This is a genomic window from Ramlibacter sp. bp-362 (genome assembly GCF_054956735.1).
The window spans coordinates 218,590-324,205 of record NZ_JBUDXE010000005.1 but is presented as its reverse complement, the minus strand read 5'-3'; the positions used below and the strand labels follow the sequence as shown (position 1 = coordinate 324,205).

Annotated in this window: 115 protein-coding genes (1 of these 115 cut by a window edge); 53 read left to right on the top strand and 62 right to left on the bottom strand. The window is 71.4% G+C overall.

The annotated features are described in order from the left end of the window. Positions 1-21 precede the first annotated feature (21 nt). The 3 genes from ACY0MJ_RS09530 to purM form a co-directional block, all read right to left on the bottom strand. Positions 22-846 carry a ParA family protein gene (locus ACY0MJ_RS09530; protein WP_462638159.1) on the bottom strand — a complete coding sequence of 275 codons (825 nt, stop codon included), beginning with the start codon at positions 844-846 and terminating at the stop codon, positions 22-24. 120 nt (positions 847-966) lie between these two features. Beyond that, on the bottom strand, positions 967-2,139 hold the full coding sequence (locus ACY0MJ_RS09525; protein WP_462638158.1) for an MFS transporter: 1,173 nt from the start codon (positions 2,137-2,139) through the stop codon (positions 967-969). A gap of 10 nt (positions 2,140-2,149) precedes the next feature. Then, on the bottom strand, positions 2,150-3,184 hold the full coding sequence (purM, locus tag ACY0MJ_RS09520) for a phosphoribosylformylglycinamidine cyclo-ligase (RefSeq protein ID WP_462638157.1): 1,035 nt from the start codon (positions 3,182-3,184) through the stop codon (positions 2,150-2,152). A 90-nt stretch (positions 3,185-3,274) separates the two neighbouring features. Between purM and ACY0MJ_RS09515 the strand changes: the two genes are divergently transcribed. From ACY0MJ_RS09515 to atpE, 6 genes are read left to right on the top strand one after another with little or no spacing between them, the layout of a single operon-like run. Further along, positions 3,275-4,345 (top strand): AI-2E family transporter, encoded by a 1,071-nt coding sequence (locus ACY0MJ_RS09515; protein WP_462638156.1) that lies wholly within the window; start codon positions 3,275-3,277, stop codon positions 4,343-4,345. An 11-nt stretch (positions 4,346-4,356) separates the two neighbouring features. Beyond that, positions 4,357-5,031 (top strand): DnaA regulatory inactivator Hda, encoded by a 675-nt coding sequence (hda, locus tag ACY0MJ_RS09510; protein WP_462638155.1) that lies wholly within the window; start codon positions 4,357-4,359, stop codon positions 5,029-5,031. After that, the gene (locus ACY0MJ_RS09505) at positions 5,028-5,708 is read left to right on the top strand and encodes an HAD family hydrolase (RefSeq protein ID WP_462638154.1); all 681 of its coding nucleotides are present in this window, start codon (positions 5,028-5,030) and stop codon (positions 5,706-5,708) included. Before hda ends, ACY0MJ_RS09505 begins: the two co-directional genes overlap by 4 nt. Beyond that, positions 5,705-7,279 (top strand): polynucleotide adenylyltransferase PcnB, encoded by a 1,575-nt coding sequence (pcnB, locus tag ACY0MJ_RS09500; RefSeq protein ID WP_462638153.1) that lies wholly within the window; start codon positions 5,705-5,707, stop codon positions 7,277-7,279. Before ACY0MJ_RS09505 ends, pcnB begins: the two co-directional genes overlap by 4 nt. A gap of 3 nt (positions 7,280-7,282) precedes the next feature. Then, complete coding sequence (gene folK / locus ACY0MJ_RS09495; RefSeq protein WP_462638152.1) at positions 7,283-7,774, top strand: 2-amino-4-hydroxy-6-hydroxymethyldihydropteridine diphosphokinase; 492 nt, start codon at positions 7,283-7,285, stop codon at positions 7,772-7,774. Positions 7,775-7,820: 46 nt separating this feature from the next. Then, positions 7,821-8,063, top strand: a complete 243-nt coding sequence (atpE, locus tag ACY0MJ_RS09490) for a F0F1 ATP synthase subunit C (RefSeq protein WP_462638151.1) — start codon at positions 7,821-7,823, stop codon at positions 8,061-8,063. Between the two features lie 287 nt (positions 8,064-8,350). Here the strand turns inward: atpE and ACY0MJ_RS09485 are convergent, their stop codons facing one another. The 6 genes from ACY0MJ_RS09485 to ACY0MJ_RS09460 form a co-directional block, all read right to left on the bottom strand. Beyond that, positions 8,351-8,752 (bottom strand): hypothetical protein, encoded by a 402-nt coding sequence (locus tag ACY0MJ_RS09485; protein ID WP_462638150.1) that lies wholly within the window; start codon positions 8,750-8,752, stop codon positions 8,351-8,353. A gap of 12 nt (positions 8,753-8,764) precedes the next feature. Then, a complete protein-coding gene (locus tag ACY0MJ_RS09480; RefSeq protein WP_462638149.1) occupies positions 8,765-8,950 on the bottom strand; it encodes a hypothetical protein in 186 nt (61 codons plus the stop codon). Between the two features lie 81 nt (positions 8,951-9,031). After that, positions 9,032-10,138: a helix-turn-helix transcriptional regulator gene (locus ACY0MJ_RS09475; RefSeq protein WP_462638148.1), complete on the bottom strand. Its 1,107-nt coding sequence runs from the start codon at positions 10,136-10,138 to the stop codon at positions 9,032-9,034. Between the two features lie 467 nt (positions 10,139-10,605). Beyond that, positions 10,606-11,082 carry a protein-tyrosine phosphatase family protein gene (locus tag ACY0MJ_RS09470; RefSeq protein ID WP_462638147.1) on the bottom strand — a complete coding sequence of 159 codons (477 nt, stop codon included), beginning with the start codon at positions 11,080-11,082 and terminating at the stop codon, positions 10,606-10,608. A 16-nt stretch (positions 11,083-11,098) separates the two neighbouring features. Further along, a complete protein-coding gene (locus ACY0MJ_RS09465; RefSeq protein ID WP_462638146.1) occupies positions 11,099-12,385 on the bottom strand; it encodes a c-type cytochrome in 1,287 nt (428 codons plus the stop codon). Next, complete coding sequence (locus ACY0MJ_RS09460) at positions 12,382-13,146, bottom strand: c-type cytochrome (RefSeq protein WP_462638145.1); 765 nt, start codon at positions 13,144-13,146, stop codon at positions 12,382-12,384. The genes ACY0MJ_RS09465 and ACY0MJ_RS09460 overlap by 4 nt, the downstream gene beginning before the upstream one ends. Before the next feature lie 114 nt (positions 13,147-13,260). Between ACY0MJ_RS09460 and ACY0MJ_RS09455 the strand changes: the two genes are divergently transcribed. From ACY0MJ_RS09455 to ACY0MJ_RS09415, 9 genes are all read left to right on the top strand, one after another. Beyond that, positions 13,261-13,449 (top strand): hypothetical protein, encoded by a 189-nt coding sequence (locus tag ACY0MJ_RS09455; RefSeq protein WP_462638144.1) that lies wholly within the window; start codon positions 13,261-13,263, stop codon positions 13,447-13,449. Between the two features lie 47 nt (positions 13,450-13,496). Then, positions 13,497-14,414: a DUF808 domain-containing protein gene (locus tag ACY0MJ_RS09450; RefSeq protein ID WP_462638143.1), complete on the top strand. Its 918-nt coding sequence runs from the start codon at positions 13,497-13,499 to the stop codon at positions 14,412-14,414. A gap of 112 nt (positions 14,415-14,526) precedes the next feature. Further along, complete coding sequence (locus ACY0MJ_RS09445) at positions 14,527-14,694, top strand: hypothetical protein (protein ID WP_462638142.1); 168 nt, start codon at positions 14,527-14,529, stop codon at positions 14,692-14,694. A 102-nt stretch (positions 14,695-14,796) separates the two neighbouring features. Next, positions 14,797-15,699, top strand: coding sequence for a hypothetical protein (locus ACY0MJ_RS09440; protein WP_462638141.1), 903 nt, complete (start codon positions 14,797-14,799; stop codon positions 15,697-15,699). A gap of 99 nt (positions 15,700-15,798) precedes the next feature. Then, complete coding sequence (locus tag ACY0MJ_RS09435) at positions 15,799-16,446, top strand: L,D-transpeptidase (RefSeq protein WP_462638139.1); 648 nt, start codon at positions 15,799-15,801, stop codon at positions 16,444-16,446. Positions 16,447-16,534: 88 nt separating this feature from the next. After that, positions 16,535-16,846 (top strand): PepSY domain-containing protein, encoded by a 312-nt coding sequence (locus ACY0MJ_RS09430; RefSeq protein WP_462638138.1) that lies wholly within the window; start codon positions 16,535-16,537, stop codon positions 16,844-16,846. Next, positions 16,843-17,310, top strand: coding sequence for a DUF2271 domain-containing protein (locus ACY0MJ_RS09425; protein WP_462638137.1), 468 nt, complete (start codon positions 16,843-16,845; stop codon positions 17,308-17,310). Before ACY0MJ_RS09430 ends, ACY0MJ_RS09425 begins: the two co-directional genes overlap by 4 nt. Before the next feature lie 16 nt (positions 17,311-17,326). Further along, positions 17,327-19,534, top strand: a complete 2,208-nt coding sequence (locus ACY0MJ_RS09420) for a PepSY domain-containing protein (RefSeq protein WP_462638136.1) — start codon at positions 17,327-17,329, stop codon at positions 19,532-19,534. Continuing rightward, positions 19,515-20,474, top strand: a complete 960-nt coding sequence (locus tag ACY0MJ_RS09415; protein WP_462638135.1) for an FAD:protein FMN transferase — start codon at positions 19,515-19,517, stop codon at positions 20,472-20,474. The genes ACY0MJ_RS09420 and ACY0MJ_RS09415 overlap by 20 nt, the downstream gene beginning before the upstream one ends. Positions 20,475-20,477: 3 nt before the next feature. Here the strand turns inward: ACY0MJ_RS09415 and ACY0MJ_RS09410 are convergent, their stop codons facing one another. The 3 genes from ACY0MJ_RS09410 to ACY0MJ_RS09400 form a co-directional block, all read right to left on the bottom strand. Then, positions 20,478-20,987, bottom strand: coding sequence for a DUF4864 domain-containing protein (locus ACY0MJ_RS09410; protein WP_462638134.1), 510 nt, complete (start codon positions 20,985-20,987; stop codon positions 20,478-20,480). A 10-nt stretch (positions 20,988-20,997) separates the two neighbouring features. Further along, positions 20,998-21,159: a hypothetical protein gene (locus ACY0MJ_RS09405; RefSeq protein ID WP_462638133.1), complete on the bottom strand. Its 162-nt coding sequence runs from the start codon at positions 21,157-21,159 to the stop codon at positions 20,998-21,000. Positions 21,160-21,451: 292 nt separating this feature from the next. Further along, positions 21,452-22,321, bottom strand: a complete 870-nt coding sequence (locus ACY0MJ_RS09400; protein WP_462638132.1) for an NUDIX hydrolase — start codon at positions 22,319-22,321, stop codon at positions 21,452-21,454. A 41-nt stretch (positions 22,322-22,362) separates the two neighbouring features. Here ACY0MJ_RS09400 and ACY0MJ_RS09395 point away from each other — a divergent pair, with 41 nt between their 5' ends. Next, positions 22,363-23,412 (top strand): serine hydrolase domain-containing protein, encoded by a 1,050-nt coding sequence (locus ACY0MJ_RS09395; protein WP_462638131.1) that lies wholly within the window; start codon positions 22,363-22,365, stop codon positions 23,410-23,412. A 37-nt stretch (positions 23,413-23,449) separates the two neighbouring features. Here ACY0MJ_RS09395 and ACY0MJ_RS09390 read toward each other — a convergent pair whose 3' ends face one another. Together ACY0MJ_RS09390 and ACY0MJ_RS09385 are read right to left on the bottom strand one after the other, a co-directional pair. Beyond that, positions 23,450-24,430, bottom strand: a complete 981-nt coding sequence (locus ACY0MJ_RS09390) for a PA2778 family cysteine peptidase (RefSeq protein ID WP_462638130.1) — start codon at positions 24,428-24,430, stop codon at positions 23,450-23,452. Between the two features lie 10 nt (positions 24,431-24,440). Then, positions 24,441-24,800: a PA2779 family protein gene (locus ACY0MJ_RS09385; protein WP_462638129.1), complete on the bottom strand. Its 360-nt coding sequence runs from the start codon at positions 24,798-24,800 to the stop codon at positions 24,441-24,443. Positions 24,801-25,029: 229 nt separating this feature from the next. Between ACY0MJ_RS09385 and ACY0MJ_RS09380 the strand changes: the two genes are divergently transcribed. Both ACY0MJ_RS09380 and ACY0MJ_RS09375 read left to right on the top strand, forming a co-directional pair. Then, complete coding sequence (locus tag ACY0MJ_RS09380; protein WP_462638128.1) at positions 25,030-25,200, top strand: hypothetical protein; 171 nt, start codon at positions 25,030-25,032, stop codon at positions 25,198-25,200. Positions 25,201-25,255: 55 nt separating this feature from the next. Continuing rightward, positions 25,256-26,155, top strand: a complete 900-nt coding sequence (locus tag ACY0MJ_RS09375; protein WP_462638127.1) for an aminotransferase class IV — start codon at positions 25,256-25,258, stop codon at positions 26,153-26,155. A 9-nt stretch (positions 26,156-26,164) separates the two neighbouring features. On the opposite strand, the gene ACY0MJ_RS09370 is transcribed toward ACY0MJ_RS09375, so the two are convergent. Next, complete coding sequence (locus tag ACY0MJ_RS09370; protein ID WP_462638126.1) at positions 26,165-26,551, bottom strand: HPF/RaiA family ribosome-associated protein; 387 nt, start codon at positions 26,549-26,551, stop codon at positions 26,165-26,167. A gap of 132 nt (positions 26,552-26,683) precedes the next feature. Here ACY0MJ_RS09370 and ACY0MJ_RS09365 point away from each other — a divergent pair, with 132 nt between their 5' ends. The 3 genes from ACY0MJ_RS09365 (at position 26,684) to gshA (ending at position 30,671) form a co-directional block, all read left to right on the top strand. After that, positions 26,684-27,349 (top strand): alpha/beta hydrolase, encoded by a 666-nt coding sequence (locus tag ACY0MJ_RS09365; protein WP_462638125.1) that lies wholly within the window; start codon positions 26,684-26,686, stop codon positions 27,347-27,349. 114 nt (positions 27,350-27,463) lie between these two features. Next, positions 27,464-29,029, top strand: coding sequence for a 4-hydroxyphenylacetate 3-hydroxylase family protein (locus ACY0MJ_RS09360; protein WP_462638190.1), 1,566 nt, complete (start codon positions 27,464-27,466; stop codon positions 29,027-29,029). Positions 29,030-29,117: 88 nt separating this feature from the next. Beyond that, entirely contained in the window at positions 29,118-30,671 is a 1,554-nt protein-coding gene (gene gshA, locus ACY0MJ_RS09355; protein WP_462638124.1) for a glutamate--cysteine ligase, read from the top strand. A gap of 502 nt (positions 30,672-31,173) precedes the next feature. Here gshA and ACY0MJ_RS09350 read toward each other — a convergent pair. After that, on the bottom strand, positions 31,174-32,679 hold the full coding sequence (locus ACY0MJ_RS09350; protein WP_462638123.1) for a tripartite tricarboxylate transporter permease: 1,506 nt from the start codon (positions 32,677-32,679) through the stop codon (positions 31,174-31,176). 6 nt (positions 32,680-32,685) lie between these two features. Next, positions 32,686-33,150 (bottom strand): tripartite tricarboxylate transporter TctB family protein, encoded by a 465-nt coding sequence (locus tag ACY0MJ_RS09345; protein WP_462638122.1) that lies wholly within the window; start codon positions 33,148-33,150, stop codon positions 32,686-32,688. A gap of 142 nt (positions 33,151-33,292) precedes the next feature. Here ACY0MJ_RS09345 and ACY0MJ_RS09340 point away from each other — a divergent pair, with 142 nt between their 5' ends. Next, positions 33,293-33,721 (top strand): MarR family winged helix-turn-helix transcriptional regulator, encoded by a 429-nt coding sequence (locus ACY0MJ_RS09340; RefSeq protein ID WP_462638121.1) that lies wholly within the window; start codon positions 33,293-33,295, stop codon positions 33,719-33,721. Between the two features lie 59 nt (positions 33,722-33,780). Next, complete coding sequence (gene infA / locus ACY0MJ_RS09335; protein WP_462638120.1) at positions 33,781-34,044, top strand: translation initiation factor IF-1; 264 nt, start codon at positions 33,781-33,783, stop codon at positions 34,042-34,044. Between the two features lie 53 nt (positions 34,045-34,097). Here the strand turns inward: infA and ACY0MJ_RS09330 are convergent, their stop codons facing one another. Beyond that, positions 34,098-34,751, bottom strand: coding sequence for a hypothetical protein (locus tag ACY0MJ_RS09330; RefSeq protein ID WP_462638119.1), 654 nt, complete (start codon positions 34,749-34,751; stop codon positions 34,098-34,100). Between the two features lie 188 nt (positions 34,752-34,939). Between ACY0MJ_RS09330 and ACY0MJ_RS09325 the strand changes: the two genes are divergently transcribed. Further along, entirely contained in the window at positions 34,940-35,842 is a 903-nt protein-coding gene (locus ACY0MJ_RS09325) for an SDR family NAD(P)-dependent oxidoreductase (RefSeq protein WP_462638118.1), read from the top strand. A gap of 41 nt (positions 35,843-35,883) precedes the next feature. Here the strand turns inward: ACY0MJ_RS09325 and ACY0MJ_RS09320 are convergent, their stop codons facing one another. Beyond that, positions 35,884-36,336, bottom strand: coding sequence for an RcnB family protein (locus ACY0MJ_RS09320; protein WP_462638117.1), 453 nt, complete (start codon positions 36,334-36,336; stop codon positions 35,884-35,886). A gap of 170 nt (positions 36,337-36,506) precedes the next feature. On the opposite strand from ACY0MJ_RS09320, the gene ACY0MJ_RS09315 reads away from it, so the two are divergent. Together ACY0MJ_RS09315 and ACY0MJ_RS09310 are read left to right on the top strand one after the other, a co-directional pair. After that, positions 36,507-37,178, top strand: coding sequence for a response regulator (locus ACY0MJ_RS09315; protein ID WP_462638116.1), 672 nt, complete (start codon positions 36,507-36,509; stop codon positions 37,176-37,178). Further along, positions 37,175-39,049: a sensor histidine kinase gene (locus ACY0MJ_RS09310; RefSeq protein ID WP_462638115.1), complete on the top strand. Its 1,875-nt coding sequence runs from the start codon at positions 37,175-37,177 to the stop codon at positions 39,047-39,049. The genes ACY0MJ_RS09315 and ACY0MJ_RS09310 overlap by 4 nt, the downstream gene beginning before the upstream one ends. Here the strand turns inward: ACY0MJ_RS09310 and ACY0MJ_RS09305 are convergent. Beyond that, entirely contained in the window at positions 39,046-39,396 is a 351-nt protein-coding gene (locus ACY0MJ_RS09305; RefSeq protein WP_462638114.1) for a hypothetical protein, read from the bottom strand. The genes ACY0MJ_RS09310 and ACY0MJ_RS09305 overlap by 4 nt on opposite strands. A 126-nt stretch (positions 39,397-39,522) precedes the next feature. Here ACY0MJ_RS09305 and ACY0MJ_RS09300 point away from each other — a divergent pair, with 126 nt between their 5' ends. Next, positions 39,523-40,461, top strand: coding sequence for a LysR family transcriptional regulator (locus tag ACY0MJ_RS09300; protein WP_462638113.1), 939 nt, complete (start codon positions 39,523-39,525; stop codon positions 40,459-40,461). 3 nt (positions 40,462-40,464) lie between these two features. Here the strand turns inward: ACY0MJ_RS09300 and ACY0MJ_RS09295 are convergent, their stop codons facing one another. After that, on the bottom strand, positions 40,465-40,779 hold the full coding sequence (locus ACY0MJ_RS09295) for a hypothetical protein (protein ID WP_462638112.1): 315 nt from the start codon (positions 40,777-40,779) through the stop codon (positions 40,465-40,467). A gap of 180 nt (positions 40,780-40,959) precedes the next feature. On the opposite strand from ACY0MJ_RS09295, the gene ACY0MJ_RS09290 reads away from it, so the two are divergent. Next, complete coding sequence (locus tag ACY0MJ_RS09290) at positions 40,960-41,196, top strand: hypothetical protein (protein ID WP_462638111.1); 237 nt, start codon at positions 40,960-40,962, stop codon at positions 41,194-41,196. Between the two features lie 317 nt (positions 41,197-41,513). Here the strand turns inward: ACY0MJ_RS09290 and ACY0MJ_RS09285 are convergent, their stop codons facing one another. From ACY0MJ_RS09285 to ACY0MJ_RS09265, 5 genes are all read right to left on the bottom strand, one after another. After that, positions 41,514-42,650 carry an IS110 family RNA-guided transposase gene (locus ACY0MJ_RS09285; RefSeq protein ID WP_462638110.1) on the bottom strand — a complete coding sequence of 379 codons (1,137 nt, stop codon included), beginning with the start codon at positions 42,648-42,650 and terminating at the stop codon, positions 41,514-41,516. Between the two features lie 77 nt (positions 42,651-42,727). Beyond that, on the bottom strand, positions 42,728-43,639 hold the full coding sequence (locus ACY0MJ_RS09280) for an EamA/RhaT family transporter (protein ID WP_462638109.1): 912 nt from the start codon (positions 43,637-43,639) through the stop codon (positions 42,728-42,730). Beyond that, entirely contained in the window at positions 43,636-44,037 is a 402-nt protein-coding gene (locus tag ACY0MJ_RS09275) for a hypothetical protein (protein WP_462638108.1), read from the bottom strand. The genes ACY0MJ_RS09280 and ACY0MJ_RS09275 overlap by 4 nt, the downstream gene beginning before the upstream one ends. Positions 44,038-44,093: 56 nt before the next feature. After that, the gene (locus ACY0MJ_RS09270; RefSeq protein WP_462638107.1) at positions 44,094-44,759 is read right to left on the bottom strand and encodes a hypothetical protein; all 666 of its coding nucleotides are present in this window, start codon (positions 44,757-44,759) and stop codon (positions 44,094-44,096) included. A 13-nt stretch (positions 44,760-44,772) separates the two neighbouring features. Then, on the bottom strand, positions 44,773-44,991 hold the full coding sequence (locus ACY0MJ_RS09265) for a hypothetical protein (RefSeq protein WP_462638106.1): 219 nt from the start codon (positions 44,989-44,991) through the stop codon (positions 44,773-44,775). 112 nt (positions 44,992-45,103) lie between these two features. Between ACY0MJ_RS09265 and ACY0MJ_RS09260 the strand changes: the two genes are divergently transcribed. Further along, on the top strand, positions 45,104-47,911 hold the full coding sequence (locus tag ACY0MJ_RS09260; protein ID WP_462638105.1) for a PAS domain-containing protein: 2,808 nt from the start codon (positions 45,104-45,106) through the stop codon (positions 47,909-47,911). Here the strand turns inward: ACY0MJ_RS09260 and ACY0MJ_RS09255 are convergent. Further along, a complete protein-coding gene (locus ACY0MJ_RS09255) occupies positions 47,908-48,762 on the bottom strand; it encodes a hypothetical protein (RefSeq protein ID WP_462638104.1) in 855 nt (284 codons plus the stop codon). The two genes, ACY0MJ_RS09260 and ACY0MJ_RS09255, sit on opposite strands and share 4 nt — an antisense overlap. A 353-nt stretch (positions 48,763-49,115) precedes the next feature. Between ACY0MJ_RS09255 and ACY0MJ_RS09250 the strand changes: the two genes are divergently transcribed. Next, on the top strand, positions 49,116-49,520 hold the full coding sequence (locus ACY0MJ_RS09250) for a DUF4124 domain-containing protein (RefSeq protein WP_462638103.1): 405 nt from the start codon (positions 49,116-49,118) through the stop codon (positions 49,518-49,520). Positions 49,521-49,606: 86 nt separating this feature from the next. Then, positions 49,607-50,758: an aminotransferase class V-fold PLP-dependent enzyme gene (locus ACY0MJ_RS09245; RefSeq protein WP_462638102.1), complete on the top strand. Its 1,152-nt coding sequence runs from the start codon at positions 49,607-49,609 to the stop codon at positions 50,756-50,758. A gap of 39 nt (positions 50,759-50,797) precedes the next feature. Here the strand turns inward: ACY0MJ_RS09245 and ACY0MJ_RS09240 are convergent, their stop codons facing one another. From ACY0MJ_RS09240 to ACY0MJ_RS09225, 4 genes are all read right to left on the bottom strand, one after another. Further along, positions 50,798-50,989 (bottom strand): DUF2283 domain-containing protein, encoded by a 192-nt coding sequence (locus ACY0MJ_RS09240; RefSeq protein WP_462638101.1) that lies wholly within the window; start codon positions 50,987-50,989, stop codon positions 50,798-50,800. Then, the gene (locus ACY0MJ_RS09235) at positions 50,986-51,129 is read right to left on the bottom strand and encodes a hypothetical protein (protein WP_462638100.1); all 144 of its coding nucleotides are present in this window, start codon (positions 51,127-51,129) and stop codon (positions 50,986-50,988) included. Before ACY0MJ_RS09235 ends, ACY0MJ_RS09240 begins: the two co-directional genes overlap by 4 nt. A gap of 10 nt (positions 51,130-51,139) precedes the next feature. Beyond that, on the bottom strand, positions 51,140-51,448 hold the full coding sequence (locus ACY0MJ_RS09230; RefSeq protein WP_462638099.1) for an MTH1187 family thiamine-binding protein: 309 nt from the start codon (positions 51,446-51,448) through the stop codon (positions 51,140-51,142). An 80-nt stretch (positions 51,449-51,528) separates the two neighbouring features. Then, positions 51,529-51,897 (bottom strand): DsrE family protein, encoded by a 369-nt coding sequence (locus ACY0MJ_RS09225; RefSeq protein ID WP_462638098.1) that lies wholly within the window; start codon positions 51,895-51,897, stop codon positions 51,529-51,531. 126 nt (positions 51,898-52,023) lie between these two features. Here ACY0MJ_RS09225 and ACY0MJ_RS09220 point away from each other — a divergent pair, with 126 nt between their 5' ends. After that, entirely contained in the window at positions 52,024-52,986 is a 963-nt protein-coding gene (locus ACY0MJ_RS09220; protein ID WP_462638097.1) for an AraC family transcriptional regulator, read from the top strand. Here ACY0MJ_RS09220 and ACY0MJ_RS09215 read toward each other — a convergent pair. The 9 genes from ACY0MJ_RS09215 to ACY0MJ_RS09175 all read right to left on the bottom strand — a co-directional run bounded on the left by ACY0MJ_RS09215 (position 52,983) and on the right by ACY0MJ_RS09175 (position 59,330). Next, positions 52,983-53,585, bottom strand: coding sequence for a DUF938 domain-containing protein (locus ACY0MJ_RS09215; protein WP_462638096.1), 603 nt, complete (start codon positions 53,583-53,585; stop codon positions 52,983-52,985). The genes ACY0MJ_RS09220 and ACY0MJ_RS09215 overlap by 4 nt on opposite strands. Before the next feature lie 5 nt (positions 53,586-53,590). Further along, on the bottom strand, positions 53,591-55,384 hold the full coding sequence (locus tag ACY0MJ_RS09210) for a glutamine--tRNA ligase/YqeY domain fusion protein (RefSeq protein ID WP_462638095.1): 1,794 nt from the start codon (positions 55,382-55,384) through the stop codon (positions 53,591-53,593). Positions 55,385-55,533: 149 nt separating this feature from the next. Next, on the bottom strand, positions 55,534-55,794 hold the full coding sequence (locus ACY0MJ_RS09205) for a hypothetical protein (protein ID WP_462638094.1): 261 nt from the start codon (positions 55,792-55,794) through the stop codon (positions 55,534-55,536). A gap of 393 nt (positions 55,795-56,187) precedes the next feature. Continuing rightward, positions 56,188-56,982, bottom strand: coding sequence for a LytR/AlgR family response regulator transcription factor (locus ACY0MJ_RS09200; protein ID WP_462638093.1), 795 nt, complete (start codon positions 56,980-56,982; stop codon positions 56,188-56,190). After that, the gene (locus tag ACY0MJ_RS09195; RefSeq protein WP_462638092.1) at positions 56,979-58,016 is read right to left on the bottom strand and encodes a sensor histidine kinase; all 1,038 of its coding nucleotides are present in this window, start codon (positions 58,014-58,016) and stop codon (positions 56,979-56,981) included. The genes ACY0MJ_RS09200 and ACY0MJ_RS09195 overlap by 4 nt, the downstream gene beginning before the upstream one ends. Beyond that, positions 58,013-58,309: a 2TM domain-containing protein gene (locus ACY0MJ_RS09190; RefSeq protein WP_462638090.1), complete on the bottom strand. Its 297-nt coding sequence runs from the start codon at positions 58,307-58,309 to the stop codon at positions 58,013-58,015. The genes ACY0MJ_RS09195 and ACY0MJ_RS09190 overlap by 4 nt, the downstream gene beginning before the upstream one ends. Positions 58,310-58,320: 11 nt before the next feature. Continuing rightward, complete coding sequence (locus tag ACY0MJ_RS09185) at positions 58,321-58,590, bottom strand: 2TM domain-containing protein (RefSeq protein WP_462638089.1); 270 nt, start codon at positions 58,588-58,590, stop codon at positions 58,321-58,323. 49 nt (positions 58,591-58,639) lie between these two features. Then, positions 58,640-59,053 carry a DUF2306 domain-containing protein gene (locus tag ACY0MJ_RS09180; protein WP_462638088.1) on the bottom strand — a complete coding sequence of 138 codons (414 nt, stop codon included), beginning with the start codon at positions 59,051-59,053 and terminating at the stop codon, positions 58,640-58,642. A gap of 127 nt (positions 59,054-59,180) precedes the next feature. Then, positions 59,181-59,330 (bottom strand): hypothetical protein, encoded by a 150-nt coding sequence (locus ACY0MJ_RS09175; protein WP_462638087.1) that lies wholly within the window; start codon positions 59,328-59,330, stop codon positions 59,181-59,183. A gap of 141 nt (positions 59,331-59,471) precedes the next feature. Between ACY0MJ_RS09175 and ACY0MJ_RS09170 the strand changes: the two genes are divergently transcribed. Further along, a complete protein-coding gene (locus ACY0MJ_RS09170; protein ID WP_462638085.1) occupies positions 59,472-60,296 on the top strand; it encodes an undecaprenyl-diphosphate phosphatase in 825 nt (274 codons plus the stop codon). A gap of 109 nt (positions 60,297-60,405) precedes the next feature. On the opposite strand, the gene ACY0MJ_RS09165 is transcribed toward ACY0MJ_RS09170, so the two are convergent. The 6 genes from ACY0MJ_RS09165 to mutS form a co-directional block, all read right to left on the bottom strand. Next, positions 60,406-61,221: an alpha/beta hydrolase gene (locus ACY0MJ_RS09165; RefSeq protein WP_462638084.1), complete on the bottom strand. Its 816-nt coding sequence runs from the start codon at positions 61,219-61,221 to the stop codon at positions 60,406-60,408. Positions 61,222-61,243: 22 nt separating this feature from the next. Further along, positions 61,244-62,551, bottom strand: coding sequence for a TRAP transporter large permease (locus ACY0MJ_RS09160; protein ID WP_462638083.1), 1,308 nt, complete (start codon positions 62,549-62,551; stop codon positions 61,244-61,246). Then, positions 62,548-63,087, bottom strand: coding sequence for a TRAP transporter small permease subunit (locus tag ACY0MJ_RS09155; RefSeq protein WP_462638082.1), 540 nt, complete (start codon positions 63,085-63,087; stop codon positions 62,548-62,550). The genes ACY0MJ_RS09160 and ACY0MJ_RS09155 overlap by 4 nt, the downstream gene beginning before the upstream one ends. Then, positions 63,077-64,081 carry a TRAP transporter substrate-binding protein DctP gene (gene dctP / locus ACY0MJ_RS09150; protein ID WP_462638081.1) on the bottom strand — a complete coding sequence of 335 codons (1,005 nt, stop codon included), beginning with the start codon at positions 64,079-64,081 and terminating at the stop codon, positions 63,077-63,079. Before dctP ends, ACY0MJ_RS09155 begins: the two co-directional genes overlap by 11 nt. A gap of 103 nt (positions 64,082-64,184) precedes the next feature. Beyond that, entirely contained in the window at positions 64,185-65,018 is an 834-nt protein-coding gene (locus tag ACY0MJ_RS09145; RefSeq protein ID WP_462638080.1) for a peptidase, read from the bottom strand. Continuing rightward, complete coding sequence (mutS, locus tag ACY0MJ_RS09140; protein WP_462638189.1) at positions 65,015-67,567, bottom strand: DNA mismatch repair protein MutS; 2,553 nt, start codon at positions 67,565-67,567, stop codon at positions 65,015-65,017. The genes ACY0MJ_RS09145 and mutS overlap by 4 nt, the downstream gene beginning before the upstream one ends. Before the next feature lie 85 nt (positions 67,568-67,652). On the opposite strand from mutS, the gene ACY0MJ_RS09135 reads away from it, so the two are divergent. Genes ACY0MJ_RS09135 through mnhG form a run of 6 tightly spaced genes read left to right on the top strand, consistent with a single transcriptional unit; the run spans position 67,653 to position 73,626 of the window. After that, positions 67,653-70,547, top strand: coding sequence for a monovalent cation/H+ antiporter subunit A (locus tag ACY0MJ_RS09135; protein WP_462638079.1), 2,895 nt, complete (start codon positions 67,653-67,655; stop codon positions 70,545-70,547). Beyond that, positions 70,547-70,888 carry a Na+/H+ antiporter subunit C gene (locus ACY0MJ_RS09130; RefSeq protein ID WP_462638078.1) on the top strand — a complete coding sequence of 114 codons (342 nt, stop codon included), beginning with the start codon at positions 70,547-70,549 and terminating at the stop codon, positions 70,886-70,888. The genes ACY0MJ_RS09135 and ACY0MJ_RS09130 overlap by 1 nt, the downstream gene beginning before the upstream one ends. Beyond that, complete coding sequence (locus ACY0MJ_RS09125; RefSeq protein ID WP_462638077.1) at positions 70,885-72,534, top strand: monovalent cation/H+ antiporter subunit D; 1,650 nt, start codon at positions 70,885-70,887, stop codon at positions 72,532-72,534. Before ACY0MJ_RS09130 ends, ACY0MJ_RS09125 begins: the two co-directional genes overlap by 4 nt. Then, on the top strand, positions 72,531-73,019 hold the full coding sequence (locus ACY0MJ_RS09120; protein WP_462638076.1) for a Na+/H+ antiporter subunit E: 489 nt from the start codon (positions 72,531-72,533) through the stop codon (positions 73,017-73,019). The genes ACY0MJ_RS09125 and ACY0MJ_RS09120 overlap by 4 nt, the downstream gene beginning before the upstream one ends. Next, positions 73,016-73,291, top strand: a complete 276-nt coding sequence (locus tag ACY0MJ_RS09115) for a K+/H+ antiporter subunit F (protein WP_462638075.1) — start codon at positions 73,016-73,018, stop codon at positions 73,289-73,291. The genes ACY0MJ_RS09120 and ACY0MJ_RS09115 overlap by 4 nt, the downstream gene beginning before the upstream one ends. Continuing rightward, positions 73,288-73,626 carry a monovalent cation/H(+) antiporter subunit G gene (mnhG, locus tag ACY0MJ_RS09110; protein WP_462638074.1) on the top strand — a complete coding sequence of 113 codons (339 nt, stop codon included), beginning with the start codon at positions 73,288-73,290 and terminating at the stop codon, positions 73,624-73,626. Before ACY0MJ_RS09115 ends, mnhG begins: the two co-directional genes overlap by 4 nt. Here the strand turns inward: mnhG and ACY0MJ_RS09105 are convergent, their stop codons facing one another. The 5 genes from ACY0MJ_RS09105 to ACY0MJ_RS09085 are packed head-to-tail and all read right to left on the bottom strand — an operon-like array spanning position 73,627 to position 81,006. Then, entirely contained in the window at positions 73,627-75,138 is a 1,512-nt protein-coding gene (locus tag ACY0MJ_RS09105) for a class I adenylate-forming enzyme family protein (protein WP_462638073.1), read from the bottom strand. After that, the gene (locus tag ACY0MJ_RS09100; RefSeq protein ID WP_462638072.1) at positions 75,129-76,085 is read right to left on the bottom strand and encodes a hydroxymethylglutaryl-CoA lyase; all 957 of its coding nucleotides are present in this window, start codon (positions 76,083-76,085) and stop codon (positions 75,129-75,131) included. The genes ACY0MJ_RS09105 and ACY0MJ_RS09100 overlap by 10 nt, the downstream gene beginning before the upstream one ends. Before the next feature lie 9 nt (positions 76,086-76,094). Further along, positions 76,095-78,053: an acetyl/propionyl/methylcrotonyl-CoA carboxylase subunit alpha gene (locus tag ACY0MJ_RS09095; RefSeq protein WP_462638071.1), complete on the bottom strand. Its 1,959-nt coding sequence runs from the start codon at positions 78,051-78,053 to the stop codon at positions 76,095-76,097. Positions 78,054-78,061: 8 nt separating this feature from the next. Beyond that, complete coding sequence (locus ACY0MJ_RS09090; RefSeq protein WP_462638069.1) at positions 78,062-79,651, bottom strand: acyl-CoA carboxylase subunit beta; 1,590 nt, start codon at positions 79,649-79,651, stop codon at positions 78,062-78,064. After that, positions 79,648-81,006: a phenylacetate--CoA ligase family protein gene (locus tag ACY0MJ_RS09085; RefSeq protein ID WP_462638067.1), complete on the bottom strand. Its 1,359-nt coding sequence runs from the start codon at positions 81,004-81,006 to the stop codon at positions 79,648-79,650. Before ACY0MJ_RS09085 ends, ACY0MJ_RS09090 begins: the two co-directional genes overlap by 4 nt. A gap of 235 nt (positions 81,007-81,241) precedes the next feature. Here ACY0MJ_RS09085 and ACY0MJ_RS09080 point away from each other — a divergent pair, with 235 nt between their 5' ends. The 7 genes from ACY0MJ_RS09080 to ACY0MJ_RS09050 all read left to right on the top strand — a co-directional run bounded on the left by ACY0MJ_RS09080 (position 81,242) and on the right by ACY0MJ_RS09050 (position 89,226). Further along, on the top strand, positions 81,242-82,387 hold the full coding sequence (locus tag ACY0MJ_RS09080; protein WP_462638065.1) for an acyl-CoA dehydrogenase family protein: 1,146 nt from the start codon (positions 81,242-81,244) through the stop codon (positions 82,385-82,387). Beyond that, the gene (locus tag ACY0MJ_RS09075; protein WP_462638063.1) at positions 82,384-83,205 is read left to right on the top strand and encodes an ABC transporter ATP-binding protein; all 822 of its coding nucleotides are present in this window, start codon (positions 82,384-82,386) and stop codon (positions 83,203-83,205) included. Before ACY0MJ_RS09080 ends, ACY0MJ_RS09075 begins: the two co-directional genes overlap by 4 nt. Next, positions 83,189-85,111: an AMP-dependent synthetase/ligase gene (locus ACY0MJ_RS09070; RefSeq protein WP_462638061.1), complete on the top strand. Its 1,923-nt coding sequence runs from the start codon at positions 83,189-83,191 to the stop codon at positions 85,109-85,111. Before ACY0MJ_RS09075 ends, ACY0MJ_RS09070 begins: the two co-directional genes overlap by 17 nt. Continuing rightward, positions 85,111-85,998 (top strand): branched-chain amino acid ABC transporter permease, encoded by an 888-nt coding sequence (locus tag ACY0MJ_RS09065; RefSeq protein ID WP_462638059.1) that lies wholly within the window; start codon positions 85,111-85,113, stop codon positions 85,996-85,998. The genes ACY0MJ_RS09070 and ACY0MJ_RS09065 overlap by 1 nt, the downstream gene beginning before the upstream one ends. A 3-nt stretch (positions 85,999-86,001) precedes the next feature. After that, positions 86,002-87,075: a branched-chain amino acid ABC transporter permease gene (locus ACY0MJ_RS09060; RefSeq protein ID WP_462638058.1), complete on the top strand. Its 1,074-nt coding sequence runs from the start codon at positions 86,002-86,004 to the stop codon at positions 87,073-87,075. 8 nt (positions 87,076-87,083) lie between these two features. Beyond that, entirely contained in the window at positions 87,084-87,893 is an 810-nt protein-coding gene (locus ACY0MJ_RS09055) for an ABC transporter ATP-binding protein (protein ID WP_462638057.1), read from the top strand. Positions 87,894-87,975: 82 nt separating this feature from the next. Beyond that, complete coding sequence (locus ACY0MJ_RS09050; protein ID WP_462638056.1) at positions 87,976-89,226, top strand: ABC transporter substrate-binding protein; 1,251 nt, start codon at positions 87,976-87,978, stop codon at positions 89,224-89,226. Positions 89,227-89,230: 4 nt separating this feature from the next. Here ACY0MJ_RS09050 and ACY0MJ_RS09045 read toward each other — a convergent pair whose 3' ends face one another. Then, on the bottom strand, positions 89,231-89,719 hold the full coding sequence (locus tag ACY0MJ_RS09045; RefSeq protein ID WP_462638055.1) for a MarR family winged helix-turn-helix transcriptional regulator: 489 nt from the start codon (positions 89,717-89,719) through the stop codon (positions 89,231-89,233). 108 nt (positions 89,720-89,827) lie between these two features. On the opposite strand from ACY0MJ_RS09045, the gene badH reads away from it, so the two are divergent. From badH to aliB, 3 genes are read left to right on the top strand one after another with little or no spacing between them, the layout of a single operon-like run. Continuing rightward, on the top strand, positions 89,828-90,595 hold the full coding sequence (gene badH, locus ACY0MJ_RS09040) for a 2-hydroxycyclohexanecarboxyl-CoA dehydrogenase (protein ID WP_462638188.1): 768 nt from the start codon (positions 89,828-89,830) through the stop codon (positions 90,593-90,595). A 32-nt stretch (positions 90,596-90,627) separates the two neighbouring features. After that, positions 90,628-91,410, top strand: coding sequence for a 2-ketocyclohexanecarboxyl-CoA hydrolase (badI, locus tag ACY0MJ_RS09035; protein WP_462638054.1), 783 nt, complete (start codon positions 90,628-90,630; stop codon positions 91,408-91,410). Between the two features lie 7 nt (positions 91,411-91,417). Then, a complete protein-coding gene (aliB, locus tag ACY0MJ_RS09030) occupies positions 91,418-92,572 on the top strand; it encodes a cyclohexanecarboxyl-CoA dehydrogenase (protein ID WP_462638053.1) in 1,155 nt (384 codons plus the stop codon). Here the strand turns inward: aliB and ACY0MJ_RS09025 are convergent. Continuing rightward, positions 92,569-93,651, bottom strand: coding sequence for a mechanosensitive ion channel family protein (locus tag ACY0MJ_RS09025; protein ID WP_462638052.1), 1,083 nt, complete (start codon positions 93,649-93,651; stop codon positions 92,569-92,571). The two genes, aliB and ACY0MJ_RS09025, sit on opposite strands and share 4 nt — an antisense overlap. Next, complete coding sequence (locus ACY0MJ_RS09020; RefSeq protein WP_462638051.1) at positions 93,648-94,562, bottom strand: inositol monophosphatase family protein; 915 nt, start codon at positions 94,560-94,562, stop codon at positions 93,648-93,650. Before ACY0MJ_RS09020 ends, ACY0MJ_RS09025 begins: the two co-directional genes overlap by 4 nt. A 98-nt stretch (positions 94,563-94,660) precedes the next feature. Here ACY0MJ_RS09020 and ACY0MJ_RS09015 point away from each other — a divergent pair, with 98 nt between their 5' ends. Both ACY0MJ_RS09015 and cysE read left to right on the top strand, forming a co-directional pair. Next, complete coding sequence (locus tag ACY0MJ_RS09015) at positions 94,661-95,383, top strand: RNA methyltransferase (protein WP_462638050.1); 723 nt, start codon at positions 94,661-94,663, stop codon at positions 95,381-95,383. A gap of 26 nt (positions 95,384-95,409) precedes the next feature. Continuing rightward, positions 95,410-96,183 (top strand): serine O-acetyltransferase, encoded by a 774-nt coding sequence (cysE, locus tag ACY0MJ_RS09010; protein ID WP_462638049.1) that lies wholly within the window; start codon positions 95,410-95,412, stop codon positions 96,181-96,183. Between the two features lie 12 nt (positions 96,184-96,195). Here cysE and mog read toward each other — a convergent pair whose 3' ends face one another. Then, positions 96,196-96,780, bottom strand: a complete 585-nt coding sequence (mog, locus tag ACY0MJ_RS09005; RefSeq protein WP_462638047.1) for a molybdopterin adenylyltransferase — start codon at positions 96,778-96,780, stop codon at positions 96,196-96,198. After that, a complete protein-coding gene (yjgA, locus tag ACY0MJ_RS09000; RefSeq protein ID WP_462638045.1) occupies positions 96,773-97,393 on the bottom strand; it encodes a ribosome biogenesis factor YjgA in 621 nt (206 codons plus the stop codon). The genes mog and yjgA overlap by 8 nt, the downstream gene beginning before the upstream one ends. A gap of 70 nt (positions 97,394-97,463) precedes the next feature. Here yjgA and pmbA point away from each other — a divergent pair, with 70 nt between their 5' ends. Beyond that, the gene (pmbA, locus tag ACY0MJ_RS08995) at positions 97,464-98,840 is read left to right on the top strand and encodes a metalloprotease PmbA (RefSeq protein WP_462638044.1); all 1,377 of its coding nucleotides are present in this window, start codon (positions 97,464-97,466) and stop codon (positions 98,838-98,840) included. A 6-nt stretch (positions 98,841-98,846) separates the two neighbouring features. Here pmbA and ACY0MJ_RS08990 read toward each other — a convergent pair whose 3' ends face one another. After that, on the bottom strand, positions 98,847-99,293 hold the full coding sequence (locus ACY0MJ_RS08990; RefSeq protein ID WP_462638043.1) for a GatB/YqeY domain-containing protein: 447 nt from the start codon (positions 99,291-99,293) through the stop codon (positions 98,847-98,849). A 74-nt stretch (positions 99,294-99,367) separates the two neighbouring features. Continuing rightward, the gene (rpsU, locus tag ACY0MJ_RS08985; protein ID WP_104301834.1) at positions 99,368-99,580 is read right to left on the bottom strand and encodes a 30S ribosomal protein S21; all 213 of its coding nucleotides are present in this window, start codon (positions 99,578-99,580) and stop codon (positions 99,368-99,370) included. Between the two features lie 197 nt (positions 99,581-99,777). Between rpsU and ACY0MJ_RS08980 the strand changes: the two genes are divergently transcribed. Next, positions 99,778-102,438 carry a hybrid sensor histidine kinase/response regulator gene (locus ACY0MJ_RS08980; RefSeq protein WP_462638042.1) on the top strand — a complete coding sequence of 887 codons (2,661 nt, stop codon included), beginning with the start codon at positions 99,778-99,780 and terminating at the stop codon, positions 102,436-102,438. On the opposite strand, the gene ACY0MJ_RS08975 is transcribed toward ACY0MJ_RS08980, so the two are convergent. The 4 genes in view from ACY0MJ_RS08975 to nirD are tightly spaced (at most 56 nt apart) and all read right to left on the bottom strand, a layout consistent with a single transcriptional unit that may run on beyond the window. Further along, complete coding sequence (locus tag ACY0MJ_RS08975) at positions 102,435-103,661, bottom strand: BaiN/RdsA family NAD(P)/FAD-dependent oxidoreductase (RefSeq protein WP_462638041.1); 1,227 nt, start codon at positions 103,659-103,661, stop codon at positions 102,435-102,437. The two genes, ACY0MJ_RS08980 and ACY0MJ_RS08975, sit on opposite strands and share 4 nt — an antisense overlap. A 23-nt stretch (positions 103,662-103,684) precedes the next feature. Beyond that, a complete protein-coding gene (cobA, locus tag ACY0MJ_RS08970; RefSeq protein ID WP_462638040.1) occupies positions 103,685-104,452 on the bottom strand; it encodes a uroporphyrinogen-III C-methyltransferase in 768 nt (255 codons plus the stop codon). Then, on the bottom strand, positions 104,449-105,354 hold the full coding sequence (ybiB, locus tag ACY0MJ_RS08965; protein WP_462638039.1) for a DNA-binding protein YbiB: 906 nt from the start codon (positions 105,352-105,354) through the stop codon (positions 104,449-104,451). Before ybiB ends, cobA begins: the two co-directional genes overlap by 4 nt. Before the next feature lie 56 nt (positions 105,355-105,410). Then, positions 105,411-105,616, bottom strand: partial view of a nitrite reductase small subunit NirD gene (gene nirD, locus ACY0MJ_RS08960; protein ID WP_462638038.1) — the 3' portion only. It continues 169 nt past the right edge of the window; only the last 206 of its 375 coding nucleotides appear in the window; its start codon lies off the right edge, out of view; the stop codon is at positions 105,411-105,413.

Here is a 105,616-nt window from a genome sequence, read left to right as displayed (position 1 = left end):
GGTGCCGCCGCGGACAGCGGATCAGCCTTCGCCGGTCCGGCTGGCCGCGAGGCGGCCCGCCTCGTTCAGCGGCAGCCCGCCGAGGATGGAACTCCTCGGCGCTTCGGCGAGCGCGGGCCGGCGGCCGTTCGCGTGCGGCTGCGGCCCCGCGGCCAGCACGGAAGGCCGGCGCACCGGCAGGACGGGCTCGCGCCGCGTCTCGGCGGCCGGCGGCGGCATCAGCACGGGCTTGAGCCACTGCAGGATCGGTTGCCACTGCGCCAGGTCGACCTCCGCCTTCTCGGGCGGCAGGTCGAACAGGGTCAGGCCGCGTTCCAGGCTGCGCACGTACAGCTGCGTCTCGCGCAGCACGCCGATCATGGGCACGTGGTTGTCGCCCGCCCAGCCGCGCAGCACCTCCGCCGCGTTGGTGCGGCCGTCGACGCGCATGCCCACCGTCGCGACCTTGCACAGGCCCTTGGCGACGCGCGGCAGCGTCATCAGCTCCGCGATGCAGGCCGCGGCCGATTCACGGTCGAACAGCGAAGGGCACACGGGCAGCACGATGGCGTCGGCGAACATCACGATGCGCGCCAGCTCGAAGCCGTGCAGGCCGCCGGGCGTGTCGAGCACCACGTGGGTGATGCCGGTGGGCACGCGCAGCACGTTCTTCTGGTCGATGGTCCAGGGGGCGATGGCGGGCAGGGCCGGGTCGCGCCGGCGCAGCCAGCCGCGGCTGGACTGCTGCCGGTCGATGTCGCCGAGCATCACGGCGAGCTCCTGCCGCGCGCACCAGGCGGCGACGTGCGCGGCGAAGGTGCTCTTGCCGCTTCCTCCCTTGCGGTTGACGACCGCGACCACGGGCATGGGCTGGTTCCTCTTCTGAGGCGCCAGTGTCGGGCACGCGAGGGCGCAAGTCCAGCCCGGATGTGCTCCGACTCTTGTAGCGGCGCAACGGCGCGCCGCCTGTCCGGCCAGGGGTGCCGTTCAACGCCTCGCGGCCAGTGCCAGCAGCGCCGCGGCGCTGATCGCCGCCCCCGCGAGGAAGGTGCTGGCCCCGCCCAGGCGGTCCCACAGGGCGCCGGCGAGCGCGCTCGCCACCAGCAGCGCGAGGCCGCTGGCGAGGTTGAAGACGCCGAAGGCCGTGCCGCGCAGCGGCGCCGGCGACGCGTCCGCCACCAGCGTCGCGAGCAGTCCCTGCGTCAACGCCATGTGCAGGCCCCAGAGGGCGATGCCCACCCACAGCAGCACGCCATGTTCGGAAGCGGCGAGCGCCAGGTCGGCCGCCACCAGCACGGCCAGGCCGGCGGCCAGCAGCTTGCGGCGCGATACGCGGTCCGCCAGCTTGCCGAAGGGATAGGCGCCCAGCGCGTACACGGCGCTCATCGCGATCAGAACCAGCGGCGCCCAGGCGACGGGCAGCCCGCCCTGCTGCGCGCGCAGCACCAGGAAGGCCTCGCTGAAGCGCGCCAGCGTGAACAGCGCGCCGATGGCGACGACCCACCAGTAGCCGGCGTCCAGCTGGCGCAGGTTCTCGCGCCGGATCGGGTTCACGCGCGCATTGCCGGCCGGCGCCTCCGGCTCGTGCACGCCGAAGGCGAGCAGGGCCACCGACAGCAGCGCGGGGATCACCGCCACCCAGAAGATCGCGTGGAAGTCGTTGGCCCACAGCAGCATGAGGCCAATCGCGGCCAGCGGCCCGAGGAAGGCGCCCACCGTGTCCAGCGCCTGGCGCAGGCCGTAGGCGGCGCCGCGCTGCGCGGCCGGCACGAGATCGGCGACCAGCGCGTCCCGCGGCGCGCCGCGCACGCCCTTGCCGACGCGGTCGATGAGGCGCGCCGCCAGCACCATGCCGGTGCTGGTCGCGAGCGCGAAGAGCGGCTTGGACGCGGCGCCGAGACCGTAGCCCAGCACGGCCAGCGGCTTGCGCCGGCCCAGCCAGTCGCTCCACACGCCCGAGAACACCTTCATCACGAGCGCGGTCGCCTCGGCCGCGCCCTCGATCAGGCCCACGGCCAGCATGCTCGCGCCGAGGCCGCTCACGAGGAACACGGGCAGCAGGCTGTGGATCATCTCCGAGGAGACGTCCATCAGCAGGCTGACGAAGCCCAGCGCCCAGACGCCGGCGGGCAGCCGCGAGGAAGCAGCGCGCTGCTGCATGGGGGAAGGATCAGCCGACGGTGACGCTGGCGCCGCTGCCGCGCGGGACGATGCGGCCGATCTCGTGCACCGATTCGCCGGCGGCCCGCAGCGTGGCCGCCACCGCCGCCGCCTCGGCCGGCGCGACCACGACCGCCATGCCGATGCCGTTGTTGAACGTGCGGTTCATTTCCTGGTCGTCGATCGCCGCGGTCGCCTGCAGCCAGGCGAACAGCTCCGTGCGCGGCCAGCTGCCCTGGCGCAGCTGCGCGGCGAGGCCGTCGGGCAGCACGCGCGGGATGTTCTCCAGCAGCCCGCCGCCGGTGATGTGGGCCAGCGCCTTGATGCCGGGGTGCTGCGCGAGGGCCGCGAGCACCGGCTTCACGTAGATCCGCGTCGGCTCCATCACCGCCTCCCGGAAGGGGCGGCCGTCCAGCGTGGCGGGCAGCTGCGCGCCCGCGCGTTCGATGCACTTGCGCACCAGCGAGAAGCCGTTGGAGTGCACGCCGCTGGAGGCGAGGCCCAGCACGACGTCGCCGTCCCGGACGTCCTGGCCGCCGAGGATCCTCGATTTCTCCACGGCGCCGACGGCGAAGCCCGCCAGGTCGTATTCGCCGGGCGGGTACATGCCGGGCATCTCCGCCGTCTCGCCGCCGATCAGGGCGCAGCCGGCCAGCTCGCAGCCGCGGGCGATGCCGCCCACGACGGCCGCCGCCGTGTCCACGTCCAGCTTGCCGCAGGCGAAGTAGTCCAGGAAGAACAGGGGCTCGGCGCCCTGCACCAGGACGTCGTTGACGCTCATCGCCACCAGGTCGATGCCGACGGTGTCGTGCATGTTCCACTCGAAGGCGAGCTTCAGCTTGGTGCCCACGCCGTCGGTGCCGCTCACCAGCACCGGCTCCTTGTAGCGCTTCGGCACCTCGAACAGGGCGCCGAAGCCGCCGATGCCGGCCAGCACGCCTTCGCGCATCGTCTTCTTCGCGAGCGGCTTGATGCGTTCGACCAGCGCGTCGCCCGCGTCGATGTCGACGCCGGCGTCCTTGTACGAGAGGGGGGAAGCGTTCATGCAGGGGCGGGCCGGGGCCCCGCGGCGCCGACCGATAGAATTTGCGCCTGATTCTAGTGCCCACGGACCTCCCGTCCGACTCCACCCTCCGTGCAATTCACCCCCACCCAGAAGCGGGCCGCGGCCTGGACGGCGATCGCCGTGCTGGCGGTGCTGGTCCTGCGCGCCCTGGGCCCGGTGCTCACCCCCTTCCTGATCGCCGGGGTGCTGGCCTACGCGCTCACGCCGCTGGTCGACCGCCTGGACGCCCTCGGCCGCGGCCGCATGCCGCGTTGGCTGGCCGTGCTGGTGGTGGAGCTGCTGTTCGTCATCGTGGTGCTGTGCATCCTGCTGCTGATCGTGCCGGTGCTGGTGAAGGAAGTCCCGCTGCTGCGCGAACAGCTCCCGCTGCTGTTTGACCGCCTGCACGCGACGCTCTCGCCCTGGCTGGCCCAGTTCGGCGTCCACATCTCCCTGGACCTGGCGAGCCTGCGCGAGGAGGTCGTGGACTACCTGCAGACCAACTGGAGCGGCGGCGTCGGCTCCGTCTGGTCCTCCGTCAAGATCGGCAGCAGCCTGGCCGTTCTGCTGGTCGGCAACGCCCTGCTGGTGCCCGTGGCCCTGTTCTACCTGCTGCTCGACTGGAAACTGCTGGTCGCGCGCGCCCTGGAGTTCGTGCCCCCGCGCGCCCGCCCCGGAGTGGACTCGTTCACCGACGAGGCCGACCTGGTGCTGGGCCAGTACCTGCGCGGCCAGCTGCTGGTGATGGTGACCATGGCCATCTTCTACAGCACGGGCCTGGCGCTGTTCGGGCTGGACCTCGCGCTGCCGATCGGCGTGTTCACCGGCCTGGCGATGTTCGTGCCCTACGTCGGCTTCGGCATCGGCATGTTCCTGGCCATCCTCGCCGGCCTGCTGGAGTTCGCCTCGGCCAAGGCCTTCCTGATGGTGGGCGTGGTGTACGGGCTGGGGCAGGTGTTCGAAGGCTTCTTCCTCACGCCGCGGCTGGTGGGCGAGCGCATCGGCCTGCACCCGCTGGCGGTGATCTTCGCGCTGCTGGCCTTCGGCCAGCTGCTCGGCTTCGTCGGCGTGCTGATCGCGCTGCCGGCCAGCGCCGTGCTGCTGGTGGCCGTGCGGCGCATGCGCAGCGGCTATTTCGCGAGCCGCCTGTACCACGGATGATGCGGACCGGCATGAAGCAGCTTCCCCTGGACATCGGCCTGGCGCGGGCGCCCAGCCTCGCCAGCTTCCTGGCCGGCCCCAACGAGGCCGCCTGGAAGCACCTGCACCTGTGGGCGGGCAACCCCACGCGCTCGCCCGTGCCCACCTACCTCTGGGGGGCGGCGGGGAGCGGCAAGACGCACCTGCTGCTCGCGGTGCAGGAGAGCCTGCGCGAGCAGGGCGCCCGCGCCGGCTGGCTCGATCCCTCCGTCGCCGAGCCGCCGGAGTACGACGAGCGCTGGGCCGTGGTCCTGATGGACGACGTGCACCGCTACAGCGCCGTGCAGCAGCACGCGGCCTTCAGCTGGTTCGTCCAGGCCCAGGCGCTGCAGCGCGGCGTGCTGGCGGCGGGCCTGCTGCCGCCGGCGGACCTGAAGCTGCGCGAGGACCTGCGCACCCGGCTCGGCTGGGGCCACGTCTTCGAGCTGCACGTGCTGAGCGAGCCGGAGCGCCGCGCCGTGCTGCGCCAGGCCGCCGACGCCCGCGGCGTGTTCCTGGGCGACGAGGTGATGGACTTCATCCTGCACCGCTTCTCGCGCGACCTCGGCAGCCTGATGCAGCTGCTGGACCACCTGGACGCGTACGCCCTGCAGACGCAGCGGGCCATCACCATCCCCCTCATCAAGTCCATGCTGGAGAACGAGTGAGCCGTCCCCAAGTCGCGCTGTTCGACCTCGACCACACGCTGCTGCCGATCGACTCGGACTACTCGTGGGGCGAGTTCACGCAGCAGATCGGCTGGACCGACCCGGTCGTCTTCAAGCGCCGCAACGACGAGTTCTACGCGCACTATGTCGCCGGCACGCTGGACGTGCACGACTACGTGCGTTTCGCCGTGGAGGCGCTGCGCGAGCGGGGCCCGGCGGAATACGAGCAGGCGCATGCGCGCTTCATGCGCGAGTGGATCCAGCCGGCGCTGCGCCCGGCCGCGCTGCAGCTGGTGCGCCGCCACCAGCAGCAGGGCGACACGGTCGCCATCGTCACCGCCACCAACGAGCTGGTGACGCGGCCGATCGCCGCGGCCTTCGGCGTGCCCGAGCTGATCGCCGTCGAGCTGGAGCGGGACGGGGCGGGCTGGATCACCGGCGAGATCGCCGGCGTGCCCTCCATGCGCGAGGGCAAGGTGGTGCGCGTCACCGCGTGGCTGGCGGCGCGGGGGCTCGACTGGCTGGACGTCGAGACCACCTTCTACTCCGACTCCATGAACGACCTGCCGCTGCTCGAGCGTGTCGACCATCCCGTCGCCACCAATCCCGACCCGCGCCTGCGGACCCTCGCGCTCGAGCGCGGCTGGCGCATACTGGACCTGTTCGAAAGACAATGATCAAGAAGTTCATCGACAAGCTCATCGCCGGCACCACCGGCCGCAAACCCCGGTTCGGCAAGCGCCAGGAAGTGGGGCCCGACCAGCACGCGATCGACCCGACGCTCGTCGACGAGCGCGCCCTGCACGTGGTGCACACGCTCAAGGAAGGCGGCTTTGAGGCCTACATCGTGGGCGGCGCCGTGCGCGACCTGCTGCTGGGGCTGCGCCCCAAGGACTTCGACGTCGCCACCGACGCGACGCCGGAGCAGGTGAAAGGCCTGTTCCGCCGCGCCTTCATCATCGGCCGGCGCTTCCGCATCGTGCACGTGGTGTTCGGGCGCGGGCGCGAGCACGAGGTGATCGAGGTCTCCACCTTCCGCGCCTACCTGGACAACGGCGCCGCGGAGGCCGTGAGCGGCAACGAGCGCACCAGCCGCAGCGAGCTCGCCGGCATGAAGCACGCCGTGGACGCGTCGGGCCGCGTGCTGCGCGACAACGTCTGGGGCCCGCAGGAAGAGGACGCCGCGCGGCGCGACTTCACCATCAACGCGATGTACTACGACCCCGAGCGGCGCGTCGTGGTCGACTACCACGGCGGCTTCGCCGATGCCAAGAAGCGCGTGCTGCGCATGATCGGCGACCCGGCCACGCGCTACCGCGAAGACCCGGTGCGCATCATCCGCGCCGTGCGCTTCGCCTCCAAGCTGGCGGCGCTCGGCTTCAAGTTCGACGCGAAGACGAAGGCGCCACTGCTGCCCAGCCTGCCGCTGCTGGGCGAGGTGCCGCAGAGCCGCTTGTTCGACGAGATGCTCAAGCTGCTGCAGACGGGCCACTCGCTGGCCAGCATCGAGCAGCTCAAGGCGCTGGGCATGGCCCGCGGCATCTACCCGCTGCTGGACCTGGTGGTCGAACGGGCCGAGCAGCCCTTCGTGCGGGCGGCGCTGCAGGACACCGACCGCCGCGTCGGCGAGGACAAGCCGGTCGCGGCGAGCTTCCTGCTCGCCTGCGTGCTGTGGTCGGACGTGCGCGACGGCTGGCAGCAGCGCCTCGCCGAGCGCCGCCATCCCTTCCCGGCGCTGCAGGAGGCGATCGACGAGGTCTTCGACGCGCGCATCGGCGACATCTCCGGCCGCGGCAAGCTGGGCGCCGACATGCGCGAGATCTGGATGATGCAGCCGCGCTTCGAGAAGCGCACCGGCAACACGCCCTTCAGCCTGGTGGAGCAGCCGCGCTTCCGCGCCGCCTTCGACTTCATGCGCCTGCGCGCCGACATCGGCGAGGTGGACGTGGTGCTGGCCGACTGGTGGCAGCAGTTCAGCCAGGCCAGCGACACCGTGCGCGAGGACCTGGTGGAGGCGCTGCGCGACGAGCAGCAGAAACAGCAGCGCAAGGCGCGCCGCGTGAAGCCGCCGGCCCTGGCGCAGGAAGACGCGCGCGAGGCGGCAGCCGCGCCGCTGGAACCGCATCCGGCCGAAGGCGAGGCCGCGACGGGCGACGCGCCGCGCAAGCGCCGCCGCCGCCGACGCAAGCCGGCCGGGCAGGGCGCCGGCGAAGCCGGGGCGCCGGCGGGCGAACGCGCCGCCGACTAGCGCATGGACGCGCGCGCGCCGGTCACGGCCTTCGTGGGCCTCGGCGCCAACCTGGGCGACGCCGGGCGCGCGCTCGACGCGGCCCTGCAAGGGCTCGCGGCCCTTCCCGGCACGACGCTCGTGCGGAGCTCGCGCCGCTACCGCAGCGCGCCGCTCGACGCCGGCGGACCCGACTACCTCAACGCCGTGGCGCAGCTGGAGACGCGCCTCACTGCGCCCGAACTGCTGGCGCACCTGCAGGCGCTGGAACAGGCGGCCGGCCGCGAGCGGCCGTACCGCAACGCGCCGCGCACGCTGGACCTCGACCTGCTCCTGTACGGCGATGCCCGCATCGCGAGCGCGGCGCTGACGGTGCCGCATCCGCGCTGGCGCGAGCGTGCCTTCGTGTTGTTGCCGCTGCAGGAGCTGGCGCCCGAGCGGGTCGACACGCGCGACCTGGCGGCCGTCGCCGGCCAGCGCATCGCGCCTTTACCTCCCAGGTCATCGCCGGGCTGAGGAGGCGCCGGCACCATGGGGGCATCCGAAAACCAAGGAGCTCACCATGACAGACACCGGACTCATCGCCGTCGCATGCGGCCTCATCATCGGCCTGGGCGCCATCGGCGCCTGCCTGGGAATCGGCGTGATGGGCAGCCGCTTCATCGATGGCGCGGTGCGCCAGCCGGAAATGATGGAACCGCTGCAGGTGAAGATGTTCCTGCTCGCGGGACTGATCGACGCGAACTTCCTCATCGCCGTGAGCGTCGCGTTGATGTTCGTGTTCGCGAATCCGTTCGCTTCTTGAGGTTGGAAAACCGTCGAGTTGCTGCCTTCGGCGTTGTCCTCTTCACGCGGAGAGGTGCCTTCGGCCACGCACCGGGGTGAGGCGATCCGCCTTGGCGAATGTCCCCCGGCGCGTGCCTACGCCTGCGGCTCGGCCCGCTCCCTCCTCCTTGATTTCGCCCAGTCGGACCGCCTCACCCCGGCGCTTCCACCGTGCCGCTCCTCGGACTTCCTCCCTCTCCCCTCTGGGGAGAGGGCTGGGGTGAGGGGCAGCGAGGCACTACCTCCAGAAGCCCCCTCGCTCTCGACTCACGCCGCACGCGTGCCCGTCAGCGATCCCCCCGCGCGTGGCCGCAGCATCCAGGCGTACAGGATGGCAAGCACCAGGTAGATGGCGAGGTTCAACCAGGCTGTCACCGGAGCCAGCCCCGCCAGCTGGCGGGTGAGTGAAACGGCCGCTCCGAGGACCGTGAGCACCAGGGTTCCGATGATCACCGGGCGGGCGGCGGCCTGGGGCGCGGACGCGGCCAGCCAGTTCATCGTGCCGATGGCGAGCAGGCATGCGCCATGCAACATCGCCTGGTGGACCCCCGACACGTTCAGCGGGACGGAGCGGTACAGCGCCAGCAGGGCGTCGGGCGCGAGCAGCAGCGGAATGCCGAAGATGAATGCGACGATGGCGGCGGTCCTCATGAGTGTCCGTTGGGCCATGTTCGCGCTCCTTCAGCAGGCGCCCTGCCTGGCTGCGCGGATCATCCGGCGCGCACGGACGCCCGGCGCGTAGGCCAGGTTCTCGGGCAGGCGGACCGGGTCGTGGTCCTCCCGCGGGGAGGACGAAGGCCATGCCCTGCGCAGGCGCAGGAGGAGCGCGCGCATCGGAAAGGACGGGGCGGGGAAGGCAGCAAGCATGTTCGTCTCCTTTCGGTGAGGCGCCATGTTGCGGGCCGCGCCAGCCGGCGTTCATCCCCAATGTTGGAGATGGACAGGCGCCTACTGGAGATCGGTGCTCAGCAGCGGCACGGACCGGACCAGCGCCTGCAGGCCGGATAGGCGGCGTGCTCCCGTCTTGGTGAGGACAGCGCGCACCTGCGACCGCACCGTGAGCTCCGACACGCCGCGGGCATACGCGATTTCCTTGACGCTGAGGCCGGACGCGAGCTGGCGCGCGATCTCCGCTTCGGCGGCGGTCAGCGAGAAAAGCCGCTCGAGGACCGACGTGGAGGCGAGCTGGGCATCCGTCGATCGGAGATACACGAGCGCGCACCCGCTGTCGCCTTGCATCGGCAGGACACGCACGATCCAGTGGCTGCCGTCGGAAGCGCGTTCCGCCCAGTCCGAAGCCGACCGGTGCCGGAGCGCCGTCGCGGCCCGGATGGCCGCCTCCAGCCTCGCTGCGCTCCCGCGGGCGGCCGCCACGAGCCGGCCGTGGCGCGCCTCGAACGGGACCCCGGCCCGCAGTTGCCTCTCTGCGGCCTGGTTGGCGAGCAGGAGCGCCGCCGTCGGGGAGACGACGAACGCAGGTTGCAGCAGGCCATCGAGGGCGGCCTCGCTCCTCGCCGCCTGCCCGCGCAGGGCAGCCAGTTCCCGCGCGATCACGCAAACGCGCTTGAGGTGGGGCCGCAAGCTGCCGAACAGCAACGCGCAGTCCGGGTCGAAAGCGCGCGCATCCGCCGGACGCTGCAAGCCCAGGATGATGCAGCTCTCGCTGTCGCCATGCACCTTGCCGCCCGCAACCCAGCGCAAGCCGCTCGGGATGGCGTAGTCGTTCACGTATTCCCGATGCGGCGTCGTGCGCGGATCGAACAACCGGCTGCAGTCCTCCCAGTCGCCGGGCCGGGCCCGGCGGCTGGCCTCGAGCGTCGGATCGAGCTGCCAGTAGTAGCGGTTGTAGAGGGACTGCGACTCGGGATCGAAGTTGAGGCCCTTCATGTCGATCACCCGGTCCACGGAAGCCGAGGTGTGCAGCAAACCCAGCCGGGGCGCATCGAACACGCGGGCGACCGCCCCGAGCGCATCCGGCCAGGCCGAGGCATCGGTGGCCGAGTCGTAGAGCTGGTCGATCGCCGAAGCAAGCAGCTTCTCCTGGCTTGTGCGCATGGGACCCTCCTTCCCGGAAGCGTTCCACCATTGCGCGCCCGGATTTGCGGCGGTGGGGATCGGGGATGTCCCACTTGCTGACGGGCGGTGTGTGAATTGGAAAGACCGTCGAGTCGGTGCCTCCGTGATGGTCCCGTACTTGCCGAGAGGTGCCTTCGGCCTCGCACCGGGGTGAGGCGATCCGCCTTGGCGAATGTCCCCCGGCGCTTCCCGAGTGCCACTCTGGTTTTCCTCCCTCTCCCCTCTGGGGAGAGGGCTGGGGTGAGGGGCAGGACGGGCAGCGCGGCACTCCGTCAAGGCCCGGGGCGGGGCTGCCCGTCCCAGCGAAATCAAGGAGGAGGAAGCTTCCCGAGCCGCAGGCGTAGGGACGCGCCGGGGGACATTCGCAGGGACGGGCAGCCCCGCCCCGGGCCGGTCGGAGGGCACCTCTCCGATGACCAGACTTCAGATCGAAGCCCGGGATGAATTCAAAACCACCCCACCAACCCCGACTGCTCCGCATTCTGCGGATTCGACCCCGCCTCCCGCACGCGCCGCAGCGCCTCGTCGCTCTCCAGCCCCAAAGCCTTCAGCAGGCATGCCGCCGCCGTCCCCGTGCGCCCCAATCCCGCGGCGCAGTGCAGGAACACGACCTCGCCCTTGCGCACTTCCTCGGCCAGCGTGGCGACGTCGCGCCGGAAGGCCGCCGGGTCCTCCGGCAGGCCGAAGTTGCGCATCGGCACCAGCATCCAGCGGAACGGCAGCCGGCCGCCCGACACCGCGGCATGGTAGTCCGGAGCGAGTTCCGCCAGTTCCGCGCGCGGCGCGAGGCACACGACCAGCCCGAGCCGGTGGCGGTCGGCTTCGGCGCGGAAGGTGTCCCAGGAATCGAAGCGGCCGGGCATCGCCCCCAGCCAGACCTGGCCGGGGACTTCCGGGGGCAGTGGGAGGCGTCGCAGGGCCATGGACGCATTGTCCACGCTACTCGCGCGCGCTGCTGCGTTGCCGGGCGACGTCGAGCTCGCTGACGGGCGCCGCCTTGTTGCCCCACGACGAGCGCAGGAAGGTGATCACGGCGGCGACGTCGCCGTCGGACAGCTGCGTGGCGAAGGGCGGCATGCCGAAGGGACGCGGATGTCCCCGCGTGGCCGGCGGGAAGCCGCCGTTCAGCACGACCTGCACGAGGTTCGACGTGACGGGCAGCGTGACGGCGCGGTTGCCCGCCAGCGGCGGATAGGCGCCCGGCACACCTTCGCCCTTGCTGCCGTGGCAGGACGCGCAGTGGTCCTCGTACAGCTTGCCGCCGCGCGACAGCACGCTGCCGGCCGCGCGCGGGATCTCGCGCGGGTCCGTGTCGGTGGCCGCCTGCGGCAGCGACTTCAGGTACACCGCCATCGCGCGCACGTCGGCCGGTTCCAGGTACTGCGTGCTGTGCAGCACCACCTCCGCCATCGGGCCCAGCACCGTGCCGCGCCGCGAGACGCCGGTGGAGAGCAGCTGCACGATGTCCTGCAGCGCCCAGTCGGCCACGCCGGCCTCGCTGGGCGACGTGAGCGCGGGCGCGTACCAGTTCTGCAGGGGGATGAGCCCGCCCGACAGGTCCATGGCCTCGGCCTGCCCGCCCAGCGGGTCGCGCGGCGTGTGGCAGGCGCCGCAGTGGCCCAGGCCCTGCACGAGGTAGGCGCCGCGGTTCCATTCGGGCGTGCGCGCCGCGTCGGGTTCGTAGGGGCCGGGCCGGAAGTACAGCGCGCGCCAGACCGCCAGCGCCGCCTGCGTGCGGTACGGCCAGCGCAGCCGGTGCTGGCGATCGGGCTTGCGCACCGGCGGCAGGCTGCGCAGGTAGTCGAACAGCGCGTCGGCGTCGGCGTCGGTGATGCGGCTGAAGTGCTCGTAGGGGAACACGGGGTAGAGCAGGCGGCCGTCGCGCGAACGCCCCTCGTGCAGCGCGCGGCGGAAGTGCGCGGCCGACCAGGTGCCCAGGCCCGTTTCGGCGTCGGGCGTCAGGTTGCTCGCGTACACGGTGCCGAACGGCGTCTGGAAGGGCCGGCCGCCGGCATAGGGCGCGCCGCCGCGCTCGGTGTGGCACAGCATGCAGTCGCCGGCGCGGGCCAGGTAGGCCCCACGGGCGACCTGTTCGGGCGCGGGCGGCGTGCGCGGCGCCGCATCGCGGATGCGCTCGCCGCCGAAGTTGAACATCCACACCAGCGCGCCGAGCACCGCCAGCGCCGCGAGGGCGGCCAGCGCGATCACCTGCAGGACCCGCTTCATCGCGCGGCCTCTCCGGGCGGCTGGGCGTAGCCGCAGCGCATGGGCGGCGGCTCGGGCGCGGGCGGCGGAGGCTGCGCCTTGCGGCCCTTGCGCCGGTGCGGCGCCGGCGCGGGCGCGTGGGCAGCCACCGGCCTGGTGTTGCGCGGCAGTGCCTCGGCCGCGAGCCAGGCCGTGACCGCCGACAGGTCGTCCGGCGCGAGGCGGCGCGCGATTTCCGCCATGCAGTCGGGCGCGAGCGCGCGGCGCTGCCCGGTGCGCCAGGCGCCCAGCTGCGCGTTGAGGTAGTCGCGCGGCAGCCCCAGCAGCCCCGGCACATTGGGCAGCACGCCGGTGAGCGCCTTGCCGTGGCAGCTCGCGCACGCCGGCACGCGCCGGTCCGCGTCGCCTTCCAGCGCCAGCACGCGGCCCCGCTGGAGCACCTCGGCCGGCGCGGTGGCCGGCTGCGGCGGCGGATAGGGGACGTCCAGGCTCGCGAAGTGCTGCGCGATCTCCCACAGGTAGTCGTCGGAGAGCGTCTCCAGCAGTCCGGCCATGAGGCCGTAGCGGCGCCGGCCGTCGCGGAAGTGCAGCAGCTGGTTGTACAGGTAGCCCGCGGGCTTGCCGGCGATGCGCGGGTAGTAGCCGTCCGGGCCGGCGCGGCCCTCGCGCCCATGGCACGCCGTGCAGGCGAGCGTGCGCTGGGCGATGGTGTCCTGGAAGCCTTCGGGCGCCGCGCCCGCGGCACCGCACAGCAGGAGCAGGAAGAGGAGTGCGCCGCGCATGGGCGGGGACTATGCCACTGCTTGCGCCGGTGCCCCGCTCCGTCGGTACGCATCGGACACGGACATGGACGGCGTCCTACAACGCAGGCGAAAGGCCACTCCTAATGTGGCCGCATGAACCTCTACCGACGTTCGAGCCGGCCGAAGCCGCAGGCGGAAGCGCCGCGGGGACGGCGCCGGCCGCCCGCGGAGGGCGAAGGCACCAACGCGGTCCAGCACCGGCCGGACCCGAAAGCCGAGCCCATCCCCGACGGCGAGCACAAGTACGTGCCGCGCAGCCCGTACCGCACGGGCAACTACTAGCGCGCGGGCCGCCCCCGCGTCGCGGCGACACCGGCTAGGATGCGCCGATGGCCGCCAGCCTGCTCGCGCTCCTCGACGACATCGCCACCATCCTCGACGACGTCTCGGTCCTGACCAAGGTCGCGGCCAAGAAGACCGCCGGGGTGCTGGGAGACGACCTCGCGCTCAACGCGCAGCAGGTGACCGGCGTGCGCGCCGAGCGCGAGCTGCCGGTGGTCTGGGCCGTCGCCAAGGGTTCCCTGCTGAACAAGGCCATCCTGGTGCCGGCGGCGCTGGCGATCAGCGCCATCGCGCCCTGGGCCGTGACGCCGCTGCTGATGGTGGGCGGTGCCTTCCTGTGCTTCGAGGCGGCGGAGAAGCTGGCGCACCGCCTGCTGCACAGCCGCGCCGAGGACGACGCGCACCAGCGCGAACTGCAGCAGGCGCTCGTCAAGGAAGACCTGGACCTGCGGGTGGTGGAGAAGGACAAGATCAAGGGCGCGATCCGCACGGACTTCATCCTGTCGGCGGAGATCATCGTCATCGGCCTCGGCACGGTCGCCGGCCAGGACTTCGTGACGCGGCTGACGGTGCTCGTGGCGATCGCGGTGGCGATGACGGCGGGCGTGTACGGCCTCGTCGCGGGCATCGTGAAGCTGGACGACCTGGGCCTGTACCTCAGTCGCCGCGCCACGCGCGGCGCGCAGGCGGTGGGCCGCGGCATCGTGCGCGCCGCGCCCTGGATGATGAAGGGCCTGTCGATCGCCGGCACGGCCGCCATGTTCCTCGTGGGCGGCAGCATCCTGGAACACGGCGTGCCGGCGCTGCACCACGCCTTCGACAACGCCGTGGAGGACAAGGGCGCCTGGGAGATGCCCCTGGGGCTCCTGTTCAACGGCGCGGTGGGCGTGGTCGCCGGCGCGATCCTCGTCGCCGCCTACGCGCTGGTGCGCAAGCTGCGCGGCAAGCCCGCCTTCTCCTCGTAAAAACTGCAGCCCTGGCTCATGCGTAGGCGCGCTCCTACGCTGCCTCGGGTGCCCGGCGGATAAGCCGAGCGAGGCCTCACCGGAAGAATCGGGACAACGAGGGAGAGTCGCCATGCCTGACCTGCAGCCGCCCGTGCCGCCCGCCACCACCGTGCCCGCCTCGCCGGCGGCCGTCGACGCCCTGCCCGGCGACGACGCCGATTTCGCGCTCGGTTGCGAGTGCGCCGATCCCGTGCTCCAGATCGAGCGCTGGATGCAGGAAGCGCGCGCGGGCGCCTGACCTTCGCTTGCCGGTCGTGCTCCTACAAGGGGATCCACGATCGGCGCACGCGGCGCGGCGCGGCGCTTGCCTAAGCTGGGTTTCCTTTCGCCCCGTCGTGCCATGAAAGAACCTTCACGCGCATCCCAGGACCCGGCCCGCAAGGCGCCCGAAGGCTCCGAGTTCCTCGACTCCCTCAAGAAGGGCCTGCTGATCGGCGTCGCCCTGCTGGCGGTGGCGCTGCCCCTGCACGTTCTGCAGAAGTGGCGCGCCGCGCCGCAGCAGCAGCCCCCGCAGGTGGCCGTCGCGCCGCAGGCGCAGGCGCCGCAAGCGCCGGCGCAGCCGCCCGCGCAGGCGGCTCCGCAGCCCGTGCCCGGCATCCGCCTCGCGGACTTCAAGGGCGAGCAGCCTTCGCCGGATGCGCGGCTGGTGGCCAACTGGGTCGCCGCCACGCACGACAACGGCCGCAAGGGCTTCGTGATCGTCGACAAGAAGGACGCGCGGGTCTACGTGTTCGCGCCCGACGGCAAGCTGAAGGACAGCGCGCCGGCGCTGCTCGGCTCGGCCCGCGGCGACGACAGCTTCCCCGGCATCGGCGACAAGCCGCTGGACCAGGTGCGGCCCGAGGAGAAGACCACGCCGGCCGGCCGCTTCGTGGCCGAGCCGGGCCGCAACGCGAGCAACGAGGACATCGTCTGGGTGGACTACGACGTCGCGGTCTCCATGCACCGCATCCGCCCGCTGGTGGCGAGCGAGCGCCGGCTGGAGCGCATGGCCACGCTCACCACCGACGACAACCGCATCTCCTTCGGCTGCATCAACCTGCCCGTGCGCTTCTACGAGAACGTGGTGAGCCCCACCGTCCTGAAGGAGGGCGCGATCATCTACGTGCTGCCCGAAGTGAAGACGCCGCAGGAGGTGTTCGGCGCCTACGACGTCACGGACCCGATCCAGGTCGTCGCCGCCCGCAAGGAGCAGTCGGAGCGCGCGGCCATGCGGAAGGTCGCGCTGCATCCCGCGCGCTGAGCGCGGCTTTACCTGCCCCCGACTTGCGGCCCAACGGCCGCGCTTGCTAGCATCGCCCCCGGCCGAGCCATCCTGGCTCGGCGCAAAGAGGGGACTCGGATGCTGGATCGACGCCGGTGGCTGCGCCTTGCAGCCGGCAGTACGGCAGGGATCGCGCTGGCGGCGCTGGCGCAGCCCGGAAAGGGCCTGGACAAGGATTTCATCGCGGCGCGGCCGTCGCCGCAGGCCCGCGAACTCGTGGCCTGGGCGCTGCGCAGCGGCGACGCGAAAGGGCGGCCGTTCGCCGTGGTCGACAAGCGCGGGGCGCACATCTACGTGTTCCACGCCGACGGCCGCCTGGCCGGCCATTCACCCGCGCTCCTGGGCAGCACCGTCGGCGACCAGACGGTGCCGGGCGTGGGCCTGCGGGCGCAGACGGGCGACGTCGGTCCGGACGAGCGCACCACCCCGGCCGGCCGCTTCGACGCGGTGCCCGGCAGGAATGCCAAGGGCGAGCACGTGGTCTGGGTGGACTACGACAGCGCCTTCGCCATCCACCGGCTGCGGCCCGGCTTCAGCTACGGACCGCGCGCCACGCGCCTCGCGAAGGCCGACGCTGCGGACATGCGCGTGTCCTGGGGCTGCGTCGTGGTGCCGGTGGCGTTCTACCGCGGGGTGGTCGAGCGGGTGCTGGGCAAGACCCGCAGCGTCGTCTACGTGCTGCCGGAGGACGGCCCGCTGCGGGCGGTGTTCCACAAGATCGCCTGAGGCCAGGATCGGCGGCAGTTGACCTGCCGCAAGTCCGGCGCCGCGCGCAGCGCGCATCCTTGGAAGGCAAACCCAAGGTGATGCTCCCATGCGCGCTTCCTCGCTCCGCCTGTTGGCCGCCGCCCTGCTGGCCGCGTCCCTGCCTCCGGCGTGGGCCTCCGACGATTGCGACGCGCCGCCCGAGACCTGGCAGCCGCGCAGCGCCGTGCACGCGCTCGCCGAGCGCCAGGGCTGGAGCGTGCGGACGCTGAAGATCGACGACGGCTGCTACGAGATCAAGGGCCGTGACGCCGAGGGCCGGCGCATCAAGGCCAGGATCGATCCGGCCACGCTGCAGGTCCTGAAGCTGAAGCGGGAGCACGCCGACCGTCGCTCAACCTCCCGGGAGAACAAACCATGAAGAACGCATGGCCCCTCGTCGCGGCCGCGGGCGCGCTCGCGCTGCCGTCCCTCGCGTCCGCACGCCAGCTCACGCTCGAAACCCAGCTGGGCGCCTACGGCGGCGACGGCGCCTACGTCGCCATCTGGCTCGCCGACCGCGGCGGGCGCTACCAGCGAACGATGTGGGTGGCCGCGCCCAAGGCGAAGTACTGGCGCCACCTGGGCGACTGGTACCGCGCGACCGGCGGCACGGCCAAGGTGGACGGCGTCAGCGGCGCCAGCGTCGGTGCCGGCAAGACCTTGCGCGTGAGCGTCGATGTCGCCGACGCCCTCATCGACGCCGGCTACGAGATCCACATCGACACCGCGGTGGAGAAGATGAAGGACAACCCATCCGAGGTCGTCGTGCCGCTCACCGCGGCCGGCGCCGGCAAGCCCGTCGCGGGCCGCGGCTACGTGAAGTCCTTCCGCTACACGCTCTGAGGCGCGACGGGCCACGATGCTGCGCAGTCTGCATTCGCTTCCCGGGCTGGTCGCCGGCCTCCTGCTGGCGCTGGTCGCCCTGACCGGGTCGCTGCTTTCGGTGTTCCCGGCACTGGAGCATGCGCAGGCGCCGGACGCCGGCGCGACCAGCGTGGCCACGCTCGCGGGCCGCGTGCAGGAGCGGCTGCCCGGGCTGGAAACCCTCGTGCGCGAGCCTTCCGGAACGATCGTCGCCTACCACGTGACCGGCGCGGCGCAGGAGGCGGCGATCGTCGATCCCGCGACCGGCGCTTCCCTCGCGCCCTGGCGGCCCTCGGCGTTCCAGCGCTGGATGCGGAACCTGCACCGCAAGCTCCTGCTCGGCGACGCCGGCCGGATCGCCACGGGCGTGACGGCCGCGGCGATGCTGCTCATGGCGGTTTCGGGCCTCCTGCTGCTGGCGCGCCGCATGGGCGGCTGGACGCGCCTGTTCGCCCCGGTGCGCGGCAACACGCTGCAGAAGCTGCACGACGAGACCGCGCGCGTGGCGCTGGCGGGCCTCGTGCTGTCCGGCGCGACCGGCGTGCTGATGTCGCTCGCCACCTTCGGCCTGCTGCCGGAAGGCGGCGGCGCGGATCCCTTCCTGGACGTGCAGCCCACGGCCGCGACCCGCATCGCCCTGGAACGCATGCCGGCCTTGCAGGAGATCGAGGTGTCCCGCCTGGTGCAGCTCAAGCTGGCCGCCGCCGGCGACGCGGCCGACGTGATCGAGCTGGAAACGGCCGACGGCAGCGGCGCGATCGATCCCGCCACGGGCCGCTGGCTCTCGCACGCCGCGCCCGATGCATGGCAGCGCCTGCACGCGATCGTGCGCATGCTGCACACGGGCGAGGGACTCTGGTGGCTGGGCCTGCTGCTGGGCGCCTGCGCGCTGAGCGTGCCGCTGCTGGCCGTGACGGGCACGCTGATGTGGCTGCAGCGGCGCGCCGCGCGGCCCCGCGTCGCCGGCAACGCGCCGGCACGCGACGCCGACACGGTGCTGCTGGTCGGCAGCGAGGGCAACACCACCTGGGGCTTCGCCATCGCGCTGCACGACGCGCTCACGGCCGCGGGCCGGAAGGTGCACACGTGCAGCATGAACGAGGTGGCAGCCGGCTATCGCAACGCGCGCCGGCTGCTCGTGCTGACCTCGACCTACGGCGACGGGGATGCGCCGGAGAGCGCCCGCGGGTTCCTCGCCGCGCTGGCGAAGATGCCCGCCGCCGCCAGCATGCCCTTCGCGGTGCTCGGCTTCGGCGACCGGCAGTTCCCGCATTTCTGCGGCTACGCGCACGCCGTCCACCAGGCGCTGGTGGCCCGGGGTTTCACGCCGCTGCGCGCTCCCGGCACGGTGGACCGGCAGTCCGGACCCGAGTTCCGCGTCTGGTGCGAGGGGCTCGCGCAGGTGCTGCAGGTCCCGCTGGAGATCCGCTACACGCCGCTGCTGCCGCGCACGACGACGCTGGAGCTGGTGTCGCGCACGGACTACGGCGCCGATCCCGAGACGCGCACCGCCGTGCTGCGCTTCGTGCCGGCGGCGGACGCGAAGCGGACGCGGCCCTGGCGGCGCGGCGGCCTGCCGCGCTTCGAGACGGGCGACCTGCTGGGCGTGCTGCCGCCGGGCGGCGGCGCGCCGCGCTACTACTCCCTCGCGAGCGCCGCGTCCGACGGCGTGGTCGAGATCTGCGTGCGGCGCCAGCCCGGCGGCGCGTGCTCGACGCACCTCACGGCCCTGCAGCCCGGCGCCAGGATCGAAGCCTTCGTGCGGGCCAACGCGGGCTTCCGCCCCGCCGCCGGCGCGGCGCCGGTGGTGCTGGTGGGCGCCGGCACCGGCATCGGGCCCCTCATCGGCTTCATCCGCCGCAATCCGCCGCAGCGGCCCATGCACCTGTACTTCGGGGCGCGCAACGCGGACGACGGCTTCCTCTACGGCGACGAGCTCGCGGGCCTGGTGGGCCAGCGCCGCCTGCGTTCGCTGAACACGGCGTTCTCGCGCGCCGCCGACAAGGCCTACGTGCAGGACCGGCTGCTCGCGGATGCGCCGCGGCTGCGCGAGCTCGTCGCGCAGGGCGCGCAGGTCCTCGTCTGCGGCGGACGCGCCATGGCCCAGGGCGTGGCGGCGGCGTGGGAAGGCATCCTGGCCGGCACCGGCCTGTCGCTCGCGCAGCTGCGCGCGCAGGGACGCTATGTCGAAGACGTCTATTGACTGGCTGCCCGGCGTGCGCCTGAACGATTGCCGCACGAGCGGCCCGACCATGGGCACGCGCTACACCGCGCGCTTCCATGCGCCCGCCGGCAGCGACGTGCAGGGCATCGCCGCCGCGCTGGCGACCGCCGTCACGGCCGTCGACGACCAGATGTCCAACTGGAAGCCCGATTCCGCGCTGTCGCGCCTGAACCGCGCCGAGCCGGACACGTGGGTCCCGATTCCCGCGAACCTGGCCACCGTGCTGCTGCGGGCCGTGGAGATCGGGCGCGCGACGGGCAACGCCTTCAACATCGCCGTGGGCGGCCTCGTGGGCGCGTGGGGCTTCGGCCCGGCCGGGCCGATGCGCGAGGCGCCCGAGCCGCGGCCGTGCCCGCCGCCAGCCAGCGTGCTGGAGGTCGACACCAGCGCGAACCGGGCCCGCAAGCACGGCCCCCTCGCGCTCGATCTCTGCGGCATCGCCAAGGGCTTCGGGGTGGACGAGCTCGGGCGCGTGCTGGACGGCTTCGGCATTGGCTCCTGGCTCGTCGGCATCGACGGCGAGATGCGCGCCCGCGGCGCCAAGCCGGACGGTCGCCCCTGGGCCATTGCCGTGGAGGCGCCGGACGCGGGCCACCGCGGCGCCTTCGCCGCGGTCGAACTGCAGGATGGGGCGGTGGCGACTTCGGGCGACTATCGCCACTGGAGGGAGGTGCATGGCCGGCGCGTCTCGCACACGATGGATCCGCGCACGGGTGCGCCCCTCGTTGCCGGACTCGCGTCCGTCACGGTGCTGGCGCCGCGCTGCATGGACGCGGACGCCTGGGCCACCGCGCTGATGGTCCTCGGGGCGGAAGCCGGAGCCGAACACGCGCGCCGCATGGGCCTGGACGCCTTGTTCCTCGCCCGGTCGCCCGGCGGGCTGCGGGCGAGCGGGACGGGCTGCTTCGCGGACGCCTGACGCTCAGGTCAGGATCCGCGGCCCTTCCGGGGTGACCACGCAGCCGCTGATGCGCCACTGGTTCTCCGGGGTGCGGTTCAACAGGTAGGTGAGCGTCCACGACGAGCCCTCGTCGTCGCTCAGGCGCACGCGCTGCATGGCGATCGTGCCGTCGGTCTCAGGCTTGAGGAACAGCATGCTCGTGGGGTGCAGGAGCATCGGGTACTGCTCGCGCACGGTGGCGAGGAAAGCCTCGGCGGTGCCGAACTGCGTGCGCAGGTCCTGGTCCGCCAGGGCGAAGGCGTGCATCGCGTCCTGGGAGGCGAGGGCGCTGAGCTGCTCGCGCACGACCTGCTGCACCACCTGCGTGCTGGCCGCCGGCGCGGGGCCGCCGGGCACCTGCGGCGGATCGGACGCGTAGACGGCGCCCATCAGGACGGCGCAGAAGACCAGCGACCAGGCGGTGGCGGGGCTGCGCCAGGCGCTGCGGCGGCGCGGCAGGGTGAAGGCGGCGGGGACGGGAAGGGTCTGCACGGATCGGTCCTCAGGCGGGATGGCGCGGTGCCATGGCTTGCGTCACGGACAGGGCCGGCGGCTGGAGCGCCGTGCCCGCGAGCCCGCCTTCCGCCCTGGCCTTCAGCTGCATGCTGGCCGCGGCCAGCGCGATGCCGACCAGGGTGAAGATGCGCATCATCAGCGGGCTCATCGGGCTCTCTCCGGAATTCGGGTGGTCACTGGCGCCTAGCGTAGGCCGGTGCGGGCTCGACACGCTGTAGGTGGAGGGCGCCGCACGGCGTCCGCAAGGGGAACCAGCCGGCCCACTGGACAATGTTCTCGCTGATCGCCTGCGGAAGCGAAGAGCCCGATACCTGTCGTCGTAGCGCGGGACCGGCTGGCTTTGCAGGATTGGAGTGCTTGCGGCCGGGTTGCCTCCGCAGGCCATCCACGCGAGCGCCTGTAGGCGCTGCCCGGCACGGCTTGTGGGAGCCCGCGGGCGCCTAATCCCCGAGGAGGATCGCGAGCCCGCCGTCGGGCTCGAAGCGCTTGTTGCGCCAGGACAGGCGCGTGGGCCCGGGCAGCACCTGCTGGCCTTGCGAATGCCAGGGGTCGCCCGGGTAGCACAGCACGCGCACGCCGTCGACGTCGCGCGGCTCGGGCCGGATGCAGGGCGGGCGCCGGGCCGCCGCGGCTTCGAGCACGCTGGCGACGCTGCGGTGCCGCGCCAGGTGCGTGAGGCTCATGATCTGCGGCGGAGCGAGCGCGATCAGGCCGTCCCAGTACTGGCGCAGCGCCGCGCGCGGCGGCAGCCACAGGCTTTCGGTCGCCTCGTGTTCGTCGTGCCCCGGCGCCTGGCCCGGCGGCACCGTGGCGACGAAGAAGCGCGTGTCGAAGCGCTTGCGGGCCACGCTGCTGAGGGTCGGTGTGACCCATCGGGACCAGGGCTGCAGCGCACCGGCGTGCAGGCGGAGGTCGCGCGGGCCCAGCAGTTCGTCGAAGTGCGGTCCCTGGCGCAGCGCGGCCCAGGCTTCCCGGGCCTGCGCCGGCGTCGCGTCGGCGAACAGCAGGCCGGTTTCCTCGAACACTTCGCGGATCGCGGTGACGAACAGGCCCGCGGCCTGCGCCGGCGCCAGCTCCGGCTCCCCCAGGAGCGCATGCAGTTCGGCTGGCGGCCGGTCCAGCCGGTCGACCCAGTGCGCGTCCTCGGGATCGACCTTGCCGCCCGGGAACACGTAGGCCCCGCCCAGGACCTCCGACTGGCCGTGCCGGCGCAGGAGGAAGACCTCGATGTCCTCGCCCGCGTCGCGCAGCAGCACCACGGTGGCCGACGGCGCCGCCGGTCCCTCGTTGACGATCGTGTTCAGCTCCATCCTCGGAGGCTAGCAGAGCGGGAAGGCCTTATGCTCGGGCCATGCACGATTTCAGCGAAGCCATCTCCCACGCGCTCGCGCACGAAGTGCGCTGGCCCCGCGACCCCGCCAGCGACCCCGCCAACTGGGGCGTGCACCACGTCGACCCGCCGCCGTGGAACCGGCTGCGCGGCCCGGTGCACCCGCGCGGCGGCGTCTCCGGCGTGATCCGGGTGCGCGGCGAGGAGGTCGCCTCCTGGGGCGAGCCGGACCGGGCGGACCTGACCTTCAGCGTCGCGAAGACCTACCTCGCGCTGCTCGCCGGCCTGGCGCATGCGCGCGGGCTGATCGGCGACCCCGACGAGCGCATCTCGGAGCGGCTGCCGGGCATCGGCTTCGACGACCCGCACAACCGCGACATCACCTGGGCCCACATGCTGGAGCAGACCAGCGAGTGGCAGGGCACCTGCCTGGGCATGCCCGACCAGGTGGAGCACCACCGCCACGTCTCGCACGATCCCAAGCCGGCGCAGGGCCGCAAGGGCGACAAGCGCGAGCTGCAGCGGCCCGGCACGTATTGGGAATACAACGACGTGCGCATCAACCAGCTCTCGCTGTCGCTGCTGCACCTGTTCGGCCGTCCGCTGCCCGAGGTGTTCGAGGAAGCGGTGCTGCGGCCGCTGGGCGGCGGGCAGGACTTCCGCTGGATGCCCTACGACGATGCCTGGGTCGAGATCGGCGGCAAGCGCCTGCCCTCGGTGCCGGGCGGCAGCCACTGGGGCGGCGGCGTGTCGATCAGCGCCCGCGACCAGGCGCGCATCGCGCAGCTGCTGCTCGATGGCGGCGTGCACAAGGGCGAACGCCTGCTGCCCCAGGCCTGGATCGAGCGCATGCAGCAGCCCTGCGCCGTGGCGCCCTTCTACGGCTGGCTGACCTGGCTGAACCGCAAGGGCGCGATGTTCGCGGACGCTTCGCCGGAGAGCTGGTTCATGGTCGGGGCCGGCGGCCACTACGTGTGGATCGACCCCGCGAACGAAGCCGTGGTGGTCGTGCGCTGGCTGGACGGGGCGCACAGCCCCGGGTTCGTGTCGCGCGTCGCGCGCGCCTTCTAGCTGGGGTTCGGGCTGCGCCGCTCACCGCCAGCCTACGTCAACCGCCGCGGCTGCGCAGGCGTTCCTCGATCAGCTGCCGCGTCGCCTTCACCTCGCTCGCGAAGGGGCTCTCCGGATCGTCGGCGCGGCGGATCAGCGCCAGCGCTTCGCTGTTGTGGCCCTGGTCCGAGAGCGTCTGCGCGAGGTTGTTCAGCACGATGACCGATTGCGGATTGCGCTGCAGCGCCGTGCGCAGCACGCCGGCGGCCTCGTCGAGCGCGCCCTGCGCGTGCAGGTGGTTGGCGAGGCCCACGGCCGCCGGCAGGCTGTCGGGCCAGCGCGCGAGCGCGGTGCGGTAGGCCTGCACGGTCGCCGCGAGGTCGGGCCCGCGGGCCAGCCCCAGCAGCGCCTTGAGCCAGTGTTCCTCGGTCGCCGTGGCCGCGATGCGGTCCGGCCGCATCACCACCATCGCCCAGTAGTCGCCCGCGAGCCAGGTGCGTTCGAAATAGGAGAAGGGCATCTCCTGGCGCATCTGCAGACCGGAGCGCAGGTAGATCGTGCCGGTGCCGTAGTCGAAGCCGTTCACCACGGCGTAGTGCCACTCGGGCAGCACGAGGCCGACGTCCTGCAGCACGATCACGGGGTTGCCCGCGGCGACCTCGCGCAGCAGGTCGGCGTAGCTGGGCGCGAGCTGGTAGCCCACCAGCCCGTGGCGGCGCGGCGCGGCGAGCATCTCCAGCTGCAGGCTGCCGTGGCGCGACGGCAGCCACACCTCGTCCACCAGCGACTGCGGCGAGACGGGCACGCCGCTGTAGTTCATGGCCATGGCCAGCGCGGCCGGGCCGCACTGGTATTCGTCCTGGGGGAAGAACGGCACCTGCGCCAGTTCCACCTGGCGCGGCACGCCGGCGGGCCAGCCGGTGCGCAGGCCCACCGTCTGCGGGATCAGCGTGCCGCAGCCCGCAAGCAGGAGCACGGCGGCCCACAGGGTGAACCGCCGTGCGAGGGAAAGGGAGAAGCCGATGGCGTTGTCCTGCATCCGGCTCCTTTTACGTCCGGATCGCGTAGTACCAGATCAGCGCGGCGATCAGCACGATGGCGACCCAGCCCCAGGTGCTCACGCCGGCCGCCGGCGCCGACTGGATGTCCTGCGCCATCGCATGCACTTCCTGCTCGGTCATGGTCTTCACGCGGGCGCGGGCCGCGACCGGATCGACGCCCATGGCCTGCAGTTGCGCGACCACGTCGGCGCGGTCCAGCGTGCTCAGCAGCATCGCGCGTTCGCCGGCGGGCTGCGCGTCCGCTGCCTGCTCGGCGCCGATCAGCCCCGCGTGCGCCGTCTGGAAGGACAGGGCGAGCAGGGGGACCACCAGCAGGCGGCACGTCGTTCTCTTGAATGCGGGATTCATGATGCGCTCCTTGGTTGTGGACACCGGCCCGGCGGACCGCCGGAACGCGGAGCACGATTTACGCACGCACGAGACGGCCACGGTGATGAGCCCCCGGGAGGCGAAACATCTTGGTACAAGTATTTCCGGACGTGTTCGCGCCCGCACCCGACGCGGCATGAGGCGGCAGGCCTACAGCCGACCTGCGCGGCCGCCGGTGCAATGGCGCGAGTATCGCGAGGAGAACCCGATGATCGTCCGATGGATCACCCTGCTGGGCGCGGCCGCGCTGCTGGCCGCCTGTTCCGCCCCGCCCACGTATTCCACCGCCCACCAGCAATGGGACGGCGGCGTGTGGAACAGCGTGCTCGGCTACGTCGGCCCCGACAACGTGCGCGTGACCGGCGGGCCGTCGCGCTGACCGCAGGGGCGCGCGGGGGTCGCGCCCTCATGGCCGGGCAGGGCAGAATGCGCCCATGCCTGCCGCCGACTTCTCCCGGGGCGCCGCGTGGCAACGCGGCGAGTACGTGCCGATCGCGCAAGCGAGCGTGCCCCTCACCGACTGGGGCTTCCTGCGCTCGGACGCCGCGTACGACGTGGTGACCGTCTGGGACGGTGCCTTCTTCCGGCTCGATGCGCACCTGGAGCGCTTCGCCCGCAGCTGCGCGCGCTTCCGCCTCGACCCGGGCCGCACGCGCGAGGAGATCGCCGAGGTGCTCGCGCAGTGCGTGCGCCTCGCGGGCCTGCGCAGCGCCTACGTGGAGATGCTGTGCACGCGCGGGCAGCCGCCCTGGGGCTCGCGCGACCCGCGCCAGGCCGTCAACCAGTTCTACGCCTTCGCGGTGCCCTACGTGTGGATCGCCAACGAGGAGCAGCGCCGGCGCGGCCTGCACGTCATCGTGAGCAGCGTGCAGCGCATCCCGCCGGCCAGCGTCGATCCGACGGCCAAGAACTACCACTGGAACGACATGACCATGGGCCTGCTCGCGGCGCTCGACGCCGGCGGCGACACGGTGCTGCTGACCGATGCGCAGGGCAACGTGGTGGAAGGCCCGGGCTTCAACGTGTTCGCCGTGAAGGACGGCCGGCTCGTGACGCCCCGCGAAGGCGTGCTGGAAGGCATCACGCGCCGCACGGTCATCGAGATCGCGCAGTCGCTGGGCATCCCGGTGGAACTGCGCGCGCTGCCGGCCTCCGAGCTGCGCGGCGCCGACGAGGCCTTCCTCAGCACCTCCGGCGGCGGCGTGCTGCCGGTCACGCGCGTGGACGGCCGGCCGGTGGGCTCGGGCCAGCCCGGCGCGCTCACGCACCGGCTGGCCGAAACCTACTGGGCCTGGCACCGCGATCCGCGCCACGCCACGCCGGTCGCATACTGAAGCGGCTGCTCAGGCCTGCGGCGGCAGCCCTTCCGCCACCACGTCCGGTTCGCGCCGGATCGTCTCGCGCTCGCGGTGTTCGCGCCGGTCGAGCTTGCCGAAGGCGTGGTCCAGCGCGTGCGCGAGCTTGTCGGCGGCGCCGCGGAAGGCCAGGTTCTGGTCGGGCGCGAAGTTGGTCACCGCGATCGGCGCGCGGCCGTTGATCCTCGCCTCCATCATGCAGCGCTTGTCGACGCCGCCGCCCTTGGCGGCGTGGTTCTCGTCGCTCATCTGCACCTCGATGCTGGTGATGTCCTGCTCGAAGCGCGCCAGCTGCTCGCCGAGGTACTCGCTGGCCCAGCGCTCCAGCGCTTCCTTGTTCTCGATGTCGTTGGAGGTGTTGACTTGCACTTTCATGTGGTTTCCTTTCAGCGTCTCCCCCCATGCTGCGGACGGCCGGGCTGGACGCAAGTCGGACGGCGACCCAAGCCGTGTCGGACAGGGCTGGCCGGCCGGGGACAGGTATGCTGGCGCCCGCAAGGAGAACTCATGCTGGACGTCATCGAGGCGGAGTCGGGGCCGGACCCCACCGCCACCATCCTCATCCTCCACGGCCTGGGCGCCGATGGCAACGACTTCGTGCCGGTCGCGCAGGAGCTCGAGCTGGACGCGATCGGTCCCGTGCGCTTCGTGTTCCCGCACGCGCCGGTGATGCCGGTGACCATCAACAACGGCTACCGCATGCGGGCCTGGTACGACATCCTGTCCTTCGACGCCGACGCGCCGCAGGACGAGGCGGGACTGCGGCGCTCGCAGCAGCTCGTCGAGGCGCTGATCGCGCGTGAGAAGGAGCGCGGCATCGCCGCGGACCGCATCGTGCTGGCCGGCTTCTCGCAAGGCTGCGCGATGGCCCTGCTGACGGGCCTGCGCCATCCGGAGCGCCTCGCGGGCATCGCAGGCCTTTCGGGTTACCTGCCGCTGGCCGCGACGACCGGCGCGGAGGCCGCGGCCGCCAACCGGCAGACGCCGATCTTCCTTGCCCATGGCACCCACGACGAGGTGGTGGGGCTCGAGCGCGCCGAAGCCTCGCGCGACGCGCTGCAGGCGCTGGGCTATCCGGTGGAGTGGCACGAGTACCTGATGGGACACGCGGTCCATCCGCTGGAGATCGCGGAGCTGAACGACTGGCTCGCGCGGGTGCTGGCACCGCGCTGACGGCCGGCGCGCCGGCTCCAGCCCAACCCTGATGTGCGCGGCGGGCCGGGCCGCGACAATGGTCCCTCACCCGAGGAGAAACCCTTGAACGCACCCGCCGCCCACGCCGCGCTGATGACCGGCGACGACTACCGTGAATCGCTGCGGCGCCTGCGCCCGCGCGTGTTCGTCGACGGCCGGCAAGTCGAGTCCATCGCGGACGACCCGCAGCTGCAGCCCGGGATCAACGCGATCGCGCTGACCTACGACTACGCGCACAAGCCCGAGCTGGCGCCCCTGATGACCGCCGTGCAGCACACCAGCGGCAAGAGGGTCAACCGCTTCACCCACATCGACGCCAGCGCGGGCGACCTGCTGAACAAGCTTGAGGCCGTGCGCATCGTCTGCCAGGAAACGGGCTGCGCGCAGCGCTACCTGACCCACGACGCCCTCAACGCGATCGGCCAGGTGGCCGCGCGCATCGACGACGCGAAGGGCTCGCGCGAGCACACGGAGCGCTTCCTCGCCTACCTGCACCGCGTGCAGGACCAGGACCTCGCGCTGGGCGTGGCGATGACCGACGCCAAGGGCGACCGCAGCCGGCGCCCGCACGAGCAGGCCAACCCGGACGCCTACGTGCACGTGGTGGAGCGCAACGCGCGCGGCATCGTGATCTCGGGCATCAAGGCGATCGTGACCGCGGCGCCGTACGTGCACGAACTGCTGGTGATGCCCTGCCGGAACATGGGCGAGGCCGACGCGGACTTCGCCGTGTGCTGCGCGGTGCCGCTGGACGCGGAAGGCCTCACCATCGTCGCGCGCCCCGCCGGACGCCCGGGCGAGAAGGTCGAACACGGCGAGGCGCTGTTCTCGCGCAAGTACGGCCAGAGCACCGGCGTGTGCCTGTTCGACCGCGTGTTCGTGCCCTGGGAGAACGTGTTCTACGCCGGCGAGTGGGAGCACAGCGGCCACCTGACCTACAGCTACGCGACGCACCACCGCCAGACCTGCATCGCCGCGCGCGCCGGCTTCGGCGACCTGCTGATCGGCGCCGGCGCGCTGATGTGCGAGGCGAACGGCTTCGATCCCGGCGCCGAGTCGCACCTGCGCGAGCAGATGGTGGAGCTGATCCGCATCACCGAGGGCTTCTATGCCTGCGGCGTCGCCGCCAGCGTGTACGGGCGCGCCGACGAACACAGCCGGACCTTCATGCCCGACCCGGTGTTCGCCAACATCGGCAAGCTGCTGCTGGCCAACCAGGTCTACGAGATGCACCGCATCGCCCACTACGTGAGCGGCGGCCTGGTCGTGGCGCTGCCCGGGCCGGACGAGGACCACAACCCGGAGACCGGTGCGCGCCTGGCCGACGTGCTGCAGGCGAACCCGCAGGTGCCCTACGACAAGCGCATCCAGGCGGCCCGCTTCATCGAGGACCTGACCGCCGGCTACCAGGGCGGCTGGTACAGCCTGATCAGCCTGCACGGCGGCGGTTCGCCCGCGGCCATGAAGCAGGAGATCTGGCGGCACTATCCGGTGGGCTCCAAGGTCGAACTGGTGGAGCGCCTGCTGGAACGCGGGGTGCTGCACGACCCGGCGCGCCCCATCACCCGCAACCGCCAGCCGGGCAGGTGCTGCGACATGGGCTGCAGCGCGCCCGGACAGCCGGTCATGGTGGACCTGCCGGCGCCGCGCCGCGGCTAGCACAAGCGCCTTGATCCGCGGCAAGCAGGGTTGCGGCAAAGGTGCTAACTTCGAAGCGGAAGACACGGGCGAAGACCACAACAAATCCATGAGCAAACTGCAAGAAGCCTTGAGCACGCTGGCGCCCGCGCGGCTGCGAGGCATCCGGCGCGGCATCGAGAAGGAGAGCCTGCGCGCCACGGCCGACGGCGCACTGGCCATGACGCCGCATCCCGCGGCGCTGGGCTCCGCGCTGACCCACCCCCACATCACCACCGACTACAGCGAGTCGCAGCTGGAGCTGATCACCGGCGTGCACGCCAGCGTGGAGCAGTGCCTGGAGGAGCTGACGCAGGTCCACCAGTTCACCTACCGGGCGCTGGGCGACGAGCTGATGTGGGTGGGCAGCATGCCCTGCATCCTGCCGGCCGACGAGAACATCCCGATCGGCCGCTACGGCGCCTCGAACGTCGGGCGCGCCAAGAGCGTGTACCGCATGGGCCTGGCGCACCGCTACGGCCGGCGCATGCAGACCATCTCGGGCATCCACTACAACTGGTCGCTGCCCGGCGTCAGCGACGCGCAGTACTTCGGCCTCATCCGCAACTTCCGCCGGCACGCCTTCCTGCTGCTGTACCTGTTCGGCGCCTCGCCGGCCGCGTGTTCCAGCTTCGTGGCGGGGCGCAAGCACGAACTGCAGACGCTTTCGCCCGGCACCGTCTACATGCCCTACGGCACCTCGCTGCGCATGGGCCGCCTCGGCTACCAGAGCGAGGCGCAGGCCAGCCTGGCCGTGAGCTACAACAGCCTGGAGGGCTACGCCGCCTCCCTGCACGAGGCGCTCACGCGCCCCTACCCCGCCTACGAGAAGATCGGCATCGTCAATCCCGGCGGCGAGTACAACCAGCTCGCCACCAGCCTGCTGCAGATCGAGAACGAGTTCTACGGCACGATCCGTCCCAAGCGCGTGATCCGTCCCGGCGAGCGCCCGCTGCACGCGCTGCGCGAGCGCGGCGTCGAGTACGTCGAGGTGCGGCTGATGGACCTCGACCCCTTCGTGCCGGTCGGCATCAAGGCGCAGACCATGCGCTTCCTCGACATCTTCCTGCTGCACTGCCTGCTGTCCGAGAGTCCCGAGGACACGCCGCAGGAGATCGCCGCGCTGGGCCGCAACCAGCATCGCACCGCGGCCTTCGGCCGCGACCCCGCCGTGATGCTGGAGCGCCAGGGCCGCGAGGTGCGGCTGGTCGACTGGGGCGCGGAGATCCTCGCCGGCTGCGGCCCGATCGCCGCGATGCTCGACGAGGTGCACGCCACCACCGACTACGGCGACGCGCTGCGTGCCGCCGAGGCGCTGCTGCAGGACCCGGACATGCTGCCTTCGGCGCGCGTGCTGGCGGCGCTCGCGCGCGACCACGACAACAGCTTCGCGGCGTTCACGCTGGCGCAGTCGCACCTGGCGAAGTCGCGGCTGCTGAAGCTGCCGTACGTCGCCGCCGTGCATGCGCGCCTCGAAGCGCTGGCGCGCCAGTCGGTGGAGGACCAGGCCGCCGTCGAGGCCGCCGACAGCCTGCCGTTCGAGCAGTATCGCCAGCAGTACATCTCGCCGGAACGCCTGGGCCTTTCCCAGGCCGCCGTCGCGCCGGCGCTCGCGGCCGTCTGAGTCGTCCTCGCGGAGGCAGGGACGCGGAGGCATTGAGCCCCGCCCGGGGCCTTGGCGTAGTGCCACGCTTCCCCCTCACCCCAGCCCTCTCCCCAAAGGGGAGAGGGAGAAAATCGGAGGGGAGGGGGAGGAAGTCCGCGAGAGCGGCACGGTGGAAGCGCCGGGATGAGGCAGTCCGACTGGGCGAAATCAAGGAGGAGAGAGCGGCCCGAGCCGCAGGCGTAGGGACGCGCGGGGGACATTCGCCAAGGCGGACTGCCTCATCCCGGTGCGAAGCCGAAGGCACCTCTCGGCATGTCACACACAACGACGAAGACACTGAGCCGGTTCTGGCAGCTCGCCTCGCGGTCCTGCGAGAAGGAGCGGGAGTCTTCGACTGCAGGGCCGAAGGCAGCTCTGCGCGTGTACGGAACCATCCCGACGTTTCCAAGAAGAAGCGGCCCCGCAGGGCCGCTTCTGGAACGCTCCGGGTCCCCGCCTGCGCGGGGATGGCCAGGGTGCGTCAGGCTTCCTGGAAAGCATCCTCGCGCGTCTTGCGGATCGACGGCAGCGCCACGATCCCCAGCAGCACCACGGTGGCGATCAGCAGGCTGGCCGACAGCGGGCGCGTCACCAGGGTGCTGAAGTCGCCGCGCGACAGCAGCAGGGCGCGCCGCAGGTTCTCCTCCATCATCGGGCCGAGGATCAGGCCCAGCAGCAGCGGCGCGCATTCCATGCCGCAGCGCATGAACACGTAGCCCGCCACGCCGAAGGCGGCCGTCACGTACACGTCGAAGACGTTGTTGTTGATCGAGTAGATGCCGATGCAGCAGAACGCCAGGATCGCCGGGTACAGGAAGCGATAGGGCACCTTCAGCAGCTTGACCCACATGCCCACCAGCGGCAGGTTCAGCACGATCAGCATCGCGTTGCCGATCCACATGCTGGCGATCAGGCCCCAGAACAGGTCGGGGTTGCTGGTCATCACTTGCGGGCCCGGCTGGATGTTGTGGATCGTCATCGCGCCCACCATCAGCGCCATCACCACGTTTCCGGGAATCCCCAGCGTCAGCAGCGGGATGAAGGAGGTCTGCGAGCCGGCGTTGTTGGCCGCTTCCGGGCCGGCCACGCCTTCGATCGCGCCCTTGCCGAACTCTTCCGCCCGCTTGGAGAGCTTCTTCTCCAGCGTGTAGGCGGCGAAGGACGAGAGCGTCGCGCCGCCGCCGGGCAGCATGCCCAGGACGGTGCCCAGCGCCGTGCCGCGGGTGGCTGCAGGCAGCATGCGCTTGAAGTCCGCCTTGGTCGGGAACAGGGTGGTGAGCTCGTTCAGGAAGGTCTGGCGGTGCTCGCGCTGCTCGACGTTGCTGATGATCTCGGCGAAGCCGAACACACCCATGGCGATCGCCACGAAGTTGATGCCGTCGGTCAGTTCCGGGATGTCGAAGGAGTAGCGGGCGACGCCGGAGTTCACGTCGGTGCCCACCAGGCCGAGCGCCAGGCCGACCAGGATCATGCCGACCGCCTTGATCAGCGAGCCGGAAGCCAGCACCACGGCACCCACCAGGCCCAGGACCATCAGCGAAAAGTACTCGGCCGGGCCGAACTTGAAGGCCAGCTCGGACATCGGCGTGGCGAAGGCCGCCAGCACGAGGGTGGCGAAGCAGCCGGCCAGGAAGGAACTGATGCCGGCCGTGGCGAGCGCCACGCCCGCGCGGCCCTGGCGCGCCATCTGGTAGCCGTCGATCGCGGTCACCACCGAGGACGATTCGCCCGGCAGGTTGACCAGGATGGCCGTGGTCGATCCGCCGTAGGCCGCCCCGTAGTAGATGCCGGCCAGCATGATGAGCGCGGCCACCGGCGGCAGCGCATAGGTGATCGGCAGCAGCATGGCGATCGTCGTGCTGGGGCCGAGGCCGGGCAGCACGCCGATGAAGGTGCCCAGCAGGCAGCCGATGAAGCAGTACATCAGGTTCTGCAGGCTCAGCGCCGTTTCGAACCCGAGCGCGAGGTGGGAGATCAGGGTGTCCATGCGAATTCAGCCGATGAAGTCGGGCCAGAGCGGCATCTGCAGGTGGATGCCGTAGATGAAGACACCGATGCAGAAGGCGACGAGGAAGACGGAATTGAGGAATGCGCTGAGCCACTTGAACTCGTGGCTCGCCCGGCTGGAGACCATCACCAGCACGAACATCGAGATCACCAGGCCCAGGTGCGGCAGCAGCAGACCGAACAGGACCACGCCGCCCAGGACCCACGCCAGCGAACCGAGTTCCGGACGCTTCACCTTGTCCTCGGACGCGTGGGGGTGGACGGCATTCATCGCGGTGATGATCCCGACGATGGCGAGCAGCACGCCCACCGCGAACGGGAACCAGCCCGGCCCCATGCGGGCCGCCTCGCCGATCTTGTAGTTGAGAGCGCCCAGCGCGAAACCGGCGCCGCCGACGATGTAGATCACGCCGGCGGCGAAATCCTGTTGATTGCGGATGCGAAACTTCATTGCATCTTGTCTCCGGATGTGTTGGCGAATCGCGGTTTATATCATGCTGTGAGGTAAGTACATTCCCGGGGGCGGGATGCCCGGGACGCTGCCCGGTGTACATTGCCGCCGGGCTGAAGAGAAGAACGGGGGGACGCAGCGGATGGATGCGAGGAAGGAGCGGTCGCTGGACAAGGCGGGGCTGGAGCTGCAGTCGCAGTTCCGCTACGAGCTGCGGCGTTTCCTGCGATTCGGCGAGGACGTCGCCCGCGCCGCCGGCGTGACCGCGGTGCAGTACCACCTGATGCTGCACACGCAGGCCTTCCCCGGTCGCGACTGGGCCAGCATCGGCGAGCTCGCCGAGCGCCTGCAGACCCAGCCCCATGGCGTGGTCGCCCTGGTGTCGCGCTGCGAGGACGCCGGCCTGGTGCGGCGCCAGCCCAACAAGCAGGACGGCCGGCTGGTGGAGGTGCACCTCACGGCCAAGGGCCGCCGCCTGGTCGGCGTGCTGGCGGCGGAGCACCAGGCGCAGCTCGGCGCGCTGGCGGTGGTCACGGCCGCGGCGCGCGCGAGCGCCGCGGGCCGGGCCTGAAAGGCCGCCGGCAGGGGCCGGGCCGTCGGCATACAATGCAGGATTCCTCAGAGAACCGCATGGCGAAGGAAGAACTGATCGAAATGAACGGCCGCGTGGCCGAGATCCTCCCGGATTCGCGCTACCGCGTGATCCTGGACAACGGCCACGAGCTGGTCGCCTACACCGGCGGCAAGATGCGCAAGAACCACATCCGCATCATCGCCGGCGACATCGTCAGCCTGGAACTTTCGCCTTACGACCTGAGCAAGGGGCGCATCATGTTCCGCCACCTGCCCAACCGCAACACGACGGGCGCGCCGCCGCAGCACCGGCGCCGCTGATCTCCCGGAAAAAAAGCGGCCGCGGGCCGCTTTTTCCTGCGTCCGGGGCCGCCCTACAAGGTCGCCGGTCGCGTCGGCGCGAACGAATCGCCGCCCTGCGTGTGCCGCTTGATGTCCTCGTCGCGCACGGCCAGCAGCTTCTCCAGGTCGGCGCGCACCTCCCCGGGCGAACGCGCCAGCACCACGGGCCCTTCGATGATGTCCGCCGGCTTGGTCTCGTGCGGCTGCGTGTCGGGCTGCCGCGGCGGCGGCGCCGTCCACGAGCCCGGATGCGGCAAGGGCGGGCACTCGCTGGTGTCCGCCAGGGCGAACTGCCAGGAGAAGCCCATCAGCCAGTCGGCCGAGCCGGGGTCCAGCACCAGCAGGCGCTGCTGGAATTCCTTTTCCAGGGCGGGGCCGTGCAGCATCAGGCGCGGCTCCCAGACGCGCACCAGGAAGCGCACGTGGATGCCCTGTTCGCGGCGGGGGCTGTTGGTGCGCAGCATGTCGGCCGACAGCCAGGGCTGCGGGATGCCGTTGCGCGACAGGGTCTCGCGCAGCACCAGCTTCAGCAAGTCCTTGCGCACCGAGTGCACGGAGCCGCCGGCCATCTGCGAGGCGACGAACTGGGTGCTGTTGGGGCCCGTGCGCGAGTTCGGGCCCGGGCGCGAATGGCGCGCGCCGGCCGAAGCCTCCTTCTTCCCCGTCAGGAAATCCAGCATCCCCATGGTCGCTCCGTGTGTTGTTGTGGTCCACGCGGCAGCGGGACTTGTGGTGCTCGACGCAAGCAGTGAGCTCCCCGAGTGTTGCAGAACGTAGCGGCCGCGCGTCCCCGATCCGCCGGGACGCCGCCCGGAGGCGACGGGCGGCAGGGTCGGTGTGCGCTACATTCGCCCGTTTCGGGGAAAGGACCACGATGGCATTGGATTTCACGGGCCGGGTGGCGATCGTGACCGGCGCCGGCGGCGGGCTCGGCCGCCAGCACGCGCTGGCGCTCGCGGCGCGGGGCGCCCGCGTGCTGGTGAACGACCTGGGCGGCGCGGTGGATGGCTCCGGCGGCTCCGCCACGGCGGCGCAGCGGGTGGTGGACGAGATCCGCGCTGCCGGCGGCGAGGCGATCGCCAACGGCGCATCGGTCACTGACTTCGCGGCCGTGCAGGCGATGGTGCAGCAGGCGGTGGACGCCTGGGGCCGCGTCGACGTGCTGGTGAGCAACGCCGGCATCCTGCGCGACAAGAGCTTCGGCAAGATGGACCTGGCGGACTTCCGCCTGGTGCTGGACGTGCACCTCATGGGCGCCGTGCACTGCTGCAAGGCCCTGTGGCCGGTGATGACGCAGCAGAAGTACGGGCGCATCGTGCTGACCACGTCGTCCTCGGGCCTGTACGGCAACTTCGGCCAGACCAACTACGGCGCGGCCAAGATGGCGCTGGTGGGCTTCATGCAGACGCTGGCGCTGGAGGGCATGAAGCACGACATCCGCGTCAACTGCCTCGCGCCGACCGCGAGCACGCGCATGACCGAATCGCTGTTCCCGCCGGACATGCTGGAAGCCCTCGTCCCCGAGGCGGTGGTGCCCGCGATGCTGGTGCTGGCCGCGCAGGACGCGCCCACGCGCACGACGCTCTGCGCCGGGGCGGGCGCCTTCGAGGCGGCGCATGTGACGCTGACGCAGGGTGCCTGGATCGGCACGGGACCCGATGCGCCGGAGCAGCTGCAGGCGCGGCTGGACGCGGTGCGCGACCGCCGCGGCGAGACGGTGCCCGCCAGCGGCGCGGAGCAGGGCGCGAACGAGATGCGCCTGGCGCGGGGTTCGTAGGCTGGCGGTGAGCGCGCAGCGCGAACCCCAGCGTCGCGCGATCAGTTGATCAGCGCGTTGAGGATCAGCCCGGTGGTCAGCGCCACCAGCAGGAATTCGCCGTCGACGTTCACCCACTGCTGCCCGTACGGCGGCGCGTACAGCCCCGGGTAGGCCTGCCAGTTGCTCACGTAGTAGCCGTGGTTGCGGTACTGGTAGGGCAGGTAGCCGCCGCGGTGGAAGCGCTGGTGCCGCGCCGGCTGGACGTAGCGGTAGGTCGGGGCGCGGTACTGCGGCGTGACGATGCGGTAGCCCTGGTTCCAGTTGCGGTCGTGCCGGCGGTCGTCGCGGCGGTCGTGGCGTCGATCCTGGCGCGCATCCCGGCGATCGTGGCGCTGCTCCACGCGGTCGTTGCGGTCGCGGCGGTTGTGGTCGCGCCAGCCCTCGGCCGAGGCGATCGTGCTGAAACCGAAAGTACCAGCCAGCACGGCACAGACGATGGCGGTTGACTTCATGGTGTGACTCCTTCTGTTGGAGTCCATGGTGCGCCGCCGGCTTGTCCCCCGCGCGAAGCCCGTGCAGCGCTGCGGCAAAGCTCTGTAAGAGGATGTGCCGGGGACTCCGTTTGGCAGAGGCAGGGCGGCCGCCCGCCCACCAGAATGGGCCCGTTCCCGGAGATCGCGACATGCCGACCAGCGTGCTCATCGTCGAAGACGAACCGGAATTCATGCGCCGGTTCACCCAGGCCGTGCTGCTGGATCCCGGCCTGGCCCTGGCGGGCTGCGCCGGCACGGCGCGCGCGGCCATCGCCATGCTGGAGGCGCAGCCGCCCGACGTGATCCTGGTGGACCTCGGCCTGCCCGACATGAACGGCGTGGAGATCATCCGCCACGCGGTGCGCATGCAGTGCGGCTGCGATGTCCTGGTGGTGACGATGTTCGACGACGACCAGCACGTGCTCGACTCCATCGAGGCCGGCGCCGCCGGCTACCTGCTGAAGGACGCGCTGCCGGAGAGCATCGTCGCCAGCATCCGCGAACTGCGCGGGGGCGGCTCGCCCATCAGCCCGGGCATCGCCCGCCGCATCCTCGACCGCTTCCGCCTCGCGCTGGCGCCCGCGCGTTCCCCCGCGCCGGCTCCGGCACGCACCGCTGGCAGCGCCGATTCGCCCCTCACGGAGCGCGAAACCGAGCTGCTGCGCCTCACCGCCAAGGGACTGAGCTTCGACACCATCAGCGAGCTCATGGGCATCTCGCCGCACACCGTCGTGGCGCACGTGCGCAAGATCTACCGCAAGCTCGCGGTGCACTCGCGCGGCGAGGCGGTGTACGAAGCCACCCAGCTGGGGCTGCTGTGAACACCCTCGCGCGGGCGGTCCTGCGCTGGGCCGCCGCCTCGCTGCTCGCCCTGGCCGCGGCAGGGCCCGCGGCCGCCGCGGTGCAGGAGATCGCCCAGGCGCGCATGCTCGCCGACCCGGCGCGCACGCCGCCCGAGGCTTCCGGCGCGTGGCAGGACGTGCGGCTGCCGGACCTGTGGCGCAAGTCGCGCCCGCGCGCGACGCCGGCCGCCGCCTGGTACCGCATGGACTTCGAGCGCCCGGCGGAAGAGACGCAGCCCTGGGCCGCGTTCTTTCCCTATCTCTACGACGGCGGCGAGGTGTGGCTCAACGGCGCGCTGGTCGCGCAGGTCACGGAGAACGACGCGCGGCGGCACGTGCGCTGGACGCGGCCGCACCTGGTGTCGCTTCCGCCCGCGCTGCTGCGCGCCGGCCGCAACGAACTGCTGCTGCGGGCCGCGCAGCCGCCGGCGGGCGCCTCGCTGCGCATCCCGCGCGTGCGCGTCGGCCCGCTGGAGGAGGTCGCCCCATTGCAGGCGCGGCGCTTCTTCTGGCTCAGCATCACGCCGCAGATCACGGCGGCGGTGTGCCTGCTGGTGTCGCTGGCGGTCGGCTCGATCTGGTGGCGGCGCCGCACCGAAGTGATGTACGGGCTGTTCGCGCTCGCGGTGGCGCTGTGGGGCCTGCGCACGCTCACCTTCGTGGTGGAGATCGTCCCGGTGGCGGTCTGGCCCTGGTGGCGGCTGGTCGTGCATTCGGCCACCGGCGGCTTCATCGTCGCGATGACGGCGCTCGCGTGGCGGCTGGCCGGCATCCGCCAGCCCTGGTTCGAACGCGCGCTGTTCGGCTATTGGCTGCTCGGCCCGCTGTGGCTGCTCGCGCAGGGCGCGGCCGCGGAGCCGCTGGTCAACCGCTGGTGGATCGGCGGCTTCCTGCCGATCGGCGCGACCATCGTGGGCGTCTCGGTGTGGTCGCTGGTGCGCCGGCGCACGCTGGAATCGGCGGCGCTGCCGGTGACGATGGCCATCGCGGCCCTGGCCGGCATGCACGACTACCTGATCGCCTGGGACCTGCACCCCGACATCGCATGGCTCGCGCCCTGGACGGCGCAGCGCTTCCAGCTGATGCACCTGTGCGCGAACTTCGTGCTGGTCGCCATGGGCGGCATGCTGATGGCGCGCTTCGTGCGGGCGCTGCGGGCGCTGGAGGACCTGAACCAGACGCTGGAGACGCGCGTGGCCGACCGCGAACGCGAGCTGGCCGCCAACTACCTGCGCCTGTTCGCGCTGGAGCGCGAGCAGGCCGCGGGGCAGGAGCGGCAGAGGATCATGCGCGAGCTGCACGACGGCCTGGGGTCGGGCCTGTTCGTGTCGCTGTCGCGGGTGGAACGTGGGGAGATGGCGCCGGCGGAGATCGCGGGCGCGCTGCGGGGCTGCATCGCGGAGATGCGGCTGGCGCTGGACACGCTCGCGCCGCAGGAGCAGGATTTCCGCTCGACGCTCGGGAACTTCCTGTTCCGCTGGCGCAGCCAGCTGCTCGCCTGCGGCATCCGCCCCAGCTGGGACATCGCGGTGCCCGACGAGGCGCTGCAGCTGTCGCCGCACGCGGCGCTGCAGCTGCTGCGGGTCGCGCAGGAGGCGCTGACCAACGTGGTGAAGCACGCCGGCGCTTCCAGCGTCGACGTGCAGCTGCGGGTGCGCGATGGCCAGCTGGAGCTGGTCGTGCGCGACGACGGCATCGGCGCGGCCGGGGTCGGTGACGACTCGGCCGGCCGCGGCCTGAGCAACATGCGCACGCGCGCGGTGCAGCTCGGTGGACACGTGCACGTGCACGGCGGCTCGGGCGGCACGCGCGTCACGCTGCAGGTGCCCCTGCAGGCGGTCTGCGCTTAGCGCGCGTTGCGGGCGAACTGGCGGGCGCCGGCGGGCTGCGTGGCGGCCAGGTAGGCCGAGCCGCTGTCTTCACCGGTCATCGCGGCCACGGCCTGGCGGCTGGCCAGGTAGTCGGCGCGGACTTCGGCGCGGCTGCGCTCGCTCTTGAACGTCGTCAGCGGGTTGTACGAGATGGACCAGGGGTTCACGCCGGTCGGGTTCGCGGGCACGGCCTGCGCCTGCGTGCGGCTCGGCTGCGTGGACGCCACGGATTGGCCGTACTGGCCGGACAGGTCGGGCGTCTCGGCCTGGACGGCAAAGGCGGCGACGGACAGGACGGTGGCGAGGACGAGGCTGGAGCGGTTCATGGTGCTTTCCTTTCGGTGTTTGCGTTGCGATGGAAGAACTTTATTGGCTTCTGATCGCGCAAAAAACAGCACGACAAACAAGTCGTCATTGCCCGAATTGCAATAATGGAGTCCAGGAGGTGCGCCATGGACCGGTTGCAATCGATGCGGGTGTTCCAGCACGTCGTGGACGAGGGCGGCTTCGCGGCCGCCGCCCGCAAGCTCGACCTCACGCCGGCCGCCGTGACGCGGCTGGTCGGCGACCTGGAAAAGCACCTGGGCGTGCGGCTGCTGCAGCGCACGACGCGGCGGCTGTCGCTCACGCCCGCGGGCGAGGCCTACCTGAACCGCCTGCGCGGCATCCTGGGCGAGATCGACGAGGCCGACGCGCTCGCCCGCGAGCAGAGCCGCGAGATGAGCGGCACCGTGCGCGTGCTGGCGCTGCCCGTGGTGGCCACGCACATCATCGCGCCGGCGGTGCCCGGCTTCCAGCGCCTCTATCCGGAGGTGCGCCTGGACCTCGACGTGCAGGACGTCGTCGACCCGAACGTGGAGGACTACGACGTGACCATCGTCAACGGCGCGCTGCCCGTCGTGTCCACCGCGGTCGTGCGCACGATCGTCGAGAGCCAGGCGGTGTTCTGCGCCTCGCCCGAGTACCTGCGCGAGCACGGCGCGCCGCGCACGCCGCAGGAGCTGCAGCAGCATCGCTGCCTGCGCCTGCGCGCCCCCGGCATGCGGCTGCGCGCGATGACGCTGATCGATCCCAGCGACGGCGACCGCACGCTGGAGGTCGACGTGCCCGCGGTGATGACCGCGAACCACACCGATTCGCTGATGCGCGCGACGCTGGCCGGCGCCGGCATCAGCAGCCAGCCCGTGGACCTGATCGCGCCCATGCTGCGCAGCGGCCACCTGCAGCGCGTGCTCGCGCCCTGGATCACCAACCGGCTGTCGCTCGTGGCGGCCTTCCCGAGCCGCAAGTTCATGCCGGCGCGCACGCGCGCCTTCATCGACCACATGGTGGACCACACCCGCCGGATGCTCGCGGGCCTGGGCCTCGCGGACGAAGCCGCGGGCGGATGAGGGCTAGAAGCGCACGGGCGCCACGCGAAGGCCGACCCAGGCGGCGCCGATCACGGCGTTCACCGGCACGGCGATCGCGCAGGGCACGTAGAACAGCACCGACAGGCCCGGCGCATGCAGCAGCGACTCCACGACGACGCCGAGCGCATACGAGGACACGCCGCAGCAGAACCAGCGGCGCATGTACGTGGGCAGCCAGCGGGCCTGCTCGCGGTTGTGCCGCCAGGCCGCGGCGCGTTCGAGCACGTTGCCGCGGCTGGCGTCCTTGAACAGCCAGCCGAAGAAGAAGTAGCGGTACAGCAGGGTCGTCGAGGACATGATGGGCTCGCTGGCCGGATCTTCGCTTCCTGCAGCGCCAGCGCGCGTGCGTCTCCATGCTGCCTGCCTGTAGGAACGCGGGGCGGTGCATACACGCCGGGTGCGCAAGGACACTGGCGGCCGCGCCAGCGCTGCCGTGCGTCGTGGGCGATACTGCCCTTTTCGAGGAAGAACAAGTACATGAGCGACTGGACCGAAGAACTGGCCGCGGCCGAAGCGCAAGCCGAGCGCTTCCAGGACGTCGAGAGCGAGGCGCAACAGAAATTCCATGTCGTGCTCGCGCAAGCCGAGCAGGCGGGCGACGCGCAGCGCGCGCTGCAAAGCCCGGAGTTCCAGCGATGGATGGATGCACGGCGGGCGACGGACCTGGCGTGGGGGTCGTGGTCCTTGTTGAAGGATGCGAAGCAGGGGGGGTGATCCGTGCGGGCGGTGGGGTTCGCTTCGCTCACCGCCACCCTTCTATGACGACTGTTTTGTCAACCTGGCTGCGCGTTGATCCTTGCTGGCCTGGCGGCAAATTTCCGGTCGTTTCCTCGTGGGCGCTGGGCCTCACCACCTTCTATCCGTCGGCGCCGGGGCGCCCGACCTGTTCCTGCATATGTTGACCGGAATTCCAACGAGCCCCATCTACAAGATGTCGGTCGCTGCTTTGAGTCGACCTGAGTGGCGCGCGGGCTCGTTCATCTGCTGCCTGGCTGGCGGACTGTTGCGCTCCTTTTTCCTGTTGACTGTCTTCAGGCGGCCTTCAACTCCGCGCCGGCCGGAATTGCACCGTCGCGCAGGTAACGCCACAGGGCCATCGCCAGCCGCCTGGCAACCGCCACGATCGCGATGCGCCTGCCTCGTTTGTTGGCGCCCGTGGTTCTCTTGGCAAACCACCGCGCGAGATCACTATCAGGCTGGTATCGGATCCAGAACCATGCCATCTCGATCAGCAACGCTCTCACACGTCGGTTGCCCTGTTTGCTGATGCCTTGGTCGACGTGGCTGTTGCCGCTGTCGTAAGGCTGCGGCACCAGGCCAACGCAGGCCCCCACTTGACGTCGATTGGCGAATTCACGCCAGAACAACTCCAGCACCAGCCGCATCGCACCCACCCAACCGACGCCCTTCAGCTGGGCCAACTGCGCGATACAGCGCTGCACGGACTGCGGCAGCTGGTGGATCAAGGTCCTTTCCAAGCGCGCCAACTGCTTGCAAGCAAGGTCTAGTCGCTCCGCTTCGCGCAGCAGCCAATTCCATAGCTCCTCTGGCAGCGCAGTGCCGTCGGCGCGGCGCACCTTGCCGGCGAGCAGCCGCTCCACGAAGCCGTCGTCGATCTCCTCGGTACACCCATGCAGCAACAGCAGCTTTTTGGCGCGGTCGCGGTGTTGGCCCACCTCCTTTTGTAGCAGCCCACGCTCGCGAGCGAGCAGCCGCCGCGCTTCGGCGGCCTCGCTGGGAATCTGCACCACGCGCAGTTCGCCGCGCTCGCCGCGCAGCCAGCCGCGCAGCACCTCCAGCAGCTTCAGCGCGTCCAGCCGGTCCGTCTTGACCCGGCGCGCATGCCTTGCCACCGGCACGCTGGCAGCATCCACGACGATCACATTCACTCCTTGCGCCTGCAGCGCTCGAGCGATCCAGAACCCGTCCTGGCCGGCCTCGTAGATCAAGTGGACTGGGCAGTTTTCCGGCAATCCCCACTTACGGCACAGCTCTCGCAGGCGGCCGAGCAGCGCCTGCAGACGTGCCCACCGGGGCCCATCGTCCACCACCAGCACCGCGGGGTGGGGCCTCTTCCCATCCGTGGCGGCAAGCTTCCAGGACTTCGCGGCGAGCTCTAGTGAAACGTCCAGAGCACCCGTACGATCGATACGTTGGGTCGGCTGCATACGATTCTCCTCAACACGGTCGTGAGAACTCCATGTTTAGGATCAATCCGCAGCCGACTCAACCCCCGTCATAGGATCTACAAGGAGAGCACCACCAGGCCGAGGACCACCAGCGCGAGCCCGCCTTGCTCGACGCGCGCGAGCTTCTCGCGCAGCACGCGGTGTGACACGAGGTAGCTGAAGACGACTTCGACCATGCCCAGCGTGCGCACGTTGGTCGCCGTCGTCAGCGCGAAGGCGGTGAACCAGCCGATCGACGCGAGCGCACCGCTGGCGCCGGCCACGGTGGACACGCGCCACGCGGTGACCGTGGCGCGCAGGGCCGCGGGCGCGCGCCAGGCCAGCCAGCCTCCCAGCAGCACGGTCTGCACGCTCTGCGCCAGCAGCACGCCCCAGCCGCCGGCAAGCCAGGCCGAGGTCTCCGGCAATTGCAGCGCGGCGCCCCGGTAGCCGACCGCCGACAGCGCGAAGCCCGCACCCGATGCGAGCCCGTACCACGCGGCGCCCGAGGTCCATGCGCGTCCTTCGAGCGGCGCGCCCTTCTGCGGCAGCGACAGCATCACGACGCCGGCCGTGGCCAGCGCGATGGCCAGCAGCGCCACCGGGCCGGGCAGCTCGCGCAGGAACAGCGAGCCGAACAGCGCCACCTGCAGCGCATCGGTCTTGGAATAGGCGACGCCCACCACGAAGTTGCGCTGCTTCATCGCCGCGAGCAGGGCGGCCGTGGCGCCCAGCTGCCCCAGCGCGCCGAGCAGCAGCCAGCCGAAATACGCCGCATGGAACGCGGGCACCGGCCCCGCCGTCGCCGGCAGGCGATGCAGCAGCAGCACCCAGGCCGCCGCGAAGGGAATGCCGTAGAGGAAGCGTGAAAGCGTGGCGCCGAGGGTGCCGGCCTGCGCGACCAGCGAGCGCTGCGCCGCGTTGCGCGCCGTCTGGGCCAGGGCGGCCCAGAGGACGATGGGCACCCAGAGCCAGCCGGCCGTGCTCAATGCGTGCAGCTGCCGCCGGCGGCGCGCGTGAAGAACTGTCCCTTGGCGAGCGCAAGGACGCCGCTGGCGCCGATGATGCGCAGCTCGTCACCCTGGGCCAGCAGCTCCATGGTGTGGTTGCGCTGCGGATCGGCGATCACGCGCGCGCCTTCCATGTGGCCCGTGATCTCGCGCACGCGGCCCTTGCGCACGAGGCGCGCCCGGAAATCCTGGAACTGCTGCGCGATCTCCAGCCTGAACTCGTGCAGCAGGCCGGCGCCGCACCACAGGCCGCCGATCGAGGCCACGCCCTGGCGCATGGCGACCTGCGTCGGTTGCGCGGGGGCGGCCGATGCGGCCAGGGGCAGGGCGGCGAAGGCCAGCAGGGCGGCGGTGGCGGGACGGCGGAGGTACTGCATGGCGCGCACGATAGCACCTGGCGAGTTGCCGCACGGGCCGCTCGGACAAGCGTGGCTCAGCGGTGGCGGCCCTCCGGCCGGGCGGGCACGCGCTGCAGCCGGGCGGGACCGAGCGCCGGCGGGCAGGTCGCCAGCCACTGCGGCCGGTAGGCGACGAGCAGGCTCACCACGGCGCAGGTCCAGGACGCCTCGCCCATGGCCAGCAGGGCGACGGCGATGCGTTCCAGGCCGCCGGTGGGCCCGTCCAGGCCGTGCGCGAGCGCGGCGGCTCCCAAGCCGCATGCGGCCAGCGCCAGCATCGGCACCAGGAACGCGCGCCCGAGCATGTAGGCCACCGGATGCGCGCCCGAGGCGCGGCGCACCGCGTAGCCCAGCAGCAGCACCAGCGTCGCCGGCAGCAGCCCGGACCAGGCGGTGAGCGCGAGCGCCTGGGCCAGCGTGTGGCCCGCGGTGAGCATCGTGCTGAGGCCCGCGACCGTGATCACCGGCACCGCGAGCGGCCAGCCCACCAGCAGCACCACGAGCGGCGCGCCCGACCAGTGCAGCGGCAACGACAGGGCGGCGGGGCCGGGCCAGGACCACAGCCAGGGCAGCAGCACCAGCGCGGCCAGCAGCGGCGTGGCGAGCGGCACCTGCCCCTGCCACGGACGCAGCAGGCGCCAGGGCCGCACGGCCAGCGCCGCGCACCAGGCGAGCAGCAGGAGCAGCGCGTCGAAGGCCATGCGTTCCCGGCGGCTAGCGGCCGGCCGGCCGGATCTTGCCTTCCCTGCAATAGCGGTCGTATTCGTCGCGCGTGATGGCCGCGGAGCCCGCGTTGCCCTCGCTGTCGTTCCAGGAGAGGGTGACGCTGTCGTCGGCGACCTCGATGTCCACCGCGCCGTCGGGCACGGGCATCAGCACGCCGTCGCCGGCGCGAAAGCAGACTTCACCGCGGATGATGGCGTGCTGGGTCATGGCGGCCTCCTGGGTCGTTGAACAGCCAGTGTCCGGGGCCCGGCGGGGCAGCGCCTGTCAGCCGGCAGCCCGTGTCGGTGCCGGACGGCCGTTGCAGCGACAATCGCGCCCCATGAGAAGAGTCTGGAGGGATGCGGGGGCGGTGCTGGCGCTGGCCCTGCTCACCGGCGCCTTGCTGGCCTCGGCGCTGTGGTACCTCCGCTCCGCGGCGGTGCGCAGCGGCGAGCAGCTCACGGCATCGCTGGCGCGCGTCATCTCCGAGCAGTCGGCGCGCACGCTGCAGTCGGCCGACCAGGCCTTGCAGCTGACGATCGTGCGGCTGCAGGCCCTGCGCGACACCGGCCGCCTCGACGAGGAGACGGGGCGGGCGGCGCTCGCCGAGGAGCTCCGGGAGCTGCCTTTCCTGCGCGCCATCTGGGTGGTGGACGCGGACGGCCGCATCGCGCTGAATTCCAACCAGGGCGGCGTGGGCGTGCCGGTCCAGGACCGTTCCTATTTCGACGTCTATCGCAAGGCGCCCGCCACCGGCTTCTTCATCGGCCCGATGCTGCGCAGCCGCGTCTCGGGCGCCTGGATGGTGGCGGTCTCCCGCCCCATCCGCGACGCCGACGGCAGCGTGCGCGAAGTGGTCGTGGCCGGCCTCGAGCCCACCTATTTCGAGCAGCTGTGGCGCGACATCGACGTGGGCACGGACGGCTCTGTCGTGCTGTACCGCCGCAACGGGCAGCTGCTGATGCGCAGTCCCGGCGACCACGCGCTGATCGGCGAGGACTTCTCGCGCTTCCCCGTCTTCACCGACTACCTGCACCAGGCGCCACAGGGCACGTTCATCCGCAAGAGCGGCATCGACGGCGTGGTGCGCCTGTTCGCCTACCGGCAGCTCGCGGCGTACCCCGAGCTGGTGGTCGCGGTGGGCTCGGGCTACGGCGCGATGCTCGCCTCCTGGCGGCGCTTCGCCCTGCTCACCGGCACCGTCTGGGCCGCGGCGGTGCTGGTCGCGCTCGGGCTGACCCTGCAGCTGCGGCGCCATGCGCGCAGCCGGGAGCAGACCGAGCAGCGCTTCGAGCAGCTCGCGCAGGCCATGCCGCAGATCGTGTTCAGCGCCGACGGGCTCGGCAACGTGCAGTTCATCAACCAGCGCTGGGTCGAACTCACCGGGCTGCCGGCGGAGGACGCGCTGGGCAAGGGCTGGCAGGACCTGATCCACCCGGACGACGTGCAGCCCACGCTGGAGGCGATCGTGGAGGGCCTGCGCACGCGCCAGGAGCTCACGCAGGAATACCGCGTGCGCTACAGCGACGGCGGCTACCGCTGGCAGCTGCTGCGCGCGGTGCCGGTGCCCTCGCGCAGCGGCGGGATGCTGTGGCTGGGCGCGATGACGGACATCGACGCGCTGCGGCGGGCGCAGGACCAGCTGCGCGAGCAGGCGGAGCAGCTGCACGTGGCGAGCCGGCTCACGCGCCTGGGCCACTGGCGCATCGACCTGCCGGCCCGCTGCGTGAAGCTGTCCGACGAAGCCGCGGCGATCATGGACCTGCCGCCGGGGTCGGCGCCGTCGCTGGAGGAGATCTTCGCGACCATCGCGCCGGAGTCGGTCGCCCTGGTCGCCGAGGCGGTGAACGGGTGCATCGAACGCGGCGAGCCCTTCGACCTGGAGACGCAGCTGGTCACCGCCACCGGCCGCCAGATCTGGCTGCGCTCCGTGGGCGAGCCGGTGCGGGATGCCTCGGGCCGGATGGTGGCGCTGCAGGGCGCGCAGCAGGACATCACGCTGCGCGTGCTGATGATGCAGGAGATCCGGCGCCTGAACGCCAGCCTGGAGGAGCGCATCGCCGAGCGCACCGCGCAGCTGGCGCGCCAGGAGGCGCTGTTCCGCACGCTGGCGGAGCAGGCGCCGCTGCCCTTCTGGACGGTGGACCTGCGCGGGCGCATCACCTTCCTCAGCCGCGCGTGGTACGAGCTGGCGGGCGGCGCGCCGCCGAAATGGCACGGGCTGGAATGGCGCGAGCTGGTGCACCCCGACGACCTCGCGTCGGTGGAGGAGAACTGGCAGCGCAGCGCGCGCTCCGGCGAGCCCTACGCGGGCACGCGCCGCATCCGCGCGCGCGACGGCAGCTACCACACGACCAGCTACCGCGCCCTGCCGGTGCGCGGCGAGGCGGGCGAGATCCTGTTCTGGGTGGGCGTGGACAGCGACATCACCGACCTGATGGACAACCAGGAGGCGCTGCGCCTGGCGAACGAGCAGCTGGAGTCCTTCTCGTACTCGGTGTCGCACGACCTGCAGTCGCCGCTGCAGCGCGTGGGCTCGTACGCCAAGCTGCTGCAGCAGGAACTCGCCCCGCTGCCGCCGGGACGCGCGCACCACTACCTCGCGCGCATCCAGGCCAATGCGCAGGACATGGTGCAGCTGATCGAGGGCCTGCTGGCGCTCGCGAGGGTGAGCGAGGTGGAGATCATCTGCTCCGTGGTGAACCTGAGCGACATCGCCACCGAGATCCTGCAGCGCCGCCAGTCCGACGAGCCGCAGCGCCAGGTGGCGTGGCGCGTCGAGCCGGGGCTCGCCGCCCTGGGCGACTCGCGCCTGGTGCGCTCGGTGCTGGAGAACCTGCTGGGCAACGCGTGGAAGTTCAGCTCGCGGCAGCCCCGCGCCGAGATCGTGGTGGGCGCCGTGGACGAGGGCCGCACCTACTTCGTGCGCGACAACGGCTGCGGCTTCGACATGGCCTATGCCGATCGCCTGTTCGGCACCTTCCAGCGGCTGCACGGGGCCGACGAGTTCCCGGGCACGGGCATCGGCCTGGCGACGGTGGCGCGCGCGGTGTCGCGCCAGGGCGGGAGGGTGTGGGCGCAGTCGGCGCCGGGCGAGGGCGCCACCTTCTTCTTCACGCTGCCGCCGGCGGAAGGCGCGGCAGGCTAGCGGTGCAGGTCGCGGGGCAGGCTTTCCAGCGGCTGGAAGGCCGAGTCGATCGGGTGGCGCCGCGGCGGCGCGCCCTTGCCTTCCTTGCCCAGGAGCAGGCGCGTGATCTTGCCGGCGCGGCCCACCAGGAAGCGCACCAGCGAGCGCAGCAGGATGGAGCCGTTGAACGGGATGTACGTGAGCATCCCGTGGCCTTCGGTGTAGCCGGGGTTGTTGGCGAGGTAGAAGCGGGTGTCCTGCCGCTTGCTGTTGCGCCAGCGGTTGCGGTCTTCCTCGCTCTCCAGCGTCACCCAGTTCACGTGGCGCACCAGCGGGTTGGCGGGGTCAACGCGCTCCAGGTCGAAGCTGGCCGCGAGTTCCTCCATGCGCTGCATCAGGTGCGGGGGGATGTCCTTGCGCTTCGCGTGCGGCCAGATCACCGGTGCGTAATGCGCGAGGAAGGTGTAGCTGCTCGGGTGCGTGAGCGCCGCGAAGATGCAGAAGCGGCGCCACGGGCGGTGCGCCCACAGGCGCAGCAGGCGCAGCACCGCGTAGACCATGGTCACGTCGCGTCCGCGGTAGGCGGGCAGGGTGCCCGCTTCCAGCCGGATCACGGTCGTCAGCCGCCCATCCAGCAGCAGCCGGAACGCGTGCATGGAGGTGTAGCCCACCACCTGGCCCGCGGAGTTGTGCTTCACGTAGCACCAGGTGCGCCACGCATCGCGCTCGACGACGTAGGCGCGGAATTCCTCGTACGACAGGCCGGTGAAGATCTGCGAGTGCACGGCGAACAGCTCCCGCGCGAGCGCCTCCCGCGCCTCGCGGGTCATTTCGTGCACGGGATGGCAGGTGATGCGGGAGAGCGAGCTCATGGCTAGGTGTTTTGCTTAGTATGGCAGAGCATTACAAATTGCAACAGCCCCCGGTCGTCGGATCGTCGATCCGCGCGTGACCATTGCCTCCTCCCTCTGACGCGGCGGAGTATGCCCCAGGAAGGTGCTTGTTTGCATTTGTAAGGGAGCCTCCATGAAGCCGGCGGGGTCGCCCTTGATCTGCAACAAACTGTGAAGGAGAGCCCGCCCGTGTCCGGACGAACGGTCGGCCGGGCGGCTTTCCGTGCGGTTTTCCACGGCCCGGCGCGCTACTTCCTGGCAGCGTCGCGCGCGCGCCGCAGCGATACCTCTTGTAGTGGCCTGCCCACGCACGAGCTCCTAGCATCGCCTCCATGAACAGAAGAGGAGTCCTGGGAGGCCTGGCCCGCGGGCTGGGCGGGGTGGCGGCGGCCGTGCTGCTGCTGGCGGCGACGCCGGCATCCGCCCTGGAAGCGGCGACGTACAAGTGCGTCTCGCGCGGCAAGGTGGTCTACACGCAGATCCCCTGCACCGGGGGCCGGCCGCTGGTGCGCGGCGGGCACCGTGAAACCGACAAGTACCGCACGCCGCCGCAGGATCGCGCGCGCATCGCGCGGCGCGCCGTGCTGACGCCGCAGGAGCGCAAGGAATGCAGCGCGCTCGACGTGCGCCTGCGCGAGCAGCAGAAGGCCCTGGAGGCCAGGGGCGAGGCGGCGACCCTGCAGGACGAGATGCCGCTGGTGCAGTCGAAGAAGCGCTATCGCGAGCTCGGGTGCTGACGGCCGGGCCTGCGCGTGGGCCGGTCGCGGGAAGGGCTTTGGGCGGATGTTAAGCTGCCCGTTTTGCCACTCACGCTCCCCCTGCCATGCCCGGACTGCTGCCCAACGTCGACCCTGAAGGCCTGCTCGAATTCTCCGTGGTCTACACGGACCGCGCGCTCAACCACATGTCGCGCAGTTTCCAGGGGGTGATGACGGACATCTCCGCGATCCTGAAGGACGTGTACAAGGCGCACGCGGTGGCGCTGGTGCCGGGCAGCGGCACCTTCGGCATGGAGTCGGTCGCGCGCCAGTTCGCCGGCGGCAAGGACGTCCTGGTGCTGCGCAACGGCTGGTTCAGCTACCGCTGGACGCAGATCTTCGACGCCGGGAACATCCCCGCGTCGTCCACGGTGCTCAAGGCCCGCCGCCAGGGCAGCGGCGCGACCGCGCCCTGGGCGCCGGCGCCCCTCGCCGAAGTGACGGCCACCATCCGCGCGAAGAAGCCGGCGGTGGTGTTCGCGCCGCACGTGGAGACGGCCAGCGGCATGATCCTGCCGGACGACTACCTGCGCGCCGTCGCCGACGCCGTGCACGAGGCCGGCGGCCTGTTCGTCCTGGACTGCATCGCCAGCGGCGCGATGTGGGTGGACATGAAGGCCACCGGTGTCGACGTGCTGATCTCCGCGCCGCAGAAGGGCTGGAGCAGCTCGCCGTGCTGCGCGATGGTCTGCCTGAGCGAACGCGCCCGCAAGGCCATCGACGGCACCACGAGCACCAGCTTCGCGATGGACCTGAAGAAGTGGCTGCAGATCATGGAGGCGTACGAAGGCGGCGCCCACATGTACCACGCCACCATGCCCACCGATGCGCTGACGCGCCTGCGCGCCACCATGGAGGAGACGCGGGCCTACGGCTTCGCCAGGGTGAAGGCGGAGCAGGAGGACCTGGGCCGCAAGGTGCGCGCGCTGTTCGAGAGCCGCGGCCTGGGCAGCGTCGCCGCCGAAGGCTTCAAGGCCCCGGGCGTGGTGGTCAGCTACACGAGCGACCCCGGCATCCAGTCGGGCGCCAAGTTCCTGGACCAGGGCCTGCAGACCGCCGCCGGCGTGCCGCTGCAGTGCGACGAAGGCAGCGACTTCAAGACCTTCCGCGTCGGCCTGTTCGGCCTGGACAAGTGGCACAACGTCGACCGCACCGTGGCGCAGCTGCGCGACGCGCTGGACCGCGTGGGGGTGGTGGCGCCGGCGAAGGCGGCGTGATCTCGCGGAAGGCCCACCGCGCTCAAAAAAAAGCGGCCATCAGGCCGCTTTTTTCATCTGCACCGGCAGCAGGCCCTGCTTCTTGGCTTCGAGCAGCACGATCTCCACGATCGAGCCATCCTCGGCGTAGCTGATGTTCGCGTTCCAGCCTTGCGAAACCTCGCGCGCGATCGGCTTGTCCGACACCTTGATCTGCAGGATGTCGTCGTCTTCGAAATAGATGGATTTCATGGCGCGATCTCCCAGCGGTGCATGACTGTCTTGACCACCACAGCCTGCTCGATGACTGCGGCGACGCACAACAGGTTGTCGTGGCGGCCAGCAGAGGCCTTGTACAGCCAATGATGCCCGCTGCCCGCATCCCTGTCCATGAACAACGCCTCAGCTCCGCAGCTTCCGCCCGACGTGGCCCTCCACCGCGTCGACCTTGCTGCGCAGGCGCGGCTCCGAGCCGGCGCGGTAGTCCATCTTGAGGTTCATCGCGATGCGGCCGCAGTCCTGCTGCAGCGCGCGGAAGCATTCGCCGACGACGGCCATCACCTCGTCCCAGTCGCCTTCGAGGATGGTGCCCATCGCGGTCAGCTGGTAGCTGACGCCGCTGCGGTCGACGATGTCGAGGATGCGGGCCACGTGCCGGCTGAGGCTTTCCCCCTCGCCGGTCGGCGACATTGCGAATTCGAGCAGGACCATGCGCTTTCCCGTTCCACGGATGAGCGCGATCTTGCCTCATCGGGGGCCGGCGCGCCAAGCGCCGACCCCTCGCGGCGCGTTCAGAAACTCAGGCTGGCCGCTCCCGCCTTCAGCTTCTCGTGGATGGTGCTCGCGCCGGCGATGGTGACGCCTTCGAGCAGGTCCTCCTGGGCGTAGCCGCGCGCCTTGGCGCAGGGCGTGCAGGCGACGATGGCGCCGCCGCGGCCGAGGAAGTCCTCCAGCAGGTTCTTCAGCGGGTCGAGCGGCGCGACCTGCGTCATCTCGACGCTGCGCCGCCGCACGAGGTCGACGGCGGAACTGGTGAGGAAGGCCGTCACCTGCATGCCGGAGGTGATCGCCCCGCAGGCGATGGTGAAGGCCACCGACGACAGTTCATGGTCGGCACCGCGGGTCACGAGCACGACGAGTTCACGGGTGTCCTGGGGCATGGCGGATCTCCTGGTGGGCAGCCCATCATCGGGCGGGCTCGCATGATCCCGGGACGGGGCGCCGCCGGCCATGTCCGCGCGTCCTGACTTGTTGACCGGTCGCCGCCGAGGCGAACGAGGAGCACCGTGGACGCACTCTCCGAAGTCCTGCGCCTGATCCGGCTGCGCGGCGCGCTGTTCCTCCACGGCAGCTTCCACGCGCCCTGGTGCGTGCAGGTGCCGCCGGGCGCCGACGCGGCGCGGGTGCTGTGCCCCGGCGCGCGGCAGCTCGCGATCCTGCACATGGTGCTGGAAGGCCACTGCTGGGTGCGCCTCGCAGGAGAGGACCCCTTCCGCATGCATGCCGGCGACGTCGTCGCGCTGCCGGCCGGCGATGCCCACGTGATCGGCTGCGAACTGGACCGGCAGCCGGTGGACCCGCGCCACGCGCTGCGCCTCAAGCTGCCGGAGCTGGCGCCGCTGCGCTACGGCGGCGAGGGCGAGGCCACCGCGCTCGTGTGCGGCTGGTTCGCGTACGAGGGCGACGCCGCCAATCCGCTGCTGGCGGCGCTGCCGCGCGTGCTGCGCGTGTCGCTCGGCAGCCGGCCGGCGGGCCCGTGGATCGAGCAATCCCTCCGCTACGCGCTGGCCGAGGCCGCGGCCAGCCAGCCCGGCGCGCCCGCGCTGACGGCCAAGGTGGCGGAGTCGATGTTCCTGGAAACCCTGCGCGCCTACCTCGACCACCTGCCGCCGCAGCAGAGCGGCTGGCTCGCGGGCCTGCGCGACCCGCAGGTGGGCCACTGCCTCGCGCTGATGCACGAACAGCCGGCGCGCAACTGGACGCTGGACGCACTGGCGCAGGAGGTCCACAGCTCCCGCAGCGTGCTGTCGGAGCGCTTCACCGGGCTGCTGGGCACGCCGCCCATGAAATACCTGAAGCACTGGCGCCTGACCCTGGCCGCGCGGCTGCTGTGCAGCGAGCGCGGCAAGCTGCTGGAGGTGGCCGAAGCGGTGGGCTACGAGTCCGAGGCATCCTTCAGCCGCGCGTTCAAGGGCGCGTACGGGGTGTCGCCGGGGGCGTGGCGGACGACGGTGGGGCGGGAGGTCTAGCGGCCGAAGACGAGCAGCAGGTTGTTCGCCGGCATCGCATGCCGCTGCCGCAGTTCCAGCCCCGCGCGGGCCGCTTCCGCCGCGACGTCCTCCAGCCGGCGCACGCCCCAGGCGGGATCGCGCGCGCGCAGGCTGACGTCGAAGGCGACGTTGCCCGGCGCCGGGGCGGCGCCGTCCTCGAAATAGGGCCCGTACGTGACCAGCAAGCCGCCCGGCGCGAGGCAGCGCGCGCTGCCCTGCATCAGCGCGGCGCAGGTGGACCAGGGCGAAATGTGCAGCATGTTGGCGCAGTAGACCGCGCCAAAGGCGCCCGGCGCCACCGGCCACGGCGACGCGAGCACGTCCAGCCGCAGCGGCGGGCGCACGTTGGCCAGCCCCGAGGTACGTGCCGCGATCGCCGGCAGCATCGCCGCGTCCGCATCGGTGGGTTGCCAGCTCCACCCCGGCAGCGCCGCCGCGAACCAGGCCGCGTGCTGGCCCGTGCCCGAGGCGATCTCCAGCGCCGCGCCGCGTGCCGGCAGCACCGTGCGCAGGACATCCAGGATCGGCTGCTTGTTGCGGTCAGCCGGCGCGCTGTGGGGCAGGGCGTCCCTGGCCATCCGGCTCACTTGGCCCAGCTGTCCTTGAGTCCCGTCACCCGGTTGAACACCGGCCGGCCTTCGCCCGGATGGTGGTCCTTGCGATCCGCGACGAAGTAGCCGTGCCGCTCGAACTGGAACTTCTCGTCGCCGTGCGCGCGGGCCAGCGAAGGCTCGAGGTACGCTGTCACCACCTTCAGGCTGTCCGGGTTCAGCTCCTCCAGGAAGTCCTGCTCGCCCGTGCCGGGCTGCGGCACCGAGAACAGGCGGTCGTACAGCCGCACTTCGGCCTTCACGCCGTCGGCGACGCCGACCCAGGTGATGTTGCCCTTCACCTTGACGCTGTCCGCCCCCGGCGTGCCGCTCTTGGTGTCGGGCACCAGCTTCGCCTGCACCTCGGTGACCTGTCCCGAGGCGTCGCGCGTCGCGCCGGTGCACTCGACGACGTAGCCGTACTTCATGCGCACCTTGTTGCCGGGGAACAGGCGGAAGAAACCCTTGGGCGGCGTCTCCTCGTAGTCGCCGCGCTCGATCCACAGTTCGCGGCCGAACATGAACTCGCGCTTGCCGCGCTCGGGCGCGTGCGGGTGCACGGGCGCGGTGCAGGGCTCCAGGTGGCCGGCGCCCATCAGCTCGTCCCAGTTGGTGATGACCAGCTTGACCGGGTCCAGCACCGCCATGCCGCGCGCGGCCTTGGGGTCCAGGTCGTCGCGCAGCGCGATGTCCAGCGTGGCGTAGTCGATCCAGCTGTCCGCCTTGGTCACGCCGATGCGTTCGCAGAACAGCTGGATGGCTTCCGGCGTGTAGCCGCGCCGGCGCATGCCGACGATCGTGGGCATGCGCGGGTCGTCCCAGCCGCTCACGTGGCCCTGGTCCACCAGTGCTTTCAGCTTGCGCTTGCTGGTGATCACGTAGGTGAGGTTCAGCCGGGCGAACTCGTACTGGCGCGGATGCGGCGAGTTGATCAGGCCGCCTTCGGCCAGGCGGTCCAGCAGCCAGTCGTAGAACGGCCGCTGGTCCTCGAACTCCAGCGTGCACAGGCTGTGCGTGATGTTCTCCAGCGCGTCCTCGATCGGGTGCGCGAAGGTGTACATCGGGTAGATGCACCACTTGTCGCCGGTGTTGTGGTGCTCCGCATGCTTGATGCGGTAGATGGTCGGGTCCCGCAGGTTGATGTTGGGGCTCGCCATGTCGATCTTCGCGCGCAGCACGGCCGCGCCGTCCGCCAGCTTGCCGTCGCGCATCTCGCGGAAGCGCTGCAGGTTCTCGTCGATCGAGCGGCTGCGGTAGGGGCTGTCCACGCCCGGGCGCGCGAAGTCGCCCCGGTTGACGCGCATCTCCTCCGGGCTCTGCTCGTCCACGTAGGCGTGGCCGGCCTCGATGAGGTACTCCGCCGCCCGGTACATGAAATCGAAGTAGTCGCTGGCCTGGTACAGGTGCGTCGTGCCGTGGGCCTCCCAGTCGAAGCCCAGCCAGCGCACGGCGTCCAGGATGCCGTCGACGTACTCCTGCTCCTCCTTCTCGGGGTTGGTGTCGTCGAAGCGCATGTGGCAGACGCCGCCGTAGTCGCGCGCCAGGCCGAAGTTGAGGCAGATGCTCTTGGCGTGGCCGACGTGCAGGTAGCCGTTGGGCTCGGGCGGGAAGCGCGTGCGGATGCGGGCCGGATCGGGCGGGCCGGAGCGCTGGTGCGCGGCATCGCCCGGGCTGCCGCCCCAGTGCCGCTGCGCGTAGGTGCCTTGTTCCAGGTCGCGTTCGATCACCTGGCGCAGGAAGTTGCTCGCGCGGGCAGCGGATTCTTTGTTGTCGTCGGGGGCAGGCATGGCCTGCCGATTTTGTCATGGCGGACGCGTCCGCCTCGGCCAACGGTTTTCCAGGGCCGCGGTCCCGGGCCCCCAAGCCGGGCCTTCTTCGCGGGTCCTTCGCTCGGTGGGTGGGTCGCGCCGTCCCGCGTCGAAATCGGTGCACCGCCTCAGCGGTGGTGGTCGTCCTTCCAGCGGTCTCCCTGTTGCTGCTCGGGCATCGGGAAGGGCTGGGGCAGCAGCGACTTCAGCCGCAGCTGGTCGCGCAGGTGGGGCCGCACGCTGTCGGCGCCGTGGCCGCTGTGGCCGGCCGCCGCCGTCGCGCGCTCCACGAAGCCGCGCTGCTTCTTCGGCCCGCCGCCCTTGCGCCCCGCCGAGGCGGTGCGGCGGGACTCGGGCGGGCCGGTGTCGTAGGGTTTTCCGTCCTTCATTGCTGGTGTTCCTCCGGGTGTTAACAGCGTAAGGGCGGTGCAACGCTTTACATGACGGCTGTGCCCAACGGTAGGCGTCGGACCGCGTCGACCGAGCCGTAGTCCGAAAGTGGCACAAGGGTAGGCGGGGACAAAAAAGAACCCCCAGGCAGAGCCTGGGGGTAACAATGCCAGTCGCGGGACGGAGGGCCGGACCAGCTCACCCCGGAGGAGGAGGGGACTCAGAGGAGTCGGGGTGACCGGGACGAAACGCGCTTGGGTCTGTCGGTTGCTGCGCGCCTTTCGTGCAATTCGATGGCTTCAAGTAGAAGCGCCGGACGCGTGCTGTCCTGTAGGACGGAGCCCACAGCGCCTGACAGACGGGAGCCTGTCTGGCCGGGGGTTCGCCACGGATCACATGGCCTTGAACAGGTGGGCGTACAGCCGGCTCACCGGCAGGCGCTCGGTCCGCCCCTGCAGAACCAGGTGGAGCTTGCCGGCCTCGTCGCGCTGCACGGACTCGATGGCCGTGGCGCGCACCACCGTGCCGCGATGCACCTGCCAGAACAGCTGCGGGTCCAGCTGCGGCAGCAGTTCCTTCAGCGGCGTGCGCACCAGGACTTCGCCGGCGGCCGTGACGACGCGGACGTACTTGTCGGCCGCCTCGAAGTAGACGACGCTCTCCACCGGCACCATGCGGATGCCGGAGCCCACCCCGGCCTGGATCACCTTGAGCAGCGGCTGCGGCGCCGGCGCGGCGGCCTGCAGCAGCTGGCGCAGCTGGCCCAGCGTCGCCTCGAGGCCGGCGGCCGCGGGCGCCGCGCGCCGCGCCAGCACCTCGCGCAGCCGCTGCGCCGTCTTCTGCAGGCGGGCGGCCTGCACGGGCTTGAGCACGTAGTCGACCGCCTGCGCGTCGAAGGCCTGCAGCGCGTACTGGTCGTACGCTGTCACGAACACCAGCGCCGGGAAGGGCGCGCCGGCCGGCCACTCCTCCGCCAGTTCGGCGGCGGCTTCCAGGCCGCCCTGGCCCGGCATGCGGATGTCGAAGAACAGCACGTCCGGCCGCAGCTCCAGCGCGGCGCGCACGGCGGCCGCGCCGTCGCCCGCGGTCGCGAGCACGCGCAGCTCCGGCCAGGCGCGCGCCAGTTCGGCCTGCAGCGCCTGCGCCAGCAGCGGTTCGTCCTCGGCGATCAGGGCGGTGGGGTTCATGCGAGAGGCAGCGTGATGCGGGCCTGCGCGCCTTCCGGCCCGGCACGGAACGCGAGGGCGGCGGCCTCGCCATGCAGGGCGGCGAGCCGCTCGCGCACCTGCTGCAGTCCGAAGCCGGCGCCGCCGGAGCCGCCGTGCGCGTCGCCCGCGCCCGTGTCGTCCACTTCCAGCGCCAGCAGCGGGCCCTCGCGTCGCGCCTGCACCGCGATGCGGCCGCCTTCCACCTTGGGTTCCAGGCCGTGCTGGATCGCGTTCTCCACCAGCGGCTGCAGCAGCAGCGCCGGCACGCGCGCGCCCGCGAGATCGGGCGGCAGGTCCAGGGTGTAGGCGAGCCGCGGCCCCATGCGGATCGCCATGAGCTCGAGGTAGTCGCGCAGGCGGTCGAACTCCGCCTGCAGCGGATGCGTGGTCGCGCGCGAGGCGGCGAGCGTCGCGCGCAGGTACGCGATCATGTGGTCCAGCATCTGCTGCGCGCGCGGCGGGTCCACCGCGATCAGCGCCCGCAGGTTGGCCAGCGTGTTGAACAGCATGTGCGGCTCGAGCTGCGTCTCCAGCAGCTTCAGGCGCGCCTCGTCCGCATGCCGGCGCGCCTCGCCCATCTGGCGCTCCAGGTAGCGGGACTTGCCGATGCTGTAGAAGTAGAAGGTGCCGACGACGCCCGCCACGACGCTCACGATCAGCGAGCTGCGCAGCTGCGCCTGCGGGTCCGCCGGGGGCCCGCCGTACAGGCCGAGGCCGCGCGAGATCGCGTCGCCCAGGGCGCTGCCGGCGACGAAGCCGACCGCGACGGCCACGAGCACCAGCGCCGGGCCCGCGAAGCCGGTGGGCCAGCCCGTTTCCGCGGCCGAGGGGAACAGGTGCCGGCCCAGGTCCACGACGGCCCAGATCAGCAGGCCGATCGCCAGGGAGTACGCCACCTGCGGGCCATAAGGGCGTTCCGGCGTGACGATGTACTGCGCGGTGGCGATCGCCAGGCAGAAGGCCGTCACCTGCAGCACGTTGCGCAGCTTGGCGACGGGATCGATGCGGGTCACGGCCGGTCCTGCTGGCGCCGCAGGTGCTCGCGTTCGCGCGCCACCATGCGTTCGCGCAGCGCGCTGCCCTTGCCCAGCACGAACACGGACACGCCGTGCAGCGCCAGGCCGACGCCCCAGCCGAGCACCGGGAACACCGACCAGGGCCGGTGGCCGAAGCCATGGGAGGACAGGGCGAGCAGCAGCACGTTGACCAGCACGTAGACGGTCGCGTGGAGATACCAGCCCATCTTGGCGCCCGCGCGGCGGCGCGCGAGGTGCTCGATCTCTTCGGGGCTGAGGCGCTCGGACATCGCGGTGGATTCTAGGGGAGCAGCTGGCGGCGCTCATGGGCCACCAGGCGCTCGTACAGGCCGCCGCCGCCGGCCACCAGGAACACGACGATGCCGTGGATCGCGAGGCCGAGGCCCCAGCCGAAGGCCGGGTACACCGCCCAGTGCCGCCCGCTCGCGGCGGACAGGACCGCCAGCGCAAGGTTGACGGCGAGATACACGAAGGCGTGGATGAACCAGCCCATCTTGGCGCCGGCACGGCGGCGGGCCTGGCGTTCGATGCTGTCGTGGTCGGAATGCATGGTGTGCTCCTTCGGGTCGATGGATCAGGCGAGGTGAGGTCGGGGAGGATCAGGCCAGCAGGCCCAGCTGCGTCCAGAGCATCTGGCCGAGGTAGCGCTGCGGCAGGAGGGTGAAGAAGCCGGTGACCACGCAGGCGGCGATGTACAGCCACTGCATGATCCGGCGGTGGCCGGCGATGTCGCGCCGTGCCAGCTTCCAGAACGCGCCGAAGAGGCTGAACGCGACCACCGGGACGAGCAGGTGGATCGGCGTGTAGCCGGCCAGGTTGGGCAGGCGGAAGTCGCGGATGAACAGCGCCGACACGGCCGTGACGATCATCAGCGTCACCCAGGCGTAGCCGAAGGCGCGGTGCAGGCGGGGACGGGGCGCGGGGCCGCGGCGGGCCCAGAGGGCGACCGGACCGATGGCGATGGCCGCGAGGGCGGCGCTCAGGTGGACGGCGATGACGGGGGACATCTGCATGGCGGGCTCCGTGTGCTGGGGACGGAGCGCACTGTGCCGATGCCCGCTTCAGCCGGCGAGCGGGATGCGACGAAACGCGCCGGGAGCGGCGCGAAATGGCGCCGGGACGGCGCGGGAGGTGCCCGGGTCAGGTCCAGATGCGGCGGTATTTCTCCGCCAGCTGCTGCTGGCGCAGCATGATCTTGGGCACGTCCGGGTGCATCGGATTGATCTCGCGCATCGCCCAGCGGTAGAACGCCTGGGCGAGGACCACATGGAGCAGGCTGATGATTTTCATGGGGCCCATGGTGGGGTGCGGGCCCAGGGCTTCCTGTAGGTTCCATGCGCGGCGGTGGCTCGCGGAATCCGACAGCCCCTGTCGGACGGCGGCCGTGGCCGGGCGTTCCGTATGATCCGCGCTTTTGCTGCGGGAGCTCGCGTGGACGCCGTGTTGCTGGTGAAGGCCGCCCTGATGGGCATCGTGGAGGGACTGACCGAGTTCCTGCCCATCTCGAGCACGGGGCACCTGATCCTGGCGGGCACCTTGCTGGGCTTCGACGACGCCAAGGCCAAGGTCTTCGACATCGCGATCCAGACCGGCGCGATCCTGGCCGTGATCCTGGTCTACTGGCAGAAGATCCGCAGCACCATCGTCGCGCTGCCCAGCGAGCGGCAGGCGCAGCGCTTCGCGCTCAACGTCGCCGTGGCCTTCGTCCCGGCCGTGGTGCTGGGGCTGCTGTTCGGCAAGGCCATCCAGGAACACCTGTTCACGCCCGCGGTGGTGGCCACGACCTTCATCCTGGGCGCCTTCGTGATCCTGTGGGCCGAAGGCCGGCACCACCCGGCCGTGCGCATCCAGGAGGTGGAGGAGATGCGCTGGACCGACGCGCTCAAGCTCGGGCTGGTGCAGTGCCTCGCGCTGGTGCCCGGCACCAGCCGCAGCGGCGCCACCATCATCGGCGGCATGCTGCTGGGGCTGTCGCGCAAGGCCGCCACGGACTTCTCCTTCTACCTCGCCATCCCGACGCTGATCGGAGCCGGGGCGTACAGCCTGTTCAAGGAGCGCGGCCAGCTCGGCGCGGGCGACCTGCCGATGTTCGCGGTGGGCCTGCTGTTCTCGTTCGTGAGCGCGTGGCTGTGCGTGCGCTGGCTGCTGCGCTACATCTCCAGCCACAGCTTCACGCCGTTCGCGTGGTACCGGATCGCGTTCGGGGTGATCGTGCTGGTGACGTCGTGGACCGGGTGGGTCGATTGGCACGCGTGATCGGTGGGGTTCGCTGCGCTCACCACCACCCTACGAGATAGCAGGCCCGGTACGGTAGGGTGGCGGTGAGCGAAGCGAACCCCACCGCTCCGTAGGCTGGCGGTGAGCGTCAGCGAACCCCAGCTGCCCCCATCCCCAGCAAAGCCGCCTCGATCGCCGCCGCCGTCGCCAGCGGCTTCTCCATCGGGAACAGGTGGCTGCCATCGAGCATGGTCATGCGCCCCTGCGTCACGCGCCGCGTCATGCCCAGGCCGACCTGGCCGATCTCCTCGGACTGCAGGCCGCCGATGAAGGCCGCCGGGCAGCGCAGGGGATGGCGTTTCAGCAGCGCCTGCAGGTTGTCCGGCAGCGTGTTGTAGATCGCGGTCTCGATGTCGCGGTCGAAGCTGAGGACGCGCTGGCCGTCCTCGTCGTGCGTGCCGTGCGTGATGTAGTCCACCAGCACCTGCGGCTCCCAGGCGGCGAAGGCCTTCTTGCGGCGGAAGTGCTCCAGCGCCGCCTCGCGCGTGGGCCAGCGGTTCTTGCGCTTGCGGCTGACGGCGCCGGGCGAGATGGCGCCCACCAGCGGCGTGTGCTTGGCCGCGCGTACGGCATGCGACTTCCAGCCGCCCAGCAGCGGCGAATCGAGCAGCAGCACGCCGCGCGCGAGTTCCGGATGGCGCGCCGCGCACATGAGGCTCAGGAAACCGCCCAGCGAGTGGCCCACCAGCCAGGCCGGCTCGCCGGCCTGCTCCACGGCGCGGGCCGCGAAGTCGTGCAGCTGCCGCACCAGCCCGGGCCAGTTGTTCTCGACGGGGTAGTCCGGGTCGTGGCCGAACTGGTCCACGGCCTTGACCAGGAAGCCGCGCGTGCGCAGGTGCTTGAAGAGGACGCCGTAGGTGGCGGCGGGGAAGCTGTTGGCGTGGGAGAAGACGATCAGGGACACCCGGGAATTGTGCCCCCTCCGCTCAGCCCATCACCTTCGAGGGCAGCCAGGTCGCCAGTTCCGGGAACACGCACAGGATCAGGATCGCCAGCACCATGCAGATCATGAAGGGCAGGGCGCCTTTCAGGATGGTCGGCAGGCGCACGTCCGGCGTGATCGCGTTGATCACGAACAGGTTCAGGCCCACCGGCGGCGTGATCAGGCCCAGCTCCATGTTGATCGTCAGCACCACGCCGAACCAGATCGGGTCGAAGCCGGCGGCCGTGATCACCGGCATCAGGATCGGGGTGGTCATCAGGATGATGGCCGCCGGCGGCAGGAAGCAGCCCGCCACCAGCAGCAGCACGTTGACGGCCAGCAGGATGATCCAGCGGTTCACCTGCATCTCGGCGATCGAGGTGGCCACCGCCTGCGTCACCTGCAGCGAGGACATCATGTACCCGAACAGGATGGACGTGCCGATGATCAGCATCAGCATGCCGGACTCGCGCATGCCGTCGCGCAGGATCACCCACAGGTCCGCCGGCTTCCACACGCGGTAGATCAGGATCACCATGACCAGGCACAGCGCGGCGCCGACACCCGCCGCCTCGGAGGGCGTGGCGATGCCGCCGTAGAGCGCGTAGACCACGCCCACGATCACGGCCAGGAAGGGCAGCAGCTTGGGCATCAGCTCCAGCTTCTGCTGGAGCGAATAGCGCACGTTGGAGTCGACCAGGCGGGTGCCGCGCTTCCAGCTGAGGAACAGCGCCCAGGCCATGAACAGCCCGGTGAGCAGCAGGCCGGGGATGATGCCGGCGATGAACAGGCGGCCGATCGACGTCTCCGACGCGATGCCGTACAGGATCATCGTGATGCTGGGCGGGATCAGGATGCCCAGCGTGCCGCCCGCGGCGATGGCGCCCGTGGCGAGGTCGGCGTCGTAGCCGCGGCGGCGCATCTCGGGGATGCCCATCTTGCCGATGGCCGCGCACGTGGCGGGCGAGGAGCCGCTCAGCGCCGCGAACAGGGCGCAGGCGCCGATGTTGGAGATCACCAGCGAGCCGGGCACGCGGTGGAGCCAGCGCGCCAGCGCCTCGTACAGGTCGGAGCCCGCCCGCGACGACGCCACCGCCGCGCCCATGATGATGAACATGGGCAGCGACACCAGCGTGAAGTCGTTCAGGCCGGCGAACACCGTCTCGGGCACGAAATTGATGCTGTTCCAGCCGTCGAAGACGACCATGAAGAACAGCGCCACGGCGCCGAGCCCGAAGGCGATGGGCAGGCCCGTCGCCAGCACCAGGCAGGTGGCCAGGAAGACCAGGAAACCGATGCCCATCGCGCTCACATCTTCTCCTCGGCGGCCAGGCCGAAGGGCAGCTCGCGCCCCGTGACCACCAGGTAGACCTCGGCCAGGTATTGCAGGCACAGCAGCGCCAGGCCGACCGGCACCGAGAGGTAGGGGATCCACAGCCGCGCCCGCCAGATGCTGGAGGTGGTCTGGTTCAGGTGCCAGGTCTCGTACCACCAGGGCAGCGACGCGAAGAAGAAGAACACGCAGAACACCAGCGCCATCGTGCTGCCCGCGAAGTGCAGCTTGCGGCGCATGGGCACGCGCACCATCAACGGCACCACGTCCACGGCCACGTGGCCGCGCGTGAGCAGGATGTAGGGCGCGCCCAGGAAGGTGGCGGCGATCAGCGCGAAGGTGGTGAACTCGGTCTGCCAGATCGAGGACTCGCCCAGGACCGCGCGCACGAAGACCATGTGGCACACGACGAAGATCGACAGCAGGATCAGGCCTGCCGAGAAGACCCCGAACGCGCGCGAGATCGCGTGCACCGCGGCCACCCAGGCGGGCAGCCGCGGGGCGCTACTTGACACTCAGCGCCTTCTCGATCAGTTCCTTGCCGCCGGGCACCTTCTCGGCGAAGGCCTTGTACGAGGTCTTCTGCGCCACGGCGCGCCAGGCGTCGGCCTCGGCGTCGCTCAGCGTGATCACTTCCACGTTGTGCTTCTTGAAGGTCTCGACCATCTTGTCGTCGAGCTTCTTCGATTCGGCGTTGAAGAAGGCCTCGGCCTTCTGCGCGGCGCGGGTCAGCGCCATCTTCTGCGCGTCGTTCAGGCGGTCCCAGCTGCGCTTGGAGATCAGCACCGGCTCGTACATGAACCACAGGGCGTTGTCGCCGGGCGCCGTGAGGCACTTCAGCTGCTCGTACAGCCGGAACGACACGAAGCTGCCCGAGGAGGTGTCGGTGGCCTGGGCCACGCCCTGCTGCAGCGCGTTGTAGACCTCGTTGGAGGGGATGGAGACGATCGAGGCGCCGGCCCCGGCCCACATCTGCGAGAAGGTCGCGCCGGCCGAGCGCACCTTCAGGCCCGCGGCGTCCGAGGGCTGGCGGATGCACTTGTCCTTGCCGCCGAACGCGCCGGCCAGCCATGCGTCGGCCAGGACCTTCACGCCGCCGTCCTCGATGATCTTCTTGATGTCCTTCATGAAGGGCGAGGTGTTGATGCGCTGGGCGTGCTCGTGGCTCTTCACCAGGCCGGGCATCAGCGTGGCGCCGAACTGCGGGTGGAAGCCCGAGGCGTAGTCCAGCGGGAACGAGGACATGTCGATCTGGCCGCTCAGCATGGCCTTCCACTGCTCCTGCGCCTTCACCAGGCTGGAACCCGGGAACACCTTGATCTCGAGGCCGACGTTCGCCTTGTTCACGTCGCGGGCGATCATCTGCACCATCTCGTCGCGCACGTCGCCCTTGCCGCCGGGGAACTGGTGGGAGGCCTTCAGGACGATGTTGTCGGCCAACACCGGGGCGGCGAAGGCGGCGGCCAGCAGGCCGGCGAGGGCGGTCTTCGCGAGGGAATGGAATGCCATGGTTCTCTTCTCCAGAGGTGCAATTGGAATCTCGTCCAATATCGCAGGCCCACGGCCCGGCAGGCCATCGGGAAATACCATGAAGGGGCGCCCCCGGGATGCGTCAGATCAGCTTCTCGTCAGCCCGGGTGATCTTCTTGAGGGGCTTGCTGCGGCTTCCCGGCTGCTGCGTGCGCAGCGGCGTCTCCGTGTGGCTCTCGTCCCAGACCGGGTCGTCCAGGCTGTCGAAGACCTCGCGCAGCTTCTGGCCCCAGCCCGTGCGCAGCATGCGGAAGTAGGGATTCTGCGCATCGATGCACACGACCTTGTCGGTGGCGAAGCTCCCCGCCTCGTACACCACCAGGTCCAGCGGCGGCCCCACCGACAGGTTGGACTTCATGGTGGAGTCCATCGAGACCAGCGCGCACTTGGCCGCCTCGTCCAGGTCGGTCTCGGGCGTCAGCACGCGGTCGAGCACGGGCTTGCCGTACTTGTACTCGCCGATCTGGAAGTAGGGCGTCTCGGCGGTCGCCTCGATGAAGTTGCCGGCCGAATAGACCTGGAACAGGCGCATCCCCTCGCCGCGGATCTGGCCGCCGAGGATCAGGTTGACGTTGAACTCCACGCCGGCCTGCTGCAGCGCCTTGGCGTCGCGCTCGTACACGTGGCGCACGGCCTGGCCCAGCACCCGGCAGGCGTCGAACATGCTGGTGGCGTTCCAGATCGTCACCGGCTCGCCCGCGCCGTCCTCGCGCAGCTGCTCCACCTGCAGGATCTCGCGCACCGATTGCGAGATGCTCAGGTTGCCGGCCGACTGCAGCACCATGAAGCGCTCGCCCGGCTTCTCGTAGATGATCATCTTGCGGTAGGTGCTGATGTTGTCCACGCCCGCGTTGGTGCGCGAGTCCGACAGGAACACGAGGCCCGCATTGAGCTTGATGCCGACGCAGTAGGTCATGGAAGGAGCTTCTTGAGCGTGTACAGGGCGTCGAGGGCATCGCGCGGCGCCAGCGCGTCCGGGTCCAGCGCCGCGAGCGCCGCCTCCAGGCGGCTGGGCGCGGGCGCCTCGGCGGCGGGGGGAGGCGCGAACAAGTCTACCTGCTCGCGGCTCTGTTCCTGGTGCCGCTCCAGCGCCGCCAGGGCGTGGCGCGCATGGTTCACCACGGCCGCGGGCAGGCCCGCCAGCCGCGCGACCTGGATGCCGTAGCTGCGGCTCGCGGGCCCCGGCTGGATCTCGTGCAGGAACACGATGTCGGCGCCCGACTCCGTCGCGCCCACGTGCACGTTGACGGCGCAGTGGTGCTTCGCCGGGAACTCGGTCAGCTCGAAATAGTGCGTGGCGAAGAGGGTGAAGGCCTGCGTGCGGTCGTGCAGGTGGGCGGCGATGCCCGAGGCGAGCGCCAGCCCGTCGAAGGTGGAGGTGCCGCGGCCGATCTCGTCCATCAGCACCAGGCTCTGCGCGGTGGCGCCGTGCAGGATCTGCGCGGCTTCCGTCATCTCCAGCATGAAGGTGGACTGCGCGTTGGCCAGGTCGTCGGCCGCGCCGATGCGGGTGTGGATCGCGTCCAGCGGTCCCAGCCGGCAGGCCCGCGCCGGCACGTAGGAGCCCATGGCCGCCAGCAGGCAGATCAGCGCCACCTGCCGCATGTAGGTGGACTTGCCGCCCATGTTGGGGCCGGTGATCACCTGCATGCGCTGCTTCGGCCCCAGGCGCGTGTCGTTGGGAATGAAGGCACCGCCGGTCGTCTCGGCCAGGCGCGCCTCGACCACGGGGTGGCGGCCCTGCGTGATCTCGATGCCCGGCTCCTTCATGAACTGCGGGCGGCACCAGTTCAGCGCCAGGGAACGTTCAGCGAGGGCGCACAAGGCGTCCAGCGTCGCCAGCGCGCGGGCGAGGCGCGTGAGCGCAGGCACGTGGTCCTGCAGGGCATCGAGCAGCTGCTCGTACAGCCACTTCTCGCGGGCCAGCGCCCGCTCCTGCGCCGACAGCGCCTTGTCCTCGAAGGCCTTGAGCTCCGGCGTGATGAAGCGCTCGGCGTTCTTCAGCGTCTGCCGGCGGCGGTAGTCCTCCGGCACCTTGTCCAGCTGGCCCTGCGTGACCTCGATGTAGAAGCCGTGCACCTTGTTGTACTGCACGCGCAGGTTGGCGATGCCGCTGCGCGCGCGCTCGCGCGTCTCCAGCTCCAGCAGGAAGCCGTCGCAGTTGTCCTGGATGGCGCGCAGTTCGTCGAGTTCGGAATCGTGGCCGGTGGCGATCACGCCGCCGTCGCGCACCAGCGCCGAGGGGTCCTCGCGCAAGGTGGCGGCCAGCCGCTCCGCGCAGCCCGCGGGCGGTTGCAGGTCCGCCGCCGCCTGCGCCAGCAGCCCGGGTTGGCCTTGCAGCAGCGAAGCGAGCTGCCCCGACTTCGCCAGCGCCCAGCGCAGGCCCACCAGCTCGCGCGGGCGCACCTGGCGCAGCGCGGTGCGGGCGGTGATGCGCTCGACGTCGCTCATGCCCTTGAGTTCGGCGCGCAGCTTCTGCCACGGCCCTTCGCGCAGCGCGGCGATCGCGTCCAGGCGCTGCTGCGCCACGGTGCGGTCGCGCAGCGGCTCCAGCAGCCAGGACTTGAGCATGCGGCTGCCCATGCCGGTCTGGCAGGTGTCCAGCAGCGAGAAGAGGGTGGGGCTGTCCTCGCCACGCAGCGTGCGCACCAGCTCCAGGTTGCGCCGCGTGGCGGGCGGCAGCTCGATGCGTTCGTCCGCGCGCACGACCTGCAGCTGCCGCACGTGCGAGAGCGCCCGGCCCTGCGTGTGTTCGGCGTAGGCGAGCAGGGCGGCCGCGGCGGCGTGCGCCTCGGGCAGGTCCTCCGCGCCCCAGGCCGACAGGCTGGCCGCGTGCAGTTGTTCCAGCAGCTTGCGCTGCCCCAGGCCGGCGTCGAACTGGAAGCCGGGCCGCAGGCTCGCGGGCACGGCGCCGCGCGCGGCCTGCAGCTTCTGGGCGAAGGCGGGGGTCAGCTCGGTGCTGTGCAGCAGCTCGCTGGGCGCGACGCGCGCGATCCAGTCGGCCAGGTCGTCGGCGTCGCACTCGGCCAGCTGCAGCGCGCCCTGCGTCACGCTCAGCCAGGCCAGGCCCACGCGGTGCTTCGCGCCCTGGTGCACGGCCAGCAGCACCGCCTCGGACTTGTCGGCCAGCAGCTCGGAGTCGGTCAGCGTCCCGGGCGTCACGACCCGGATCACCTTGCGTTCCACCGGCCCCTTGCCCGCGCCGACCTCGCCGACCTGCTCGCAGATGGCCACCGATTCGCCGCACTGGATCAGGCGCGCGAGGTAGCCCTCGACGGAGTGGAAGGGCACGCCCGCCATCACCACCGGCTCGCCCGCCGACATGCCGCGGCGCGTGAGGGTGATGTCCAGGAGGCGCGCCGCCTTCTCCGCGTCGGCGTAGAACAGCTCGTAGAAGTCGCCCATGCGGTAGAAGACCAGCGTGGACGGGTAGTCCGCCTTGATGGCGAGGTACTGCGCCATCATCGGGGTGTGGGCGCTCAGGTCGGAGGTCGGCACCGCGCGATTATCGGGGGGGCGCCGGCCGGCGCTCCACTAAACTCGGACAGTCATGTCCTTGTGGTGGATCCTCCTGCTGCCGTTCGCCGGCAGTTTCGTTGCCGCGGTGCTCCCCACGAGGGCGCGCAACGGCGAGTCGCTGCTGGCCGGCGCCGTGTCGCTGGCCATCGCGATCGGCGTGGGGCTGCAGTTCCCGCGCATCGCCGACGGCGGCGTGATCACCGAGCGGATCGCCTGGCTGCCCAGCGCCGGGATCGACCTGGTGCTGCGCATCGACGGCTTCGCCTGGATGTTCGCCATGATGGTCAGCGTGATCGGCGCCCTGGTGGCGCTGTACGCGCGCTACTACCTCTCGCCCGACGACCCGGCCGCGCGGTTCCACTCGCAGATGCTGGGGTTCATGGGCTCCATGCTGGGCGTGGTGGTCTCGGGCAACCTGGTGCAGCTGGTGGTGTTCTGGGAGCTCACCAGCCTGTTCTCCTTCCTGCTGATCGGGTACTGGCACCACCGCAGGGACGCCCGGCGAGGCGCCCGGATGGCCTTCACCGTCACGGCCGCCGGCGGGCTCGCGCTGCTGGCGGGCGTGCTGCTGCTCGGTCACGTGGTGGGCAGCTACGACCTCGACCAGGTGCTCGCCGCCGGGGACCGCGTGCGGGCGCATCCGCTGTACCTGCCCATCGTGCTGCTGGTTCTGGCGGGCACGCTCACCAAGAGCGCGCAGTTCCCGTTCCACTTCTGGCTGCCCAACGCCATGTCGGCGCCGACCCCGGTGTCGGCCTACCTGCACTCGGCGACCATGGTGAAGGCGGGCGTGTTCCTGATGGCGCGCCTGTGGCCGGTGCTGGCGGACACCGAGGTGTGGTTCTGGGTGGTGGGCGGCGCCGGGCTCATCACGCTGCTGCTGGGCGCGTGCGTCGCCATGTTCCAGAACGACCTGAAGGCGCTGCTGGCGTATTCGACCATCAGCCACCTGGGGCTGATCACGCTGCTGCTGGGCCTCAACAGCAAGCTGGCTGCGGTGGCCGCGGTCTTCCACATGCTGAACCACGCGACCTTCAAGGCCTCGCTGTTCATGGCCGTGGGCATCATCGACCACGAGACGGGCACGCGCGACATGCGCCGCCTGGACGGCCTGTACCGCTACATGCCGGGCACGGCGGTGCTCGCCATGGTCGCCTGCGCCGCGATGGCGGGCGTGCCGCTGCTCAATGGCTTCCTCTCCAAGGAGATGTTCTTCGCCGAGACGGTCTACCTGCGCGCCTCGCCGGTGGTGGAATACGGGCTGCCGGTCGCAGCCACCATCTTCGGCATCTTCGCCGTCGTCTATTCGCTGCGCTTCGGCTACGACGTCTTCTTCCGCGGCGAGCCGCGCGACCTGCCGCGCGAGCCGCACGAGCCCGTGCGCTGGATGCGCCTGCCGATCGAGCTGCTGGTGCTGGCCTGCCTGGTCGTCGGCATCGCGCCCAACCTGGCGGTGCGGCCCGTGCTCGATGCGGCGGCGGCCCCGGTCGTGGGCGGCGAGCTGCCGGCCTACAGCCTGGCGCTGTGGCACGGCGTGACGCGGCCCCTCGCCATGAGCTTCCTGGCCATGGCCGGCGGACTGGTCGTGTACCTGCTGTTCGGCGCCCGCCTGAAGCGTTCCGACCCGGCGCCGCTGGGCCGCTTCGACGGCAAGCGCGCCTTCCGCGCGGTGCTGGTGGGCCTGACGTCCGGCGCGCGCCTCCTGCTGCGCTACGCCAGCACCCGCCACCTGCAGATCCAGCTGCTCTGGATCCTGGTCGCGGCCGGCGCCGCAGCGCTGGCCGCCGCCGTGGTCGTGCCGCTCGAGTGGGGGCACCGCCCGCGCGTGCCGGCCACCCCGGCCTTCGTGCTGCTGTGGCTCGTGGGCGCGGCCGCCGCCGTGGGGGCGGCCTGGCAGGCCAAGTTCCACCGGCTGGTGGCCCTGGCGCTGCTGGGCGTGGTCGGCGTGGTCGTCTGCGTGACCTTCGCCTGGTTCTCCGCGCCCGACCTCGCCTTGACGCAGATCGCGGTGGAGGCGGTGACCATGGTGCTGTTCCTGCTGGGCCTGCGCTGGCTGCCCAAGCGCATCGCGCAGGACGACCCGCGCATCGCCTGGCGCGCCCGCTGGCGCCGCCGGCGCGACCTCGTGCTGGCCGTGCTCGCCGGCGCCGGCCTCTCGGCGCTGTCGTACGCGCTGCTCACGCGCACGGGCGCCACCAGCATCTCGCCCTTCTTCCTCGCCAGGTCCCTGCCGGAAGGCGGCGGCCACAACGTGGTCAACGTGATGCTGGTCGACTTCCGTGCCTTCGACACGCTGGGCGAGATCACCGTGCTCGCCACCGTGGGGCTGACGATCTACGCGCTGCTGCGGCGCTTCCGCCCGCCGCGCGAGGTGATCGAGCAGCCGCCGCAGCAGCTCGTCGCGCGCGCGCCCGGCACCGACCTGATGCAGCCGCGCGAAGCCTTCGACGAGGCGCGCGAGGAGGCGAGCGGCGGCTACCTGCTGGTGCCGGCCGTGCTGGTGCGGCTGCTGCTGCCGATCATGCTGCTGGTGGCGCTGCAGCTGTTCCTGCGCGGCCACAACCAGCCGGGCGGCGGCTTCGTCGCGGGCCTGACGGTGGCCATCGCCTTCGTCACGCAGTACATGGTGAGCGGCACGCAGTGGGTGGAGGACCGCCTGAACGTGCGGCCGCCGGCGTGGATGTCCGTGGGGCTGCTGCTGGCCGTGCTCACCGGCATCGGCTCGCTGGTGTTCGGCTACCCGCTGCTCACCACGCACACCGCGCACTTCACCCTGCCGGTGCTCGGCGAGCTGCACCTGCCGAGCGCGACCTTCTTCGACCTGGGCGTGTTCTCGGTCGTGCTCGGCTCCACGCTGCTGCTGCTCACGGCGCTGGCGCACCAGTCGCTGCGGGCGCGCCGCCGGCCCCCCGGAGGGCCCGCCTGATGGAAATCATCATCGCCCTGGCCATCGGCGTGCTCACGTCGGCCGGCGTCTGGCTGGTGCTGCGCCCGCGCACCTTCCAGGTCCTGGTGGGGCTGTCGCTGCTGTCGTACGCCACCAACCTGTTCATCTTCAGCGTCGGCAGCCTCTCGGTGGCCAGCGAGCCCATCGTGCAACCGGGCGTGCCGGCCGACCTGGTGAACTACACCGACCCGATGCCGCAGGCGCTGGTGCTCACGGCCATCGTGATCGGCTTCGCGACCACGGCGCTGTTCCTCGTCGTGCTGCTGGCCTTGCGCGGCCTGACCGACAGCGACCACGTGGACGGGGGGGCGCCCCCTTGAGCCTGCCCGCCACCGACCATCTCGTCGCCGTCCCGGTGCTGCTGCCGCTGGCCTCCGCCGCCGTGCTCCTGGCCATGGGCGACCGCTGGCGCCGCGCCAAGGCGGCGCTCAACCTCCTGTCCATGCTCACGAGCCTGGTGCTGGCCTTCGTGCTGCTCGCGCGCGCCGGCGACGGCGCCGAGGCCGTGGCCGTGTACCTGCCGGGGAACTGGCCCGTGCCCTTCGGCATCGTGCTGGCGCTGGACCGGCTCTCGGCGCTGATGCTCGTGCTGGCCGCCTGCACCGGCACCGCGGCGCTGATGTTCTCGCTGGCGCGCTGGCACCGGGCCAGCGTGCACTTCCATCCGCTGCTGCAGCTGCAGCTGATGGGGCTGTGCGGCGCCTTCCTGACGGCCGACCTGTTCAACCTGTTCGTGTTCTTCGAGGTGCTGCTGGCGGCCTCGTACGGCCTGCTGCTGCACGGTGGCGGCACGACCCGCGTGCGCACGGGCCTGCACTACATCGCCATCAACCTGGTCGCCTCCTTCCTGTTCCTGATCGGCGTGGCGCTGCTGTACGGCATCACCGGCACGCTGAACATGGCGGACATCGCGCAGAAGCTGCCGCTCGTGCCGGAGGAGGACCGCGGGCTGCTGCACGCGGCGGCGGCGCTGCTGGGCGTGGCCTTCCTGGCGAAGGCGGCGTTCTGGCCGCTCAACTTCTGGCTGGCGCCGGCCTATGCCGCGGCCAGCGCGCCCTCGGCCGCGATGTTCTCCATCCTGACCAAGGTGGGCGTCTACGCCGTGCTGCGCCTGTGGACGCTGTGCTTCCCGCTCGGCGCCGGCGGCTCGGCCCTGTTCGGCAGCCCGGTGCTGGCCTGGGGCGGCCTGGTCACGCTCGCCTTCGGCGCCGTCGGCATGATGGGCTCGCAGCAGCTCGCGCGCGTCGCGGGCTACAGCATCATCAGCTCCTCGGGCCTGGTGCTGGCGGCCATCGGCCTCGACCAGCCCGGCGTGACGGCCGGCGCGCTCGTGTACATGGCGAGCTCCACGCTGGGCGGCGCCGCGCTGTTCCTGCTGGCCGAACTCGTCGAGCGCTCTCGGCGGGCGGAGGTCGACCCGCCCATCGTCGACGACGACGGCACGCTGCTCGTGTTCGGCGAGCCTCCGCGCGACGTGAACCTCGACGACGAGCAGATGGCGCTGGTCGGGCGCGCCATTCCGGCGGCGCTGGCCTTCCTGGCGCTCACCTACCTCGTGTGCCTGATGGTGGTCGCCGGGCTGCCGCCGCTCTCGGGCTTCGTCGGCAAGGTGGCGATGCTGGGCGCGCTGCTCGAGGCGCCGGCCACGGCGGGCGAACCCGGCTCGCGCTGGCTGCTGTTCTCGCTGGTGATCCTCTCCGGCCTGGCGGCGGCGATCGCCCTGATCCGCGCCTTCATCTCGCACTTCTGGACGCTGCAGGACCGCGTGGCGCCGCAACTGCGGGTGATCGAGGTGCTGCCCGTCACGCTGCTGCTGGCCGGCTGCATCACGCTCGCCGCGGCCGGCGAACCGGCGCTGCGCTTCACGCGCGACGCCGCCGCCGCGCTGCATGCGCCGCGCCAGTACACCGAGGCCATTCTCGGTGCGAAGCCCGTGCCGGCGCCTGCCCGGGAGGGCGCGCGATGAAGCGCTGGCTGCCTTCGCCGTGGCTGTCGGCCGCCCTCTGGGCGATGTGGCTGGTGCTGAACGATTCGCTGGCGCCGGCCCACCTGCTCCTGGGTTCCATCGCCGGGCTGCTGCTGCCGGTGCTGGTGCTGCCGCTGCGTCCGCCCGGGCCGCCGCTGCGCCATCCGCTGCTGCTCGTGCGGCTGATCGCGCACGTGGCCATCGACGTGGTCACCGCGGCCATCGCCGTCGCCTGGGGCATCCTGCGGGCGCGCCGGCGCGCACCGCGGGGAGGCTTCGTCGCCGTGCCGCTGGAGCTGCAGGATCCGCATGGACTGGCGGCGCTGGCCGTCATCACCGCCGTCACGCCGGGCACCGTCTGGTCGGAGCTGGCCGCGGACCGGCGCAGCCTGCTGATCCACGTGTTCGACCTCCCCGATGAGGCGGCCTTCATCGCCCACTACAAGTCGCGCTACGAGCGCCCGCTCAAGGAGATCTTCGGATGACGCTGCTGTCCGTCGCCGTCACGCTGACGCTGGTGCTGTATGCCCTGGCCATCGTGCTGGCCCTGGCGCGCCTGTTCCGCGGCCCGCGCGCGCAGGACCGCGTGGTCGCCCTGGACTTCAGCGCCACCGTCGCGATGCTGCTGGTGCTGGCGCTGGCGATCCGCTACGACAGCACGATGTACTTCGAGGCGGCCCTGCTGATGGCCTTGTTCGGCTTTGTCAGTTCGGCGGCGATGGCCAAGTTCCTGCTGCGCGGGGAGGTGATCGAATGATCGTCGACGCGATCGTCGCGCTGCTCCTGCTGGCGAGCGGCGTCCTCGCGCTGGCCGGCGCCCTGGGGGTCGCGCGCCTGCCGGATTTCTTCCTGCGCCTGCACGCGAGCTCGCTGGCCACCACGCTGGCGGCCTGGGCGGTGACGCTGGCCTGCATCGTCCATTTCAGCGCGGGCCCGGGCCCGCTGTCGCTGCATGTCTGGCTGATCGTGATCGTGCTGGCCATCGCCGCGCCCGTGACGACCGTCCTGGTCGCCCGCGCCGCGCTGTTCCGCGAACGCACCGCCGGCGGCGAGTCGCTGCCCCCGCCGCTCTACACCGACGACCGCTCCTAGCTACAGGCGCTTCTCCAGCTCGTGCCTCTGGATCTTCCCCGTGCTGCTGCGCGGCAGCTCCGCCAGCGCGATCGGCCGGATCTCCTTGGGCATCTTGTACGACGGCAGCCGCTCCCGGCAGAACGCGAGCAGCGCCTCCGCATCGAAGGCACCCTCGTCACAGGCCACGAAGGCCACCGGCACCTCGCCCCAGCGGGCGTCCCGCCTGCGCACCACGGCGGCGTCGCGCACCCGCGGGTGCGCCAGCAGCACGCGCTCGATCTCCGCCGGATAGATGTTCTCGCCGCCCGACTTGATCATGTACTTCAGCCGGTCCACGAAATCCAGGCTGCCGTCGGCGTGGCGCACGAACATGTCGCCCATGTGGAAGCAGCCGCCGCGGAAGTCCTGCGCCGTCGCCTGCGGGTTGCCCCAGTAGCCGGAGAAGAGCGTGGGGCCGCGCACCGTCATCTCGCCGGGCGTCTCGGGCGGCACCTCCTTGCCCTCGGCGTCGACCAGCCGCACCAGGCACCAGCCGTTGACGCGCTTGGAGAGCGACGCGGGCACCTCGCCCGCCGCGAGCAGCGAGGCGGACGCCGGCGGCAGCCCGGTCTCGGTCGAACCGAAGGTGTTGAGGTAGGGCGCGCCGACGATGGCCGTGAGTTCCGCGACCTGCTGGCGCGGCACGAGGTCGGCCATCGCGCCCACCACCTTCACCCCGCGCAGCCGCCCCTGCAGCGGCCGCAGCGCGGCGATCATCTGCTCGATCATGCCCGGCATGGCGAGCAGCCAGCCGACGGGCTCCTGCTGCAGCCAGGCGGCGATGCGATCGAGCTGCAGGCCGTCGCACACCAGCACGGTGCCGCCCAGCAGCAGCGTCGCGAGCGCGTGGTCGGTGGCCGCCATGTGGAACAGCGGCGACCAGGCGATGAAGCTGTCGCGCCCCGTGATGCCGTACTCGGAGGAGAACACCAGCGCCCGCGCCGCCATCGCCCGCTGCGAGACGAGCGCGCCCTTGGGCAAGCCGGTGGTGCCGCTGGTGTAGAGGATGACGAGCCCGTCCTCCGGGTCCACCTCCGGGTCGGGCGCGGCGGGAGCGTGACTGTCGCGCCAGTCGCCGAAGTTCGCGTCCAGCGGCAGCACGCGCGGGCCGGAAATCGCGAGGCGCTCCCAGGCCGCCGCGTAACGCGGCGACACGACGACCAGCGACGGCGCGACAAGCGCGATGCAGTGCCGCTGCTCCTCGTCCGAAAGGCGCCAGTTGAGGCAGGCGACCGTCACGCCCAGCTGCGCCGCCGCGAGCTCCAGCTCGATGTACTCGAAGCAGTTCTCCGACCAGACGGCGATGCGGTCTTGCCGCTTCACTCCCAGCGCCTGCAGTCCCGCCGCGACCCGCGCGACTCGGTCGCCGAGCGCGCCGTAGGTGAGGGCGTGCTTGCCGTCGCTCAGCGCGATGGCCTGGGCCTGCAGCGCCGCGCGCTGGCGGAACAGCGCGCCCACGGTCATGCGCGAGGCCTGGGTGCTCAGCTCCATGCGGTGCTCCTCGTGGGCAGGCCGCTGTGCATCAGGCGGCCGTCGAGGCGGCGGCCGATGATGCGTTCGGCCAGGCGGGCCGCCTCCAGCAGCTTGGGCAGGTCCAGCCCGCTGGCGATGCCCAGTTCGGCGCAGAGGAAGGCGAGGTCCTCCGTGCAGATGTTGCCCGAGGCGCCGCCGTGCGCGTTGCCGCAGAAGGGGCAACCGCCCAGGCCGGCGACGGACGCGTCGAACAGGTCCACGCCTTCCTCCAGCGCGGCGAAGGCGTTGGCCATGCCGAGGCCGCGCGTGTCGTGCAGGTGCAGGCCGATGCGCGCCTGCGGCAGGATCTCGCGCGCGAGCGCGATGCGGCGGCGCACCGAATGCGGGTTCGCCATGCCGACGGTGTCGGCGAGGTAGAGCTTGGGGACGCGGAAGTCCTCCTCGCGCTGCAGTTGCGCGAGGAAGCGCAGCGGCGCGGCGAGCGTCGCCTCGCCGATCTCGCCTTCCAGGTTGCAGCCGAAGGCCGTCATCACGTAGGCGGACTCGATGGCCACGCCCGCGGCGCGGTAGCGCCACACCCATTCGCGCTGCTCCTGCGCCACCCCTTCGGCGCTGCGGCCGTTGTTCTCGCGCGCGAAGGCGTCCGACGCATAGAAGTAGAGGCTGCCCACGAGGTCGACGCCGGGCGTGGCGCGGGCGCGCTCGAAACCCTGCGCGTTGAGCCACAAGCCGGTGTAGCGCACGCCGGGGCGGCGGCGGATGGCGGCGAACAGCTCCGGCGCGTCGGCCATCTGCGGCACGCGCTTCGGGTTGACGAAGGAGGCGACCTGGATCTGCGCCAGGCCGCTCTCGGCCAGCGCTTCCACCAGCGCGGCGCGGTCGGCGACGGAAAAGCCGGGCGGCTCGCTCTGGAAGCCCTCGCGCGGGCCTTCCTCGTGGATCTCGACTTTCGCAGGCAGGGCCATGGGCGCTCCTCACTCCGCCTGGATGCGGAACAGTTCCTGGTGGCGCTCCACCTTGCCCTGCGCGGCGCAGCCGACCGCCGCGACGCAGCCGGCCACCGGGGCGGTGATCGCCAGTTCCATCTTCATCGATTCCAGCGTCGCCAGGCGCTCGCCGGCCGCGACCTGCTGGCCCGGCTGGACTTCGACCGCGATGACGACGCCCATCATGGGCGCGCGCACCAGGCCGTGCCGCGCGGTGCTGCTGCCGCCCTCGGCCGCGTGCAGCGGGCGCACGTCGAGCGCGAGGTCGCCGTCAGGGAAGCTGCAGCGCGCGTGCGCCTGGCCGAGGTCGGCGCGCAGGGCGAGCACGTGGCCGTCCACGGACACGGTCGCGTCGGCGGCGTTCACCGCGACGGCGTGGCTGCGCTCGTCCACGCGGACGGTACCCGGGCCGAAGCCGATCTTCCAGGCGGTGCCGCCGCTGGCCGCGAGGTGCGTGGCCGCGGGCACGTCCGCTTCGGCGCCGCGGCGCAGGCGCCAGCCGGTGAGCGCCGCGTCCTGCCAGGCGCCGCCGGCCGGGCCCTGCGCGCGCTCGCGCGCGAGCCACAGGGCCATCGCCGCGGCGACGCGCTCGCTGGCGGGGACGGCCGCGGCGCGCGCCGCGAGCCACTGGTCGACGAATTCCGTGCTGATCGCGTTCTCCCGCACCTGCAGGTCGGCGAGCAGGGCCAGCAGGAAACCGCGATTGCTGGTGACGCCCAGCAGCGTCGTGCCCGCCAGCGCCTCGTGCAAAGCCTGCAGCGCGTCGGCGCGCGAGGGCGCATGCGCGACCAGCTTGGCCAGCATCGGGTCGTAGTGCGGCGTGACCTCGCTGCCGGCGGCCACGCCGGCGTCACAGCGCACGCCGGCGGGCACGGCGAAGGCGGCGACGCGGCCGGTGCAGGGCAGGAAGCCCTGGTCCGGGTCTTCCGCGTAGAGGCGCGCCTGCACGGCGACGCCACGGGGCGCGGGCACTTCGTCCTGCGTGAAGGGCAGGCGTCCGCTCGCGACCGTCTCGATCTGCAGCTGCACGAGGTCCAGCCCCGTCACCGCCTCGGTCACTGGATGCTCCACCTGCAGGCGCGGGTTCACTTCGAGGAAGGCCGCGTCGTCGCCGGTGACGGCGAACTCCACCGTGGCCAGCCCCCGGTAGCGCGTCGAGCTGCCGAGCGCGATGGCGTGCGCCCACAGGCGCTCGCGCAGCGGCTGCGGGAGGCTGCTCACCGGCGCTTCCTCCACCACCTTCTGGAAGCGCCGCTGCAGGCTGCATTCGCGGTCGTGCAGGTGGATCACGTTGCCCTGGCCGTCGCCGAGGATCTGCACTTCGACGTGGCGCGGCGCGGCGAGGTAGCGCTCCACGATCAGGCGCCCGTCGCCGAAGGCCGAGCGGCCTTCGCGGATCGCCGACTCGATCGCCGCACGGGCGCCCGCGCCGTCGCGCAGCACGCGCATGCCCTTGCCGCCGCCGCCCGCCGCGGCCTTGAGGATGCAGGGCAGGGGCATGCCGGCGACCAGGGCGAGCAGGGCCTCGACGTCCTCGGTCGGCGGCGCCAGCCCGCCCGCCGTCGGGATCTCCAGCTGGCGGGCGAGCCGCTTGGCCTCGGCCTTGTCGCCGAACAGGGCCAGCACCTCGGGGGAGGGGCCGATGAACGTGAGGCCCGCGTCCGCGCAGGCGCGCGCGAAGGCGGCGTTCTCGGAGAGGAAACCGAAGCCGGGATGCACGGCGTCGGCGCCGACGCGCCGCGCGGCCGCGACCACCGCGGCGCTGTCGAGATAACTGGAACGCGCCGGCGCGTCCCCGATCAGCACCGACTCGCCAATCGCGCGCACGTGCAGCGCTTCGGCATCCGCCGAGGAGTGCACCGTCGCGACGGCCAGTCCCATGCGGCGCACCGTCCGCGCGATGCGGCAGGCGATCTCCCCGCGGTTGGCAATGAGGATCTTGCGCATGGCCGGCCTCACATGCGGAACACGCCGAAGCGCGTGGGCGGCGAGGGCACGCGGGAAGCGAGGTCCAGCAGCAGCGTCATCGTCTCGCGCGTTTCCGCCGGGTCGAGGATGCCGTCCACCCACAGGTGGCGCGCGTAATTGCGCGCGGCGGCGAAGGTCTCGTACTGGCGGCGGATCGGCGCCTTGAACGCCTCCTCGTCCTCGGCGCTCCACTGCTCGCCGGGCTTCAGGTTCTGCCGCTTGACCAGAGCCAGCGTGGTCGCCGCCTGGTCCGGCCCCATGATCGCGGCGCGGGCGTTGGGCCACATGAACATGGCGTCGGGCTGGAAGGCGCGACCGCACATCGCGAGATAGCCGGCGCCGTAGGCGCCTCCGGTAATGATCGTGAAGCGCGGCACCGAGGCGGAGCTCATGGCCGTGATGAACTTGGCGCCGGCCTTGGCGATGCCGCCTTCCTCCGCCTCGCGCCCGACCATGAAGCCGGAGACGTCGGCCAGGAACAGCAGCGGCACGTCGCGCTTGCAGCACAGGTCGATGAAGTGCGTCGCCTTGAGCGCGCTCTCGCTGAACAGCACCCCGTCGTTGGCGAGCACGCCCACCTGCCAGCCGCCGATGCGGCCGAAGCCGCAGGCCAGCGTCTCGCCGAATTCCGCCTTGAACTCCGTGAGCTCGCCGCCGTCGAGCAGGCAGGGCAGCAGCTCGCGCATGGGCGTGGGCTTGCGCGCATCGCGCTGCACGAGGCCGTAGATGTCGGTGGGCGGGCGCGAGGGCGCCCGAGGCCCCGCGCGATCGCGCAGCGGCGGCGGCATGGGCGGCAGTTCGCCGACGAGCCGGCGGGCGATGGCGATCGCGTGGCCGTCGTCGTCGGCCAGGTGGTCGGTGACGCCGCTCACGCTGCTGTGCATCGCCGCGCCGCCCAGCTCCTCGGCCTGCACGATCTCGCCGGTGGCGGCCTGCACCAGCTGCGGGCCGGCGAGGAACAGGAAGCCCTTGCCGCGCACGATCACCACCTCGTCGCACAGCGCCGGGATGTAGGCGCCGCCGGCGGTGCAGGCGCCCAGCACGACGGCGATCTGCGCGATGCCCTCGGCGGACATGCCGACCTGCTGGTGGAAGATGCTGCCGAACAGGCCTTCGTCGGGAAAGATGTTCGCCTGGTCCGGCAGGAAGGCGCCGCCGCTGTCCACCAGCGTGATGCAGGGCAGGCGGTGGCGCCGCGCGAACCGCTGCGCCCGCACGTGCTTGCGGCAGGTCATGCCGAAATAGGTGCCGCCCTTCACGGTGGCGTCGTTGGCGATCACCATGCAGGCGCGGCCCTGCACCAGGCCGACGCCGGTGACGATGCCCGCGCCCGGCGCCACGCCTTCGTACAGGCCTTCGCCGGCGAGCTCGCCGATCTCCAGGAAGGGCGAGCCGGGATCGAGCAGCAGCGCGATGCGGTCGCGCACCAGGATGCGGCCGCGCTGCAGGTGCTTGGCGCGCGCTTCCGGCGGTCCGCCCAGCCAGGCGCGCCGGCGCGCGTCGAACAGGTCCTCCAGCAGGGCGCGGTAGGCGGCCTCGTTCTGCGCCTGTTCCGTCAGGGCGTCGCGCGCGCTCACTCGCCGAGCTCCGGCGCGTGGCGCAGCGTGAGCGCAACCTTCTGCGCGCCCGGCGCGGCGAAGAAGCCGTGGCGCACCATGCGCACGTCGGCCTTCACCGCGAGCGCATTGCGTATCCGCGCCTCGACCTGGCGCGCCACTTCGGCATCGGTGGACGCGTTCGCTTCGGGCGCCCGCTCCACCAGCAGCTTCAGGTTCTCCTGCGTCGCATGCCCCTGGAAGTCGGCGAGCACGCGCACGACGCCGCCCACCAGCGGCTTCATGGAAGAGACGATGTCCTGCACGGCCGAAGGGAACAGGTTCACGCCGCGCACGATCAGCATGTCGTCGGTGCGGCCGAAGCAGCGGATCGCGGGTGTCGTGCGGCCGCCGGGGCCGCCCATCGCCGTCACCGTGACGTGGTCGCCCGAGCGGAAACGCAGCACCGGCGAGGCCTCGCGCCCCAGCGAGCTGTAGACCAGCTCGCCGGTCGCGCCCTCGGTCCACGGAATCGGCTCGCCGCTCCGGGGATCGACCAGCTCCGCCAGGATGTGGTCCGGCGCGACGAAGTACATGCCGCGCTGGTCGTCCGCCTCGGCCCAGTAGACGCAGCCCAGGTCGGTGCCGCCCATGACCTCGCAGCACGTGGCGTCCCATTGCGACTGCAGGCCGGCACGGATCGCGGGAATGCCGCCGCCCGGTTCGCCGCCCACCACCAGCCGGCGCACGCCCAGCGCGCTGGCCTTCACGCCCACGAGTTCCTCCGCCACGGTCGCGAGGTAGAGCAGGAAGTTGGGCGTGCCCACGGCGCAGCGCGGCCGCGCGTCGCGCGCGGCGATCAGCAGGCGGTCGACGCCGCCGTCGGCGCCCACCGGCAGGTCCACCGCGCCGATGCGCGTGATGCCCTGCCAGATCGGGATGCCGCCGACGAAGCCCTTGCTCATGGAGAAGGCATGCAGCACCATGTCGCCGGGGCGGATGCCGCAGGCGTAGAGGCCCCGCGCCGTCATCTCGGCCCAGGCTTCCCGGTCGGCCTGCGTGAGGCCCACGTAGGCGGGGCTGCCCGTGGTGCCGGACGAGGCCTGGATCTGCACGATCGCCTCCGCCGGCGCCGCGCGGTGCAGGCCCAGCAGCGGCGCGGCCTGCAGGCTGTCGCGCAGCTCCTGCTTGGTGGTGAAGGGGATGCGGCGCAGGTCGGCGAGGCCGCGGATGTCGGAGGCCGCGATGCCGGCGTCGCCCAGCTTGCGCTGGTAGAAGGCGGAGCGCGCGGCGAGGTAGGCGAGCTGGTCCTGCAGCTTGCGCAGCTGCAAGGCCTGCAGCTCGGGCCAGGGCGTGGTCTCGACCGGGCTGAAGGCGCCGGGCGGGGTGGGGTCCATGCGACTCTCCTCGGGCCCCGCGAGCGGGGTGAACGCCCGGTTCTAATGCGCCCGGGGCTTTTCCGCAACCCCGGGACGGCCCGGTTGCGCGCGGCCGTTTTAGGCAAGCTGTTGCCTTATCGGGCCGGGCGCCGGCAGGGTTTGCACTGCCTTGCGCCCTCGGACAAGGGGGTACTACATTCCGCCGCATGTTGTCCTATCTGCCGGCCCCCGCCGGCAGCACCAGGAGGGCCGGATGGAACACGCCAGCGCCAGCCGCGCGGCCATCGAGGAGTTGCGCGACGCGGTGCGCCGCTTCGCCGCGGCGGAGATCGCGCCGCTGGCGCGCCGCATCGACCGCGAGGACTGGTTCCCGCGCGAACTCTGGCCACGCCTGGGCGCGCTGGGCGTGCTGGGCCCCACGGTGGACGAGGAGGACGGCGGCCCCGGCCTGGGCTACGCGGCGCACGCGGCGATCTCCGAGGAGATCTCGCGCGCCTCCGGTTCGGTGGGCGTCTCCTATATCGCGCATTCCAACCTGTGCGTGAACCAGATCCGCCTGCACGGCACCACCGCGCAGAAGCGCAAGTACCTGCCGCCGCTGCTCGATGGCGAGGCCGTCGGTGCCCTGGCCATGAGCGAGGCGGAAGCGGGCTCCGACGTCGTCTCCATGAAGCTGCGCGCCCGGGAGGACGGCGACTTCTTCGTCTTCGACGGCACCAAGCTGTGGACCACCAACGGCTGGTACGCCGACACCTTCGTGGTCTACGCCAAGACCGAGCCGGACGCCGGCAAGGCGGGCATCACCGCCTTCATCGTCGACCGGCAGACGCCCGGCTTCGAGACGCGCCAGCGCATGGACAAGCTGGGCATGCGCGGCTCCGGCACCTGCGAGCTGGTGTTCCACGGCTGCCGGGTGCCGCGCGCCAACGTGCTGGGCGAGGTGAACGGCGGCGTGCGCGTGCTGATGCGGGGGCTGGACTACGAGCGGCTGATCGTCGCCTCGGCCTGCGTGGGACTCATGCAGGCGGCGCTCGACATCGTGCTGCCCTACGTGGCGCAGCGGCGCCAGTTCGGCCGGCCGATCGGCGAGTTCCAGCTGGTGCAGGCCAAGCTGGCCGACATGTACACGCGCCTGGGCGCGAGCCGCGCCTACCTGGAGGCGATGTGCGCCCGCGCCGACGCCGGCGAATCCCTGCGCAAGGAAACGGCCAGCGTGGTGCTGTTCGCCGCCGAGGCCGCCACGCAGTCGGCGCTGGACGCGATCCAGTGCCTGGGCGGCAACGGCTACACGACCGAGTACGACGCCGGCCGCCTGCTGCGCGACGCCAAGCTGTACGAGATCGGCGCCGGCACCTCCGAGATCCGGCGCATGCTGATCGGCAGGGAGCTGCTGCGGTGAGGATCACGCACGACGTCGTGGGCAGCGGCGGCACGGCGACGGCGCCGGTGCTGGAGTGCCGCGACGTGGAGCGGCGCTTCGGCGGCCTGGTCGCCGTGACCGGCGTCAACCTGCAGGTGGCGCGCGGCGAGATCTTCGGCCTGGTCGGCCCCAACGGCAGCGGCAAGACCACGCTCACCAACGCGATCACCGGCTTCTTCCCGCCGCAGCGCGGGCGCATCCTGCTGCAGGGACGCGACATCACCGGGCTGGCGCCGCACAAGGTGGCGCGCCTGGGCGTCGCGCGCACCTTCCAGAACCTGGCGCTCTTCAACGGCATGAGCGTGCTGGACAACATCCTGCTCGGGCGCCACGTGCACATGCACCCGGGCGTGCTGCGCACGCTGCTCTATCCCTGGCTCGCGCGGCCCGAGGAGACCCGCAACCGCGAGGTGGTGGAGGAGGTGATCGACTTCCTGCAGCTCGAAGGCGTGCGCGACGAGCCGGTCGACGCGCTGCCGCTGGGCCTGAAGAAGCGCGTGGAGCTGGCGCGCGCCCTGGTCGCGCAACCCGAATTCCTGATGCTGGACGAGCCCATGGCCGGCATGAACCAGGAGGAGAAGGAATACATGGCGCGCTTCGTGCTCGACGCGCGCGACGAGCGCGGCGTCACCGTGCTGATCATCGAGCACCACATGGACATCATCACCGGCCTGTGCGACCGCATGCTGGTGCTGAGCTACGGCGAGGTGATCCGCACCGGCGTGCCGCGCGAGGTGATCGCCGACCCGCGCGTGGTCGAGGCCTACCTGGGAGGCGCGCATGCCGCAGCGGCCTGAAGGCGCCTGGGACTTCGACCCGCAAACGACGCTGGTGCGCCGGCTGGCCGCCAACGCGCAGGCCTTCCCGGACCAGGTGGCGTTCCGCGAGAAGGACCGCGGCATCTGGCAGCAGCTCACCTGGGCCGAGGCCTGCGAGATCGTGCTGCGCCTCGCCGCGGGCCTGCAGGCGAGCGGCCTCGTGGCCGGCGACGGCGTGCTGGTGCTGGGCGACAACCGGCCGCGCCTGTACCTGGGCATGCTCGCCGCCGGCGCGCTGGGCGCCTATCCGATGCCCGTGTTCCCCGACGCCACGCCGGACGAGGCGCTGCACGTCGCCACCGCGCTGCCGGTGCGCTTCGTGCTCGCCGAGGACCAGGAGCAGGTGGACAAGGCGCTGGACCTGCGCGAGCGCGGCGCCACGCTGCCGCACATCGTCCACGACAACCCGCGCGGACTGAACCGCTACAAGGCGCCGGGCCTGCTGGCCTGGTCGGCGCTGGAGCAATTGGGCGCCGAGCGGCTGGAGCTGGAGGCCGGCCTGCGCGATCGGCTGCTGGCCTTGGCGAAGCCGGACGACCCGGCGGTCTTCATCCACTCCTCGGGCACCACGGGCAAGCCCAAGGGCCTGGTGCTCACGCATGCGAATATCCTGAGTGGCGTGCGCAACGCCTACCGTGCCGGCGCCTTCGACTTCGGCGAGTCCATCCTGGCGTACCTGCCCATGGCCTGGGTCGGCGACTTCGCCATCACGATGGGCGCGGGCATCGCGCTGCACTTCACGATCAACATCCCCGAGCGCCAGGAGACGGTGCTGCACGACCTGCGCGAGATCGCGCCCACCTTCTACCTGGCCGCGCCGCGCAGCTGGGACCACCTGCTGACCACGGTGCAGGTGCGCATGGAGGACTCCACGCGGATCAAGCGCGCGCTGTACGAGTGGTTCATGCGCGCCGCGACGGCGGCGGAGCGGCGCAAGCTGGCGGGACAGGCGCCGACGACGGGCCAGAAGCTGATGCGGCCGCTGGGCGAATGGCTGGTGATGGGCCCGATCAAGGACCAGCTGGGGCTCACCCGCCTGCGCAACGCCTTCACCGGCGGCGAGGCCATGGGCGAGGACACCTTCGTCTTCTACCGCGCGCTGGGCGTGCGCCTGCGCCAGCTCTATGGCCAGACGGAGAGCAGCGCCTTCAACGCGATGCAGGCGCCCGACGAGGTGCGCCTGCACACGGTCGGCCGGCCGCTGCCCGGCGTGGACCTGAAGATCGCCGACGACGGCGAGATCCTGGTGCGCTCCGGGAGCGTGTTCGGCGGCTACTTCGGCAACGAGGCGGCGACGGCGGAGACGCTGCGCGGCGAGTGGCTGCACACGGGCGATGCCGGCTACCTGGAGCCGGACGGGCAGCTGGTGGTGCTGGGGCGCCTGTCGGAGGTGGTGCACACCGCGGGCGGCGAGCGCTACATCCCCAACTACATCGAGAACCGGCTCAAGTTCAGCCCCTACATCAAGGACGCTGCCGTGCTGGGCAAGGGCCGCGACAGCCTGGCGGCGATCGTCTGCATCGACCGCGAGACGGTGGGCCACTGGGCGGAGCTGCGCGGCATCTCCTACGTGTCGTATGCGGACCTCTCGCAGAAGCCCGAGGTGGTGGAGCTGGTGGCGCAGGCGGTGCGCCACGTCAACGCGACCCTGCCCGAGCCGCTGAAGCTGCGCCACATCGTCAGCCTGCACAAGGAGTTCGACGCCGACGACGGCGAGATCACGCGCACGCGCAAGCTGCGCCGCAACGTGGTGGAGGAACGCTACGCGCCCATCATCGACGCGATCTACGGCCGGCGCGAGCGCGTGAGCATGCGCGCGCAGGTGGTGTACGAGACCGGCGAGGTCGGCACGACCGAGCGCGAGCTGGCGGTCAAGGAGATCTGATGGACCTGATGTACTTCCTGGAGCTGGCGATCAACGGCGGCCTCGCGGGGCTGATGTACGCGCTGGTGGCCATGGGCATCGTCCTGATCTACAAGTCCTCCTCGGTGCCCAACCTGGCCCAGGGCGCGCTCGTCATGCTGGGCGCCTACGTGGTGCTGGCCTTCGCCGGCGCGCTGAAGCTGTCGATGTGGCTCGCGATCCCGCTGGCGATGGTCACCATGTTCTTCGTCGGCGTGGGCATCGAGCGCGTCGCGCTGCGGCGGCTGGCGGGCCGGCCGATCGTGATGATCCTGATGATGACGCTGGGCATCGACATCTTCCTGCGCTCCACCGCCATGACGATCTGGGGCGGCAGCGGCCGGCCCATGCAGGTGGGCATCGGCGACGCGCCGCTGTTCCTGGGCCCGCTGCTGGTGAACCGGGCCTATGCGATCGGCGCGGCCGTCACGCTGGTGCTGTTCGCGCTGCTGATGCTGTTCTTCCACACCCGGCGCGGCGTGGTGCTGCGGGCGATCGCCGATGACTACATCGCATCCTGGGCGGTCGGCATCTCGGTGGAGCGGGGCGTGGCACTGTCGTGGGCGCTGTCGTCCGTCGTCGCCACCACGGCCGGCGTGCTGTGGGGCTCGGTGCAGACGGTGGACCAGTCGCTGGCGCTGCTGCTGCTCAAGGGCATCACGGTGGGCGTGCTGGGCGGGCTGGACAGCATCGTGGGCGCCGTGCTCGCGGGGCTGCTGCTCGGCATCCTGGAAAGCGTCGCCTCCGGCTACCTGGACCCGAAGCTGGGCGGGGGCACGCGCGAGCTGGTGGTGGCCGCCGTGCTGATCCTCACCATCATGGTCCGGCCGCACGGGCTGTTCGGCCGCGTGGACATCGAAAGGGTCTGAAGCGTGTTCTACCGCCGCGCCGGCATCTTCCACACCAGCTACGCGGGTGACCGCGCGCTGTTCCCCATCCCCTTCGAGCAGCGGGCGATGGTGGTGCTGCTGCTGTTCGCGCTGGCCGCGCCCTGGCTTTTGAGCTCGCTCGCGCTCACCAGCTACGTGCGGCCCTGGCTGATCTGGACTTCGGCGGTGCTGGGCCTCAACCTGATCCTGGGCTGGACGGGCCAGTTCCACTTCGGCTACGCCGCGATCATGGGCATCGGCGCCTACACCTCGGTGCACGCAGCGCGCGCCGGCGTGCCCTGGGAGCTCGCCATCCTGCTCGCCGGCGCGATGGCGACGGCCGTGGGCGTGGTGTTCGCGTTCGCCGCGCTGCGCGTGAAGGGCCTGTACCTGGCGCTCTCCACGCTGGCGATGCAGTTCGTGATCGACTGGGTGATCTCGCACGTGCCGGCCATCAGCGGCGGCATCGCGGCCACGCTGCAGGCGCCGCCCATGAAGCTGCTCGGCCAGGCGATCACGTCCGAGGCGGGAACCTACTACGTCGTGCTCGCCTGGACGGTGCTGGTGACGGTGTTCATGCTGAACCTGCGCCGCACGGCCCTGGGCCGCGCGCTGGTCGCCGTGCGCGAGAAGGACTACGCGGCCGCCGCCATCGGCGTGCAGGCCTTCCGCTACAAGCTGGTCGCCTTCGCCGCCTCCGCCTTCATCGGCGGCGTGAGCGGCGCCATGCTGATCTTCGGCTTCTACCACGCGGTGACGGCGGAGCAGTTCGCGGTGAACGTCTCGATCGAGCTGCTGGCGATGGTGATCGTGGGCGGCCTGGGCAGCATCATCGGCAGCTTCTTCGGCACGGCCTTCATCCTGCTGCTGCCGGGACAGATGCACGCGCTGGTCGCCTGGCTGGCGCGCACGCTGGGCCTGGACATCGGCATCGAGGCGCTCGCGCACATCCCGAACATGGTGTACGGCGCCACCATCGTGGTGGTTCTGCTGGCGGAGCCCATGGGACTGGGCAAGCTGTACGGCAACGTGCGCAACTACCTGCTCGTCTGGCCCTTCGGCTACGTGCGCAAATAGGAGCGGCCATGGACGCGCGCGACGCCCCCATCCTGGACATCAACAACATCGAGGTGATCTACGACCACGTGGCGCTCGCCATCAAGGGCGTGTCGCTGCGGGTCCCGCAGGGCGGGATGGTGGCGCTGCTGGGCGCCAACGGCGCCGGCAAGAGCACGACGTTGAAGGCCGTGAGCGGCCTGCTGCGGCCCGAGCGCGGCCAGGTCACGCGCGGCGAACTGCGCTTCCAGGGCCGCGACATCGACCGCCTGCTGCCGCAGCAGCGGGTGAAGCTCGGGATCGTGCAGGTGCTGGAGGGGCGGCGCGTGTTCGAACACCTCTCGGCCGACGAGAACCTCGTGGCCGCCTCCGCCGTGGCGGGCAGCAGCCGGCAGGACACGCAGCGCCGGCGCGACCTGGTGTACAGCTACTTCCCGCGCCTGTACGAGCGGCGCACCGCCGCCTCGGGCTTCCTCTCGGGCGGCGAGCAGCAGATGCTGGCGATCGGCCGCGCCCTCATGACGGCGCCGCGCCTGCTGATGCTGGACGAGCCGAGCCTGGGCCTGGCGCCGGTGCTGGTGGCGGAGATCTTCGAGATCGTCGCGCGCATCAACCGGCAGGAGGGCCTGTCGGTGCTGCTGGTGGAGCAGAACGCCATCGCCGCGCTGGAGGTCGTCTCGCACGGCTACCTGATGGAGCAGGGCCGCATCGTCATGCACGACACGGCGCAGGCCATGAAGAACAACCCCGACATCCAGCAGTTCTACCTGGGTGGCAGCGAGGGCAAGGACTTCCACGAGATCAAGCACTACAGCCGCCGCAAGAGGTGGCTCAGTTGACCCGCTTTCGGCACCACGCTCCGGGCAGCGCGCGTACTTGGCGTCCGGCAGCGGCCATTCCACCGTACGCAGGAGACATGCCATGAAGAGATCCTTGCTATCGACGCTCGCGGGGCTGGCCCTGCTGGCGGCATCCACGGGGGCGCAGGCGCAGGCGGGCAACAGCGTGAAGGTCGGGCTGTGCTACGACCTGAGCAAGGCCTACACCTTCATCACGCCGCAGATCGTGCAGGCCGTGAAGGACTACGCGACGCTGCTCAACGCCAAGGGCGGCCTCGAGGGCCACCCGATCGAGGTGGTGGTGCAGGACCACGGCAACGAGCCGCAGCGCGGCATCGAGTGCTACGAGAAGCTCAAGCGGGAAGGCGTGATGGTGTTCGACTACCTGTCCACGCCGGTGTCGCGCGCCGTGCTGCCGCGCCACATGGCCGACGGCAACGTCATGCTGCAGTCCTTCGTCGGCCGCGGCGACGCGGTGGACGGGGACGTCTTCAAGTGGGTGTTCCCGATCGGGCCGACCTACTGGGGCCAGATGGCAAACGACATCCAGTACCTCAAGGACGTGCACAAGGGCAACCTGAAGGGCAAGAAGATCGCCTTCATCTACCCGGACTACGCCTTCGGCCAGGAGCCCATCCCCGTGCTGAAGACGCTGGCGGCCAAGGAAGGCTTCGAACTGGGCCTGTTCCCGAACCCGCTGCCCGGGCGTGACCAGGCCGCCGTGTGGACGCAGATCCGCCGCTTCGACCCCGACCACGTGATCACCTGGAACCTCTCGGCGATGCACGTGGTGGCGGCCAAGGAGATGAAGCGCAACGGCATCCCGATGGACAAGCTCATCTCGGTGAACTGGTTCAACGAGGTGGACATCCGCAACATCGGCGCGGCCGAGGCCAAGGGCATGAAGCGCGGCACCAACGTCGTGGGCGGCAAGGACCACCCGCTGATGCAGCAGATCCAGAAGGAGGTCTACGGCGCCGGCAAGGGCAACGGCGACCCGAAGAACATGGACGACATCTACTACAACACCGGGCTCGCCATGTACTCGGTGACCTTCGAGGGCCTGCGCCAGGCGATCAGGCAGGGCGGCTGGCCGCTCACGCCGGCCAAGATCAAGACCGGCCTGGAAAGCCTGCGCAACTTCGACGCCAACGGCTTCATCGCGCCGGTCACCGTGACCGCCAGCGACCACGGCGGCGGCGGCAAGACCCGCATCGACATGTGGGACGGCACGAAGTGGGTGCCGCAGTCCGGCTGGATCTCCGCCTACGGCGACGTGGTCGACCAGGTGGTGAAGACGCAGTCGGCGGAGTTCGCGAAGACCGGCAAGTGAGGCGTCATTCGTCGTCCTCCCCGTCCTCGGCATCGATCCGCTCCATGTTCTCCAGCATCTTCAGCAGGTAGTGCACGGAGTGGACCATGTCGTTGACGGAGAAGCCGGCGAGCGCCTCCTCGTAGTAGGCGTGGATCTTGGGCAGCGCCTGGCGCTGCCAGACCTGGCGGCCGCCGGCCGTCATGCGCACCAGGCGTGAGCGGCCGTCCTGCGGGTCGGCCGCGCTTTCCACGCGGCCGTCGCGCTCCAGCCGGCCCACCACGCCGGCCAGGTTCTGGCGGCTGACCATCAGGTAGCGGGCCAGGTCGCCGAGCTTCATGCCGGCCGCGGCCTGGGGCCGCGACAGCGCGCCGAGCACCGCCCACTGCTGCGTGGTGAGCCCGTGCGCCTCGATCGCGCGGGAGCCGGTTTTATGCAGCATGTTGGCGCACTGGTACAGGCGGAAGAACAGCCGGTTGGCCAGCTCCATGCGCGTTTCGGTTCGTTTGTCCATAGGAGTATTTCAGTGTCGGACGCCGGGGCGGACGGCCTTGCCGGCCCGGCCCCCGGCTCCTAATATATGTCCACATGTTGACATATGTCGACAGGCAAGGAGCACACGATGCAGGGGCTGGCGGGCAAGGTGGCGGTCGTCACGGGCGGGGGCGGCGGCATCGGCGGGGCGACCTGCCGGCGCTTCGCGCGCGAGGGTGCGAAGGTGGCCGTGTGCGACCGCGACCTCGCCTCGGCGCAGGCCGTCGCGCAGGCGATTGTCGCGGACGGCGGCGAGGCGCTCGCGCTCCCCTGCGACATCACCGACCGGGCGACGGTCGACGCCGCGGTGGCCGAGGTGCTGGCGCGCTTCGCAGCGATCGACATCCTGGTGAACAACGCGGGCTGGGACGTCTTCCTGCCCTTCACCAAGACGGAGCCCGCGCAGTGGGAGCGGCTGATCGCCGTCAACCTGGTCGGCGCGCTGCACATGCACCACGCCGTGCTGCCGCACATGGTGGAGCGCCGCGCCGGGCGCATCGTCAACATCGCGTCCGACGCGGCCCGGGTGGGCTCCTCGGGCGAGGCGGTGTATGCCGCCTGCAAGGGCGGGCTGGTCGCCTTCTCCAAGACCCTGGCGCGCGAGCACGCGCGCCACGGGATCACGGTCAACGTCGTCTGCCCGGGCCCCACCGACACGGCCCTGTTCGCCGACTACAAGAAGGGCGCGGGCAATCCCGAGAAGCTGGAGGAGGCCTTCCGCCGCTCCATTCCCCTGGGCCGCATCGGCCAGCCCGGGGACCTGCCCGGCGCCATCGCCTTCTTCGCGAGCGACGACGCCGCCTACGTCACCGGCCAGGTGCTGAGCGTCTCGGGCGGGCTGACCATGGCCGGCTGAACCGACAACGACACACGACAAGGACGACACCCATGGAGTACGAAGACCTGCTGGTCGAGACGCGCAACGGCGTGGCCTGGATCACCATCAACCGCCCCGAGAAGATGAACGCCTTCCGCGGCCGGACCTGCGAGGAACTGATCCGGGCGCTCAACCGCGCCGGCTACGACCCCTCCATCGGCGCCATCGTGCTGGCGGGCGCCGGCGACCGCGCCTTCTGCACGGGCGGCGACCAGTCGGCGCACGACGGCAACTACGACGGCCGCGGCACGATCGGCCTGCCGATCGAGGAACTGCACGCCACGATCCGCGACGTGCCCAAGCCGGTGATCGCGCGCGTGCAGGGCTTCGCCATCGGCGGCGGCAACGTGCTCGCCACCCTGTGCGACCTCACGATCTGCTCCGACAAGGCGATCTTCGGCCAGGTCGGCCCGAAGATGGGCTCGGTGGACCCGGGCTACGGCACGGCCTTCCTCGCCCGCATCGTGGGCGAGAAGAAGGCGCGCGAGATCTGGTACCTGTGCCGGCGCTACTCCGGCGAGCAGGCCGTCGCGATGGGGCTCGCCAACATCTGCGTGCCGCACGAGGAACTGGACACCGTCGTGCAGCAGTGGGCCGAGGAGATCTGCGAGCGCAGCCCCACGGCCATCGCGATCGCCAAGCGCAGCTTCAACATGGACACGGCGCACCAGGCGGGCATCGCCGGCATGGGCATGTACGCGCTGAAGCTCTATTACGACACGGCGGAGTCGCGCGAAGGCGTGCAGGCGCTGAAGGAGAAGCGCAAGCCCGAGTTCCGCAAGCACGCGAAGTAGGGCGTCCGTGCGCAGCCCCTACCTCGACGACACGCTGGAGGAACTGGCGCAGCACGCGCGCCGCTTCGCCGCCGAACGCGTGGCGCCCGGCTTCCAGGAGCGCGACCGCACGCGCGTGCTCGATCGCGGGCTGATGCGGGCGATGGGCGAGCTGGGTTTCATCGCGCCGGAGCTGCCCGAGGCCTGCGGCGGGCAGGGCCTCGGCTGCCTCGCCGCCGGCGTGATCCACGAGGAAATCGCGCGGGCGGACCTGAGCATGTCCTACGTGAACCTGCTCGCCTCGCTCAACGGCCAGATCCTGTCGCAGCACGGCAACCCGGAGCTCGCGCGCCCCTGGCTGCAGCGGCTCACGCGGGGCGAGGCGCTGCTCGCGATCGCGCTCACCGAGCCTCGCGGCGGCTCGGATGCGGCGAACCTGCAGTTGCGCGTGGAGCGCGTCGGCGACGCCTACGTGCTGAACGGCGAGAAGACCTCGATCTCCGCCGCGGACCAGGCCGACGCGATCATCGTGTTCGGCCGCACGGGGAGCGCCGAATCGGGCGCGCACGGCGTCACCGCGCTGCTCGTGCCGGGCGACGCGCCCGGCCTCACGCGCACCCGCTTCGACTGCCACGGCCAGCGCGCGATCGGCCGCGGCTCGCTCTTCTTCGAGAACGTGCGCGTGCCGCTGGACCACCGCCTGGGCGAGGAGAACCGCGGCTTCGTGCAGGTGATGCAGGGCTTCGACTTCTCGCGCGCGCTGATCGGCCTGCAGGTGCTCGCGGTCGCCCGCATCGCGCTGGAGGAGGCCTGGGCTTACGCCGCGCAGCGCGAGGCTTTCGGCAAGCCGATCGCGGCCTTCCAGGGCGTGTCGCATCCGCTGGCGGCGCTGCAGACGCAGGTGGAAGCGGCGCGGCTGCTGTGCCTGCAGGCGCTGTGGCTGAAGGACCAGGGCCTGCCGCACGGCGCCGAGGCGGCCATGTGCAAGTGGTGGGCGCCGCAGCTGGCCTACGAGACGGTGCACCAGTGCCTGCTCGCCTTCGGCCACGGCGGCTACGACCGCGGCGTGATGGAGCAGCGCCTGCGCGACGTGCTGGGCTTCCAGATCGGCGACGGCACCGCGCCGATCATGAAGACCGTGATCGCCCGCGCCCACGCGGGGCGGCACGCGGTGCCGAACTAGGCCTCGTTGGCGGCGAGCGCGGGCATCTCCAGCGCGCCGCTGACTTCCGTGAGCTGCCGGGAGACCGGCAGCGCCTGCGGGTACTCGCGCGCCAGGAAGGCGATCAGCCCTTCGCGCATCTTGCAGCGCAGGTCGAAGGCCTTGCCGGAGTTGACCGAGGACACCAGGATCCGCACCTGGATCGTGCGCTCGGTGGCGTCGGTCACCTGCACCGCGAACACGCGCTGGTCCCATTCCGGCAGGGTCTCCACCAGCCGCTTCGCTTCGGCGCGCAGCGGCTCGATCGGGGTGGCGTAGTCCAGGTAGAGGTACACCGTGCCGAGGATCTGCGAGCCCGTGCGCGTCCAGTTCTCGAACGGGTTCTCGATGAACCACTGCAGCGGGATGATCAGGCGCCGCTCGTCCCAGATCTTCAGCACCACGTAGGTGCCGGTGATCTCCTCGACGCGGCCCCATTCGCCCTTGACGATCAGCACGTCGTCCAGCCGGATCGGCTGCGCCAGCGCGAGCTGCAGGCCCGCGATCAGGTTGGCGAACACCGGCCGGGCGGCCAGGCCGCCGATGATGCCCAGCACCCCGGCGGAGGCCAGCAGGCTGGCGCCGACCTGGCGCGCGCTCGGGAAGGTCATGAGCGCCATGGCGATGCCGGCGATCATCACGATCACCTGGGCGCTTCGGCTCAGGACATTGGTCTGCGTCTGGATGCGCCGCGCCTGCAGGTTGTCGTCGACGGTGACCGGGTGGCGTTCGATCACGCCGCGGGCCAGGCCGCCGATGACGGACACCGTGAACCAGGTGAGCGAGCCGATCAGCAGCAGCGAGGTCACGTGCCGCACCGTCCGCAGGTAGGGCAGCTCCGGCGGGGCGGCCTGCCACACCATCAGCAGCGCCAGCATCGGGAAGGCCATGGCGCCGGCGCGCTCGGTGGCGGCCAGCACGCACAGCAGCAGCGGGTTGCCGCGGGCCAGCCGGTGCAGCGTCGCGCGCAGCACGTGGCGGCCGATCATGGCGGCCGCGACCGCGACGAGGGCGACGACGGCCGTCGCCAGCCAGGGATGGGTGTTCAGCAGTTCCGTCATTCGTCCGCAGGGGTCTCCGGTTCAGGCCGCAGGCCGGCCGGTTCGCTGGCGCCGTCGACCAGCGCCGGGGTGTTCTGGCGCAGGTCGGCCTTCTCGCCGGCGCTCGCGAACTTGCTGTACTTGTGCAGGATCTTCACGAGCTGGCCGTAGATGCGGGGGTTGCCCGCCACGCATTCGCGCTGCTCCAGGAAGTCCGCCTCGCCGGTGAAGTTGCCCACCAGGCCGCCGGCCTCGGTGATCAGGAGCGATCCGGCGGCCACGTCCCAGGGCGACAGGCCGGTTTCGAAGAAGCCGTCGCTGTAGCCGGCCGCCACGTACGCGAGGTCGAGGGCGGCGGCGCCCGGGCGGCGCAGGCCGGCCGTGCGCTTCATCACATCGGCCATCATGCGCAGGTACACGTTGAAGTTGTCGCCCGGCCGGAAGGGGAAGCCGGTGGAGACCAGCGACTCCTTCAGCTGCGTGCGCTTGCTCACGCGGATGCGCCGGTCGTTGAGGTAGGCGCCGCGGCCGCGCGTGGCGGTGAACAGGTCGTTGCGGGTCGGGTCGTACACCACGGCCTGCTCGGCGCGGCCCTTCACCAGCAGCGCGATGCTGACGCAGTAGAACGGGAAGCCGTGGATGAAGTTGGTGGTGCCGTCCAGGGGATCGATCAGCCAGACGTGGTCGGAGCTGGCCGAGCCGTGCTCGCGGCCCGATTCCTCGGCCCAGATGCCGTGGTCGGGGTAGGCGGTCAGCAGCGTCTCGATGACGGCGCGCTCGCTGGCGTGGTCGACCTCGGTGACGAAGTCGTTGACCTGCTTCTGCGAGATGCGGACCGACTCCACGTCGAGCGCGGCCCGGTTGATGATCGCGCCGGCGGCGCGGGCGGCCTTGACGGCCACGTTGAGCATGGGGTGCTGGTTGGACGACATGGGTTGTGCAAGAGCTTCGTCCGGGGGGACGGGGCAGGCCGCCGATGCGGCTGCGGATGCCCCGGATTCTACCGGCCGCCGTGCCGGACAATGGCGGCATGGCCACCCGCTTCGTCCTGATCCAGACCAGCCACGCCGGCAACGTCGGCGCCGTCGCCCGCGCCATGAAGGTGATGGGCTTCGACGACCTGGTGCTGGTGCAACCGCGCTGGGACGACGTGCTCACGCGCGAGGAGACCATCGAGCGCGCGAGCGGCGCGGCCGACGTGCTGGCGCGGGCGCGCGCCGTCGCCAGCCTCGACGAGGCGCTCGAAGGCATGACCCACCTGTGCGCCACGGTGATGACGCCGCGCGACTTCGGCCCGCCCACGCGCACGCCGCGCGAGCACCTCGGCGCCATCGCGCCGACCGGCCAGCACGTCGCGTTCCTCTTCGGCTCCGAGCGCTACGGCATGCGCAACGAGGACGTGTACCGCTGCCATGCGGCGCTGCGCATCCCGGTGGCGCCGGACTACGGCTCGCTGAACCTGGCGGCGGCCGTCCAGGTGATCGCCTACGAGTGGCGCATGGCGCTGGGCGGCTTCGACGCGCCGGCGGTCCCCGCGCCCGAGGCGGCCGATGCCGCGGCCCTGGGGGGCATGCTGCGGCACTGGGAGCAGGCGCTGGTGGACGTCGGCTTCCTCGATCCGGCCGCGCCGAAGAAGCTGATGCCGCGGCTGAACCAGTTGTTCAACCGCGCGCAACCGACCCCCGAGGAAATCCACATCCTGCGAGGTGTCGCCAGGGCCATGGCCGAGGCGGGCAGGAAGGGCAGGCCTTAGACTGCGGGTCAACCCGACGGCCATCCATGTTCAACCGCCTGCGTTCCGACATCCAGTGCATCCTCGACCGCGACCCTGCCGCGCGCAGCAAGTGGGAGGTGGTCACGTGCTATCCGGGCCTGCACGCGCTGGTGCTGCACCGCGGCTCGCACTGGCTTTGGCAGCGCGGCCTGCGCTGGCTGGCCCGCTTCGTCTCGCAGTTCTCGCGCTGGCTCACCGGCATCGAGATCCACCCGGGCGCGCGCATCGGCGACGGCGTGTTCATCGACCACGGCATGGGCGTCGTGATCGGCGAGACGGCCGAAGTGGGCGACGGCTGCACGATCTACCAGGGCGTGACGCTGGGCGGCACTTCGCTCACCAAGGGCTCCAAGCGCCATCCGACGCTGGGGCGCAACGTGGTCGTCGGCGCGGGCGCCAAGGTGCTGGGCGGGTTCACCGTCGGCGACGACGCGGCGATCGGCTCCAACGCGGTGGTGACCAAGCCCGTGCCCGCGGGCGCCACGGCCGTGGGCATCCCGGCGCGCATCATCCAGGCCGAGGATTCGGCCCGGCGCGAGGCGGCGGCGGCCAAGATGGGCTTCTCGGCCTACGGCGTCACGGCCAGCGACGACCCGCTGTCGCAGGCCATGAAGGGCCTGATCGACAACGCCGCCACCCAGGAACACCAGATCGCCCTGCTGTGGCAGGCCATCGAGAAACTCTCCGACCCGCACCGCGGCGAACCCTGCGTGCCGCTGGACGCGCAGACGAAGGAGAGCTTCGAGAAGGACAGGCTGACGCAACTCGTGGGCAAGTAGCCCGCCCAACCGTCAGCGTTGCCGCACCGCGCTCTTCGGCCGGAACGCCTTGCAGACCTCGTCGTTCGTCTCGAGGTAGGGCCCGCCGATCAGGTCCACGCAGTAGGGCACGGCGGCGAAGATGCCGCTCACGACCTGCTTGCCGTCTTCCTTCAGGCCTTCCAGCGTCTCCTGGATCGCCTTGGGCTGCCCCGGCAGGTTGATGATCAGGCTTTTGCCGCGGATCACGGCAACCTGCCGCGACAGGATCGCCGTCGGCACGAAGCGCAGGCTGACCTGCCGCATCTGCTCGCCGAAGCCGGGCATTTCCTTGTCGGCGACGGCCAGCGTCGCCTCGGGCGTCACGTCGCGCGGCGCCGGGCCGGTGCCGCCCGTGGTGAGCACGAGCGAGCAGCCGGCGTCGACCAGCTCGATCAGCGTCGCGCTGATGCGCTCCTTCTCGTCGGGGATCAGCCGCTCCTGGAAGGCGATGGGGTTCTTCAGCGCGCGCGCGAGCCAGTCCTTCAGCGCGGGCAGGCCCTTGTCCTCGTACACGCCGCTGGAGGCGCGGTCGCTGATCGAGACGATGCCGATGGTGATGGGGTCGTGGTCAGCCATGTTCTTCCTGCTCCAGGTGCCCGCGCACCAGCTGGAAGATCTCGCGGTAGGCGCGGCCGCGGCGCGGCGCCTCCCCCCGCGAGACCTCGTCCTGGGTCGGCGTGCCGTCCTTGCGCGCCTGGCGGATCAGCGCGCGCAGCTGCTGCACGTCGGTGTCCGGGTGCGCCTGCAGCCAGGGCTGCAGGGCGTCGTCGCTGGCGATCAGGTCGTCGCGCCATTTCTCCGCCGCGTGCAGCGCCAGGGTCTGCTGCGCCGAGCCGCTGCGCTGTTCGTCCAGCGCCCCGCGGATGGCGGCCAGTGTGTCGGGCTCCAGCCCGCGCATCAGCTTGCCCACGTATTGCAGCTGGCGCCGGCGGCCTTCGAAGTTGCTGATGCGCCGCAGCTCGTCGAGTGCCGTCAGCAGGTTCTCGGGCAGCGCCAGGCGCTCCATGAGGTCCGCGCGCAGCGTGAGCAGGGCCTCGCCGAGCTTCTGCAGTTCGGCGCTTTCCTTCTTCAGTTCGGTGCGGCTCGGCTCGGTGCCGCGCAGCTCGGCCTGCAGCGCGAGATCGAGTTCGCTGCCCTCGGCGACGAACTGGCCCTTGACGAAATAGCCCTTGCGGGGTTTGCGAGGCATGCGTGGGAATGAGAGGAGGTGGCAGCGGCAGGGACGCCTGCGCTGCGTTGCACAAGTATCATAGCCCGCCATGAACAAAGCACCCGCGCAGGACGGATCCGGCTTCAGCTACAGCCGCGCCGATTTCGAGGAACTGGTCGACTTCGCCCTGGCGCACGCGCGCAAGCTGGGGGCCAGCGATGCCGGTGCGGAGGCTTCCGAGGGCTGCGGCCTGAGCGTTTCCGTGCGCAAGGGCGAACTGGAGACGGTGGAGCGCAACCGCGACAAGTCGCTGGGCATCACCGTCTACGTGGGCAGCCAGCGCGGCAATGCCAGCACCTCCGACTTCTCGCGCCCCGCGATCGAGCGCACGGTGCAGGCCGCCTACGACATCGCCCGCTTCACGGCGCAGGATCCGGTGGCGGGCCTGCCCGACGCCGAGGACGTGGCGCCGGCCAGCGCCCACCGGGACCTCGACCTGTTCCACCCCTGGGACATCACGAGCGAGCAGGCGGCGGAGCTGGCGATCCGCTGCGAGCGGGCCGCCTTCGCGACCGACAAGCGCATCACCAACAGCGAGGGTGCCGGCGTGTCGGCGCAGCAGAGCCATTTCTTCAGCGCGCACTCGCACGGCTTCCGCGGCGGCTACGCCAGCTCGCGGCATTCGATCTCGGTGGCGCCGATCGCCGGCCGCGGCGAGGACATGCAGCGCGACGCCTGGTACAGCTCCATGCGCTCGGCCGCCGAGCTCGCCTCGCCGGAAGCCATCGGCCGCTATGCCGCGGAGCGGGCGCTGGCGCGGCTCAAGTCGCGCAAGATCCCCACGCGCGAATGCCCGGTGCTGTTCGAGTCGCCGCTCGCCGCCGGGCTGCTGGGCGCCTACGTGCAGGCCACCAGCGGCGGCTCGCTCTACCGCAAGAGCAGCTTCCTCGTCGATTCGCTCGGCAAGCAGGTCTTCGCCGACCACGTGGACGTGCTGGAGGATCCCTTCGTGCCGCGCGGCAAGGGCAGCGCCGCCTTCGACGAGGAGGGCGTGCGCACGCGGGCGCGCAAGGTGGTGGACGCAGGGCGGGTGGAGGGCTACTTCCTCAGCAGCTATTCGGCGCGCAAGCTGGGCATGCGCACCACGGGCAACGCCGGCGGCTCGCACAACCTGTCGCTGACCTCGCGCCGCACGCAGCCGGGCGACGACCTGCCGGAGATGCTGCGCAAGCTGGGCACGGGGCTCTTCGTCATCGAACTGATGGGGCAGGGCGTCAACTACGTGACCGGCGACTACTCGCGCGGCGCCAGCGGCTTCTGGGTCGAGAACGGCGAGATCGCGTTCCCGGTGCAGGAGATCACGATCGCGGGCAACCTCAGGGAGATGTTCCGGGGGATCGAGGCCGTGGGTTCCGACGTCTACAACTACGGCGCCAAGACCGTCGGGTCCATCCTGGTGAACCGGATGAAGGTGGCCGGGTCCTGATCCGGGTCAGGAGGCCAGCGCCGCCTTCACCGCCGCGCTGACCTGGCCCATGTCGGCCTTGCCGGCCAGGCGCTGCTTGGCGGCGCCCATGACCTTGCCCATGTCGGACTGGCCTTTCGCGCCGGTCTCGGCCACGATCGCCTTCACCTCCGCCGCGATCTCGTCGGCCGACAGCCGGGCGGGCAGGTAGGCCTGCAGCACGGCTGCCTCGGCCTGCTCCCTGTCGGCCAGGTCCTGGCGGCCGGCCTTCTGGAAGGCCTCGATGCTGTCCTTGCGCTGCTTGAGCAGCTTGTCGACGATGGCGACCACGCCGACGTCGTCCAGGTCCAGCCGCTCGTCGACTTCCTTCTGCTTGATGGCGGCGGTGAGCATGCGGATCGCGCCCAGGCGCTCGCTGTCGCGGGCCCGCATGGCGGCCTTCATGTCCTCGGTGATGCGTTCCTTGAGCGTCATGTCCTTCTCCGAAAATGAAAAATGCCCGCCTGGGCGTCCCCAGGCGGGCATTCGTGGTGAGGCTGCGCCTGGGCTCAGTAGAGCTTCTTCGGCAGCTGCATGCTGCGCACGCGCTTGAAGTGGCGCTTCACGGCGGCGGCCTTCTTGCGCTTGCGCTCGGCCGTGGGCTTCTCGTAGAACTCGCGGGCGCGCAGCTCGGTGAGCAGGCCCAGCTTCTCGATGGTGCGCTTGAAGCGGCGCAGCGCCACGTCAAACGGCTCGTTTTCCTTGACACGAATGGTCGTCATGACTTCCTGAAAATCCATTGTGGCGGATGAAGATCGAGGGCATCCGCCGGGGGTTCCCCACCTCTAGGTCGATCAGGCCGGTGGGGGTTTGCCAGCAAAGCCCGAGATTATAGCTGCATGGCAAAGACCGGCAAGCGCGCTGGCTCGGCCGTGGCCCCGGCGGCCCCGCCCGGCGCGAAATGGGCCAGAATCGGAGCGTGGTCCCGTCCCGCCCTTCCGACGGCGAGCGGTTGCAGGAGCAGCGCCAGGTGCTGGGCCGCGCGGCGCGCCTGCTCGCGTCCGCCAGCGATTTCGAAGGCACGTTGCGGCAGACGCTCGCGGCGTGCCTGCCGGCGCTGGGCGACTTCGGTTTCTTCGACGTCGTCGCGGCGCCCGGCGAGGTCCGGCGCACGGTGGCGGCGCACGAAGCGCCCCACATCGAGGCCCTGCTCGCGCCGACCCAATGGGTGCGCCAGGTCCACCCCAGCCTCAACCTCTGCGCCCTCTCCACCGGCGAGGCGGCGCTGCACCCGCGCATCGGCGAGGAGTGGTACCGCCAGGTCGCGGCCAACGAGCAGCACCTGCGGCTGCTGCGGGAGCTGGCGTTCCATTCCATGATCACGGTGCCGGTGCGCTACCGGGACGAGCTGGTGGGCGCGCTGACGCTGTTCATGGGCGCGTCCGGCCGCACGCACACGGCGGACCACCTGGAACTCGCGGCGGAACTGGCGATCCTCGCGGCGCCGCTGGTGGTCACCGCCCGGCTGGTTTCGCAGCACGAGGCTTCCGAGGCCGCCCTGCGCCAGAGCAGCGAGCAGCTGCACATGGCCGTGGAGGCCGGCCAGGTCGGCATCTGGGACTGGGACATCGTGTCCGGCGAGGTGTCGTGGAGCGACCGCGTCTACGCCATGCACGGCATGACGGTGGGCAGCGACACCGGCGGGCTCGCCGGCTTCCGCGCCCGCGTGCACCCGGAGGACCTGCCCCGGGTGGAGGCGGCCCTGCGCTCGGCCCTGGAGGGGGGGCCGCAATATGCCGTCGAATTCCGTGCGCCGCTGGCGGACGGCAGCATGCGCTGGATCTCCACCCGCAGCGAGCTCGTGCGCGACGCGCAGGGCAGGCCGCTGCGCATGATCGGCGCCAACATCGACATCACCGAGCGCATGGAGCTGCTGGCCGCCGAGCGCAAGGCGCGGACCGAGGCCGAGGAGGCGCGGCACGGGCTCGACCTGCTCGCCCGCGCCGGGACCATGCTGGCCCGCGGCTCGCTCGACCCGGAAGAGACGCTGCGGGCGATCGCCGCCGTGATCGTGCCGGAGGTGGCGGACTGGTGCCGCATCGACCTGCTGGACGAACAGGGCACGCCGCAGGCACGGATGGCGCACCACAGCGACCCGGCGCGGGCCGCCCGGGCGCTGGAGGTGGCGCGCGGCATGCGCGCGTCGGCGGAGACGGTCGGCTCCATGGCCTGGTGCATGGCCCATTCGCAGCCGCACTATGGCCGCTTCAGCGAGCCGCCGGAAGCGGACGATCCCGTGCTGAAGGAGTACACCGGCATGTTCGGCATGCGCGTGCACTACATCGTGCCGCTGGTCGCGCGCGGCCGCACCATCGGCGCGATGGGCGTGGTGCAGGCGGAGTCGGGGCGCGACCTGGCGCAGGCCGACCGCACGCTGGTCCAGGAGCTCGCGCATCGCGCGGCACTGGCCCTGGACAACGCCCGCGCCTATGCCGAGGCCGAGGCGGCCCGCCGGCAGGCGGAGAACGCCAGCCGCGCGAAGGACGAGTTCCTGGCCATGCTGGGCCACGAACTGCGCAACCCGCTGGCGCCGATCGCCACCGCGCTGGAGCTGATGTCCCGGCGCGATGCCGACGCGCACCTGGAGGAACGGCGGATCATCGGGCGGCAGGTGCGGCACCTGTCGCGCCTGATCGACGACCTGCTCGATGTCTCCCGCATCACCCGGGGCAAGGTGGACCTGCAGCGCGAGGCGATCGACCTGCGCACCGCGGTCCGGCAGGCGCTGGAACAGACGCAACCCGTCTTCCAGCGCCGCGCCGCCCCCGTGCAGGTCCGGCTGCCGGAGCGCCCGGTGTGCGTGCACGGCGACCTCACGCGCCTCACGCAGGTGCTGTGCAACCTGCTGGCGAATGCCGCCAAGTTCACGCCCGCCGACGGCGAGGTGCGGCTCGCGCTGGACGAGGCGGGCGGGCAGGCCGAACTGGTGGTGGAGGATTCCGGGCGCGGCATCGAGCCGGAACTGCTGCCGCAGGTGTTCGACCTGTTCGTGCAAGGCCACCAGGCGCTGGACCGCCGGTCCGGCGGCCTGGGCCTCGGCCTGGGGATCGTGCGCATGCTGGTCCGGATGCACGGGGGCGAGGTGCGGGCCGAAAGCGACGGGCCGGGCCGGGGGAGCCGCTTCACCGTGCGCCTGCCCACGCTGCCGGAGGAGGCGCTCGCCCCCGAGGCCGCCGACGCGCTGCAGGCGAAGCCGTCCTCCTCCGCTGGCCAGGCGCGGCTGCTGGTCGTCGACGACAACACCGATGCGGCGCAGACCCTGGCCGACCTGCTGCGGGTGCTGGGCTACGAGGTGCGCTGCGCGGCCGACGCCGGCAGCGCGATGGACCTGCTGGACGGCTACGTACCGCAGCTCGCCCTGCTCGACATCGGCCTGCCCGGCGAGGACGGCTACTCGCTCGCGGCCCGGATGCGGGCCGACGCGCGCATGGCGGACGCCCGGCTGGTGGCCCTGACGGGATACGGCAGCGACAAGGACCGTGAGCGGGCGCTGTCCTCCCACTTCGACGAACACCTCGTCAAGCCGGTGAGCCCCGATCGCCTGTTCGCGACGCTCGACCGCCTGCTGGCCCGCCGCTAGGCCGCCAACGCCCGCGCGCACGCGAACCCGCTCGCCCACGCCCACTGGAAGTTGTAGCCCCCCAGCCACCCCGTCACGTCCACCACCTCGCCGATGAAGTACAGCCCCGGCTGGCGCGACTCCAGCGTCTGCGAGGACAGCTCGCGGGTGTCCACGCCGCCCGCCGTCACCTCCGCCTTGCGGTAGCCTTCCGAGCCGGTCGGCACCAGTTCCCACCGCGACAGGCGCCCGGCCAGTTGCTGCAGCGCGCGGTCGCCGGCCTCGTTGACGGGCCGCTGCCAGGCCGGGTCCTGCTGCACCCAGGCCTCGGCCAGCCGCGCCGGCACCCACTGCGCCAGCTCGTTGGCCAGCTTGCGGCGCGAGCGCGCCTTGGCCTGCAGCAGTTCCTGCGCGAGGTCGCGCCCCGGCGCCAGGTCCACCTGCAAGGCGGCGCCCTCGCGCCAGTAGCTGGAGATCTGCAGGACGGCCGGGCCGCTCAGCCCCCGGTGCGTGAACAGCAGGTCCTCGTCGAAGGCCATGCGCTCCTTGCGCGCGCCGGTGGCGATGCGCACCGGCAGCGCCAGCCCGGCCAGCTGCGCGAACGGCGCCCAGGCGGCGCCGTCGAAGGTGAGGGGCACCAGCGCCGGCCGCGGCGGCACGAGCTCCAGGCCGAACTGCTGCGCGACGCGGTAGCCGAAATCGGTCGCGCCGATCTTCGGGATCGATAGGCCGCCGGTGGCGATGACGACCGAGTCCGCCTGCACGGTGCCGCGGCTGGTCTCCACCTCGTAGCCGGCCGCGCCGTGCCGGATCGCGCCGACGGCGCAGGGCTGCCAGTGCGTCACGCCGCCGGCCGCGCATTCGGCCAGCAGCATGCGGATGAAGTCCTCGGAGGAGCGGTCCCCGAACAGCTGGCCCTTGTGCTTCTCGTGGAAGGAGATGCCGTGGCGCTGCACCAGCGCCAGGAAGTCCGCCGGCGTGTAGCGGGCCAGCGCGGAGCGGCAGAAGTTCGGGTTCTCGCCCAGGAAGTGCTTGTGCGGCGCGCGCGGATCGAGGTCGCGGTTGGTGAAGTTGCAGCGGCCGCCGCCGGAGATGCGGATCTTCTCGGCGACCTTCTCCGCGTGGTCCACCAGGAGGACCTTCACGCCCAGCTGGCCGGCGACCCCGGCGCAGAAGAGGCCGGCGGCGCCAGCGCCGATCACGACGGCATCGAAGCGGGCGGGGGAGGGGGGCGCGTCCGGCATGGACGCGCATTATCGGTGCGGCCTCAGGCGGCGCGCGTCCGCGGCAGGGCTTCCCGCGCGAGGGCGACGCCGCGCACCACGTCGCCGACGACGATCACCGACGGGCTGGCGAGCCCCTCGCGGGCGATGGTGGCGGCCAGCTCGCCCAGGGTGGTGACGCAATGGCGCTGCTGCGGCAGCGAGGCGCGCTGCACCACGGCCACGGGCGTGCCGGCGGGCAGGCCGGTGAGCAGGTCCTGCTGGATGCGGCTCGCGGTGCGCACGCCCATGTAGATCACCAGCGTGAGGCGCGCCTGGTGCGCCGTCGCCGCCAGCGCCTTCCAGTCCGGCGCGTCGGCGCCCTGCCGGGGATGGCCGGTGATGAAGATGACGCCCTGCGCATGGTCCCGGTGCGTGAGGGCCACGCCCAGGGTGTTCGCCGCCGCCAGGCCGGAAGTGATGCCGTTGACCACCTCCACCGCGACGCCGGCCGCGCGCAGGTGCTCGACCTCCTCGCCGCCGCGGCCGAAGATGAAGGGGTCGCCGCCCTTGAGCCGCACCACGTTTTCGCCCTCGCGGGCGGCGGTCACCATCAGCTTCTCGATGAAGGCCTGCGGCGTGCTGCGGCAGCCGCCGCGCTTGCCGACGTGGACGACGCGGGCCTGCGGCGACGCATGCGCCACGACTTCGGGGCTGACCAGGTCGTCCACCAGCAGGACGGTGGCCGCCCGGATCGCCTTGAGCGCCTTGAGGGTGAGCAGTTCCGGGTCGCCGGGACCGGCGCCGACGAGGGTGACCTTGCCTGTGTTCATGCGGTGGCGAGATGGAGGAGGTGTTGTCCTTGCAGGGCGATCGATGCCGGCACGGGCACGCGCCCGGCCAGCACGTCGGCGATGTAGCGTGCGGCCCCCTGCGCGTCGGGCCCGGTGGGCAACGCCGGCAGGTCGGTCAGCGTTCCCTTGCGGCCTTGTTCCAGGACGAAGCGCTCGCCGCGCACGAAGCCCACCATCTCCGGCAGCCGGCGCGCATCGGCGACGGCCTCGCCTTCGGTGCCGCGCAGCAGCAGGGCCGTGCCGCGCATGCGCGCGAACACCTCGCCCATGGACACCGCGTATTCGGGATGGGTGTAGCTGCCGACGATCACCGCCGGGCCGGCGCAGGGATTCATCAGCTTCACGAGGCTGTGGGCGCTGTTGCGCAGGCCGATGGCGCGGCGCGCGTCCAGCAGGCGCTTCAGGCCGGGGCACAGCAGTTCGGTGGGAACGAAGGCGACGCGGCCTGCCTGCAGTTGCGGGACGGCGGTCGCGGCGGGCAGGTCCAGCGCCTCGAAGACCTCGCGCACGGCGACACGGCCCTCTTCGGTGGACGTGCCGTGCACCAGCACGGGCAGGCCTTCGCGCGCCAGCAGCAGCGCCAGCAGCGGCGTGAGCGCCGGCAGCCGGCGGGCGCCGTTGTAGCTGGGCAGGACGATGACGGGCTGGTCGCCGGCGGCCCTGACGTGCCGCAGCCGCTGCTGCGTCGCGTCGAGGAAGCCGCACATCTCCTCCGCCGTCTCGCCCTTCACGCGCATGGCGATGCAGAAGGCGCCGACCTCGAGGTCCGTGACCGTGCCGTCGAGGACCTGCCCGAACAGGTCCGCCGCCTGCGCGCGGTCGAGCGAACGCGCGCCCTGGCTGCCGCGGCCGATCTCCTTGAGGTACTGGCTGATGCCCACGCGCAATTGTCCCAGAGGGTTGATGACTCGGCGTTATGAGCAAAGATGGCGCAGGCTCAGCGGCGCGGCCCCGCCTTCGGCGCTTCCGCGTCGATCGCGAGCGTCGCCAGTTCCACCGCATCCAGCAGTACGGCGCCGCCCTCCACGCGGCAGGAGAATCGCTGCGTGCAGCCCTCGTCGGGCGCCCGCGCGCAGCCGTCCTCCAGGCCGATCGTCCAGTTGTGCAGCGGGCAGGCCACGCTGGTGCCGAATACGATGCCCT

What these genes read in the sequence shown, in the direction of transcription:
- ACY0MJ_RS09530 (WP_462638159.1), bottom strand. Translation starts at nt 846, where the DNA reads ATGCCCGTGGTCGCGGTCGTCAACCGCAAGGGAGGAAGCGGCAAGAGC.
- ACY0MJ_RS09525 (WP_462638158.1), bottom strand. Translation starts at nt 2,139, where the DNA reads ATGCAGCAGCGCGCTGCTTCCTCGCGGCTGCCCGCCGGCGTCTGGGCG.
- purM (WP_462638157.1), bottom strand. Translation starts at nt 3,184, where the DNA reads ATGAACGCTTCCCCCCTCTCGTACAAGGACGCCGGCGTCGACATCGAC.
- hda (WP_462638155.1), top strand. Translation starts at nt 4,357, where the DNA reads ATGAAGCAGCTTCCCCTGGACATCGGCCTGGCGCGGGCGCCCAGCCTC.
- pcnB (WP_462638153.1), top strand. Translation starts at nt 5,705, where the DNA reads ATGATCAAGAAGTTCATCGACAAGCTCATCGCCGGCACCACCGGCCGC.
- folK (WP_462638152.1), top strand. Translation starts at nt 7,283, where the DNA reads ATGGACGCGCGCGCGCCGGTCACGGCCTTCGTGGGCCTCGGCGCCAAC.
- atpE (WP_462638151.1), top strand. Translation starts at nt 7,821, where the DNA reads ATGACAGACACCGGACTCATCGCCGTCGCATGCGGCCTCATCATCGGC.
- ACY0MJ_RS09485 (WP_462638150.1), bottom strand. Translation starts at nt 8,752, where the DNA reads ATGGCCCAACGGACACTCATGAGGACCGCCGCCATCGTCGCATTCATC.
- ACY0MJ_RS09480 (WP_462638149.1), bottom strand. Translation starts at nt 8,950, where the DNA reads ATGCTTGCTGCCTTCCCCGCCCCGTCCTTTCCGATGCGCGCGCTCCTC.
- ACY0MJ_RS09475 (WP_462638148.1), bottom strand. Translation starts at nt 10,138, where the DNA reads ATGCGCACAAGCCAGGAGAAGCTGCTTGCTTCGGCGATCGACCAGCTC.
- ACY0MJ_RS09470 (WP_462638147.1), bottom strand. Translation starts at nt 11,082, where the DNA reads ATGGCCCTGCGACGCCTCCCACTGCCCCCGGAAGTCCCCGGCCAGGTC.
- ACY0MJ_RS09465 (WP_462638146.1), bottom strand. Translation starts at nt 12,385, where the DNA reads ATGAAGCGGGTCCTGCAGGTGATCGCGCTGGCCGCCCTCGCGGCGCTG.
- ACY0MJ_RS09460 (WP_462638145.1), bottom strand. Translation starts at nt 13,146, where the DNA reads ATGCGCGGCGCACTCCTCTTCCTGCTCCTGCTGTGCGGTGCCGCGGGC.
- ACY0MJ_RS09455 (WP_462638144.1), top strand. Translation starts at nt 13,261, where the DNA reads ATGAACCTCTACCGACGTTCGAGCCGGCCGAAGCCGCAGGCGGAAGCG.
- ACY0MJ_RS09450 (WP_462638143.1), top strand. Translation starts at nt 13,497, where the DNA reads ATGGCCGCCAGCCTGCTCGCGCTCCTCGACGACATCGCCACCATCCTC.
- ACY0MJ_RS09445 (WP_462638142.1), top strand. Translation starts at nt 14,527, where the DNA reads ATGCCTGACCTGCAGCCGCCCGTGCCGCCCGCCACCACCGTGCCCGCC.
- ACY0MJ_RS09440 (WP_462638141.1), top strand. Translation starts at nt 14,797, where the DNA reads ATGAAAGAACCTTCACGCGCATCCCAGGACCCGGCCCGCAAGGCGCCC.
- ACY0MJ_RS09435 (WP_462638139.1), top strand. Translation starts at nt 15,799, where the DNA reads ATGCTGGATCGACGCCGGTGGCTGCGCCTTGCAGCCGGCAGTACGGCA.
- ACY0MJ_RS09430 (WP_462638138.1), top strand. Translation starts at nt 16,535, where the DNA reads ATGCGCGCTTCCTCGCTCCGCCTGTTGGCCGCCGCCCTGCTGGCCGCG.
- ACY0MJ_RS09425 (WP_462638137.1), top strand. Translation starts at nt 16,843, where the DNA reads ATGAAGAACGCATGGCCCCTCGTCGCGGCCGCGGGCGCGCTCGCGCTG.
- ACY0MJ_RS09420 (WP_462638136.1), top strand. Translation starts at nt 17,327, where the DNA reads ATGCTGCGCAGTCTGCATTCGCTTCCCGGGCTGGTCGCCGGCCTCCTG.
- ACY0MJ_RS09415 (WP_462638135.1), top strand. Translation starts at nt 19,515, where the DNA reads ATGTCGAAGACGTCTATTGACTGGCTGCCCGGCGTGCGCCTGAACGAT.
- ACY0MJ_RS09405 (WP_462638133.1), bottom strand. Translation starts at nt 21,159, where the DNA reads ATGAGCCCGCTGATGATGCGCATCTTCACCCTGGTCGGCATCGCGCTG.
- ACY0MJ_RS09400 (WP_462638132.1), bottom strand. Translation starts at nt 22,321, where the DNA reads ATGGAGCTGAACACGATCGTCAACGAGGGACCGGCGGCGCCGTCGGCC.
- ACY0MJ_RS09395 (WP_462638131.1), top strand. Translation starts at nt 22,363, where the DNA reads ATGCACGATTTCAGCGAAGCCATCTCCCACGCGCTCGCGCACGAAGTG.
- ACY0MJ_RS09390 (WP_462638130.1), bottom strand. Translation starts at nt 24,430, where the DNA reads ATGCAGGACAACGCCATCGGCTTCTCCCTTTCCCTCGCACGGCGGTTC.
- ACY0MJ_RS09385 (WP_462638129.1), bottom strand. Translation starts at nt 24,800, where the DNA reads ATGAATCCCGCATTCAAGAGAACGACGTGCCGCCTGCTGGTGGTCCCC.
- ACY0MJ_RS09380 (WP_462638128.1), top strand. Translation starts at nt 25,030, where the DNA reads ATGATCGTCCGATGGATCACCCTGCTGGGCGCGGCCGCGCTGCTGGCC.
- ACY0MJ_RS09375 (WP_462638127.1), top strand. Translation starts at nt 25,256, where the DNA reads ATGCCTGCCGCCGACTTCTCCCGGGGCGCCGCGTGGCAACGCGGCGAG.
- ACY0MJ_RS09370 (WP_462638126.1), bottom strand. Translation starts at nt 26,551, where the DNA reads ATGAAAGTGCAAGTCAACACCTCCAACGACATCGAGAACAAGGAAGCG.
- ACY0MJ_RS09365 (WP_462638125.1), top strand. Translation starts at nt 26,684, where the DNA reads ATGCTGGACGTCATCGAGGCGGAGTCGGGGCCGGACCCCACCGCCACC.
- ACY0MJ_RS09360 (WP_462638190.1), top strand. Translation starts at nt 27,464, where the DNA reads ATGACCGGCGACGACTACCGTGAATCGCTGCGGCGCCTGCGCCCGCGC.
- gshA (WP_462638124.1), top strand. Translation starts at nt 29,118, where the DNA reads ATGAGCAAACTGCAAGAAGCCTTGAGCACGCTGGCGCCCGCGCGGCTG.
- ACY0MJ_RS09350 (WP_462638123.1), bottom strand. Translation starts at nt 32,679, where the DNA reads ATGGACACCCTGATCTCCCACCTCGCGCTCGGGTTCGAAACGGCGCTG.
- ACY0MJ_RS09345 (WP_462638122.1), bottom strand. Translation starts at nt 33,150, where the DNA reads ATGAAGTTTCGCATCCGCAATCAACAGGATTTCGCCGCCGGCGTGATC.
- ACY0MJ_RS09340 (WP_462638121.1), top strand. Translation starts at nt 33,293, where the DNA reads ATGGATGCGAGGAAGGAGCGGTCGCTGGACAAGGCGGGGCTGGAGCTG.
- infA (WP_462638120.1), top strand. Translation starts at nt 33,781, where the DNA reads ATGGCGAAGGAAGAACTGATCGAAATGAACGGCCGCGTGGCCGAGATC.
- ACY0MJ_RS09330 (WP_462638119.1), bottom strand. Translation starts at nt 34,751, where the DNA reads ATGGGGATGCTGGATTTCCTGACGGGGAAGAAGGAGGCTTCGGCCGGC.
- ACY0MJ_RS09325 (WP_462638118.1), top strand. Translation starts at nt 34,940, where the DNA reads ATGGCATTGGATTTCACGGGCCGGGTGGCGATCGTGACCGGCGCCGGC.
- ACY0MJ_RS09320 (WP_462638117.1), bottom strand. Translation starts at nt 36,336, where the DNA reads ATGAAGTCAACCGCCATCGTCTGTGCCGTGCTGGCTGGTACTTTCGGT.
- ACY0MJ_RS09315 (WP_462638116.1), top strand. Translation starts at nt 36,507, where the DNA reads ATGCCGACCAGCGTGCTCATCGTCGAAGACGAACCGGAATTCATGCGC.
- ACY0MJ_RS09305 (WP_462638114.1), bottom strand. Translation starts at nt 39,396, where the DNA reads ATGAACCGCTCCAGCCTCGTCCTCGCCACCGTCCTGTCCGTCGCCGCC.
- ACY0MJ_RS09300 (WP_462638113.1), top strand. Translation starts at nt 39,523, where the DNA reads ATGGACCGGTTGCAATCGATGCGGGTGTTCCAGCACGTCGTGGACGAG.
- ACY0MJ_RS09295 (WP_462638112.1), bottom strand. Translation starts at nt 40,779, where the DNA reads ATGTCCTCGACGACCCTGCTGTACCGCTACTTCTTCTTCGGCTGGCTG.
- ACY0MJ_RS09290 (WP_462638111.1), top strand. Translation starts at nt 40,960, where the DNA reads ATGAGCGACTGGACCGAAGAACTGGCCGCGGCCGAAGCGCAAGCCGAG.
- ACY0MJ_RS09285 (WP_462638110.1), bottom strand. Translation starts at nt 42,650, where the DNA reads ATGCAGCCGACCCAACGTATCGATCGTACGGGTGCTCTGGACGTTTCA.
- ACY0MJ_RS09275 (WP_462638108.1), bottom strand. Translation starts at nt 44,037, where the DNA reads ATGCAGTACCTCCGCCGTCCCGCCACCGCCGCCCTGCTGGCCTTCGCC.
- ACY0MJ_RS09270 (WP_462638107.1), bottom strand. Translation starts at nt 44,759, where the DNA reads ATGGCCTTCGACGCGCTGCTCCTGCTGCTCGCCTGGTGCGCGGCGCTG.
- ACY0MJ_RS09265 (WP_462638106.1), bottom strand. Translation starts at nt 44,991, where the DNA reads ATGACCCAGCACGCCATCATCCGCGGTGAAGTCTGCTTTCGCGCCGGC.
- ACY0MJ_RS09260 (WP_462638105.1), top strand. Translation starts at nt 45,104, where the DNA reads ATGAGAAGAGTCTGGAGGGATGCGGGGGCGGTGCTGGCGCTGGCCCTG.
- ACY0MJ_RS09255 (WP_462638104.1), bottom strand. Translation starts at nt 48,762, where the DNA reads ATGAGCTCGCTCTCCCGCATCACCTGCCATCCCGTGCACGAAATGACC.
- ACY0MJ_RS09250 (WP_462638103.1), top strand. Translation starts at nt 49,116, where the DNA reads ATGAACAGAAGAGGAGTCCTGGGAGGCCTGGCCCGCGGGCTGGGCGGG.
- ACY0MJ_RS09245 (WP_462638102.1), top strand. Translation starts at nt 49,607, where the DNA reads ATGCCCGGACTGCTGCCCAACGTCGACCCTGAAGGCCTGCTCGAATTC.
- ACY0MJ_RS09240 (WP_462638101.1), bottom strand. Translation starts at nt 50,989, where the DNA reads ATGAAATCCATCTATTTCGAAGACGACGACATCCTGCAGATCAAGGTG.
- ACY0MJ_RS09235 (WP_462638100.1), bottom strand. Translation starts at nt 51,129, where the DNA reads ATGGACAGGGATGCGGGCAGCGGGCATCATTGGCTGTACAAGGCCTCT.
- ACY0MJ_RS09230 (WP_462638099.1), bottom strand. Translation starts at nt 51,448, where the DNA reads ATGGTCCTGCTCGAATTCGCAATGTCGCCGACCGGCGAGGGGGAAAGC.
- ACY0MJ_RS09225 (WP_462638098.1), bottom strand. Translation starts at nt 51,897, where the DNA reads ATGCCCCAGGACACCCGTGAACTCGTCGTGCTCGTGACCCGCGGTGCC.
- ACY0MJ_RS09215 (WP_462638096.1), bottom strand. Translation starts at nt 53,585, where the DNA reads ATGGCCAGGGACGCCCTGCCCCACAGCGCGCCGGCTGACCGCAACAAG.
- ACY0MJ_RS09210 (WP_462638095.1), bottom strand. Translation starts at nt 55,384, where the DNA reads ATGCCTGCCCCCGACGACAACAAAGAATCCGCTGCCCGCGCGAGCAAC.
- ACY0MJ_RS09205 (WP_462638094.1), bottom strand. Translation starts at nt 55,794, where the DNA reads ATGAAGGACGGAAAACCCTACGACACCGGCCCGCCCGAGTCCCGCCGC.
- ACY0MJ_RS09200 (WP_462638093.1), bottom strand. Translation starts at nt 56,982, where the DNA reads ATGAACCCCACCGCCCTGATCGCCGAGGACGAACCGCTGCTGGCGCAG.
- ACY0MJ_RS09190 (WP_462638090.1), bottom strand. Translation starts at nt 58,309, where the DNA reads ATGTCCGAGCGCCTCAGCCCCGAAGAGATCGAGCACCTCGCGCGCCGC.
- ACY0MJ_RS09185 (WP_462638089.1), bottom strand. Translation starts at nt 58,590, where the DNA reads ATGCATTCCGACCACGACAGCATCGAACGCCAGGCCCGCCGCCGTGCC.
- ACY0MJ_RS09180 (WP_462638088.1), bottom strand. Translation starts at nt 59,053, where the DNA reads ATGCAGATGTCCCCCGTCATCGCCGTCCACCTGAGCGCCGCCCTCGCG.
- ACY0MJ_RS09175 (WP_462638087.1), bottom strand. Translation starts at nt 59,330, where the DNA reads ATGAAAATCATCAGCCTGCTCCATGTGGTCCTCGCCCAGGCGTTCTAC.
- dctP (WP_462638081.1), bottom strand. Translation starts at nt 64,081, where the DNA reads ATGGCATTCCATTCCCTCGCGAAGACCGCCCTCGCCGGCCTGCTGGCC.
- ACY0MJ_RS09145 (WP_462638080.1), bottom strand. Translation starts at nt 65,018, where the DNA reads ATGACCTACTGCGTCGGCATCAAGCTCAATGCGGGCCTCGTGTTCCTG.
- mutS (WP_462638189.1), bottom strand. Translation starts at nt 67,567, where the DNA reads ATGATGGCGCAGTACCTCGCCATCAAGGCGGACTACCCGTCCACGCTG.
- ACY0MJ_RS09135 (WP_462638079.1), top strand. Translation starts at nt 67,653, where the DNA reads ATGTCCTTGTGGTGGATCCTCCTGCTGCCGTTCGCCGGCAGTTTCGTT.
- ACY0MJ_RS09130 (WP_462638078.1), top strand. Translation starts at nt 70,547, where the DNA reads ATGGAAATCATCATCGCCCTGGCCATCGGCGTGCTCACGTCGGCCGGC.
- ACY0MJ_RS09120 (WP_462638076.1), top strand. Translation starts at nt 72,531, where the DNA reads ATGAAGCGCTGGCTGCCTTCGCCGTGGCTGTCGGCCGCCCTCTGGGCG.
- ACY0MJ_RS09115 (WP_462638075.1), top strand. Translation starts at nt 73,016, where the DNA reads ATGACGCTGCTGTCCGTCGCCGTCACGCTGACGCTGGTGCTGTATGCC.
- mnhG (WP_462638074.1), top strand. Translation starts at nt 73,288, where the DNA reads ATGATCGTCGACGCGATCGTCGCGCTGCTCCTGCTGGCGAGCGGCGTC.
- ACY0MJ_RS09105 (WP_462638073.1), bottom strand. Translation starts at nt 75,138, where the DNA reads ATGGAGCTGAGCACCCAGGCCTCGCGCATGACCGTGGGCGCGCTGTTC.
- ACY0MJ_RS09100 (WP_462638072.1), bottom strand. Translation starts at nt 76,085, where the DNA reads ATGGCCCTGCCTGCGAAAGTCGAGATCCACGAGGAAGGCCCGCGCGAG.
- ACY0MJ_RS09095 (WP_462638071.1), bottom strand. Translation starts at nt 78,053, where the DNA reads ATGCGCAAGATCCTCATTGCCAACCGCGGGGAGATCGCCTGCCGCATC.
- ACY0MJ_RS09085 (WP_462638067.1), bottom strand. Translation starts at nt 81,006, where the DNA reads ATGGACCCCACCCCGCCCGGCGCCTTCAGCCCGGTCGAGACCACGCCC.
- ACY0MJ_RS09080 (WP_462638065.1), top strand. Translation starts at nt 81,242, where the DNA reads ATGGAACACGCCAGCGCCAGCCGCGCGGCCATCGAGGAGTTGCGCGAC.
- ACY0MJ_RS09070 (WP_462638061.1), top strand. Translation starts at nt 83,189, where the DNA reads ATGCCGCAGCGGCCTGAAGGCGCCTGGGACTTCGACCCGCAAACGACG.
- ACY0MJ_RS09065 (WP_462638059.1), top strand. Translation starts at nt 85,111, where the DNA reads ATGGACCTGATGTACTTCCTGGAGCTGGCGATCAACGGCGGCCTCGCG.
- ACY0MJ_RS09055 (WP_462638057.1), top strand. Translation starts at nt 87,084, where the DNA reads ATGGACGCGCGCGACGCCCCCATCCTGGACATCAACAACATCGAGGTG.
- ACY0MJ_RS09050 (WP_462638056.1), top strand. Translation starts at nt 87,976, where the DNA reads ATGAAGAGATCCTTGCTATCGACGCTCGCGGGGCTGGCCCTGCTGGCG.
- ACY0MJ_RS09045 (WP_462638055.1), bottom strand. Translation starts at nt 89,719, where the DNA reads ATGGACAAACGAACCGAAACGCGCATGGAGCTGGCCAACCGGCTGTTC.
- badH (WP_462638188.1), top strand. Translation starts at nt 89,828, where the DNA reads ATGCAGGGGCTGGCGGGCAAGGTGGCGGTCGTCACGGGCGGGGGCGGC.
- badI (WP_462638054.1), top strand. Translation starts at nt 90,628, where the DNA reads ATGGAGTACGAAGACCTGCTGGTCGAGACGCGCAACGGCGTGGCCTGG.
- ACY0MJ_RS09025 (WP_462638052.1), bottom strand. Translation starts at nt 93,651, where the DNA reads ATGACGGAACTGCTGAACACCCATCCCTGGCTGGCGACGGCCGTCGTC.
- ACY0MJ_RS09020 (WP_462638051.1), bottom strand. Translation starts at nt 94,562, where the DNA reads ATGTCGTCCAACCAGCACCCCATGCTCAACGTGGCCGTCAAGGCCGCC.
- ACY0MJ_RS09015 (WP_462638050.1), top strand. Translation starts at nt 94,661, where the DNA reads ATGGCCACCCGCTTCGTCCTGATCCAGACCAGCCACGCCGGCAACGTC.
- cysE (WP_462638049.1), top strand. Translation starts at nt 95,410, where the DNA reads ATGTTCAACCGCCTGCGTTCCGACATCCAGTGCATCCTCGACCGCGAC.
- mog (WP_462638047.1), bottom strand. Translation starts at nt 96,780, where the DNA reads ATGGCTGACCACGACCCCATCACCATCGGCATCGTCTCGATCAGCGAC.
- yjgA (WP_462638045.1), bottom strand. Translation starts at nt 97,393, where the DNA reads ATGCCTCGCAAACCCCGCAAGGGCTATTTCGTCAAGGGCCAGTTCGTC.
- pmbA (WP_462638044.1), top strand. Translation starts at nt 97,464, where the DNA reads ATGAACAAAGCACCCGCGCAGGACGGATCCGGCTTCAGCTACAGCCGC.
- ACY0MJ_RS08990 (WP_462638043.1), bottom strand. Translation starts at nt 99,293, where the DNA reads ATGACGCTCAAGGAACGCATCACCGAGGACATGAAGGCCGCCATGCGG.
- rpsU (WP_104301834.1), bottom strand. Translation starts at nt 99,580, where the DNA reads ATGACGACCATTCGTGTCAAGGAAAACGAGCCGTTTGACGTGGCGCTG.
- ACY0MJ_RS08975 (WP_462638041.1), bottom strand. Translation starts at nt 103,661, where the DNA reads ATGCCGGACGCGCCCCCCTCCCCCGCCCGCTTCGATGCCGTCGTGATC.
- cobA (WP_462638040.1), bottom strand. Translation starts at nt 104,452, where the DNA reads ATGAACACAGGCAAGGTCACCCTCGTCGGCGCCGGTCCCGGCGACCCG.